This is a genomic window from Rhizobium sp. YJ-22, assembly GCF_029601685.1.
Classification (GTDB): Bacteria; Pseudomonadota; Alphaproteobacteria; order Rhizobiales; family Rhizobiaceae; genus Metarhizobium.
Map to the genome: position 1 here is coordinate 1 of NZ_JARRIR010000005.1, position 112,837 is coordinate 112,837.

Consider the following 112,837-nt stretch of genomic DNA (forward strand, 5'->3'; position numbering starts at 1 on the left):
GAAGCCCCGATCTTCCAGGTCGCCGACTACGGCCTCGTCGCAGACCTCTTCGAAGCCCTGCCGGAATTGCAAAAGGCTTTGTAAGCCAAATTCCGCAACGGTTTTTGCAGTCGCGAATAAAAACTGGAAAAAATCGCGTCATCGGATTATCAATCTTGCCGGGTCGGGGGTTCGATCCGGCATTTTCATGTGCGAGGACACGGGGGCGTGGCATCGCCAAAGGGGTAGATAGCTCATGATCAAGAATATCGGGATAATCGGCGCGGGACAGATGGGGTGCGGTATTGCACATGTCTCGGCGTCCGCCGGATACAAGGTTCATATCTACGACGTCACCCAGGATCGCATCGATGCCGGCCTCGCCACCATCAACGGCAACCTGGCCCGCCAGGTCAGCCACGGCAAGATGACCGAGGAGCAGCGCAATGCGGCGCTGGCCCTGATTTCCGGCTCGTCCGACACCAATGACCTCGCGCCCATGGATCTGGTCATCGAGGCGGCAACCGAGGACGAATCGGTCAAGCGCAAGATCTACGCGCAGATCTGCCCGGTGCTGAAGCCGGAGGCGATCCTCGCCACCAACACCTCGTCGCTGTCGATCACCCGGCTTGCCTCGGCCACCGACCGCCCCGAGCGTTTCATGGGCATCCATTTCATGAATCCGGTGCCGGTGATGAAACTGGTCGAGCTGGTGCGCGGCATCGCCACCGACGAACCGACCTTCACCGCCGCGAAGAATTTCGTCGATACGCTGGAAAAGACGATCACCGTCGCGGAAGATTTCCCGGCCTTCATCGTCAACCGCATCCTGCTGCCGATGATCAACGAGGCGATCTATACGCTGTACGAAGGCGTCGGCACCGTCGAGGCGATCGACACCGCCATGCGGCTTGGCGCCAACCATCCGATGGGCCCGTTGCAGCTTGCCGATTTCATCGGCCTCGACACCTGTTTGTCGATCATGCAGGTGCTGCATGACGGCCTCGCCGACAGCAAGTACCGCCCCTGCCCGCTGCTGGTCAAATATGTCGAGGCCGGCTGGCTCGGCCGCAAGTCGGGTCGCGGCTTCTACGACTATCGCGGCGAAAAGCCGGTCCCGACGCGGTAAAAGATATCCCGATCAGGTGAGCGGGATCATCACCGTCTTGCGATAGGCCGGGCGCTCGGTCAGGCGTTCGTACCAGGCCTTGAGGGCGGGGAGCTCCGCCCGCTCGATCTCCATGCCGAACCAGCCATAGATGATGACGCCGAGCGGAATGTCGCCGATACCGAAATTGTCGCCGGACAGCCAGGGCCGGTGCGCCAGCGCCGCGTCGGCAATCGCCAGCGCCCGGTTGCAGGCCTCCAGCCCTGCGGCAATTTTTGCCGGATCGCGCTCCGCCGGCGACGTGCGCACCAGGCCCCAGAAGACGTCGCTGAATGGCCGCACCACAGTTCCCAGCGTCCAGTCCATCCATTTTTCCGCCGAGGCCTGTGTGGCGGGATCATCGAGGCGCAGATGGCCTGCGCCATACTTCGCCGCGAGATAACGAACGATGGTGTTCGATTCCCACAACACCAGATCGCCATCCTCCAGCACCGGCACCAGTCCGTTCGCGTTGAGGGCGCGAAACGCCGGCTCGTCGACCACGCCGAAGACGCCGCCGGCATCGATACGCTCGTAAGCGAGGCCCAGTTCCTCGGCGCACCATAGCGCCTTCTTGACATTGGCCGAATTGGTCCGGCCCCAGATTTTCAAGGTCATTCTCGTCTCCTGACCGCTTGTTTTGCCGCTTTTCTGGAAATGCCTTTAAACCGGATCGTTTTTGGCTTGCACAGCCTGCACCAGCGCCTTGGCATCCTCGCTGTCCCAGGCGGCGGGGCCGTTCATGGCGCCGATCAGGCAGCCCTTGGCATCCAGCATCAGCGTCACCGGCAAGCCGAAAGCCAGCCCTTCCTTCTTCAGGTCGTTGAACACGCCCATGCTGGGATCGTGATAGAGCTTTAATGCATCGACGCCGGTTTCGGTGAGGAAGGCCTTCGGTTTCTCGTTGTCGCCGGTATCGATATTGACCGCCACCACCTCGAAACCCGGACCGGCCTTGGCCTTCTGCAGCGCATTCAGCGCCGGCATTTCCTCGCGGCAGGGCACGCACCATGTCGCCCAGAGATTGAGCAGCACGGCCTTGCCGGTGAAATCGGCGAGCTTGATATCCTTGCCGTCACCATCCTTGAAGGCGAGCTGGCCGAGCTTGCGCGGCTCGGAAACCGGCGCCATCGCCGCCACCTGCCCCTTTGCGGCGGCGGAAAGCGCGGCGATGGTTGGCTTGGCGGCTTCGCACTGGCCGCTAGCGGCCGTTTGCGCCGCGCCATTGCCAGACCCCATGCGCTTCACGTATACCGCACCCGCACCCGCGACGATGCCGGCCACGGCGGCGATCGCGATCAGTTTGGCAGAGGGAAACCGGAACGGGTTTTGGGCTGTCATTTCATTCTCCAGGATGGGCATCGCATGGCTGACGGCACTCAGGACACCAAATCCTCCAACCAGATGTGGGGCGGGCGTTTCGCTTCCGGGCCGGACGCGATCATGGAGGAGATAAATGCCTCGATCGGTTTCGACAAGAAGCTGTTTGCCCAGGATATCCGTGGCTCCATCGCCCATGCGACGATGCTGGCGCATCAAGGCATTATCGCGCAAGAAGACAAGACAAAAATAGTTGAAGGGCTGGAGGCGATCCAGACCGAGATCGAAAGCGGCAATTTCGAATTCTCCCGCCGCCTCGAAGACATCCACATGAATGTCGAGGCCCGGCTTGCCGCCCTCATCGGCCCCGCCGCCGGCCGGCTGCACACCGCCCGCTCGCGCAACGACCAGGTGGCCGTCGATTTCCGCCTCTGGGTCAAGGAAGAGCTGGAAAAGACGCAAGCGGCGCTGACCGGCCTGATCGAGGCCTTCCTCGACCGCGCCGAGGAACATGCCGACACCGTCATGCCCGGCTTCACCCATATGCAGACCGCCCAGCCGGTCACCTTCGGCCATCATTGCATGGCCTATGTCGAAATGTTCGGCCGCGATCGCCAGCGCGTGCGCCACGCCATCGAGCATCTCGACCAGAACCCGCTGGGCGCCGCGGCCCTTGCCGGCACCGGCTTCCCCATCGACCGCCACATGACCGCGCGCGCCCTCGGCTTCCGCGAGCCGACGCGCAACTCCATCGACACGGTTTCGGATCGCGATTTCGCCTTGGAATTCCTGGCCGTCGCCGCGATTGCCGCGACGCACCTGTCGCGTCTGGCCGAAGAGATCGTCATCTGGTCGACATCGCAATTCGGCTTCATCCGCCTGTCGGATGCGTTTTCGACCGGCTCCTCGATCATGCCGCAGAAGAAGAACCCGGATGCCGCCGAGCTGGTGCGCGCCAAGACCGGCCGCATCAACGGCTCGCTGGTCGCGCTGCTGACGGTGATGAAGGGCCTGCCGCTCGCCTATTCCAAGGACATGCAGGAAGACAAGGAACAGGTCTTCGACGCCGCCGAAAGCCTGGAATTGGCGATTGCCGCCATGACCGGCATGATGCGCGACATGACCATCCGCGCCGACCGCATGAAGGCCGCCGCCGGCTCCGGCTATTCCACCGCCACGGATCTGGCCGACTGGCTGGTGCGCGAGGCCGGCCTGCCCTTCCGCGACGCCCACCATGTCACCGGCCGCGCCGTGGCGCTGGCCGAAAGCAAGGGCTGCGAACTGGCCGACCTTTCGCTGGAAGAGCTGCAGTCGATCCATCCGGACGTCAAGGCAGGCATCTTCGACGTGCTGACCGTGGAAGCCTCCGTCGCCAGCCGCAAGAGTTTTGGCGGAACGGCGCCCGCGCAGGTGCGCGAGCAGATCGCCTGGTGGCGCACGGCTCTGTGATCGCCCATATTTGACACTCAACAAGCCGGCCAAACTTCGCTAAGAAGGGCCGGCTATTCCATTGTTGAAGAGGAATTCCTGCCGATGACCTTGCGATCTCTCATCCGTGTGTCGATGGCGCTCAGCGTCGTTGCTTTGGCCGCCGCCGGATGCGGACGCCGCGGCGATCTCGATCCGCCGAGCACCCCGGTGGAGATGCAGAACAAGCGCAGCAATACCGCCGCTCCCAAGGTCGAAGACAAGCACTTCATCCTCGATCCACTTCTCTAAAGACGCATTTCTAGACAGGGAAAACCGCTTTACACTTTTCCCGGAAATGCTTTGAGGTTCCTCCCGTGAATCATTTCGAATATCGCGACGGCATTCTCCATGCGGAAGGCGTGCCGATCCCCGAGATCGCAAGGGAGGTCGGCACCCCCTTCTATTGCTATTCCACCGCGACGCTGGAACGCCATTACAAGGTATTCGCCGCCGCCTTCGCCGATGTCGATTCGCTCGTCTGCTATGCGATGAAGGCGAATTCGAACCAGGCGGTCTTGAAGACGCTCGCCCGGCTCGGCGCTGGCGTCGACGTGGTTTCCGAAGGCGAATTGCGCCGGGCGCTGGCCGCCGGCGTTCCCGCCAGCCGCATCATGTTCTCCGGCGTCGGCAAGACGCCGCGCGAGATGGACGCCGCGCTCGAAGCCGGCATCTACTGCTTCAACGTCGAATCCGAGCCGGAACTGGAAGTGCTGAACCAGCGCGCCGTCAAGGCAGGCAAACGCGCGCCGGTCTCCTTCCGCATCAACCCGGATGTCGATGCCCGCACGCATGCGAAGATCTCGACCGGCAAGAAGGAAAACAAGTTCGGCATTTCCTGGGAGCGCGCCCGCGCCGTCTATGCCCATGCCGCCACTTTGCCGGGCATTGAAGTCACCGGCATCGACATGCATATCGGCAGCCAGATCACCGAGCTGCAGCCCTTCGACGACGCCTTCCGCCTGCTGAAGGATCTGGTCGCGACGTTGCGCGCCGATGGCCATGCCATCGATCACGTCGATATCGGCGGCGGTCTCGGCATTCCCTACAAGGACGACAACAGCCCGCCGCCGCTGCCGGACGCCTATGCGGAAACGGTCAAGAACCAGTTGCGCGACCTCAACTGCAAACTGATCACCGAGCCCGGCCGGCTGATCGTCGGCAATGCCGGTATTCTCGTCACCGAAGTCATCTATGTGAAGGATGGCGGCGAAAAGTCCTTCGTGATCGTCGATGCGGCGATGAACGACCTGATCCGCCCGACGCTGTATGAGGCCTATCACGAGATCCGCCCGGTGGTCCTGTCCGCCGCCAGCGCCCCGCGCATCCGCGCCGATGTCGTCGGCCCGGTCTGCGAGACCGGCGATTACCTCGCACTTGACCGGGAAATGGCCGAGCCGAAGCCAGGTGAGTTGATCGCCGTCGGTTCGGCCGGCGCTTACGGCGCGGTGCAGGCCGGCACCTATAATAGCCGCCTGCTGGTGCCCGAGGTTCTGGTCAGCGGCGATCGTTTCCATGTGGTGCGCCCGCGCGAGACCTACGAGGATCTGATCGGCCTCGATTCCATCCCGGCCTGGCTCGGCTGACCCATTGCCGTGGCGGTCGCACGAAAAAGTGACCGCCATCGGTCGCTTGCCCTCGTCTTCGCCACAAAGGCTGCTATCCTGAAAGGGAGATGCGCCCCGACGCGAACCGCGTCGCGCGACATAGCCGGACCGGGAGGCTCGCAATCAGGAGACAGGCCGCATGACCCCACCCCGCCATGACCTGACGGGCGCGTTTTCGACCGGATCGCCGCTGGCGCGCCGGGTCGCGATCAAGCGCCTGCTGGCGCGGCTGGTGCTGCTGACCGAACAGGCGCTGCCGCTGACGCTTCTGCCGCTCTCCTTCCTCGCTCTGTTTCTCTCCTGCGCCTGGTTCGGCCTGTTTCGCATGGCGCCCGACTGGTTGCGCTGGCCGGCGGTCTTCCTGCTCACTTTCGGCTTCCTGGCTTCGCTGCTGCCGTTCGCCCGGCTGCGCTGGCCGAGGAACGCGGAAGCCGACCGGCTGCTGGAAGAGCGCAACGGCCTGACCCATCAGCCCGTCTCTGTGCAGGGCGACCGGCTCGCAGTCGAATCGCCCTTCGCACGCGCCCTGTGGCGCGAACACCAGACCCGCATGGCCGAGCGCATCGCCGGCCTCGATGCCGGCCTGCCGCAGCCCGATATCGCCCGGCACGACCGGCTGGCGCTGCGCACCCTGCCGGCATTGCTGCTGGTGACCGCCTTCGCCTATTCGCTTTCCAACGATGGCGGCACGCTTCGCGATGCCGTCGCCGAGCGCGTCGTCGCCGATGTCAGGCCGGATCTCCGCATCGATGCCTGGATCACGCCGCCGGCCTATACCGGCCGCGCCCCGCTCTATCTCACCGGCCAGAACGCGGCGCTCGACGTGGTGGACGTGCCGCAATTCTCCACGGTCACCATCCGCGTCACCGGCGGCGACGGCCAGGAGAAGGTCACCTTCCGCTCCGACGAAAGCCTGCAAGAAACCGAGGTGCCACGGGAGCAGGCGGAAAATGCGGACAAGGACAAGAAGCCAGCCCCACCAGCCCCGGAGGCGGAAAAGCCCGCCGGCGTCAGCAATCGCGCCATGAAGCTTGCCGAAAGCGGCGTGCTCGCCGCCGGCGGCCGCGAATGGGCGCTGAACGTCATTCCCGACAAGGGTCCGGAAATCACCTTCAATGGGACGCCGCGCCGCGCCGCCAACGGCGCGCTGGAGATTGCCTTCACCGCCAGGGACGATTACGGCGTCCAGGAAGCCCATGCCGAAATCGTGCCGCTGGAGGGCGCCGAGGCGGATGCCGTGCCGCTCTATCCGCTGCCGGAATACAAGCTCGACCTGCCGCGCCGCAATGCCCGCGAGGTCAAGGGCACGACCAGCCGCAACCTCACCGAACATCCGCTGTCGGGCAAGCGCGTGCGCATCACCCTGGTCGCCACCGATGCCAGCGGCCAGACCGGCCGCAGCCAACCGCATGAGATGATCATGCCGGCGCGCAATTTCTTCGAGCCGCTGGCGGCAGCGGTGGCCGAGGAACGCCAGACCTTTGCGCTCGACGTGCGAAAGCTGCCCGACGCCATCGCGCTCAACGAGGCGCTGACGCTGCGCGCCGACGAAACCATTCCCAACCTCACCCACTACCTGCTGATCGAATCGGCGCTGGCGCGCATGAAGCTCGCCCGCAACGAGGATATGCTGAAGGATACCGCCGACTACCTCTGGGAAATCGCGCTCGGCATCGAGGACGGCGATCTGTCGCTGGCCGAGCGCAAGCTGCGCGATGCCCAGCAGGCGCTCTCCGACGCGTTGGAGCGCAACGCTTCGGATGCCGAGATCAAGAAGCTGATGGACGAACTGCGCCAGGCGATGCAGGACTATCTGAACGCGCTTGCCCAGCAGCAGAACCCGAACGGCCAGCAGGCGCAATCGCCGAAGAACGTGCTGCGCCAGCAGGACCTGCAGGCCATGCTCGACCAGCTCGAAAACCTCGCGCGCTCCGGCAATCGCGACGCCGCCAAGCAGTTGCTGTCGGAAATGCAGCGGATGATGAACAACCTGCAGGCCGGCCGCCGGCCGCAGGGGCAGCAGGACAACAGTCCGATGCGCCAGCAGATCGACCGTCTCGGCGAGATCCTGCGCGACCAGCAAAAGCTGATGGACGAGACGTTCAAGCTCGACCAGGCGCTGCGCGACCGCATGCAGCGCGGCGATTTCGGCGAGGACGGCGAATTCCTCGACCGTCCGCAAGACCAGCCGCAGCAACAACAGGGTCAGCAGCAACAGGGCCAGCCGAACGGCAACCAGCAGCAACAGCTCGACCGGATGACCGAGGAGCAGTTGCGCGAGGCGCTGAAGCAGCTCCGCGCCCGGCAGGACGGTCTGGGGAAGAAGCTGCAGGAATTGCAGAAGGGCCTCAAGGACCTCGGCATGCAGCCCGGCGAAGGCTTCGGCGAGGCCGGCCGCGAGATGAAGGGCGCCGGCGAGGCGCTGGGCGAGAGCGAGGGCGAGCGGGCGGTGCAAGGCCAGGGCAAGGCGCTGGAAGCGCTGCGCAAGGGCGCTCAGGACATGATGAACCAGATGATGCAGGCCCAGCAAGGCCAGGGTCAGGGCCAGGGCCAGGGCTCCGCCGGCAACGAGCCCAATGGCCGCGATCCCCTGGGACGCATGCGCCGCGCCGACGGCCCCGATTTCGGCGACCAGGTCAAGGTGCCCGACGAGATCGACGTCCAGCGCGCCCGCGAAATCCTCGACGAAATCCGCCGCCGCCTCGGCAACAATCCGGGCGCCGACTACGAGCGCCGCTATCTCGAACGCCTGCTCGACCTGCAATAAGAGAGGCGGCAGCGAGTGCCGCCTTCAACCGATCGACAGGCCGCCACCCTCTCCACGACGTCATCCTCGGGCTCGTCCCGAGGATCTGCCCGTTCCCGCCAAGGCGTTGATGTCAAAGGATTATATCCGGCGCTTCTAGAAGCTCGGCACAAGGGCTGGCATGACGGAGGAGAGGTTTTTGCCTCCGCCAGAATCGAAAGGCGGCCATGGAGGCCGCCTTGACGATTTTCGTTTCCGATTGACTTTACGCCGCCAGAGCGTGCGCCACGGCCTTGCGGATATCCGGCAGGGCAAAGGGTTTCGAGACGACGTCGACGATCTTTTCCATCAGGTCGTCGGCGCGTTCGCGCTGCTCGGCATAACCGGTCATCAGTAGGATCTTCATGCCGGGATAGGCGGATGCCGCCTTGTGGGCCAGTTCGATGCCGTCCATGACCGGCATGCGGATATCCGAGAGCAGCAGGTCGAAACCGCCTTCCTGCAGCCGCTCCAGCCCTTCGGCGCCGTCGGCCGCCTCATAGGTCTCGTGGCCATCGAGGCGCAGGGCCCGGGCCACGAAACTGCGCAGCGAATCCTCGTCTTCCGTGATCAGAATTCTCGCCATCGCCATGCTCCGTCTGTTGTCTTCCGTTCGAGAAGGAGATCAACAGAGTTTCGTATGCGATCGGTAAACAGACGGGGATCGGACGCGTGACGTGGTTAACAAGGTCTGTCGGACATGCCGCACAAAATCAAGCATCGATTCTGCACATCGCGGCCTGCGGGATCAAGAATGGCGATCAGCCTTCGGCATCACCTGTAACGACGCCGACGAAAGGAAGTTCCCGAAAAGCGTAAGCCACGTCCATGCCGTAGCCGACGACGAAATAATCGGGGCATTCGAAGCCGACATAATCGGCCTCCAGCTTTTCCTGGCGCTTGACGCTCTTGTCGAGCAGCACGGCGATGGTGACGTTGCGCGCGCCGCGCTCGTAGAGCAGTTCCTTGGCGAACAGCAGCGTGCGGCCGGATTCGAGGATGTCGTCGATCAGCAGCACGTCGCGATCCTTGACGACGCTGTCGATGTCCTTGACGATGCGTACGCCCTTCGAGACCGTCCCCGTGCCATAGCTGGAAAGCGTGATGAACTCGACCTCTGGGGCGAGCCCGACATCGTGCAGGGCGCGAATGAGATCGGCGGCGAAGATGAACGAGCCCTTCAGCACGGCGATGACCAGCAGATCCTTGGTCGGGCCGGCAGCAATGTCGCTGGCCATCTTGCGGTTGCGCTCGGCGATCTGCTCGGCGGTGAAAAGGGGCTCGATATTCTTTCCGCGGACGACGGGCATGGGCAGGAAACTCCATCTATTTCCTTTGCCGATACCACAACCTCAAGGGCGAGCGACAGCCGCCGTGGTGAAGGAAAGCTTGATTTGCGGATCTTTTCCACCCGGATGCGGCAAACGCGCCGCAAATCCGCGGCTGTGGCCGCTGAACATGGCGGTTGCCGGCGGCGCGATGATGGTGCTCGCCACCATCCGCTCGCCCGACACCAGGTCGGCGCGGATATCCGGCACCGCCACCGTGCCGCCGGAGCGATTCTCGACGATGCCGCGCACCACCAGAACCTTCATGCCGCCGGATTCCTCCGTGGTCAGCGTCACATGCGAGATGTCGAGCGGATTTTCGACGCCCGGCCCCGGGGCGCTGGCGCCGGCAATGCCGGCGAGACCGCCGGCCAGCGCAAACACCGCAACGGCCATCAGAGCCACGACGGCGGAAAAGGAGCGCTCCGACAGGCGGCGCAGGCCCTGTTCCACCCGGGCGACGAGACCGGTCAGCATCGCGACATGGTCGGCAAGCCTCGCGCCACCCTGATGCGGCATGATGCGCGGACGGTTGTCGTTGGAGCGGGACGTCGGTCGGAAGGTGCCTTCGCCGCGCACCACCACGAAATCGGCGTCGACGACGTCGCCGCCACGCAGGCGCCGCTGGGGCGCAGCCGGACGCGGCTTCGGTTCTGGAGGAAGAAGGTCGTAAGGCCTGTTGGCGTGCTGCCGGGATCGAAATGTCGCCATGGTTTCGTGCTCTCCACCCACATGGTCCAAACTGCCAATGCGACCGGGGAACCCCTCTGGCGGCATTGAATCGAATCCCCTCCAATCGTAAACCGGAATGGTTAATGCTTCGGAAACGATCCCGGTTCCCCTTGGCCGGCTGGATCGATCTTTACCGCCCGTTAACCCAGTTGCTTAAGATATGGATGGAACGAACGCGCGCGAAACGAACGGGAACGCTCCTTGATTCACTTTGAGAATGTCGGCTTGCGATACGGCATGGGACCGGAAATCCTCCGCGATCTCACCTTCGACATTCCGGCAAAATCCTTCCAGTTCCTGACCGGCCCGTCGGGCGCCGGCAAGACGACGCTGCTGCGCCTGCTGTTCACCTCGCTCAAGCCCACGCGCGGCATCATTCGCATGTTCGACCGCGATCTCGCCGGCATTCCGCGCGGCGAGCTGCCGATGATGCGCCGTCGCGTCGGCATCGTCTTCCAGGATTTCCGCCTGCTCGACCACCTGACCACCTATGAGAACGTGGCGCTGCCGCTGCGCGTGCGCGGCAAGGACGAATCGACCTACAAGACCGACGTGCTGGAACTTCTGAAATGGGTCGGCCTCGGCGAACGCATCAACGTGCTGCCGCCGGTGCTGTCGGGCGGCGAGAAGCAGCGCGCCGCCATTGCGCGCGCCCTCATCGACCGCCCGGAGATCCTGCTTGCCGACGAGCCGACCGGCAATGTCGATCCGCCGATGGCCCAGCGCCTGCTCAACCTGTTCCTCGAACTCAACCGTCTCGGCACGGCCGTGGTCATCGCCACCCACGATCTCGGCCTGATGGACCAGCTCGACGCGCGGCGCATGATCCTCACCGAAGGGCGGCTCGACATCTATGAATAGGCCGCGCCCAAAAAACCAGGCCGCAGGCCGTCAGCCGCCGGCCGGTGTCAGACAGGCGGCCCCGCAAGCGCCGGTCCGCCGGCCGCCGATGCGCGTGCGCCCGACCGCGCCGATCGTGCCGCCCTCCAACATCCAGGGCAATGCGCTGATGGTCGTCATCGCCATCATGTCCTTTCTCGCCTGCCTGACGCTCGGGGGCGTCTCGATGGTGCGGGCCACCGCCGCGAGCTGGCAAAGCCAGATCTCGCGCGAGGTCACCATCCAGATCAAGCCGGACGAAGGCCTCGACATGGAAGCGGCGCTGGCCAAAGCCCGCGACCTGGCGCTGACCTTCGTCGGCACCAAGGACGCCGTCGTCATGGACGACCAGGCAACCGCGCGTCTGCTCGAACCCTGGCTCGGCACCGGGCTCAATCTCGACGAACTGCCGGTGCCGCGCCTGATCGTCGTCACCATCGACGAGAGCAATCCGCCGGATTTCGATTCGATGCGGACGCAGTTGCAGAAGGAAGTGCCGCAGGCCTTCCTCGACGATCACCGCACCTGGGTCGACCGGCTCGTATCGATGGCGCATACGACCGTGATGATCGGGCTCGCCATCCTGGCGCTGGTCTTCGTCGCCATGGTGCTGACGGTGGTGTTTGCGACGCGCGGGGCGCTGTCGGGCAATCGCCATATCGTCGAGGTGCTGCATTTCGTCGGCGCCGAGGCGGGCTTCATCGCCCGCGAGTTCCAGAAACATTTCCTGAAGATCAGCCTCAAGGGCTCGGCAGCCGGCGGCACGCTGGCGGCCTTGTGCTTCGCGGCCGCCAATGTCTGGCAGAGCCATACGCTGGCGACGCCGCAGACCGACCAGGCCACCGCCCTGTTCGGCACCTTCACCATCGGCTGGGGCGGTTATCTCGGCATTTTCGCCACCATGCTGGTCATCGCACTTTTGACCACGATCACGGCGCGCCTGACCGTGATGCGTACCATCGACGAGATCGACCAGGTGCGCTCCGATCCGTTGCGGATGGATTATCTGCCGGATTGATCGCATGACGACCTGTTCCTTGCCGCATTCTGCCGGTATCGAAGAATCATGACCATGAGCCCGCGCAACAGCGAATTCGACACATCGGGAACCATGCCCGCCGGCCGCAAGCCGCCGCGGCGCGGCCCGCTGCGCCGTCTCGCACGGGCGCTGGGCTTCGCGGCCGTCATCGCCTGCGCCTGCTTCTTCGCCGGTTTCCTGTGGTTCGCCGACTGGGTGACGACGCTGACACCGCCCGCCGACCCCAAGGCGGATGCCATCGTGGTGCTGACCGGCGGCTCGCAACGCATCGACCAGGCGGTGGAGTTGCTGCGCGGCGGCGCGGGCTCGCGCCTGCTGATTTCGGGCGTCCATCCAGCCACCTCGCGCAACCAGATCCGCAAGCTGACCGGCAGCTCCGACGAGTTGTTCCGCTGCTGCGTCGATATCGGCTACGACGCACTCGACACCATCGGCAATGCCAACGAGACGGTGCGCTGGATCCATGAGCGTGGCTACAGGCGCGTGCTGGTGGTCACCAACAATTACCATATGCCGCGCAGTCTGTTCGAACTGCGCCGCGTCGCCCCGGAAACGGAATTCGTGCCCTATCCGGTGGTCCGCTCCGATCTCAAGGCGAAAAACTGGTTCGCCGATCCGGACGTGCTGCGCGCGCTGCTGTTCGAATACGGCAAGATCGTCGCCGCCTCCGCCCGCGACGTCCTGGGCTTTGGCAACCGCACCGGTCTGCGCGGCATCGAGGCCGGCATGGCGGGGTCTTCCGCCAAGCCGTGAGGCGCCGGACTTTGCGTCCGGCCTCATTTTCGTGTATCGGCGAAGAGAGCGTTTCCAGGAAAAGTGTGTAGCGGTTTTTTCGTTCGGGAATGCGACAAGCAAACAATGCTTTTCCGGGAAAACGGAAACAGCCAGATCCCGCCTGCACGAGACCCCGCCTCATGATCCGCCTGCGATCCATCCTGTTCAATACGCTGTTCTATGCCAACCTGATCCTCAGGATGATCTTTCTGACACCAGTCTATTTCCTGCTGCCGCGCAAGCAGGCCTATGCGATTCCCAAGGCCTGGGCGCGCTCAAGCAACTGGCTGTTCGCCAAGGTCAACGGCACGCATTTCGAGATCGAGGGACTGGAAAACATCCCGAAAAGCGGCGGCTACATTCTGGCTCCGAAACACCAGTCCTTCTGGGACACCTATGCGCTGCTGCCCTGGCTGAACGATCCGGTCTATATCCTCAAGCGGGAACTGATGTGGATCCCGCTGTTCGGCTGGTATCTGTGGAAGCAGCGGATGATCCCGGTCAATCGCGGCGCGCGCGGCAAGGTGATGCTGGAGGTGTTGAAGCGCACCCGCATCGAGATGGCCGCCGGCCGGCAACTGATCATCTATCCCGAAGGCACCCGCCGCCCGCCGGGCGCCGCCCCGGAATACAAGTATGGCATCGCCCGCATGTATCGCGATCTCGGCGTGCCTGTCGTGCCGGTCGCCATGCATCCCGGCCTGTTCTGGCCGCGCCGCCAGACGCTGCGCTATCCCGGCCATTTCAAGGTGCGCATCCTGCCGGCCATCCAGCCGGGACTGGAGCCTGACGTCTTCTTCAAGAGGCTGGTCGAGGAGACGGAAAAGGCGAGCGACGAGCTCCTGATCGAAACCGCGCGCGACAACCCGCATGTGCCGCTGCCGCCGACGGCGGCGCAGCGACTGAGGGAGCTTCAGGCCAAGGTCTAGAGCATTTCCAGCAAAAATGCGGAGCGGTTTTGCGACAACGACATGCGAAAAATCAACGGCCGAAAGCGCAGGAGCGAATCTTAAAGATCGCGACGCGCTTTAGAGCGCTTCTGCGTTTCCGTGAAAAGCTGAAGCACTCTAAGTCGGCGTGCGCATCCGCCGCACTTCCGACGCCACACTTTCCAGCCACTGGTCGCGGATGCCGATCTCGCGCAGATGATCGACGGTGTTGAATACATAGGCGTCGTTGGGACCGGAGCGGCCGACCGCCGCATGCACCACCATGGCTGCCTCCATGACGTCGAGACCGCCGGCATATTGATGATGGGCGCGGTCGCAGACATAGGTCAGCGCCTGCACCCGGCGGCGGTCGGGCAGCGTCACCGGCAGCGTCCGCTCCAGATAGACATGGGTCACCAGTTCGCGCTCGCGCAGGTAATCGACGACGCCGCCGAATTTTTCCGCCTCGACACGGAAAGCCATGCCGCGGCAGGAGCCGCCACGATCCAGCCCGAGGACAAGCCCCGGCCTTTCCTGCGTGCCGCGATGCACCCAGGAACGCACGCACAGCGCCCGGCGATAACCGTTCAGCGTCGCGACCTCCCGCGCCACATAATCGAAACCGGGATTCCACATCAGGGATCCGTAGCCAAAGACCCAAAATTCGTCCATATCGCCAGCCACATCAACACCCGGAAAAAGAGAGCAGGTGCCGCGATTCGCAAATCACGATCTGCCTTGCAATCGGAAGACACCATTGGAGAACAGGATGGCAGCGTCAAGCGCAAGCGGGAAAAGCACCGTAGCGAAAAAGGTGACGATTCTCGGCGTCTGCGTCGTCGCCGCCATCGGGCTTTACACCGGCGGCTGGTACTTCGCGGCGGAAAAGATCAAGGAAAAGACGTTGGAACTGATCGCCGGCGGGCCGGATGCGCCTGTTACCGCCACCTGCCGCGATGCCGAAATGCGCGGCTATCCCTTCCGCCTCGGCCTGTTCTGCTCCGGCGTCAACGTCGACGATCACCGCAACGGCGTCTCGGCCAGTTTCGGCGCGTTGCGCTCGGCGGCGCAGGTTTATGATCCCCAGCATATCGTCTGGGAACTGGACCAGCCGGCGACGATCCACAGCAGCGACGGCCTGTCGCTGTCGTCGGAATGGTCGAACCTGCAATCCAGCGTCCAGCTCGATGGCAGGCGGCTGCTGCGCAGCGCGCTGGTGGTCGACGATCCCAGGACCTCCATTGCCCATCCGCTGCTGCCAGAGGGCCTGAAGCTGAATGCGAAGCATGGCGAGATGCATCTGCGCCGCAACGGCATGGATCTCGATGCCGCCTTGTCCCTCGATGCGCTGGCCGCCGTGCTCGGCAACGGCCGGAACCTGCCGCCGCTCGACCTGCGCGCCGACGTGACGGTGGTCGATGGCGCCGCCTTGCTGCAGGGCGGCGGCGATCTCGCCGGACACCAGGCCGAACTGCGCAAGCTGTCCGCCGATCTCGGCGAAGGCCGCACCTTCACCGTCAGCGGCCCGCTGTCGGTCGACGAGGAAGGTTACCTCTCGGGGCGGCTGAAGGTCGAGGTGGCCGGCATCGATCAATGGCGGGCCGCGCTGAAGGCCGCGGCACCCGAAGCCGACAAGACCATCGACACCGCCATCAACATGCTCACGGCGCTGGTATCGGGTGGCGACACGGTGTCGGTGGATCTGGTTCTGCAGAAGGGCAAGGTTCTGGCCGGCGGCTTCATTCCTGTCGCCAAGCTGCCGCCGCTCTTTCCCCCGAGGCAATAAGCGGCGGCAAGAACTTACTTTTTATCCAGCGCGTGACGTCCGAAGTCCGGCGCGTCGACATCCTGCCCCGCTTCGACGATGGAGCGGCGGATCGCGCGGGTGCGGGTGAAGAGATCGAACAGCTTGTCGCCCTCGCCCCAGCGGATCGCCCGCTGCAGATAGGCCAGATCCTCGGAGAAGCGCGCCAGCATTTCCAGGATCGCATCCTTGTTGTGCAGGCATACATCCCGCCACATGGTCGGGTCGGAGGCCGCCAGGCGGGTGAAATCGCGAAAACCCGAGGCCGAATATTTGATGACTTCGGATTCCGTCACCGTTTCCAGGTCGTCGGCGGTGCCGACGATATTGTAGGCGATGATATGCGGCAGGTGCGAGACGATGGCCAGCACCTTGTCGTGATGGGGCGGATCCATCTCGTCGACGCGGGAACCGAGCGTTTCCCAGAATGTCTTCAGCTTGGCGAGCGCCGCCGGATCGGTTTCCGGAAGCGGCGTCAGGATGCACCAGCGACCATGAAACAAACCTACGAAGCCGGCGTCGGGACCGGATTTTTCCGTGCCCGCAATGGGGTGGCCGGGAATGAAATGCACATGCGGCGGCATGAACGGCAACATCTGCGCGATGACAGAGGTTTTCGTGGAGCCGACATCGGTGACGATGGCGCCCGGCTTCAGGGTGCCGGCGATCTGCTCGGCGACCGCCCCGGAAGCGCCGACCGGCACCGAGACGATCACCAGATCGGCATCCTTCACCGCTTCCGCGGCGCAAGCGACGTATTCGGTGCCGAGCCCCAGTTCCTCGGCGCGTTTCAGCGTCTCGGGGCTGCGGCTGGAGACGACGACCTGCCTCGCCAGCCCGAGCGCCGCGATATCGCGCGCGATCGAGCCGCCGATCAGGCCGATGCCGATCAACGCGACGCGTTCGAACTGGATGCTCATGCCAGGAACTCGCGCAAGGCCTCGATGACGCCGATATTGGCCTCCTCCGGCCCGACGCTCATGCGCAGGGAGTTCGGGAAGCCATAGGCGCGCACGGCGCGCAGGATAAAGCCGCGCCGGGTCAGGAACTCGTCGGCCTCGGCGGCGCGCTTGCCGTCGATGTCGGGGAAATGGATCAGCACGAAATTGGTGACCGAGGGTGTGACCTTCAGGCCAAGGCCTTCGAAGGCGGCGGTCAGCTTGTCGATCCATTCGCCGTTATAGGCGACGGCTCCGGCCATGAAGGCCTGGTCGCGGATGGCGGCGGCACCGGCGGCGATCGCCGGGGCATTCATGTTGAACGGCCCGCGAATGCGGTTCATCGCGTCGATGATCGCGGCCGGCGCATAGATCCAGCCGATGCGCAGCGCCGCCAGCCCATGCACCTTGGAAAAGGTGCGGGTCATCACCACGTTGCGGCTGTTCGACACCAGCTCGATGCCCGCCTCGTAATCGTTGCGCTTGACGTATTCGGCATAGGCTGCGTCGAGCACCAGCATGACATGGCCAGGCAGCGATGCCTGCAGGCGGCGAATATCGGTGACCGGGACATAGGTACCGGTCGGATTGCCGGGATTGGCGATGAACACCATCTTCGTCTTCGGCGTGACGGCGGCGAGGATGGCGTCGACATCGACATGCGCATCCTTCTCCTTGACGGTCACCGGCGTCGCACCGGCGGCCAGCGTCTGGATCCTGTAGACGAGGAAACCATGCTCGGTGATGATGGCCTCGTCGCCAGCGCCGAGATAGGTGTGGCAGAGCAGGCCGAGCAGTTCGTCCGAGCCGTTGCCGCACAGGATATTGGCGGCGTTCAGGCCATAGGTCGCGGCAATCGCCTCGCGCAGTTCCACGGCCTGGCCGTCCGGGTAACGCTCAAGCTGGCCGGCGGCATTGCGGAAGGCTTCGATGGCCTTGGGGCTCGGCCCCAGCGGCGTTTCGTTCGAGGAGAGCTTGTAGACGCGGGCGACGCCCGGCGCATGTTCCTTGCCCGGCACGTAGGCGGCGATATCCAGAATGCCCGGACGCGGAACTGGCTCATTCATCTGTGTGCTCATGGCTCGACCTCGCAAGGAACGGATCCCAACGTCCGTTCAGGGAAAACGTCATCGGGATTATCGTCCTCTTTCGCGTTTGTCGAGTACGGTGCGCGTCTGCGACGATCAGCGCGGCCGATCGAGGATGCTCGGCACGCCCTTCGGCGCCAGAACCGGCACGAAGACGCGCCGCGAGGCGCGCGCCGTCACCGGCAGGCCCTGATAGAGCCGCTTTTGCGCCTCGACGATGATCACGCCCGAAAAAGCCGGCCACAAGGCAGCGCCGACCCGCTCCAGCGCGGTGCGCAGCTTCAGGACGGCGCGCACCCGCGAGGGCGGGAAGAACAGCGCCTCGGCAGTACTGCCGGGTGTGAAATTGGTCTCGCGCAGCAATTCGGTGAGTTGGCGGCGCGAATAGGGCCGGCCGGAGCCGAAGGGGGTGTTGTCCATGCGCGCCCAGACACCGCGCCGGTTCGGCACGACGATGACGAGCCGCCCGCCCGGCGCCAGCACCCGCCATTGCTCCTTCAGCGTCTCGCGCGGATTTTCGGCGAATTCGAGCGAATGCACCATCAGGATGCGGTCGATGGAGGAATCCGGCAGCGGCAATTCCTCGTCGAACACCAGCGCCGTCGAGGACAGGCTGCCGACTGGCCAGTTCACCGCCCCCTGCCCGGCCGGCATGAAGGCGAAGGTGCGCTCGGTCTCCGCCTTGAAGCGTTCGAGGAATGGCACCGCATAGCCGAGCCCCACCAGCCGCTCCTGCGGCAGTTTCTGCCAGAGCCTGGCGAGGGCCGCGGAAATCGCCTGTTCGGCGCGGCGGCCGAGTTCGGAATGATAAAACTGGCGCAGGTCGACAATGTCAGCATACATTGCTGGAATGTTATCAGCGGCCGGATGGACTTCAAGGCCGGAACGCCTACATTTTGGACAACAACCTTTCAGCCCGGATTTGAACGATGAAGCCTTTGCAGATCGACGTCTTCCTGTGCCGCACCGATAATTTCGGCGTTCTCGTGCATGATCCCGAAACCGGGCTGACGGCCAGCATCGACGCCCCCGAGGAAGGCCCGATCGTCGAGGCCGCCACCCGCAACGGCTGGACGCTCACCCATATCCTCACCACCCATCACCATACCGACCATGTCGAGGCCAACCTGGCGCTGAAGGACCGTTACGGGTTGCAGATCATCGGCCCGCGCGACGAGGCGGTCGCCATTCCCGGCCTCGACAAGGCGGTCGGCGACGGCGACAGCTTCGAGTTCGGCAACCACACCGTCGATGTCATCGAGACGCCCGGCCATACCGCCGGCCATATCTGCTACCATTTCCCCGACGACAAGCTGTTGTTTGCCGCCGATACCCTGTTTGCGCTCGGCTGTGGCCGGCTGTTCGAGCGCCCCGCCGCCGACATGTGGCATTCGCTGCAGAAGCTCGCCGTGCTGCCGGACGAGACGGCGGTCTATTTCGGCCATGAATATACGCTCTCCAACGCCCGCTTTGCGCTGAGCATCGATCCCGACAACGAACGGCTGAAGGCGCGCGCCGCCGAAATCGAGGCCGCGCGGGCCGAAGGACGCTTCACCATTCCGACCATGCTGTGGCTGGAAAAGGAAACCAATCCCTTCCTGCGCGCCGCCGATCCGGCCATTCGCCGCAATCTGCTGATGGAAACGCGCAGCAACGAGGACGTCTTCGCCGAAATCCGCAAACGCAAGGACAATTTCTGATGAGAGCCGAAGAGATCGTCGCCGCGCTGTCCATGCAGCCGCATCCGGAAGGCGGGTGGTATACGCAGACATTCCACGACGTCGCCGGCGGCGAGCGCGGCCATTCGACGGCGATCTACTACCTGCTGGAGGCCGGCCAGAAATCCGCATGGCACCGGGTCACAGACGCGGTGGAGATCTGGCATTATTATGCCGGCGCGCCGCTGACGCTGGAGCGGTCTTCCGACGGGCTGATCGTCGAGACCGTCGTGCTCGGCCCCGATATCCTCTCGGGCGAACGCCCGCAGGCCATCGTTCCGGCCGGCTGGTGGCAGGCGGCGCATTCCAATGGCGCCTTCACGCTGGTCGGCTGCACCGTTTCGCCGGGCTTCGATTTCTCGGTCTTCGAGCTGGCGCCGCCCGGCTGGATGCCCGGGCTGCCGTAACGCGCCGAAAAAGCTCAGCCGCCAAAGCGCACGGCGGAAATCGTCAGCGTACCGTATTGCGTCGGGATCTTGACGTAGACGGGGGCATAGACATTGACAGCCTCGGCCTTGGCGAACCAAATCTCCATCGCCTTGGAGCCGCGCAGGTAATCGATGTCCTTGCGCCCCTTGCGATAGCCGGATCTCGGAACGTAGCGCACGCCGCAGACCAGCGTATCGCCGGCAAAGCCCTTGGTGGAAAACGGCTTTTCACCCTTGGACGAGAGAACGAGGTCCATGCGCGACTCGCCGTCATAAATCGGCAGGGTCTGCGGGCAGATGCGCGATTTCGCCGGGAAGATCAGCCCCGAGATCGGATCGAGCACAGCGCGCAGATCGCGTGCCGAAACCGGAATCCAGCTGTCGGGATCGCGCTTCGGCTGCGGACGGATGGCGGTGGAGACGACATTGCCGTTGCGGAAATCCACCTCATACAGGCGCTGGCGCTTGCCGTTGGTATAATCGAGCAGGTAGTTGTCGGCGTGCAGCCGGTCACGGCCCAAGGTGCCGCTGACCGAGGTCTTCGCCGAAATCGTCGTCACCAGATCGGCCAGGCCCGCCGACTGGATATCGCCTGATATCGTGTAGCGGCGGCTGTTCATCACCGTCGAGAACGAAGCGCGCGCGATCGGGAGGCCAGCCAGCGCAATGCTGTAATCCGTCCTGTGGCGCAGCTCCGCTGCTTCGCCTGACGCGGGAAGCGCCAGCGCCAATGCCAAACCCATGTAACCGATGGCCTTCATCGCCATATACCGATTCCTTAGCAACAAGCCGCAAGATGCGGCCTCTCGACCGCTTATAGGGCCTGTGCTAACCAAAGAAAACAGCAGCTTTTTGACAGAAAGATCACGAAAAGCCAGGTTTGGCTTGACGCGCGCGCCGCCTGTGACTATAGAACCGCGACTTTCCAATCATGGCCAATTGGATTGCCTCGCCGGCATTGCCGGAATGCGCTCTCTCCTTGGCGAAGAAAAACAATAGGTGGTACCATGTCGCGTGTATGCGAATTGACGGGCAAGGGCGTCCAGGTTGGCAACAACGTCAGCCACGCCAACAACAAGACCAAGCGCCGCTTCCTTCCGAATCTGTGCAACGTGACGCTGATCTCCGACGCTCTCGGCCAGCGTTTCCGTCTGCGCGTTTCGGCTGCTGCCCTGCGCTCGGTCGAACATCGCGGCGGCCTCGACGCTTTCCTGCTGAAGGCCCACGAGAACGAACTGAGCATGCGCGCCCGTCTGCTGCGCCGCCAGATCGCCAAGAAGTCGGCCGAAGCCGCTGCCGCCGCTGCCTGATTTCAGGCCGCGTCTCAAAATTCTTACGGGCATCAAAGGCTTGCCGGCAACCCCGGACAAGCCTTTTGCTTGTCCGGTTTGTTTCTCCAACTGGTGGCATCACCCAGGATAAAAAAATGCTGAAGACCCGCTATTTCCTGATTTATACCCTCCTGATGACGCTTGTCGTCGTCGCCTCCAACTTCCTCGTGCAGTTTCCGCTGTCGGGAAGCCTGTTCGGCATCGCGCTCGGCGATCTCTTGACCTGGGGCGCTTTCACCTATCCCGTCGCCTTCCTGATCACCGACCTGACGAACCGCCAGTTCGGCGCGCAGACGGCCCGCAAGGTGGTCTTCGCCGGCTTCGTCGTCGGCGTGGCGCTCTCCTTCGTCACCGCCCAGCCGCGCATCGCCATCGCCTCCGGCTCGGCCTATCTGCTCGGGCAATTGCTGGATATCGCCGTGTTCAACCGCCTGCGCCGTCAGGCCTGGTGGCGCGCGCCGTTGTTCGGTTCGCTGATCGGCTCGGCTCTGGATACGACGATCTTCTTCTCCTTCGCCTTTGCCGCCAGTTTTGCGATCTTCGGCCCGAACGATCCCTTCGCGCTCGAGGCAGCGCCGATCCTCGGCGTGTTCTCGACGGAAGCCCCGCGCTGGATGTCCTGGGCGATCGGCGATTTCTCGGTCAAGCTCCTGGTCGGCCTCGTCATGCTGCTGCCCTATGGCGCGCTGATGAACGTGCTGAAGCCGATGCAGCCCGCCCGGGCCAGCTGATCAGGCCGTCAGGCACTTCAGCAGCAGCAACGCCCAGGGATGGCCGCGCCGCACGGTGATCCGCGGCAGAAGCAGCGGATCGTCACTGGCCCGCGCCCGGCCCTTCACCGTCGTCGTGGCATTGCCATAGCCGCTCTCGGCCACCAGCCGGCGGATCGTCTCATCGACCGCCCCATGCGGATAACAGAAGGCCTCGACCGGCTCCCCGCAGATCGCCTCCAGCTCCGCGCGCACATCGGCGATCTCCCGCGCCGCTTCATCGGGCGAAATTTCCGTCAGGCGCGGATGAGTGAGCGTATGGGCGCCGACCTCGTGGCCGGCAGCCTGCCATTCGAGAAGCTCCGTCTTGGACATGCACTCCGCCGCCGGAATGCCTTTGGCCCGATCCCAGACATTCGAGCCGCCGATCTCACGGGAAACAAAATAATTGGTGGCGGTGAAGCCGAGTTCGGCCAGAACCGGCATGGCATTGGCATGAACATTGCGAAACCCGTCATCGAAGGTGATGCCGACCGCCCTGCCCTGCTTTTCGCCCTTCAGATAGGGCATCAGGTCGCGCATCGACACGCCGCGATAACCCAGTCGTTTCAGCCAGCGCATCTGCGCCACGAAATCCGCCGTCGGAACCGTCAGGCTGCGCCCCGGCACCCCGCGCCGCGGTGGCGGGCCGATCTGGTGATACATCAGGATCGGAAAGCGCGGCGTCATGCCGGCTCGCGGGTGAAGAAGCGGGAGCGCAATGCGATTCGCCCGCGATAGAGCGGCCGCAGGATCTCGCGCCGCAATTTCGCCAGCGCCGGCTCGCCCTTGCGATGCAGGGTGGTGCCGCCGAGATCGGCGGAGATTTCGGCGACGACGGAAGGGACGATGGAACGGGCGAAGACGCCGGTGACCCACGGCATCTGCAGGACGACGTCGATCGGCCGGTCGAAGCGTTCCGTCGCCTTCAGAAGCTTTTGGGCCGCCTCGCGGCTGACGAGCTGCGCCACCATGCCGAGCCCGATGGTGCGGGGTTTGATGAGTTTCGCGCGGCCGCTCACGGCAATCTCCTCGCCGGCTTCCACCGAGCGCGGGATCGGAAAACGGATAAAGCCCTGCTTGCCGATATGAGCGAGCGCCAGATCGAGCGCCGGCTTGAACCCCTCGGTCGGCCCGGCATCGTCTTCGAGGATCAGCGCCGCATCGAGATTACGGTCGAGAATTGTCTGCCAGGCGCGGCGATGGGAGAGGAAGCAGGCGATTTCGGCTTTGGTCATCGACAGGAAATAGGTCGGACCGTGCAGCCGCCGCACATAGGGGGCGACGAGTTCGGCCTCGCTGAGCTTCGCCGCATCGACGGCATCGACGATGGTGACCGGCAGTGGCAGTTCGGCCTTCAGGCGCTCCACATGCGGCTTTCGCGCCGCCGCCCGCGCCAGATGGATGACCAAAGCCTCAATCGTCATGAGAATTCCCCGCAGCCTTTGTCATGCTGTAGAAAGCATCGCCGGGAAATGCACGCATTATTTTCAAGTGGGCCGGGCCGGAATGGCCCTCATGCCTGGCTGTCGACCTCGCTCGTCACCGAATGGCGCATGATCAACGGCATCTGCGCCAGCGTGAACAGGATGGTGATCGGCATCGTGCCCCAGACCTTGAAATTCACCCAGACGGCATCGGAGAAATTCCGCCAGACGACTTCATTGAGGATGGCGAGGAACAGGAAGAACACGCCCCAGCGCAGCGTCAGTTTCCTCCAGCCTGTGTCATCGAGCTGGAAGGCGGCGTTGAAGACGTAACCGAGCAGCGAGCGGCCGAAGACCAGTCCGCCGAGCAGCACGACGCCGAACAGCGTGTTGACGATGGTCGGCTTCATCTTGATGAAGGTCTCGTCCTGCAGCCAGATCGACAGCGAACCGAAGATCAGCACGACGACGCCGGAAACGAAAGGCATGACCGGCAGATGCTTGAAAACGATTCGCGAGACGACAAGCGACGTCACCGTCGCCACCATGAACAGCGCCGTCGCCACGAAGAGCGGGCCGCCGAGGCCGGACAGCGCCGGAAACTTCTGCACCAGCCATTCGCCACGCAGATTGGCGAAGAAGAACACGAGCAGCGGTCCGAGCTCCAGCGCCAGCTTGAGCATCGGATGCGCCTTCTCGGCGCGGCTGGGGGCATTCTCGCTCTCGATACCGGACATGTGAGGAATCCCCTTGGTTCTTCTCGGGAGACCGGCCTTTGCCGCCGATCCATGGCCAATCTGTGACGCTACCGTCGAAATCAATTCTATTGTGTAAGCCCGGCAATCGCGTGGGCGAAATCCTGCGCCTCGAAAGGTTCGAGATCGTCGACGCCTTCGCCCACTCCGATGAAATAGACCGGTAGCTTGTGCTTGGCGGAGATGGCGACGAGGATGCCGCCGCGCGCCGTGCCGTCGAGCTTGGTCATGATCAGCCCGTTGACGCCGGCGACGTTGCGGAAGATCTCGACCTGATTGAGCGCGTTCTGGCCGGTGGTGGCGTCAAGCGTCTGCAAAACGGTGTGCGGTGCATCGGGATCGAGCTTGCCGAGCACGCGCACGATTTTTTCCAGCTCCGCCATCAGTTCGGCCTTGTTCTGCAACCGGCCTGCCGTGTCGATGATCAGCACGTCGCATTTCTTCGTCTTGGCCTGCTCGAAGGCATCGTAAGCGAGACCTGCCGCATCGGCCCCGAGCTTGGTGCCGACGAATTCCGATTTCGTCCTGTCAGCCCAGATCTTCAACTGCTCGATGGCTGCCGCGCGAAACGTATCGCCGGCCGCCAGCATCACCTTCAGCCCGGCGCCCGAAAGCTTCGCCGCCAGCTTGCCGATGGTGGTCGTCTTGCCGGTGCCGTTGACGCCGACGACGAGGATGACATGCGGCTTGTGCGTGAGGTCGAGTTGCAGCGGCTTGGCGACCGGGGTCAGAACCTTGGTGATTTCGCTGGCCATGATGCGGCCGACATCCTCGCCGGTGACATCCTTGCCGTAGCGTTCGGAAGCCAGCGTATCGGTGACGCGCAGCGCCGTCTCGACGCCGAGATCGGCCTGGATCAGCAGATCCTCCAGATCCTGCAAGGTCTGCTCATCGAGCTTGCGCTTGGTGAACAGCGCCGCGATCTGGCCGGTCAGCTGCGAGGAGGTGCGTGCGAGACCAAGCCGCAGGCGCTGGAACCAGGAAAGTTTTGGCTGCGGCGCCTCGACCACCGGCTCCGGTTCGGCCACGCCGACGGCAAAGCCCTTGGGCAGGGTGACGGGCATCTCGGCCAGCGGCGCGGCGGCTTCCGCCAAAGGCGCGCTCTCGTCCACCCCGGCCTCGGCTTCCGCCTCCAGCAGGGAGAGCGGCACGACGCCCACCTCCTGCAGATCCTCGACATCCGGCAGCAGCGCCGGTTCCTCGTCCTCGACGGTATCGGAAGCGCTGTCGGCAACGGTTTCCGCCGGCTCCTCGAAAACCTCCTCCGCCTGCGTCAGAACTTCGGCCTCGGCAACGGGAGGTTCGGCGGCCGGCTCCGGCTCGATTGCCGGCGCTGCTGCCGGCGTCAGTTCGGGCGTGTCCTTGTCCTCTTGCGGAGGCGCATCCTTGCCGAAGGTAAAGACCCGTTTGATGAAACTGAGAGCCATTTCTATCCCGTCAGGCCGCCTGCGGCCTTTGTACTTGCATGGTGAGGTGCTTGCCATTGTGACCGGTGATGGTGACCGGCACAAGCGCGCCGGGGCCAAGCCCCTCGGCGACGACAAGCGTGAAGTTTTCGGTATGCGCCAGACCGTTGTTTTCGACCAGAATCGTCTGGCGCGTGCCGGTCATGGCGTCGAGATGCGCCGCATAAAGCGTAGCCCCCGTCTCACGCAGGCGCGCAGCGCGTTCCTTGACCAATGCCCGGTCGAGCTGCGGCATGCGCGCCGCCGGCGTTCCCGGACGCGGGCTGTAGGGGAAGACATGCAGATGCGCGATCCGCGCCTCCTCCGCCAGACGCCTGGCGTTGTCGAACATGTCTTCCGTCTCGGTCGGGAAGCCGGCGATCATGTCGGCCCCGAGACTGATCTCGGGCCGCAAACGCCGCACCTGCTCGACAAAGGCAAGCGCATCGCCGCGCGAATGCCGCCGCTTCATGCGCTTGAGGATCATATCGTCGCCATGCTGCAAGGAGAGATGCAGATGCGGCATGAAACGCGGCTCGCCGGCGATCAGGTCGAAGAGATGGCTGTCCGCCTCGATGCTGTCGATGGAGGACAGCCGCAGCCGCCTGATTTCAGGCACATGCTTCAACAGGCTTTTCGCCAGAAGTCCAAGGCTCGGTTCCCCCGGCAGATCGGCGCCGTAGCTGGTGGCGTCGACGCCGGTCAGCACGATCTCGCCATAACCGCTCTCGACCAGCTTGCGCGCCTGCTCGACCACCGCGCCCATCGGGACGGACCGGGAATTGCCGCGCCCATAAGGAATGACGCAGAAGGTGCAGCGATGGTCGCAGCCGTTCTGCACCTGGATGAAGGCGCGCACATGCCCGTCGATATGCTTGACCATCTGCGGCGCGGTGGCGCGCACGCTCATGATGTCGTTGACGCGCAACTTCTGCTCGGCCGAGACGCCGAAATCCGGCAGCGAACGGTAGGAGGTCGCGCGCAGCTTCTCTTCGTTGCCGAGCACGGCATCGACCTCGGGCATACCAGCGAACATCTCCTTCTCGACCTGCGCGGCGCAGCCGGTGACGATGATGCGGGCATGGGGATTGTCGCGCCGCGCGCGGCGGATTGCCTGGCGCGCCTGGCGCACGGCCTCGCCGGTTACCGCGCAGGTATTGACCAGCACGGCATTGTTCAGCCCCGCTTTCTCGGCCTCGGCGCGCATGATCTCGGATTCGTAGGTGTTCAGGCGGCAACCGAAGGTGATGACGTCGACGCCGCTCACCGCGCCCCCGCCTCGTTTTCCGCCTGCCGCTGCCAGGCGCCGGTCGTCGGATCGAGCACGCCCGCCCATTCCCATTCGGCCGGGCCGGTCATGACCACATGGTCGTCGCGCTCGCGCCATTCGATGTGCAGCGTGCCGCGGTTCGGGCTGCTGGCGACGGTGACCGCAACCTTGCGGCCGGTGCGTCCCGTGCGCGCACCGCTGACGGCGGCCGAACAGGCGGCGGAGCCGCAGGCCAGCGTCAGCCCTGCGCCGCGCTCCCAGGTCCGCGTCGTCATCGCGCTGTCGGAGGTCACATGCGCCAGCGTGATATTGGCCTTTTCGGGAAACATCGGGTGGTTTTCGAGCAGCGGGCCGAAACGGTGCAGGTCGAAGTCCATGGGATCGCGATCCACCCAGAAGACCGCATGCGGATTGCCCATCGACATGACAGAAGGCGAATGCAGCACGGGGTTGTCGATCGGGCCGATCTGCAATTCGATACGGCTGGTATCGTGGAATTCCTCCGCCAGCGGAATACGGTCCCAGGCGAACACCGGCCTGCCCATGTCGACGGAGATCAGGCCATCCTCATGCTCCCGCGCATTGAGGATGCCGGCGACCGTCTGGAAGGTGAAGGTCTTCTTGCCGGTTTCGGAGGCCAGCGCCTGCACGACGCAGCGCGTGCCGTTGCCGCAGGCTTGCGCCCTGGTGCCGTCGCAATTGAGAATATCGATCCAGGCATCGGTGCCGTCGGCCCTGGGATCGTGGATCGCCATGATCTGGTCGAAAGCGGTCTCGGCGTCACCGGCAAGCTTAATCGCGGCGGCCGGCGTCACCATGTCCCGGCGGCGGCGCATGTCGACCACGAGGATCTTGTTGCCAAGCCCGTTCATCCGGGCGAATTCGACCGTGTTGCTCATGGAAGGATCTCTCTGTTCTTGCGGCCTATATGGCGGAAACCTCGGCAAATTACCAGTGGCGGCTTTGCCTTCGTCGGCCTCGATCCTCAGGCGGGCGGCACGTCGAACACCTCGCCCGGCGAAAGCGCCGGAAAGTTTTCCCGGGCGATGCCGTTTTCGTCGAGCGCGGCGTGCAGCGCCTCGACCGGCTGGCCCAGCCCCTCGTCGGTGAGCTGGAACGTGCCCCAGTGATGGCCCGCGACGAAGGCCGCCCGGCAGAGCCGCATTCCCGCCACCGCCTCCTGCGGATTCTGGTGCTGGCCGCGCATGAACCAGCGCGGCTCGTAGGCGCCAAAGGGCAGCAGCGCCAGGCGGAAACCGCCATATTTTTCGCCGGCGGCGCGATAATTGATGCCGTCGTGAAAGCCGGTATCGCCGATGTGATAGATGCGCCCGGCCGGCGTTTCCAAAACGAAGGCCGACCACAGCGCCATGCACCGGTCGCGCGCACCACGCGCCGACCAGTGGTGGCAGGGCTCGGCGGTAATGCCGATGCCGGAAACGGACACCGCCTCGCCCCAATCCAGCACGCGAATCCGTGCATCTGCGATCCGGCGGCGGATGATGGCATCGTTGCCGAGCGGCGTGACAATCTCGGGACGATGCGCCGCATGCAGCGCGGCGAGGGTCGCCAGATCCATATGGTCGTAATGACTATGCGTCACCAGCACCAGGTCGATCGGCGGCAGGTCGGCAAAGGCGATGCCCGGCGCGACCACGCGCTTCGGCCCGGCGAAGGAAAACGGGCTGACGCGTTCCGACCAGACGGGATCGGTGAGAATATTGACGCCGGAAACCTGCACCAGCATCGACGCATGGCCGACCATGGTGACCCGGATGGCGTCGCCATCGATGCGCCGCGCCGGCTTTGCCGGCGGAAACGGACTGACGATCCGCTTCGGCCAGGCGATCCGCCCGCCGCCGAGCTGCCAGCGCAGCACGTCGGAAAAACCGAGCGGCGCGATGCCGCCGGGATTGAAGAACCGCGTGCCATCGAAATGATCCGTCACTGGGCCCCGGTAATAGGGATTTCCGCTGCCTGGCATTGTCGTTCCGGCCATTCTTTGCTTGCATTCGCCTTAGGTCATGCAGAAATGGGGAACGGGCGGCCGGAACGCAAGTTTTCCTTGGCCTTCGGGCAAAATGCCATCTTTTCCTTGACTTTGCCCGCATCTTCAGGTTTATCGCCCGAAAATTCCGCGACGAGACCAGACTCGAGCCGCCGACCGGAACCATCATCTGAAAGGGATTCCGGAGGTCAACACCCGACAGCGCGATGCGCCCTCGGGTGCTTTTTGGCTTTGCGTCTTGTTTTCCGGCGGCAATGTACCGACGTTTCCGGCACGGTTTTGGAAACGAAGAAGGATGAGCTGATGTTTGAGAGCCTGCAGGAGCGCCTTGGGTCCATCCTCAACGGATTGACCGGTCGCGGCGCGCTATCGGAAGCGGATGTCGCCGCCGCCCTGCGCGAGGTTCGCCGCGCGCTGCTGGAAGCCGACGTGGCGCTCGAAGTCGTGCGCTCCTTCACCGATCGCGTCCGCGAGAAGGCAGTCGGCGCAGAAGTCCTGAAGTCGATCAAGCCCGGCCAGATGGTCGTCAAGATCGTCCATGACGAGCTGGTCGAGATGCTGGGCTCGGAAGGTGCGAGCATCGATCTCAATGCGCCCGCCCCCGTCGTCCTGATGATGGTCGGCCTGCAGGGCTCGGGCAAGACCACGACCACTGCCAAGATCGCCAACCGGCTGAAGACGCGCGACAAGAAAAAGGTCCTGATGGCCTCGCTCGACACGCGCCGTCCGGCAGCGCAGGAGCAGCTTCGCCAGCTGGGCGTCCAGGTCAGCGTCGACACGCTGCCGATCATCGCGGGACAGTCGCCGACCGATATCGCCGCCCGCGCCGTTCAGGCGGCCAAGCTCGGCGGCCATGACGTCGTCATCCTCGATACCGCCGGCCGTACCCATATCGACGAGCCGCTGATGGTCGAGATGGCCGACATCAAGAAGCGCTCGAACCCGCATGAAATCCTGCTGGTCGCCGACAGCCTGACCGGTCAGGACGCCGTCAACCTCGCCCGCAATTTCGACGAACGCGTCGGCATCACCGGCCTTGTGCTCACCCGCATGGACGGCGACGGACGCGGCGGTGCGGCCCTTTCGATGCGCGCCGTCACCGGCAAGCCGATCAAGCTGATCGGCGTCGGCGAGCGCATGGGCGAGTTGGAGGAATTCCACCCCCGCCGCATCGCCGACCGCATCCTCGGCATGGGCGACATCGTCTCGCTGGTCGAAAAGGCCGCAGAGAATATCGACGCCGAAAAGGCGGCCGCCATGGCCGCCAAGATGGCCAAGGGCAAGTTCGACCTCAACGATCTCGCCGACCAGATCGCCCAGATGCAGAAGATGGGCGGCATGGGCGGTATCATGGGCATGATGCCAGGCATGAGCGGCATGAAGGACAAGCTGTCCGCCGCCGGCCTCGACGACAAGCTGTTCCGCCGCCAGCTCGCCATCATCTCCTCGATGACCAAGGCCGAGCGCGCCAACCCGGACCTGTTGAAGCATTCCCGCAAGAAGCGCATCGCGTCCGGCTCCGGCACCGATGCGGCCGACATCAACAAGCTCTTGAAGATGCATCGCCAGATGGCCGACATGATGAAGATGATGGGCGGCAAGGGCAAGGGCGGCATGATGAAGCAGATGATGGGCGGCCTTGCCGGCAAGATGGGTCTCGGCGGCGGCATGGGCGGTATGCCCGACCTGTCGAAGCTCGATCCGAAGCAGCTTGAAGCCCTGCAGAAGCAGGCGGAAGCGGCCGGCCTCGGCAAGCCGGGCGGCATGCCCGGTCTGGGCGGTGGCCTGCCGGGCCTTGGCGGAAAGCTTCCCGGTCTCGGCGGCTTCCCCGGCTTTCCCGGCCTGCCCAAGAAGAAGTGAGGGGAGAGACAGTCATGATCGATCCGAAGATCAGAGAAGAATTGAGCGGCTATCGCCAGTCGATCGACAATATCGACGCCGCTCTCGTGCATATGCTGGCCGAACGTTTCCGCTGCACCAAGGCGGTCGGTGTTCTCAAGGCCCAGCATGACCTGCCGCCGGCCGACCCGGCGCGCGAGGAATACCAGATCGAGCGCCTTCGCCGCCTGGCGAAGGATGCCAATCTGGATCCGGATTTCGCCGAGAAGTTCCTGAACTTCATCATCAAGGAAGTCATCCGGCACCATGAAGCCATTGCCGCCGAACACGGTGGCGCAACCGAAAAGACCGCCTGACGGCGGCCTCAACAAGAAACCCAAGGAGTAATCCCATGTCCCTGAAGATTCGTCTCGCCCGCGGCGGTTCCAAGAAGCGTCCTTATTACCACGTCGTCGTTGCCGACGCCCGTTCGCCGCGTGACGGCCGCTTCATCGAGAAGATCGGTTCCTGGAACCCGATGCTCGGCAAGGAAGACGCCAAGCGCATCGAGCTGGATGCCGACCGCATCAAGCATTGGCTCGACAATGGCGCCCAGCCGACCGACCGCGTCCTGCGCTTCCTCAACGAAGCCGGCCTTGCCAAGCGCGACGCCCGCACCAACCCGGAAAAGGGCAAGCCGGGCAAGAAGGCCCAGGAACGCGCCGCCGAGAAGGCCCAGAAGGCCGCCGACGCCGCTGCTGCCGCCGAATAAGGCATCGCACAGGTGAATTCGAACGGGCGGCATCGGCGATGCCGCCCGTTTTCGTTTCCATTTGCGGTGAGTTCGGCATAATAAGCCCCGGATATGGCTGCGGAGAGAGTTCGGCCCGATGAGCAAGCTTGAAAATCCCGTCTTGATGGCGACGGTCGGCGCGGCGCAAGGGTTGCGCGGCGAGGTGCGCGTCAAGACGTTCACCGCCGATCCGACGGCGCTCGGCGACTATGGCAACCTGCACAGTCTCGACGGGCGCACCTTCGAGATCCTCGACATCCGCGAAGCCAAGAACATCGCGATCGTCCGCTTCCGCGGCATCAACGACCGCAATGCGGCCGAGGCGCTGAACGGCCTCGATCTCTATGTCGAGCGCGACAACCTGCCCGACGACGAGCTGGAGGACGACGAGTTCTTCTATGCCGATCTCGAAGGGCTGGAGGCGCTCGATGCCGATGGCAAGAGCTACGGCACCGTCAGCGCCGTCTTCGATTTCGGCGCCGGCGACCTGCTGGAACTGAAAGGCCCGGGTCGCCGCCCGGTGCTGATTCCCTTCTCGGAAAAGGCGGTGCTGGAAATCGATCTCGAAGGCGGCACGCTGCTGATCGATCCTGCCGCCGCCGGGCTGATCGACGAGCCGGATGACGGCAAGCCCTGATCCGATGCCCGAAACTTCCGAAAAGCGGCCGTTCACCGCGACCGTGCTGACGCTGTACCCCGACATGTTTCCCGGCCATCTCGGCCTGTCGCTGGCCGGCAAGGCGTTGGCGCGCGGCGACTGGCGGCTGGAGACGGTGCAGATCCGCGATTTCGCCACCGACAGGCACCGCACGGTGGACGACACGCCGGCCGGCGGCGGCGCCGGCATGGTGCTGAAGCCGGACGTGCTCGCTCGCGCCATCGATAGCGTCTCGGCTGAAGACAACCGCCCCCGGCTCCTCATGAGCCCGCGTGGCAAGCCGTTGACGCAGGAGAAGGTGCGCGAACTGGCCGGCGGGGACGGCGTCGTCATCGTCTGCGGCCGCTTCGAAGGCGTCGACCAGCGCGTCATCGACGCGCGCGGGCTGGAGGAGGTCTCCATCGGCGACTATATCCTCTCCGGCGGCGAACCGGCGGCCTCGATCCTGCTCGATGCCATCGTGCGCATCCTGCCGGGCGTCATGGGCAACGATCTCTCGGGCGTGCATGAAAGTTTCGAGGGCGGGCTGCTCGAACATCCGCACTACACCCGCCCGCAGGTGTTCGAGGACCGCGACATCCCCGCCGTGCTGACCTCCGGCAATCATGCCGCCATCGCCCGCTGGCGCGAGGAGGAGGCAAGGCGGCTGACCGTCGAGCGCCGCCCCGATCTTCTGGCGCGCACAGCAACAAAAACCCCGCCCAAGGGGTGACAAGCCCGACCGGCTGGTGTATAGGCCGGCACGGAATTCGGGGTATTTCCCGTCGACCCGCAATCAAGGACATGCGAACCCGCCACGCCCCGCAAGGGACAGGTCTTGAGGCTTTGACCGAAGGAACCGGCGCTCTGGCTGTTTCAGAAGAACTGAAAAGGTTGAACCCATGAACATCATTCAGCAGCTCGAGGCCGAACAGGCCGCCAAGATCGAAGCCCAGCGCAAGCTTCCGGAATTCTCCGCCGGCGATACGCTCCGCGTCAACGTCAAGGTCGTCGAAGGCACCCGTACCCGCGTTCAGGCCTATGAAGGCGTCTGCATCGCCCGTTCCGGCGGCGGCATCAACGAGAGCTTCACCGTTCGCAAGATCTCCTACGGCGAAGGTGTCGAGCGCGTATTCCCGATCTACTCGCCGCTCGTCGAAAGCGTCGAAGTCGTCCGTCGCGGCAAGGTCCGTCGCGCCAAGCTGTACTACCTGCGCGACCGTCGCGGCAAGTCGGCCCGTATCGTCGAAGACACCGGCGTTCGCGCCCGCAAGCTCAACGATGCCGAGCGCGCCGCTGCTGCCCAGGAAAAGGCTCGCCTCGAAGCCGAGAAGGTTGCCGCCGCACAGGCTCTGGCCGCTGAAAAGGCCGCTGCGGAAGCCGCTGCCGCCGCAGAAGCAGCCAAGAGCGAATAAGCTTTTTCGCGCATGCATCTTTCGAAAGGCGGTCCCTCGGGACCGCCTTTTTTGCTATGCGGCAAACAGGTTGAAAAGGAACGATTTTCTTTCCGAACGCAACGGCAGCGTTGCGGCGTTTCATATTTGCCGTAAAGGCGGTCGTCCCCGCCTTGCATCGCCCTCCAGAAGTATGTCACTTAATTCAACAAGCCACACTTCAGGAGAATTCCATGACGTCCAGACGCTCGTTTCTCGCCGCCCTGACCGCCCTCGTGCTCGCCCCCGTCGCAAGCTTTGCCGCCAGCCTGCCGGATCTCGGCGGCCGCACGGTCGTCGTCGTCACCGAAAACGCCTATCCGCCGCTGCAATTCGTCGATCCCAAGACCGGCGAAGCCAAGGGCTGGGAATACGACGCGATGAACGAGATCGCCAAGCGCCTGAATTTCAAGGTCGAATACCAGAACACCTCCTGGGATGCGATGATCCAGGCCGTCTCCGACAATCAATACAACATCGGCATGACCGGCATCACCATCAAGGACGAGCGCAAGGAGAAAGTCGATTTCTCCGATCCCTACATGCGTTCGGAGCAGTTCATGCTGGTGCGCGGCGACGAAAACCGCTTCACCGACGCAAAAACCTTCGGCGCCTTCAAGGACGGCCTGATCGGCGCCCAGCCGGGCACCTCGCCCTTCTACACCGCCGTCTATTCGATCCTCGACGGCAATGAGCAGAACCCGCGCATCAAGCTGATGGAAACCTTCGGCGCCACCGTTCAGGCCCTCAAGGCCGGCGATGTCGACGTCGTGCTCACCGACAGCGTCGCCGCCCAGGGCTACGTCGATTCTTCGAATGGCGGCCTGAAGGTCATCGGCGGCCCGCTCGGCACCGAGGATTTCGGCTTCATCTTCCCCAAGGGCTCCGATCTGGTCGCGCCAGTGAATGCCGCGATCGCCGCCCTCAAGGCCGACGGCACGATCGACGCACTCAACAAGAAGTGGTTCCTCGACTACAAGATGGGCCAATGAGCCTTTCTGAGATGCCCGGAGCATTTCCAGGAAAAGCGGATACCGGTTTCCCCTCCGGAAATGCGAGAAAGCAAGGGATGAGCGCGCTTTCGCGTTTCGAAGAAGAGCCGAAACGCTCCAGTGCGAGAGCCGCCCGGTAATGGCCTTGCAGACCCTTCCCGAGGGCGGCAGGGGCGGCTTTCCCTGGTGGCTCGCCGCGCTCGGCGCCATTGCGGTGGCGCTGGCCGCCGTCATCGCGTTGAATGATCTCTATACCCAAGTCTTCGTCACCATATCCAAGGGCATCGGCGTGACGGTTTTCGTCACGCTGGTCGCCTTTGCGCTGGCCATGATTCTCGGCCTCGCCATCGCCCTGCTCGGTCTGTCCGACGCCCGGGCGCTGCGGGAAATCGCCCGGTTCTACATCGAGGTGATCCGTGGCATTCCGATGCTGGTGCTGTTGTTCTATATCGCCTTCGTCGGCGCTCCCGGCTTCGTGGCGCTCTACAATGCGCTGATGAGCCCGGCCATCTCCGCCGGTCTGATCGAGGCGCTGCAGGTGCGCGACGTCTCCTTGATGTGGCGTGCGGTCTTCGCGCTGACCATCGGCTATTCCGCCTTCATTGCCGAAATTTTTCGCGCCGGCATCCAGTCCGTCGACAAGGGCCAGATCGAGGCCGCCAAGGCGCTCGGCCTGACGCGCGTGCAGCGTTTCCGCCTCGTGGTGTTCCCGCAAGCGCTGAGGGTCGTCTTCCCGCCGCTGTCGAACGATTTCGTGGCGATGGTCAAGGATTCGTCGCTGGTCTCTGTGCTCGGCGTCGCCGACATCACCCAGATGGGCAAGGTCTACGCGTCCGGCTCGTTCCGCTTCTTCGAGACCTATTCCATCGTCGCCTATGTCTATCTGGTGCTGACCATCGGCCTGTCGCTTGCGCTTCGCGGTGTCGAGAAGCGCATGCGCCGGAAGTTCGTCAGATAAACAGCGCGCGTTTAGCGCTGGGCTTCCAAGGCCTTCAATGCCGTCTCGCCGAAAGCCTTGGCGGCCAGTTCGGTCGGATAGCCGCTCTGCATCGGATAGGTGACGCCGCGATAGACGAGCACGAAGGCCCAGGTGCCGTTGCGCAGCAGGACGGTCTTGACGCTCGAAAGATTGGTGTTCAGCACCATGGAAATAGTCCTTTTCGTTTTGATTCAGGGCGCCGGGCGGCAGGTGACACCATCGGCGTCGTCGCCGCGATAGAGATCGTAGAGCGTCGCCTCGTCCCCCTTGGCCCACCAGATATAACGGCCGCCGGCATATTTCGCGCCGGAGCCGGAAAGCACATTGGCGGCGACGACGAAATCGTCGCCGATGGTCAGCCGGGCGATCGCCACCGGGCCGGCATTGATATATTCGACATCCACCGTCTTGTCGCCGCAGGCATAGCGCACCGTCTGCCGGTTGACGCCTTCGGCGCCGGGCACGCGGATGGTGACGTCCGCCTCCTGCGTCGGCGGCGAAAGCTTCAGCACCGGCTGGTTGTCGCGGGCGATCAGGATGGTGCGGCCGTCCGTCTTCCAGCTCAGCGCCCCGTTCAGCATGTTGAAGAACTGCGCCTCCTGTTCCATGGCGGCGGGAGCACATTTCATGCGCGTCGCGGCCGGCGGGGCGAAGCTGATCTTGTCCTTGTCGATCTGGAAGGCGCCGGAATAACGATTGCAGCCGGAATAGCCGGAAAATGTATTGTCCGGCTTGATCTCGATCATCGCCGGCGGCGTCGGCGTCTTGGTGGTGAAGCCGAGTAGCTCGACACGCCATTGCCCGACGAGATCGTAGGGCACCGGATCGGCGGCCAGCGCCACGCCGGACGAAAGCGCCATGACGGCAAGGGAAACGAATGTTTTCAGCATGGACAATCCCTATGGACCGGAGATGACGCGGCCCCCATAACGGCAAAATGTGATCCGGTGAAGACGGCTAGCGAAGCAGCCGGCATGATGCAATCCCTTATCCGCTTGTTGTCAATTGCAATTCTCTGTAGAGCCATGCAAGACGACAAAAAATTGGGAAATCCGCATGAAAGAGGCCGCGCCCACCAGACAGCGCCTGACCGTTCTCGGCTCGACCGGCTCCATCGGCGTCAACACGCTGGATGTGATCGGCCAGCTCGGCGGGCCGGAGCGCTTCGAGATGCTGGCGCTGACCGGAAACGGCAACATTCCGCTGCTGGCCGAACAGGCGAAACGCTGCCGCGCAAAACTCGCTGTCACCGCCGACGAGACGCGCCATGCGGAGCTGAAGGCGGCGCTGGCCGGCACCGGTATCGCCACGGCCGCCGGCCGCTCCGGCCTGATCGAGGCAGCGGAGATGGACGCCGGCTGGGTGATGGCCGCCATCGTCGGCACCGCCGGCCTTGCCCCCACCATCGCCGCCGCCAAACGTGGTGCCGATATCGCGCTCGCCAACAAGGAATGCCTGGTCTCGGCCGGAGATCTCTTCGTCGAGGCGGTGAAGGCCGGCGGCGGCCGGCTGATCCCGGTCGACAGCGAGCATAGCGCCATCTTCCAGTCGCTGGAGGACGACCAGCGCCATGCGCTGGAGCGCATCGTCCTGACCGCCTCGGGCGGCCCGTTCCGCACCTGGACGCGCCAGCAGATGGCCGAGGTGACCGTCGCCATGGCCCGCGCCCATCCCAACTGGTCGATGGGGTTGAAGATCTCGGTCGGCAGCGCCTCTATGTTCAACAAGGCGCTGGAGATGATCGAGGCCAAGCATCTCTTCGACGTGACGCCGGAGCAGATCGAGGTGATCGTGCATCCGCAGTCGATCGTCCATTCCATGGTCGGCTATACCGACGGCTCGGTGCTCGCCCAGCTCGGCTGCCCGGACATGCGCACCGCCATCGGCTATGCCCTGACCTACCCCAAGCGCCCGAAACTGAATGTCGAGCGGCTGGATTTCGCCAAACTCGCCCGCCTCGATTTCGAGGCCCCGGATGAAGTGCGTTTCCCGTCGCTGCGCCTTGCGCGGCTGGCCTTGACCCGCGGCGGCACGCAAGGCGCGGTGATGAACGCCGCCGAGGAAGGCGCGTTCCAGGCCTTCGTCGAGGAAAAGATCGGCTTCCTCGACATGGCCGAAATCGTGGAGGAGGTCATGGAAGCCATGACAGCCCACCCGCCTGCGGCCACGATGGAAGACGTCTTCGCCGCCGACACCGAAGCCCGCCGCCGCGCTGGCGAGATCGCCGGGCGGATTGCAGCATTCCGGAAACGCTAAAGCGCCGCCTTCTCGCTGTCCTCGTCCAGCAAGAATTCCAGCATCAGCGTCCGCTGCAGGATCGAATGATTGTCGTCTGAGACGAGGATGACATGGGTGCGACCGTCCGCGTCCCTGAAAACGTCGATGCCTTCCATGTTGTCGATCTGGAAGCGCGTATCGGCCCGCAGCAATTCTTCGCCGTCGACCACGGCGCCCGGGCGTATGTCGGCGGCGGCGAGCTGGCGGAGGCGCATGGCGACGCCGCTGGCCCAGGTGAAGCGCCGCTCCAGCAGCAAAAGGTCGCCGTCCGGCAGGAAGGCGGCGTCGGTGACGTCGAAACCGTCCTGCTTGCGCACCGTAAACGCGCCCTTGATCCGGCCCTCGACGACCGCGGCAAGCAGATTGCCGGCGCTATCGACGCTCTTTTCCGAGACGATGACGGTGGAGCCGGCCAGCGGCGTCCCCTCCGGCGCGACAGCCATCGCCTCGATGCCGCCATTGGAGCGCAACGAGCGGCGCGGGATGATCAGCGGCACCGAACGGTGCGGCACGGCCTGCGGCAGGTCGGAAAGCGGATAGGCATCGATGCGATGATTGCGCTCGAAGCTGACCAGCACCTCGTCTCCGCGCAACGCCATGCCCTCGGCATCCATCTCCCATTTCGAGGCATCGGGATTGCCTTTCGCATCGCGCATCGGATCGATGGTGACATCGGACAGGCCGGTGAGCCGCCCCCCGCCATCGCGCTCCAGGTTGCCCTGCAGCCAGTGCGCGGTGTCGAAGATACCGATGAAACGTTGCCCGCCAGACAGGACACGCAGCGACGACCACGCACCGAACAGCGGATCGGAAGAGGATAGCTCGAGACCGCCGAGGAAGCGCAGGCGGCCGAATTGCACGGCATCTGAACCGACCTCGAATTGACGCAACGGCCGGGCCTTGATGATGGCGGGTGCAGCCGCGGCCGGCGCGATGCCGGCCATCAGGCCAGCGGCGAGCGCCAGGATGCGGAGAAAACCGGCCGCCATCCGGGCGGGGCTCAGCCGGCGCGGCGCCCGCGCCCGGCGCGGGGATTGGCGGCCTGATCCTCGAACAGCGAGGCGAGCTGCTCGGTCATGGCGCCGGCCAGTTCGTCGGCATCGACGATGGTGACGGCGCGGCGATAGTAGCGGGTAACGTCGTGGCCGATGCCGATCGCCAGCAGTTCCACCGGCGAGCGCGTCTCGATCTGCTCGATGACGGCGCGCAGATGGCGCTCCAGATAATTGCCCGGATTGACCGACAGGGTCGAATCGTCAACCGGGGCGCCGTCCGAGATCATCATCAGGATCTTGCGCTGCTCGGAACGGTGGATCAGGCGGTTGTGCGCCCACATCAGCGCCTCGCCGTCGATGTTTTCCTTGAGCAGGCCTTCACGCATCATCAGGCCGAGATTGCGGCGCGCCCGCCGCCACGGCGCATCCGCCGACTTGTAGACGATGTGGCGCAGGTCGTTGAGTCGGCCGGGCGCCGCCGGCTTGCCGCTCGCCAGCCATTTTTCGCGCGACTGGCCGCCCTTCCACGCCTTGGTGGTGAAGCCGAGCAGCTCGACCTTGACGCCGCTGCGCTCCAGCGTCCGCGCCAGAATATCGGCGCAAGTGGCGGCAACCGTGATCGGCCGGCCGCGCATCGAGCCGGAATTGTCGATCAGCAGCGTCACGACGGTGTCGCGGAACTTGGTATCGCGCTCCATCTTGAAGGACAGCGGCTGCATCGGATCGATGATCATGCGCGGCAGGCGCGCGGTATCGAGATAACCCTCTTCGAGATCGAAATCCCATGAGCGGTTCTGCTTGGCCATCAGGCGGCGCTGCAGGCGGTTGGCGAGGCGGCCGACCGCGCCCTGCAGATGCGCCAGCTGCTTGTCGAGGAAGGCGCGAAGACGGTCGAGTTCGGCCTCGTCGCACAGCTCCTCGGCGGTGATCTCCTCGTCGAATTCCTCGGTGAAGACGCGGTAATCGACCTTCTCGTTGAAATCGTCGAAGGGGCTGGCCGGGCGGCGGCTCTCGCCGGGAGTTTCGGAATCCTCGTCGGAATCGTCGGTCAGCTCCTCCTCGGAGATCTCGGCGCCGTCCATTTCGCCGTCATCCATCTGCTCCTGCGAGGCTTCGCTTTCCTCGGCGGGCGCGGCGTCGGAGCCGGCTTCTTCCTCGACGTTCTCGTCGCTCTGCTCGTCGCTGCGCGGCTGATCGTCGTCGTTCTCGCTGTCCTGGGAGTCCGGCTCGGTCTCCTCGTCGCCGAAATCCTCGGCCATGTCCATCGAGCTCAGCATGCCGCGCACCAGGCGCGCGAAGGATTGCTGGTCGTTCATGGCGCCGGCGAGACGGTCGAGATCCTTGCCGGCCTTCTCCTCGATGAAATTGCGCCAGAGATCGAGCACCTTGCCGGCGCTTTCCGGCGGGCGCTCACCCGTCAGGCGTTCGCGCACCAGCATGGCCAGCGCCTCCTCGACGGGGGCGTCCTGGCGACGGTCGACGCCGGAGAAATTCGCCTTGGCGTATTTCTCGTAATGCATGGAGGACAGGTTGGCGGCAACGCCGGCCATGCGCTGCGCGCCAATCGATTCGACGCGCGCCTGCTCGACGGCGTCGAAGACAAGGCGAGCGTCGTTGCCCTGCGGCGCCATGGCGGTGTGCAGCTTCTGGTCATGGCAGGCGATGCGCAGCGCCATGGAATCGCCGAGCCCGCGAGTGACCGCCAGCTCATGTGCCGTCGGGCGCTTCGACAGTTCCGGCAGCCGCACGCGGTCACCGGCCATGCCCGGACGCTCGTTGGCGAAGGACACCTCGACATTGACCCGGCCGGCAACGGAACGGACGCAGCCGCCGATCGCCCGGCGCAGCGGCTCCATATCCACCGGCCCGCCGGATTTGCTCTTCGAATTATCGCCTCGACCTGCCATGATCCGTCTTCATTCCCGAGCGCTCTTTCGAACGCCCCTACCTTGGTTTTTACGCGCTCAGAACGATGTTCGCGGCGCTTTCCTTGAGTTCGACGCCGAAGGCGCGCTGGTAATGCTCGGCCACCAGCGCCCGCTCCAGCTCGTCGCACTTGTTGAGGAAGGTGACGCGGAAGGCCATGGCGACGTCGCCGAAGATGGCGGCGTTTTCCGCCCAGGTGATGACGGTACGCGGGCTCATCACCGTCGACAGGTCGCCATTGACGAAGGCGGCGCGGGTGAGATCGGCAACGCGGACCATCTTCGACACGGCGTCCCGGCCGCCGGTGAAATTCTTCACCTTGGCGAGGACGATGTCGACTTCCTTGTCATGCGGCAGATAGTTCAGCGTGGTGACGATCGACCAGCGGTCCATCTGCGCCTGGTTGATCTGCTGCGTGCCATGATAGAGGCCGGTTGTGTCGCCGAGGCCGACCGTGTTGGCGGTGGCGAACAGGCGGAAGGCCGGATGCGGGCGGATGACACGGCTCTGGTCGAGCAGGGTCAGGCGGCCCGACGATTCCAGCACACGCTGGATGACGAACATCACGTCCGGGCGGCCAGCATCGTATTCGTCGAAAACGAGCGCGACATTGTGCTGGTAGGCCCAGGGCAGGATGCCGTCCTTGAATTCGGTGACCTGCAGCCCGTCCTTGACGACGATGGCGTCCTTGCCGACCAGATCGATACGGCTGACATGGCTGTCGAGGTTGACGCGCACGCAGGGCCAGTTGAGGCGGGCGGCGACCTGCTCGATATGCGTCGACTTGCCGGTGCCGTGGAAGCCGGAGACCATCACGCGGCGGTTATGGGCAAAACCGGCGAGAATGGCGAGCGTCGTGTCGCGGTCGAAGAGGTAATCCGGGTCGAGGTCGGGGACGTAGGGGTCGCCCTTCGAATAGGCCGGCACGCGGATGTCGGTGTCAATGCCGAAAACCTCCCGGACGGAAACGGTGGTGTCCGGCAGGTTCGAATAATCGAGTTCAGTCTTGCTCATTCTGTCTCCAAGGCGGGCGCTGCCGCCCGGCCGCATCGGTCGCTTGCATGTCTTAAACGGCGTCACGCGGCGGGATAAGGTCGGTGACGCAATGAACCTTTGTGTCCCTTAGCAGAAACCGGCCTGCTTTAACAATTGATATGCTTGTATAACAGCACGAAAACGTTCTTCCGAGCCGCGATCGCCGCCATTGGCGTCGGGATGGTGCTTCTTGACCAGCGCCTTGTAGGCGCGCTTGATGTCGTCGGCGGTGGCCGTGGCGCCGAGACCGAGCGTGTCATAGGCCTTGGCCTCCAGCGTCTTGAGTTTTCGCTCGCGCGAGGGCCGCGCCGTCGGCCCGCCCTCGCCGCTGACGAAGCCGAAGGGGTCCTTCATGCGCGCATGCATGCCGGCCGTGCCCGAACGCATCTCGGAATGAACAGGCCCGGCCTTCGACGCGCGGTTGACGCCGATCGTCCAGGTCGGGCGATGACCGGTCACCGCTTCCTTCTGGTAGCGGGCGATCTCGGTATCCGAAAGGCCGGAAAAATAATTGTAGCCCTTGTTGTATTCCTTCACATGCTCAAAGCAGAACAGAAAGAACTGGCCCTCGGCATTGCGGCCCACGGGGGCGCGATGCGCGCCCTTCCGCTCGCACCCGTCCCACTGACAGGTCGGGCCGACGGGTTCGGCTTGCTGCTCCCGCTTCCGGCGGGTGCGGATACGGTCGTATATTTTTGAATCAAATCGCATGGACGAATTATGGTACGGCATCATCGGCACAACAAGAATTGACAATCGGGAATGTTGCTGGCTTTTTGGGACCATTTTCCCGAGATTACGGACTGCGCCGCCGGGCGGCCGCGAAAACTCCCGCGGCGTTGGAACGGCGCCATGAAAAGGTATGTCGCACATGTCCCTGAAGGACCGCATCGAGGCGAAACTGATCGCGGCATTTGCGCCGGAGCGGCTCGCCGTCATCAATGAAAGCCATTTGCATGCGGGACATCAGCCCGATATCACCGGCGAGGGTGAAACCCATATGCGCGTGCGTCTCGTCTCGGCGCAGTTTGCCGGCATGGGCCGGCTGCAACGCCACCGCGCCGTCACCGAGCTTCTGAAGCCGGAACTCGATGCCGGGCTGCATGCGCTGGCCATCGAACCGGCTGCCCCCGGAGAGCCGACACGCTGGTGAATATGGGAAGCGAATTCGTCGTTTCCAAGGATCGGCACATTGAAATTGCAAAGAAAAACCGTCCGCAACTTGGTTGCGGACGGCCTTGCATTCTCAAGGGATAAGCCGGCTTACTTCTTCTGCCAGCTCTTGACCAGCTCGTCGTAATTGACGGTGACCGGCTTTTCCTTCTCGTTCTCGACCTTCAGCTGCGGCGCCAGGTTGCCCTTGGAGACCGCATCCTTGTTCCAGTATTCGAGGTCGTGCTCCTCGGCCAGCTTCGGGCCGATATCGCCCTGGACGCCGGAGCGTTCGAGGCGCTGGAGAACCTTTTCCTGCTCGGCGCACAGCGAATCCATCGCTTCCTGTGCCGTCTTGGCGCCCGAGGCCGCGTCGCCCACGGCCTGCCACCACAGCTGCGCCAGCTTCGGATAATCCGGAACGTTGGTGCCGGTCGGCGACCATTGGACGCGGGCCGGCGAGCGGTAGAACTCGATCAGGCCGCCAAGCTTCGGGGCGCGGTCGGTAAAGCTCTGGTGCTGGATCGAGCTTTCGCGGGTCAGCGTCAGGCCGACATGGCTCTTCTTGACGTCGACGGTCTTGGAGGTGACGAACTGGGCATAGAGCCAGGCCGCCTTGGCGCGATCCTCGGGCGTCGACTTCAGAAGCGTCCACGAACCGACGTCCTGATAACCGAGCTTCATGCCGTCCTTCCAGTAGACGCCATGCGGCGACGGGGCGAAACGCCACTTCGGCGTACCGTCCTCGTTGACGACCGGCAGGCCCTTCTTGACCATGTCGGCGGTGAACGCGGTGTACATGAAGATCTGCTGCGCCACTTCGCCCTGCGCCGGCACGGGGCCGGATTCGGAGAAGTTCATGCCCTGGGCTGCCGGGGGAGCATAGGCCTTCAGCCAATCCAGGTATTTCTGGATGGAATAGACGGCGGCCGGGCCATTGGTATCGCCGCCGCGTGCGACGCAGGAACCGACCGGGCGCGATTTCTCGTCGACCTTGATGCCCCATTCGTCGACCGGCAGACCGTTGGGGATGCCCTTGTCGCCGTTGCCGGCCATCGAGAGCCAGGCGTCGGTGAAGCGCCAGCCGAGCGACGGATCCTTCTTGCCGTAGTCCATATGGCCGAAGACCTTCTTGCCGTCCACTTCGCGGCCGGTGAAGAATTCGGCGATATCCTCGTAAGCCGACCAGTTGACGGGAACGCCGAGGTCGTAGCCGTATTTCGCCTTGAAATCGGCCTTGTTCTTCTCGTCGTTGAACCAATCGTAACGGAACCAGTAGAGGTTGGCGAACTGCTGGTCGGGCAGCTGGTAGACGTCGCCATCCGGCGCGGTGGTGAATTTCAGGCCGATGAAGTCGTCGAGATCAAGGCCGGGATTGGTGACGTCCTTGCCTTCGTTTGCCATCCACTTGGTCAGCGAGCGTGCCTGCTGGTAGCGCCAATGGGTGCCGATCAGGTCCGAGTCGTTGACATAGGCGTCGTAGATGTTCTCGCCCGACTGCATCTGCGTCTGCAGCTTCTCGATCACGTCGCCTTCGCCGATCAGATCATGGGTGATCTTGATGCCGGTGATGTCGGCGAACGCCTTGGCGAGCGTCTTGGATTCGTATTCATGGGTGGTCAGCGTTTCGGAAACGACCTTGATCTCCATGCCGGCGAAGGGTTTCGCCGCATCGATGAACCACTGCATTTCCTTTTCCTGATCGGCGCGCGACAGGCTCGACATGTCGCCGATTTCCGCATCCAGGAATTTCTTCGCCTCGTCCATGCCGGCAAATGCCGTGCCGCTCAAAGCCAGCAACATCGCTGCCGTCGTCGTCAAAAGATGCCGTCGCATACTCATCCTCCCTAAGGTTGTTGCGATTGCAGTTCCCACCGGAGCGGCCGTCGACATTGGCCTCCCCCGCATTTCCGCTTGGCCTCAGACCGTCTTGAACACCGCGATGGCGTAAACGAGGCTGAGGGCAAGAGCCCACCACAGGTTGGGCCCGACCAGGCCCAGCCATGCGAGATGAATAAAAGCGCTGCCGAGCAGCGAAATGAACAGGCGGTCGCCGCGCGTCGTCGTAAAGCGCAGGATGCCGACCCGCGGATTGCCACCGGGCGAGATGAATTCCCACACCCCCATCGCCGCGATGAGGAGCGCGATGCCGATGAAGAACAGCGCCGTCGGCAGCGTCCAGGCCATCCAGGAAAAGTTCATGGGTCGTCCTCCCCGTCACACGCGGCCCAGGGCAAAGCCCTTGGCGATGTAGTTGCGCACGAAATAGATAACCAGCGCCCCCGGAACGATGGTCAGCACGCCGGCCGCCGCCAGCACGCCCCAGTCCATGCCCGATGCCGAGACCGTGCGCGTCATCGTCGCGGCGATCGGCTTGGCGGCGGTGGTGGTCAGCGTGCGCGCCAGCAGCAGTTCCACCCAGGAGAACATGAAGCAGAAGAAGGCGGCGACGCCGATGCCCGACGCGATCAGCGGCATGAAAATCTTCACGAAGAATTTCGGGAAGGAATAGCCGTCGATATAGGCGGTCTCGTCGATTTCCTTCGGCACGCCTGACATGAAGCCTTCGAGAATCCACACCGCCAGCGGCACGTTGAACAGGCAGTGGGCGATCGCGACAGCGATATGCGTATCGATCAGGCCGAAGGCCGAATAGAGCTGGAAGAAGGGCAGCGCGAAGACGGCCGGCGGCGCCATGCGGTTGGTCAGCAGCCAGAAGAACAGGTGCTTGTCGCCGAGGAAGCGGTAGCGCGAGAAGGCATAGGCCGCCGGCAGCGCCGCCGCCACCGAGATCACCGTGTTCATCACCACATAGATGATCGAATTGATATAGCCGTTGTACCAGGAGGGATCGGTGAAGATGATCGTGTAGTTGCGCAGCGTCGGGTTGGTCGGCCAGAGCGAGAAGGCGCCGGTGATCTCGGCGTTTTCCTTGAAGCTCATATTGACCAGCCAGTAGATCGGCAGCAGCAGGAAGAGGATGTAGAGGGTCGGCACCAGGAAGGAAAGCCGCTCGCCCATGGATCGATTGTTCATGGGATTCTCCTTAAGCCTGCGCGTCGCCGGAGGTCATGACGGTGTAGAACACCCATGACAGCAGCAGGATGATGAGGAAGTAGACGATCGACATCGCCGCCGCCGGACCAAGGTCGAACTGTCCCACCGCCATCTTGACGAGATCGATGGACAGGAAGGTGGTCGAGTTGCCGGGGCCGCCGCCGGTGACGACGAAAGGCTCGGTATAGATCATGAAGCTGTCCATGAAGCGCAGGAGCACGGCGATCAGCAGCACCCGGTTCATCTTGGGCAACTGGATGTAGCGGAACACGGACCAGCGCGAGGCGCCGTCGATCTTGGCCGCCTGGTAATAGGCGTCGGGGATCGAGACGAGGCCGGCATAGCAGAGCAGCACGACGAGGCTGGTCCAGTGCCAGACATCCATGACGATGACGGTGATCCAGGCCGCCGTCGGGCTCTGCACGTAGTTGTAGTCGATGCCGAGCGCTTCCAGCGTATGGCCGAGCAGGCCGATATCGACGCGGCCGAAGACCTGCCAGATGGTGCCGACCACGTTCCACGGGATCAAGAGTGGCAGCGCCATCAGCACCAGGCAGACCGGCACGCCCAACCCCTTCTTGGGCATGTTGAGCGCGATCAGAATGCCGAGCGGGATTTCAATCGCAAGGATGACCAGCGAGAAGATCAGGTTGCGCAGCAGCGCATCCCAGAAGCGCGGCGAATGCAGGATCTCGGTGAACCAGTCGGTGCCGGCCCAGAAGAACTGGTTGTTGCCGAAGGTATCCTGCACCGAATAGTTCACCACCGTCATCAGCGGGATGGCAGCCGAGAAGGCGACGAGCACCAGCACCGGCAGGACGAGAAACCAGGCCTTGTTGTTCCAGGTCTTTTCCATGGGTCAGGCCTCCTTGCCCACGCGCCAGCTATCGGCATAGATGCTGATGGCGGCGGGATCGAAACGGACGCGCGCATCCGTGGGGATTTCGCCGTCCTCGGGCACGACGATGGCCAGCGGCTGGCCGGCGAAACGGGCGCGCACGATCTTCTGGCGGCCTATATCCTCGACCTTGGCGATCTCCACCGGCATGCCCTCGCGTCCCAGCCGGACGAATTCCGGGCGAATGCCGAGTTCGACCTTGGCGGCCGACCCGATATCAGGCGCATGGTCGAGGCCCAGCACCTGGTCACCGATCGTCACCTGCGACCCATCGACCCTGGCCGGCAGCACGTTCATGCCGGGCGAACCGATGAAATAGCCGACGAAGGTATGGCTCGGCCTTTCGAACAGCTCCGCCGGCGTGCCGATCTGCACGATCTCGCCGTCATACATGACCACCACCTTGTCGGCGAAGGTCAGGGCCTCGGTCTGATCATGTGTGACGTAGACCATGGTGAAGCCGAACTGGCGGTGCAGCTTCTTGAGCTGCGAGCGCAGCACCCATTTCATGTGCGGATCGATGACCGTCAGCGGCTCGTCGAACAGGATGGCGCTGACATCGTTGCGCACCAGGCCGCGGCCGAGCGAGATCTTCTGCTTCTGGTCGGCGGTCAGCCCCCGCGCCTTGCGGTCGGCCCAATGCGACAGGTCGATCATTTCGAGGATGTCGCGCACCCGCCGGTCGATCTCGGCGGCCGGCACATGGCGGTTGCGCAAGGGAAAGGCGAGATTGTCGTAGACGGTCATGGTGTCGTAGATGACCGGGAACTGGAAGACCTGGGCGATGTTGCGCTTTTCGGTCGGCAGGTGGGTGACGTCGACGCCGTCGAACAGGATGCGGCCCTCGGAGGGCTGCACCAGGCCCGAGATGATGTTGAGCAGCGTCGTCTTGCCGCAGCCGGAGGGGCCGAGCAGCGCATAGGCGCCGCCGTCGTTCCATTCGTGATGGACTTCCTTCAGCGCGTAGTCCTTGGCCGAGGTCGGGCGCGGCCCGTAGGCGTGGCGGATATGGTCGAGATCGATGCGTGCCATGTCCCTCTCTCCTCAGGCTGCCGCGGCCGGTGCTGCGGCAATCGCCGCCCCGTCCGGGCCGAACGCCATCAGGTGGCGCGTGTCGAGATAGATGTCGATTGCCCGGTCGGGCTCGATATCGTGGATGCCGTGCTCCAGCATCACCCAGCGGGCGCCGGCGAAATCGACATGGATGAAGCTTTCCGAACCGGTGATTTCCGAAATCAGCGTGCGCACCGGCACGCGCTGGGCGCCGGGGGCGGCCGGCGCCAGCGCCAGATGATGCGGATGGAAGGCGATGGTCACGGGACCGTCGGCCATATGCGCCAGATGCGCCGGCACGGCGAAGGCCTCGACGTCCTGGCGCAGGAACTGGCCGCCGCGCTTGACCAGCTCGATGATGTTGAGCGGCGGATCGGCGAAGGTGCGCGCCGTGTTGAGATCGACCGGGCGGCGATAGACCTCGATGGTCGGGCCGAACTGGGTGATGCGCCCCTGCGACAGCGTCGCGGTATTGCCGCCGAGCAGCAGCGCCTCGGACGGTTCGGTCGTCGCATAGACGAAGATGGCGCCGGAGGCGGCAAACAGCCGCGGCAGTTCCTCGCGCAATTCCTCGCGCAGCTTGTAGTCGAGATTGGCGAGCGGCTCGTCGAGGAGAACGAGGCTGGCATTCTTGACGATGGCGCGCGCTAAGGCCGTGCGCTGCTGCTGGCCGCCCGAGAGGTTGAGCGGCGTACGCTCCAGATAGGGCGTCAGCTTGAGCAGGTCGGCGGCCTTGCGTACCTCGCGGTCGATGGTCGCGGCATCCTTGCCGGCGATACGCATCGGCGAGGCGATGTTTTCGTAGACTGACAGCGCCGGGTAATTGATGAACTGCTGGTAGACCATCGCGACGTTGCGTTCCTGCACGCGCAGGCCGGTCACGTCCTTGCCGTCGAAATGGATGGAGCCGCCGCTCGGCTTGTCGAGGCCGGCCATCAGCCGCATCAGCGAGGTCTTGCCGGACAGTGTCGGCCCGAGAAGCACGTTGAGCGTGCCTCTTTGAAGCACGAGGTCGCAGGGGTGGATATGCACCTCGGCGCCGACCGTCTTCGACACGTTTTTCAATTCAAGCATGAATTCCCCCAGGCCTCCTCAAACCTTCGGCATGCGCAGTCGTGGCCGCCCTCAGGCGGCGGACGAGGCGGCGATACCCGCCATGTAGTCATCGAGTGCCGCCGCTTCCTCGCGCGACAGGTAGAGGCCGCGCTTGGTGCGCCGCCACAACACGTCCTCGGCGCTCCGCGCCCATTCGCGCGCCATCAGCCAGCGGACTTCGCATTCGTAGAGATCGCCGCCGAAATGCCGTCCGAGATTATCAAGCGAACGGGCATTTCCAAGCATGTCGGCGGCAAGCGTACCGTAAAGCCGCACCAGCCGGCGGGCATGGGCATCGCCCAGGAAGCCGAATTTCGCCTTCAGGCTCGTCACCTGCGCCTCATAGGCGGTGGGCACGAAGCCGCCGCCCGGCAGATGCGACCCCGCCGTCCAGGGCTTGCCCTTTTCGCCGATGGCTTCGCCGATCTTTTCCAGCGCATGTTCGGCCAGCCGCCGATAGGTGGTCAGCTTGCCGCCGAAGACGTTGAGCAGCGGCGCGTTGCCATCCTCGCCCTCGACCTTCAGCACATAGTCGCGCGTCGCCTCCTGCGCCTTGGAGGCGCCGTCGTCGAACAGCGGCCGCACGCCGGAATAGGTCCAGACGATATCTTCCTCTCGGACCGGCTCGGCGAAATATTCGCTGGCCGCGCGGCAAAGATAACTGATTTCCTCGGAGGAGATCGCCGCCTTGCGCGGATCGGCGGTGTAGTCGCGATCGGTGGTGCCGATCAGCGTGAAATCGTTCTCGTAGGGAATGGCGAAGATGATGCGATTGTCCGGATTCTGGAAGAAATAGGCGCGCGGATCGTCGAACTTCCTGCGCACGACGATATGGCTGCCCTGCACCAGACGGACGTTGTGGACATCGTTGCGGCCGAGCGCCTCGGCCAGCACATGGTCGACCCAGGGGCCGGCGGCATTGACCAGCATGCGAGCGCGCACTTCGCTCGCCGTGCCGTCGTCCTTGCGCAAGCCGATGACCCAGACACCGTTTTCGCGCCTTGCGGAGACGACGGCCGTGCGGGCAAAAATATCGGCGCCCTTGTCGGCGGCGTCGCGGGCATTGAGGACGACGAGGCGGGCATCATCCACCCAACCGTCGGAATATTCGAAGGCCTTGGTGAACAGCGGCTTCAACGGCTTGGCCGCAGGATCGCGCCGCATGTCGAGCGAGCGCGTCGCCGGCAGGAGCTTGCGCCCGCCAAGATGATCGTAGAGAAACAGCCCGAGGCGGATCAGCCAGGCCGGACGGATGCCGCCCTTGTGATAGGGCAGCACGAAACGCATGGGCCGGATGATGTGCGGCGCCATCGCCCACAGCACTTCGCGCTCCATCAGCGCCTCGCGCACCAGCCGGAACTCGTAATGTTCGAGATAGCGCAAGCCGCCATGGATCAGCTTGGTGGCCGCCGAAGACGTTCCCGAGGCGAAATCCTTCGCCTCCGCCAGCGCCACGCCATATCCCCGCCCTGCGGCATCCCGGGCGATTCCGCACCCGTTGATCCCGCCGCCGATGACGAACAGATCGTACACCGCATGCCCGGCCAATTCGAAAACTCCCCCACATTTTCGCATCGCACAATTTTGCGCATTTGCGAAAGCAGGATTAGTTAAAACGAAAATTTTCCGAATGTCAAACGAATGTATAGCGAAAATATGCTATTCCGAGGCGATTTCCCCATCGGTTTCGATCAACTGCACGTCGTGCTCGATGCAGATGTCGCGCAACGACGGCAGCGGACAGCGGTCGGTGATGAACGTGTGAACCTGCGACAGATGTCCGATGCGCACCGGCGCGTTGCGGTCGAACTTCGACGAATCGGAGACGAGGATGACGTTGCGGGCATTGGCGATGATCGCCTGCGCCACTTTCACTTCTCGGAAATCGAAATCCAGCAGCGCCCCGTCATGATCGATGGCGGAGGCGCCGATGACGGCGTAATCCACCTTGAACTGGCGGATGAAATCCACCGCGGCCTCGCCGACGATGCCGCCGTCCGAGCCGCGCACCACGCCGCCTGCGATCACCACCTCGATCGAGGGAAACAACCGCAAGCGGTTGGCGACGTTGATGTTGTTGGTGATCACCATCAGTTCGCGATGATCGAGCAGCGCCTCGCCCACCGCTTCCGTGGTCGTGCCGATATTGATGAACAGCGAGGAATTGTCGGGGATCAGCGCTGCCGCCGCCCGGCCGATGGCCTGCTTTTCGGTCGCGGCGATCGAACGGCGCGCCTCGTATTTGACGTTTTCCGTGCCGCTCGGGAAAATCGCCCCGCCATGCACGCGCGTCAGCGCCCGGCCCTCGCACAGATCGTTGAGATCCTTGCGAATCGTTTGCGGCGTCACCGAGAACCGGCCTGCCAGTTCCTCCACCTGGACGCGACCCTCCGCCTTGGCGATTTCGAGAATCTCCGCCTGTCTCCCCGTCAGGAACATGCCCCCTCCCCACCTTTCGTTTTTCTTCATGATAGGCAAAAGCGAAAATAGCGCAATCGGTCAGATGCACAGTTGCCCCGCGCCTCGATGCCATGCACAGTGGGGAGAAGGCGAGGAGAAAACGATATGTTTCATCCAAAACTGTTCGACGGGAAGAACATCGTGGTCACCGGCGCCGGCCGTGGCATCGGGCTGGAAGTGGCGCGGCTGTTTCTCGACTGCGGCGCCCATGTCGTCGTCCATGTCGGGCGGCGCATCGCCGACGACATGCCGGATTTCCTGCTCGAGGCGCAATCGGAACGCCGCGCCTTCCTGATCGCCGCCGATTTCCTGCAGCGCGGCGGCGTCGAAGGGTTCGTCTCGGCCGTGCGGGAGCGCTTCGATGTCCTGCACGGCCTCGTCAACAATGCCGGCACCATGGTCGGCCGCTTTCCCGCCGACGAGCTGACCGACGCCGAATATGAAACCGTGGTGCGCCTCAACCAGACCTCGGTGGTCGAGGTGACGCGCGGGCTTCTGCCGCTCCTGAAAACCGCCGGCGATGCCGCGATCGTCAGCACGGTGTCGATTTCGGCGCTGACCGGCGGCAGCGCCGGCTCGGCGATCTATTCGGCTACGAAAGCCTTCGTCTCGACCTATTCCAAGGCGCTTGCCCGCGAACTGGCCCCGGCCGGCATCCGCGTCAACTGCGTCTCCCCCGGCACCATCGCCACCGATTTCCACGAGCGTTATTCCTCGCCCGAAAAGCTGGAGGCGACCCGCAAGGCGATCCCGCTGCAACGGCTCGGCACGCCGGAGGATTGCGCCCCCGCCTATCTCTTCCTCGCCGCCGCGTCGCTGTCCGGCGACATCACCGGGCAGGTGATCGAGATCAATGGCGGCCAGTTGATCTGCTGATCAGCGATTGGCGGATGCGATGATAGACAAGCTCGAATATTTCATGGCGCTGGCGCGCGAACGCCATTTCGCCAGGGCGGCCGAAGAGCTCGGCATCTCGCAGCCGACGCTGTCGGCGGCGATCCGCCAGCTTGAGGACCAGCTCGGGGTGGTGCTGGTCAATCGCGGTTCCCGCTTCCAGGGGCTGACGCCGGAGGGCCAGCGCGTGCTGGAATGGGCGCGCCGCATCGTCGGCGACACCCGCACCATGCGCGAGGAGATGCGCGCCGCCCGTAGCGGCCTCTCCGGCCATATCCGCCTTGCCGCCATTCCCACGACGCTGGCGCTGGTGCAGCGCCTCACCGGTCCTTTCCAGAAAAAGCACCCGGACGTCACCTTCTCCATCGTCTCGGCCAATTCGCTGCAGATCCTCAGCCAGCTTGAGAATTTCGAGATCGACGCCGGCCTGACCTATCTCGAAAATGAGCCGCTCGGCCGCGTCACCAGCGTGCCGCTCTACGAGGAGCGCTATTGCCTGGTCACCGCTCGCAACGGCCCGTTTGCGGATCGCGAAAGCGTGACCTGGAGCGAAGCAGGCAACGTTAGCCTTTGCCTATTGACCGCCGACATGCAGAATCGCCGCATCATCAACCGCCACTTCGCCGAGGCCGGCGTCGACGTGCAGCCGCGCCTCGAATCCAACTCGATGATCGTCCTGTTCTCGCATGTGCTGACCGGCCGCTGGTGCAGTATCATGCCGCGAAACACGGCCAAATCCTTCGGATTTCATGAGGAAATCAGTATAGTTTCACTGACCGAGCCGGAGCCTTTTCACCGCATCGGCCTGGTTGCGACCTATCGTGAACCATTCACGCCGCTGGTCTCGGCGTTATTGCATGAGGCGCGAACACTGGCGGAAGCTGGCTTCAATTGATAGAAAATTCCTATCAGGCAACGCATCTGTCTTATTGATCGCACCTGCCTTCCCTGTCACAATCTGAGAGAGCTTTGGAGAAGCTCGACGCCCCCGGTTTCGGCCGGGATCATCAAGCGCAACAGGCGCGGGCCGCAGGCCGGCGGATTGGCGCATCGGGAGGCTGAGCATGAACATTCATGTCGCCGATGGCGACATCGGCAATCGCACGCTGGCAATCGTCGGCGAGTTGAAATCGCTCGAAGGCCCGCTTCTGCCGATCCTTCATGCGATCCAGGCCGAATTCGGCTATGTGCCGCAGGAGAGCTTGGCCGTAATCGCCCGCGAGCTGAACCTGTCGCGCGCCGAGGTGCATGGCGTCGTCACCTTCTACCACGATTACCGCGACCACCCGACTGGCCGCCATGTCCTGAAACTCTGTCGCGCCGAGGCCTGTCAGTCGATGGGCGGCGACGAGATCGCCGAGCGCATCAAGACGCTGCTCGGCATCGATTTCCACCAGACGACGCTGGACGGCGCAGTGACGCTGGAGCCGATCTTCTGTCTCGGGCTCTGCGCCTGCGCGCCCGCCGCCATGCTCGACGGCGAGCTGCACGGTCGCCTCGATACCGCATCCGTCGCCGAACTCGTCGCGGAGGCCCGCCGATGACCGTCACCGTCTTCATTCCCCGCGATGCCGCAGCGCTTGCCGTCGGCGCCGACAAGGTGGCGAACGCCATCGCAGCCGAGATCGAACGCCGCGGCCTCGATGCCCGCATCGTCCGCAACGGTTCGCGCGGCATGTTCTGGCTGGAGCCGCTCGTCGAAATACGCACCGATCATGGCCGCATCGCCTATGGCCCGGTTCGGCCAAGCGACGTCACCGGCCTGTTCGATGCCGATTTTCTCGCCGGCGGCGCGCATCCCCTCTGTCTCGGGCCGACGCAGGACATTCCGTTCCTGCGTCAGCAGACCCGCCTGACCTTCGCCCGCTGCGGCGTCACCGATCCGCTGTCGCTGGAGGATTACCGTCATTATGCCGGTCTGCAGGGGCTGGAAAAAGCCATCGCCATGGCGCCCGCCGAGATCGTCGCAGAGGTCACCGAGAGCGGCCTGCGCGGACGCGGCGGCGCGGGCTTTCCCACCGGCATCAAGTGGAAGACGGTCGCCGATGCCAAGGCCGATCAGAAATACATCGTCTGCAATGCCGACGAGGGCGATTCCGGCACCTTCGCCGACCGGATGATCATGGAAGGCGATCCCTTCGTGCTGATCGAGGGCATGGCGATCGCCGGCATCGCCACCGGCGCGACCCGCGGCTATGTCTACACCCGCTCTGAGTATCCCCATGCCATCGCGGCGATGGAAGCGGCGATCGCCATCGCCCGCAAGGCCGGCATCCTCGGCCCGTCCGTGCTCGGCTCCGCCTATGCCTTCGACATGGAGGTCCGCTCCGGGGCCGGGGCCTATGTCTGCGGCGAGGAGACCTCGCTGCTGAATTCGCTGGAAGGCAAGCGCGGCGTGGTCCGCGCCAAGCCGCCGCTGCCCGCCTTGCAAGGCTTCCTCGGCCAGCCGACCGTCGTCAACAACGTCATGTCGCTCGCCTCCGTGCCGATCATCCTCGATCGCGGCGCCGCCTTCTACCGTGATTTCGGCATGGGTCGCTCGCGCGGCACCATCCCGATCCAGATCGCCGGCAACGTCAAGCATGGCGGGCTCTATGAAACCGCCTTCGGCCTGTCGCTCGGCGAGATCGTCGATCACATCGGCGGCGGCACGGCCAGCGGCCGCCCGGTCAAGGCGGTGCAGGTCGGCGGCCCGCTCGGCGCCTATTTTCCGCGTGCGCTGTTCGATACGCCCTTCGACTATGAGGCCTTTGCCGCGAAGGATGGCTTGATCGGCCATGCCGGCATCGTCGTCTTCGACGACACCGTCGACATGCTGAAACAGGCCCGTTTCGCCATGGAATTCTGCGCCGTCGAAAGCTGTGGCAAATGCACCCCCTGCCGCATCGGCTCGACGCGCGGCGTCGAGACCGCGGATAAGATCGCGAGAGGGCTCGAGCCGGAAAAGAACCGCGCGCTTCTCGCCGATCTCTGCAACACCATGAAGTTCGGCTCGCTCTGTGCGCTCGGCGGCTTCACGCCCTATCCGGTCCTCAGCGCCATGACGCATTTCCCGGACGATTTCAAACCGGCGCCGATCGCGCAAGCAGCGGAGTAACTGCCATGTCCCTGATTCACGAAATCGACTACGGCACGCCGGCCTCCACCGCCGAGACCATGGTGACGCTCACCATCGACGGCCGCGACATTTCCGTGCCCTCGGGCACTTCGATCATGCGCGCCTCGATGGAGGCCGGCATCCAGGTGCCGAAGCTTTGCGCCACGGATATGGTCGACGCCTTCGGCTCCTGCCGCCTCTGTCTGGTGGAAATCGAGGGACGCAACGGCACGCCGGCCTCCTGCACCACGCCGGTCGCGCCGGGCATGGTCGTGCATACCCAGACCGGCCGCCTCAAGGACATCCGTCGCGGCGTGATGGAACTCTACATCTCCGACCATCCGCTCGACTGCCTGACATGCGCCGCCAATGGCGATTGCGAGCTGCAGGACATGGCCGGCGCCGTGGGCCTGCGCGACGTGCGCTACGGTTATGAGGGCGACAACCACGTCCGCGCCCGCAACAATGGCGACATCAACGCCAAGTGGATGCCGAAGGACGAATCCAACCCCTATTTCACCTATGATCCGGCGAAATGCATCGTCTGCTCGCGTTGCGTGCGCGCCTGCGAGGAAGTCCAGGGGACGTTTGCGCTGACCATCGAGGGCCGCGGCTTCGGCAGCCGCGTCTCGCCCGGCATGCATGAGCATTTCATCTCCTCCGAATGCGTCTCCTGCGGCGCCTGCGTGCAGGCCTGCCCGACGGCGACGCTGACCGAAAAATCGGTGATCGAGATCGGCCAGCCGGAACACTCGCTGGTCACGACCTGCGCCTATTGCGGCGTCGGCTGCTCGTTCAAGGCGGAAATGCGCGGCGAGGAACTGGTGCGCATGGTGCCGTGGAAGGACGGCAAGGCCAATCGCGGCCATTCCTGCGTCAAGGGCCGCTTCGCCTATGGCTATTCGATGCACGAGGACCGCATCCTCAACCCGATGATCCGCGAAAAGATCTCCGATCCTTGGCGCGAGGTCACCTGGGAAGAGGCCTATGCGCATGTGGCCTCGGAATTCCGCCGCCTGCAATATCAATATGGCCGCGATGCCGTCGGCGGCATCACCTCCTCGCGCTGCACCAACGAGGAAACCTATCTGGTGCAGAAGCTGGTGCGCGCCGGCTTCGGCAACAACAATGTCGACACCTGCGCGCGCGTGTGCCATTCGCCGACCGGCTACGGCCTCGGCCAGGCCTTCGGCACCTCGGCCGGCACCCAGGATTTCGATTCGGTCGAGCATAGCGATATCGTCGTCGTCATCGGCGCCAACCCGACAGACGGCCACCCGGTCTTCGGCTCGCGCTTGAAGAAGCGCCTGCGCCAGGGCGCAAAGCTGATCGTCATCGACCCGCGCCGCACCGACCTCGTCAAGTCGCCGCATGTCGAAGCCGCCTATCACCTCGCCCTCAAGCCCGGCACCAATGTTGCGATGATGACGGCGCTGGCGCATGTTATCGTCACCGAGGGGCTGGCCGACGAGCAGTTCATCCGCGAGCGTTGTGACTGGTCCGAATTCGAGGATTGGGCCGGTTTCGTCGCCGAGGAGCGCCACAGCCCCGAAGCCGTCGAAACCCTGACCGGCGTGCCCGCCCATCTGGTGCGCGGCGCGGCGCGGCTGTTTGCCACCGGCGGCAACGGCGCCATCTATTACGGCCTCGGCGTCACCGAGCACAGCCAGGGCTCGACCACGGTCATGGCCATCGCCAACCTTGCCATGGTCACCGGCAATATCGGCCGCCCCGGCGTCGGCGTGAACCCGCTGCGCGGCCAGAACAACGTCCAGGGTTCCTGCGACATGGGCTCCTTCCCGCATGAACTGCCGGGCTACCGCCACGTCGCCGACGACGCCACCCGCGAGATCTTCGAGAAGATGTGGGGCGTGACGCTGTCGAGCGAGCCGGGCCTGCGCATCAACAACATGCTGGACGCCGCCGTCGACGGCTCCTTCAAGGGCCTCTACATCCAGGGCGAGGACATTCTCCAGTCCGACCCGGATACCAGGCATGTCGCCGCCGGCCTCGCCGCCATGGAATGCGTCGTCGTGCAGGATCTGTTCCTCAACGAGACGGCCAATTACGCCCATGTCTTCCTGCCGGGCTCGACCTTCCTCGAAAAGGACGGCACCTTCACCAATGCCGAGCGCCGCATCAACCGCGTGCGCAAGGTCATGACCCCGAAGAACGGCTATGCCGACTGGGAAGTGACGCAGAACCTGGCGCAGGCCATGGGTTTGGCCTGGAACTATGCCCACCCATCCGAGATCATGGACGAGATCGCCGCGACGACCCCGAGCTTCGCGCTGGTTTCCTACGACTATCTCGACAAGATGGGTTCGGTGCAGTGGCCCTGCAACGAGAAGACGCCGCAGGGCTCGCCGATCATGCATATCGACGGCTTCGTACGCGGCAAGGGCAAGTTCATCCGCACCGAATATGTGGCGACCGACGAACGCACCGGCGCGCGCTTCCCGCTGTTGCTCACCACCGGCCGCATCCTCAGCCAGTACAATGTCGGCGCCCAGACCCGGCGCACCGACAACGTCGTCTGGCATGAGGAGGACCGGCTGGAAGTGCATCCGCACGACGCCGAGCTGCGCGGCATCCGCGACGGCGACTGGGTGCGGCTCGCCAGCCGCTCCGGCGACACGACGCTACGCGCCCTGATCACCGACCGCGTGGCGCCCGGCGTCGTCTACACCACCTTCCATCACCCGACGACGCAGGCCAACGTCATCACCACCGACTTCTCCGACTGGGCGACCAACTGCCCGGAATACAAGGTGACGGCGGTGCAGATCTCGCCCTCAAATGGCCCGTCCGAATGGCAGGTGGAATATGACGAGCAGGCAAGGCGCTCGCGCCGCATTGCCGGCAAGCTCGAGGCGGCGGAGTAATCCGCCGCGATGAGGCCGGCCCGATGAAGACCACGGCAACCGCGCCACGCATCGCCCGCCGCGACGGCATCGTCCGAAACGGCACGCGCATCGTGCCCGAGGAGGTTCCGATCGCCTTTTCCTATGGCGGCTCGACTCATGCGGTGATGATGGGAACGCCGGCCGATCTCACCGACTTCGCCCTCGGCTTCAGCCTGACCGAGGGCATCGTCTCCTGCGCCGCCGACATCGCCGCCATCGATATCCTCGAGGCCGGCGACGGCCTCGACGTGCAGATCGCGCTGGTCGATGATGCTGCCGATGCACTACGCCTCCGCCGCCGGCATATGGCCGGCCCGGTGGGATGCGGCCTCTGCGGCATCGAATCCATAGAGCAGGCGACCCGCGCCGTGCCGAATGTATCCGCCGCCACTCTGACGCTCGACCATCGCCAGATCGCCGCAGCCATCGCGGCACTGAACGATGGCCAACCGCTGCATAGGCTGACCCATGCCGTGCATGGCGCCGGCTTCTTCATTCCCGGCGAGGGACTGGTCGCCGTGCGCGAGGATGTCGGGCGCCACAATGCGCTCGACAAGCTCTGCGGCGCCGTGCTCGCCGCCGGGCGGCAGGGCCATGAAGGCGCTGTCGTGGTTACCAGCCGCCTGTCGGTGGAGATGGTGCAGAAGGCGGCGATCCTCGGCAGCGGCATCCTGATCGCAATTTCCGCGCCGACGGCGCTGGCGCTGCGCACCGCGCAAACCGCCGGCCTGACACTGATCGCGCTGGCCCGCGGCGAGGATTTCGAGATCTTTACCCACCCCCATCGCATTGCTGCAGGAGTATCCGCCCATGTCGCATGATTCGACCTCGACCGAGGACAAGCTGATTCGCATGGCCAACCAGATCGCCACCTTTTTCGAGTCCCAGCCGGAACAGGAACGTATTGACGGCGTCGCCGGCCATATCAACAAATTCTGGGAACCGCGCATGCGGCGGCAATTCTTCGAGCTGGTGGACAATGGCGCCAAGGGGTTTCACCCCCTCGTCCTGAATGCCGCGCAACGGATCCGTCGCCCCGCCCCCGCGCAGGCCGGTCACGGCTGACAAACGGAAAACCCGGCGACATCAAGGACTGACGCAAACAAAAACCCCCGGTCGTGAATAGGACCGGGGGTTTTCGAACTGGAGCTTGCGCGTCGATCAGGCGACAGCGCGGGCAAGCGCGCAGCGCGACCAGAGCTGATGCAACGAGCCGACGAGATGATCGAGGTCGGCATCAGAATGCATCGGCGTCGGGGTGATGCGCAGGCGTTCGGTCTTGCGCGGCACGGTCGGGTAATTGATCGGCTGCACGTAGATGTCGAAGCTGTCGAGCATGATGTCCGAGATCCACTTGCACTTGGCCGCGTCGCCGACCATGACCGGGACGATATGGCTCGGATTGGGCATGTGCGGAATCCCGCTCTTGTCGAGCAGGACGCGCAGCCGGCGCACCCGGTCCTGGTGGCGAGCACGCTCGAACTGGCTGACCTTGAGGTGGCGGATCGAGGCGAGCGCACCGGCGGCGAGCGCCGGCGGCAGGGCGGTCGTGAAGATGAAGCCCGACGCGAAGGAGCGGATGAAGTCGCACAGCGCAGCGGACGCCGCGATATAACCGCCCATCACGCCAAAAGCCTTGCCGAGCGTGCCTTCGATGATCGTCAGGCGATCCATCAGCCCCTCGCGCTCGGCGATGCCGCCGCCGCGCGGGCCGTACATGCCGACCGCATGGACCTCGTCGAGATAGGTCATGGCGCCGTACTTGTCGGCGAGATCGCAGATTTCCTTGATCGGCGAGATATCGCCGTCCATCGAATAGACCGATTCGAAGGCGATCAGCTTCGGTGCCCTGGGATCGGCGGCCGCCAGCTTGGCTTCGAGGTCTTCAAGGTCGTTGTGCTTCCAGATCACCCGGTCGCACTTGGCATAGCGGATGCCCTCGATCATCGAGGCGTGGTTCAGCGCGTCGGAAAAGATGATCAGGTTCGGAATACGCTGGCCGAGCGTGCCGAGCGTCGCCCAGTTGGAAATATAGCCCGAGGTGAAGATCAGGGCCGATTCCTTGCCGTGCAGATCGGCCAGTTCCTGTTCGAGCAGGACGTGATAGTGGTTGGTGCCAGAAATATTCCGGGTGCCTCCCGCACCCGCGCCACAGTGATCGACGGCGGTTTTCATCGCCTCGATGACATCGGGGTGCTGGCCCATGCCGAGATAGTCGTTGGAACACCAGACGGTGACATCCTTCGGCGCGCCGTTGACGTAACGCGTCGCGCGCGGAAAATTGCCGCGATGCCGTTCCAGATCGGCGAACACGCGGTAGCGCCCTTCTTCATGAAGGCTGTCCAGTTCGCTCTTGAAAAATGCTTCGAAATCCATTCCGCATGCTCCGCAACTTTAGAACCGTTTTGATTTCTGCCGGCTCGCCCGTCAACCCCTTGCCGCCCGAATCCTGTCCGGATGCGGCAAAAGGCCCATTGCCATCCGGTCTACAGCAGGAACGGCGCTTCGAAATTGATGGAAATCAACCAAAACGGCGAGGAAGGGCGGCGTTTTGCCGCCCTTCCGATTCTTTTGGCCTCAGCCGGCGGCGGCAATCGCGCGTTTGGCCATCACCTTCACCAGATTGGCGCGGTATTCGGCGTCTCCATGCAGATCCGAAATCAGCCCGCTGGGATCGACCGTCACGCCGGAAAGCGCATCCGCCGACCAGTTGGCCGAAAGCGCCGCCTCCATGTCGCCCTGGCGGAAAACCCCATCGGAACCGGCGCCGGTGACGGCCACGCGCACGTTCCCGCTCGCTTTCGCGACGAAGACGCCAGTCATCGCGTAACGCGAGGCCGGATTGCGGAATTTGGCGTAACCGGCCTTGTCCGGTGCGTCGAAAGCAAGCGCGACGACGATCTCGCCCTCCTCCAGCGCCGTTTCGAACAGGCCGGTGAAGAAATCATCCGCCGCGATCTCGCGCTGGCTGGTGACGATGGTGGCGGCGAGCGCCAGCATCGCCGCCGGATAATCGGCGGCGGGGTCGTTGTTGGCGACGGAGCCGCCGATGGTGCCCATATGGCGCACATGCGGATCGCCGATCATGCCGGCAAGCCTGCAGATGGCCGGGCAGACCGTTGCCAGCTGGCTGGACGCAGCAACCTCGGCATGGGTGACCGCAGCCCCGATGCGCACCCGCCGTCCATCGATGGCGATGCCCTTCATGTCGGGGATATGGCGCAGGTCGACGAGATCGCCGGGGGCGGCCAGCCGCTGCTTCATGGTCGGGATCAGCGTCATGCCGCCGGAGACGTATTGCGCCTCCGCTCCGCCGGCGAACAGGCTGGCCGCCTCGCTGACGGAGGCCGCGCGATGATAATTTGTCGCATACATGGTCGTCCTCCTCAGTGTAGGGCGTTCAACGCCTTCCACACCTTCTGCGGCGTGGCGGGCATGGTGAGATCGTTGTGGCCGATGGCGTCGGTGATGGCGTTCATCAGCGCCGGCGGCGAGCCGATGGCGCCGGCCTCGCCGCAGCCCTTGATGCCGAGCGGATTGCTGGGGCAAGGCGTGTTCTGGTGCGACAGCTTGAAGGACGGCAGGTCGTCGGCGCGCGGCATGGCGTAGTCCATGAAGCTCGCCGTCAGCAGCTGGCCGGTGTCCTTGTCGTAATGCACGCCCTCCAGCAGCGCCTGCCCCACCCCTTGCGCGATACCGCCATGCACCTGGCCCTCGACGATCATCGGGTTGATGATGTTGCCGAAATCGTCGGCGGCGACGAACTGGACGATCTTGGTCGTTCCGGTCTCCGGATCGATCTCGACCTCACAGATGTAGCAGCCGGCCGGGAAGGTGAAATTGGCCGGATCGTAAAAGGCGCCTTCCTTCAGCCCCGGCTCCATGCCGGCCGGCAGGTTGTGGGCGGTATAGGCGGCGAGCGCCACCTGGAACCAGGGCAGACTCTTGTCGGTGCCCGCGACCTTCAGCTCGCCGCCCTCGATGACGATGTCGCTCTCGTCGGCCTCCATCAGATGCGCCGCGATCTTCTTGGCCTTGGCCTCGACCTTGTCGAGCGCCTTGACGATCGCCGACATGCCGACGGCGCCGGAGCGCGACCCATAGGTGCCCATGCCCATCTGCACCTTGTCGGTGTCGCCATGGACGATGTTGACGCTGTCGATGGATACACCGAGCCGGTCGGCGACGAGCTGCGCGAACGTGGTCTCGTGGCCCTGGCCATGACTATGCGAACCGGTCATCACCTCGATGGTGCCGACCGCATTGACGCGCACCTCGGCCGATTCCCACAGGCCGACGCCGGCGCCGAGCGAGCCAACCGCCGCAGACGGCGCGATGCCGCAGGCCTCGATATAACAGCTCATGCCGATGCCGCGTTTCTTGCCGCGCCCCTCCGCCTCCGTGCGGCGGGCGGCGAAGCCGGTCCAATCCGCGGCCTCCATCGCGGCGTTCAACGACGCCTCGTAGTCGCCGGCGTCGTAGTTCATGATCACCGGCGTCTGGTAGGGGAAGGAGCGGATGAAGTTGATGCGGCGCAGTTCCGCCGGCGAAAGACCGAGCTCCCGCGCCGCCGTCTCCATCGTCCGTTCCAGCAGGTATGTGGCCTCCGGCCGGCCCGCGCCGCGATAGGCATCGACCGGCACGGTGTTGGTATAGACCGTGCGCACATTGGCGTTGATCGCCGGAATGGCGTATTGGCCCGACAGCAGCGTCGCATAGAGATAGGTCGGGACGGCAGAAGAGAACAGCGACATGTAGGCGCCGAGATTGGCGATGGTATCGACCTTCAGCGCCGTGATCCGGTGGTCGGCGTCGAAGGCCATCTTGACCTTGGAAATATGATCGCGGCCATGGGCGTCGGTCATGAAGGCCTCGGTGCGGTCGGCGGTCCATTTCACCGGCACCCCCGTTTTCTTCGACGCCCAGAGACAGACGATCTCTTCCGGATAGATATAGATCTTCGAGCCGAAGCCGCCGCCGACATCGGGGGCGATAACCCGCAGCTTGTTTTCCGGCGCCACATTATAGAAGGCGCTCATGACAAGGCGGGCGACATGCGGGTTCTGGCTGGTGGTGTAGCAGGTGTAGTGGTCCTCGGCTGAATCGTAGATGCCGAGGGCTGCGCGCGGCTCCATCGGGTTCGGGGATAGGCGATTGTTGTGGATCTCGATCTCTGTGACATGGGCGGCGGCAGAAATCGCCACATCCACCTCGGCTTCCGGATTGCCGAGCGCCCAGTCGAAAATCAGGTTGCCGGGAGCATTGTCATGCACCTGCGGCGCGCCCGGTTTCAGCGCATCCACGGCTTCGGTAACGGCGTCGAGCGTCTCGTATTCGATGGCGACGGCCTCGGCCGCGTCACGTGCTTCGCCGAGCGTATCGGCGATCACGACGGCGACGGCATCGCCGACATAACGCACGGTATCGACCGCCAGCGGCCGCCACGGCCCCATGTTCATCGGCGAGCCGTCCTTGGAATGGATCATCCAGCCGCAGATCAGGTTGCCGATGCCGTCCGCCTGCAATTGCTTGCCGTCGAGCACGGCGATGACGCCGGGCATCTCGAGCGCGGCATTGGCGTCGATCGAGATCAGCTTCGCATGCGCATGCGGGCTGCGAATGAAAAAGGCATATTTCATGCCGGGGACGACCATGTCGTCCGTATACCGGCCCTTGCCGGTCAGGAAACGCTTGTCTTCCTTGCGCGCAACCCGCGCGCCAATTCCCTCGATACCCATCGATATCCTCCCAAGGATGGTCGGGACCGGGTCATCACGCCGCTGGCAGGCAGAATACGAAAAAAGCGGCGGTCAGGTCGGCCGGTTCGCGTGTCGTTATTCGGCGGCCTGGCGGCTGGCGGACATCTCCGCGTTCGCGGCGAGGATCGCCTTGACGATATTGTGGTAACCGGTGCAGCGACAGATATTGCCGTCGAGCTCGGAGCGCACCGTCTCTTCGTCGAGCGCGCCGCCATGGCGGTTGATCATGTCGACGGCGGCCATCACCATGCCCGGCGTGCAGAAGCCGCATTGCAGGCCGTGATGTGTCTTGAAGGCGGCCTGGACGGGATGCATGTCACCCTGGCCGGCCAGTCCCTCGATCGTCGTGAGGGTGGAGCCGGATGCCTGGACGGCCAGGATCGAACAGCTTTTGACGGACTTGCCGTCGAGATGGACGACGCAGGCCCCGCATTGCGACGTATCGCAGCCGACATGGGTTCCGGTCAGCCCCAGCTTTTCGCGGATGAAGTGAACGAGCAGGGTGCGATCCTCGCAATCGCCGCTCATCTTTCGTCCATTGACCGTCAGTGTCACTTTCGCCATGAAACTCCTCCTTGGTGTCCCTCCCGGACACTGAATTTCCTTGGTCTCGCTTGCCCTGCCGGGAAAACCGTCCTCACGCTTTTCCCTGACAAACTCGTCGCCATCATTTGCCGTTTTCGGATCGCGATCAACCGCAAGTTCCCGGCATCGGCGAAATATTTTCGAGTAGATCGCGACCGTGGCCATATCGACCGGCGGCTTAACCATGATGGCCGCATGCGGCGCAAATTTTCGCGCCGGGCGATGGACTTCGCCGATTTCGGCTCTATCATCTTCTCCCAGCGCGGTCCTGAGATCGACGCGTCAGCATGGCATCCGGCGCGATCGAACGCGGACGGACACAAGCTGTCTGGCTTCAACTGTGGAGAGAGTTCATGAAGAAGGCCATCGTGCTTCTACTGGTCGGCTTGTCGGTCGCAAGCTGCACGCAGACTGAAAAGGGCGCCGGCATCGGCGCCGTATCCGGCGCCATCATCGGCGGCGCGGTCACCGGCAATGTGCGCGGCGCGGCCGTGGGTGCCGCCATCGGCGGCGTATCCGGCGCGGTCATCGGCTCGGTCGCCGAGCAGCCCGGCCAGTGCTACTATCGTGACCGCTACGGTCGCCGCTACATCGATTCCTGCCCGCGCGGCGGCTACTGATCACGGCCCTCACCGCCGTTGCAACTCTGGCAAGCCTCGGATTTCCTCGGATCCGGGGCTTTGTCGTTTGCGCATTGTTTTCTCGCATATGGTCATGGCAAAACCGCTGCACGCCTTTGGGCGGCATGCTTGCGGCCTTGCCTGTGGCCGCCGCGCACTTCCGGTTGCGATGTTTTAGGGTTAATGTCCGCGTTAACGGCAGTGCAACGCCTTCGCTGTCATACTGGTCTTGTCAACGAAAAACCGCGTATGCCGATTATCTTGCGTAACCCGAAACTGAGTCTTGCGTATCGGAAAACGACAACTGCCCTGACGATTGCGGCGGGAGCGTTGTTGTGCCCTGTCTTGGTCAGCGACGCCTATGCGTTCAAGCTGTTCGGCATCACCCTGTGGGGTGAGGAAGAGCAGGCGGTCAACGTCATCGATCCCGTGACCTATTCCGTGACGCTGGAGGCGCCGGGGGCGGACGAGGATCTGAAGAAGGCGCTGGAACAGGCCTCGCATCTGGTTCAGGACAAGGACGAGCCCGTCTCGGGCGATCTTGGCGTCGTCATCAAGGCGCGCGACGACCGCGACCGGCTGATCGCCCTGCTCTACGAAAAATCCCGCTATGGCGGTGTCGTCACCGTCACCGTCAACGGCGTCGATCTCGACAAGCTGCCGCCGGCCCCGGACTTTCCGGGCGGCGGTCCTGTGCCGGTCGATGTGCGCATCGAGCCTGGCCCGGTCTTCACCCTCGGCCGCGTGACCCTGGCCGGCGACGCTGCCGGGCGCGATCCCGCCGCCTACGGCCTGACGCCGGGCGGCGATGCCGGTTCGCTGCTCATCCTCAAGGCGGGCGACAAGATCGTCGCCGATCTGCGAAACGAAGGTCGGCCGCTTGCAAAACTCGAACAGCGCAGCGTGGTCGCCGATCACGACAGCCGCACCGTCGATGTCGTGCTCGATGCCATCGGCGGGCCGGTGGCCCCGGTCGGCGAGGTCACCGTCGTCGGCCAGAAAAGCGTCGATCCCGATTTCATCCGCCGTTACGCCCGCCTGAACGAGGGCAAGCCGTTTTCGCCCGAGCAGATGAAGAAGGCCAGCGAACGTTTGCGCAAGCTCGGCGTCTTCTCCTCGGTGACGATCAAGGAAGCCTCGGCGCTTGCCGGCGACGGCAGCATTCCGGTCGGCATCACCGTCTCGGAAGGCAAGCACCGCTATTTCGGCGTCGGCGCCCAATATTCGACCACCGACGGTTTCGGGTTGCAGGGCTATTGGGGCCATCGCAACCTGTTCGGCCAGGCGGAATCGCTGCGCATCGAGGGCGCTGTGTCTCGGCTCGGCGAAGCGTCTTCCGCCGACCAGCTCGATTATTCGGCCGGCATCGTCTTCGCCAAGCCGGGCTTCATCCTGCCGGCCGCGACGCTGAACGCCAGCCTGCGGGCCAAGACCGAGCATCCCGATACCTATCGCGCCAACACCGTGACCGCCGCCACCGGCATCTCCTACGAGATCAGCGATATCGACACGATTTCCGGCGGCGTCGAGCTGGCCTATGCCGATACGGAAGACGCCTTCGGCGACAACGAATACCTGACCTTCTCGGTACCGATCGATTTTACCCGCGACACCCGCGACGACAAGCTTGACCCGACCAAGGGCTATCGCGCCACGCTGGGAGCCAAGCCCAGCTATGATTTCCTCAGCGGTGCAACCTTTGCCAGCTTCGAGGGTTCGCTCAGCGCCTACCAGGCGCTCGGCGAAAACGACCGGGTGGTGCTGGCCGGCAAGGTGGCGGCGGGAACGCTGGTCGGCGCCAGCGAACTCCAGGATATTCCGACGACCCGGCGCTTCTTCGCCGGCGGCGGCGGCTCGGTGCGCGGCTATGCCTATCAGGAGATCAGCCCCTATAATGACGAGGGCAAGGCCACCGGCGGCCGCTCCTATGTCGTCGCCTCCGCCGAGGCGCGCGTGAAAATCACCGATACGATCGGCGTCGTGCCTTTCGTCGATGTCGGCGCCGTCTCGGACTCGATGGCGCCCGATTTTTCCGATACGCGCATTGGTGCGGGTATCGGTCTGCGTTATGCAACCCCGTTCGGGCCGATCCGGCTCGATGTCGCCGTGCCGCTCAAGAAGTATGACGGCGGCAGCAGCTACGGGATCTATGCCGGCATCGGACAGGCTTTCTGACGCCGGCCGGCGACAAGCGCCGAGACAGACGAGGACATGAGCCGACCATGACGACCGCCCTTGCCATCTTGAAGACCTTCGCGCGCTATCTCGGATATGCGGTGCTGGCGCTCGTCTGCCTTCTCGTACTCGCTCTTCTGTTCGTCGGCTTCACGCCGGTTGGGGCGCGGCTTGCGGCCGATCAGGTGGCGAAGCTCGCCTCGACGCCGGACCGGCAGGTGGTGCTCGGCACGCCTTCCGGCCTGCTGAGCGGCCATCTGCGCCTCGATTCCGTCGTGGTTTCCGACACCAAGGGCCCCTATGCCGAGTTGCGCGACATCGCCGTCGACTGGTCGCCATTGTCTCTCCTGACCGCCACCTTCCATGCGGAGCAGGTTTCGGCCGGTCTGGTCAGCGTCGAGCGCCCGCCGGTCGTCACCGAAACGCCCTCATCCTCGTCCGACAGTTCCAGCGGCGGCCTGCCGGTGGCGATCCGGATCGAACGGATGCAATTCCCCGATATCCGCCTCGGCGCGGCACTGGCGGGCGACGCCTATCGCCTGCAGGCGCGCGGCACGCTGACGGCAGAGCGCGACCGCATCGAATCCGCCCTCGACGTCAACCGCGCCGATCTGGCGCAGGCGGGCGCGCATGTCGTTTTCGCCTTCGCGCCCGCCGAAAACCGGCTGGATCTGGACGCAAAGGTCGCGGAACCGGCCGGCGGGCTGGTCGCCGGGCTGCTGCGCCTGCCGGGCCGACCGGCGCTGTCCTTCGATATTTCCGGCGCGGGGCCGCTCTCTGACTGGTCGGGCAAGCTTTCGGCGGCTCTGGATGGCAAGCCGGTGCTCGCCGTCGACGGCCGTCACCAGGGAACCACGGATGGCGGTCATCACCTCATCGTCAAGGGCGGCGGCAGCTTCGATTCCGTCCTGCCGCCGGTGTTCCGGCCGCTGTTTGCCGGCACCACCGATATCGACCTATCCGCAGCACTCACAACCGATGGCCGCCTGACCGTGGACAATGGCCGGCTGACGACCGGCAGTCTCGATCTGACCGCCACCGGCACCTTCGATCCCAAGGGGGACAACGATCTCAGCGCCCGCTTGACCGGCAAAGCGGGTCCCGTCGATTTTCGCTGGCCGCTGGCCGAGGGCGAGGCGCGGGTGCTGATCGACAGCGCGACGCTCGCCGTCACCGGCCCGGCCAATGCGGCCAAGCTCGATCTGGCGGCGGCGCTGACCTCGCTCGATCTGCCGCAGGGCCATCTCGGCGGCCTGCACCTGCAGGCGCGCAGCGATGCCTTCGACCTTTCCGCCCGCTCCGGCCGCATCGCTTCGCGCCTCTCCATCGAGGAAACGAAATTCGCCAGCGCCGATCTCGACCGCGTCGTGCGCGGGCCGCTTCAGATCACCGCGCCGCTCACCGTTTCGGGCGATGTCATCGCCTTCCAGCCGCTGGCGCTGGAAAGCGGCAGCCTCGGCGGCACCGCCACCGGCCAATACGATCTCGCCGCCGGCAGTCTTGACGCCGATCTGCGCCTGTTTGCCGTACCGAGCCTGTTGCCGCCCGGCCTCGCGGAGAAATTCGCCGGCACCATCGCCCTCGCCGGCAAAATCTCGACCGCCAGGGGCGGCGCGGTCAGCGTCACCGATCTCACCTTGAAATCCGATGCCGTCGAGGCCAGCGGCAAGCTTTCGCTCGATGCGCAGAAAACGCTGGATGCCGCGCTGACCGGCAATGTGCCCGAAATCGGCAAATGGCTGACCAATGGACGCGGCGCCGCGACCTTCAGGCTGTCCGCGACCGGCCCCCTGTCCGCACCCGCCGTCAAGGCGACGGTCGCGGCCGAAGAGGCCGAGCTTGCCGGTCGCAAGGTCGTCAACCTGTCGATTGCCGCCAACGGCACCGCCAGCGCCGAAGCCCCCTCGGGCACGATTGCCGGCAATGGCAGCATCGCCGGCCAGCCAATCCAGATCGACGCCGCGCTTGACGGCAAGGACGGCGCGATCACCATACCGACCTTGAAGCTGTCGGTCGGACCGAACCGTGTCGACGGCCAGCTCGCCTTCTCGCCGGAGTTCCTGCCCGAGGGCAAGCTGAACCTCGACCTTCCCGATCTCGGCCTCGTCTTCGCGCTTGCCGGCCAGCAGGCGGAGGGCGACCTCAGGGGGTCCGCGACCATAGGCCATGAGAACGGGCGCATCCAGGCGGCGATTTCCGCCAGCGGCAGCGGGCTGCGCACCGATGCCGCCCAGTTGCTCAAGCCGGATATCGACCTGACGATCAGCGACCTCCAGGCGCTGGTCGCCAAGGGCCGCATCCGCGCCGAGGCGATCGAGGCCGGCGGCAACCGCGTCGACGGCCTCACCGTCGACATCGCCCAGCAGGCCGACAGCACCGATTTCGCCCTCGACGCCCGCTATGACGACCAGCCGCTGCGGCTGAACGGCAATGCCCGCACCACCGACGGCGCCATCGCCATCGGCCTCGACAGTTTCAGCGCCGCCCCGCTGGGGATCGGGCTGTCGCTCGCCGATCCGACGACGATCACCGTCGAAAAGGGCGTCGTCACCGTGCCGGCGCTGACCGTCCGCCTCGGCGACGGGCGCATCACTATCGACGGCACCGCCGGGTCCGATCTGGCGCTCAACATCCGCGTCGTCGACCTGCCCGCCGCGCTGCTGCACCGCTTTACGCCAGGTGTGACCGTCGATGGCCTCATTTCCGCCAAGGCAGCCATTACCGGTCCGGCCTCTGCCCCGCAGGCGAGCTTCGATCTCTCGGCGCCGCTGACGGCGGTAGAGCTGCCCCAAGGCCGGTTCGAGGATGTCTCGGTGACCGCCAAGGCCGAGAACATGACGCTATCAGGCCCGACCGGCGTCATCGATGCGCGCGTGCAGGTTCGCTCGGCGGCACTCAAGAATGCCGATCTCGCGCGGGCATTGACCGGCCCGATCACCATCGAAGGACCGGTGGCGCTGCTCGACGGCAAGCTGGCCTTCAATGGCCCGCGCCTGACGACGGCGAACCTCGATGGCACGGTCAAGGGCGTCTACGACATCGCCGCCCGCACCGCGACCGCCAATGTCGATCTCTCGGTCAGGCCGGCGGCATTGCCGCCCGCCATCGCCGCGAAATTCGACGAGCCCGTTAACGTCACCGCCGCCATCACCGCCATCATCGGCGGGGTCATCCAGGTGGACAGCCTGGCGATCCAGTCGAAGACGCTGACCGCCGAAGGCAAGGCGGCGCTGAGCGCCGGGCAGCAGCTTTCGGCGAGCCTGACAGGCAGTTTGCCCGATCTTGGAAAGCTGCTGACCGATGCCAAGGGCACGGCCCGCTTCGACCTGACCGCCTCCGGCCCCCTGAACGCCCCGACCGTCAAGGCTTCGCTTGCCGCAGACCGCGCCGAACTCGCCGGCCGGGCGCTGACCGGCCTGACGCTGACCGCCGATGCACTGGCCGACGCCGATGCGCCGCAGGCGACCGTCAAGGCTTCCGGTTCGCTGGGCGGCCAGGCGATCGATGTCGACGCCCATCTGGCCACGACCGACGGCAAAGTCGCGCTCGACCGGCTGAACGCGGTCATCGGCCGCAACCGCATCGAAGGCGCGCTCGCCTTCACCCCTGCCTTCCTGCCGCAGGGCAAGCTGAATTTCGACCTGCCGGATCTCGGTCTGTTGGCGGCGCTCGCCGGCCAGAAGGCCTCGGGCGATCTCAAGGGGGCGGTCGACCTGGCAGTCGAGGGCGACAGGATCAAGGCGACTGTCAACGCCACCGGCAGCGGCATCCGCCAGGACGATCTCCGCGTCGTCAATCCGGTCATCGATATCAGGGTTAACGATCTCTCGACGCTGAATGCCGAGGGCACGGTCAAGGCGCAGGAAATCGTCTCCGGCGAAAACCGCGTCAACGGCCTCGTGTTGACCGCCAAACAGGATCAGGGCCGCACGGATTTCGATCTCAAGGCCAATTACGACGGCGCGCCGGCCGTGGTCACCGGGAATGTCAGCAACCAGCAGGGCATCTGGACCATCGGCCTCAACCAGTTTTCCGCCGCGCCGCGCCGAATTCCGCTAAAACTCGACGCGCCGACCACAATCCGCTTTGGCAAGGACGGCGTGCAACTCTCCAACCTCGGCATCCGCGCCGGCAGCGGCGTGATTTCCGTGACTGGCACCAGCGGGACCGGGCTGGCGCTCGATGCGCGCATTTCCAACCTGCCGGCCAATCTTGCCAATGCCGTCGTGCCGTCGCTCGGCGCAGAGGGAACGATTTCCGGCACTGTCGCGTTGCGCGGGAGCACGGCCGCGCCGCAGGTGGACTACCAACTGACCTGGAACAAGGCGGCGCTGACGCAGACGAAATCCGCCGGTGTCGCCGCCTTCGATATCCGCGCCAACGGGCGTCTCGCCGACAACACGTTGCGCATCGACACCACGCTGAGCGGTGCTGGTGGCCTGGCGCTCAGCGGCGGCGGCACGGTCGGCATCACCGGCAGCCAGCCGCTGGCGCTCGCCTTCAAGGGCACGGTACCCTTCTCGCTGCTGGCGGCTCAGCTTTCGGCGCAGGGCCTCAGCCTCGAAGGCAACGCCCGCCTCGACCTGTCCATCGGCGGCACGGCCTCGGCCCCGGCGATCAACGGCACCGTCACGGCGGACGGCGCCAGGCTGATCGACGTGCGCCGCAACATCGCTCTCAACAATATCGGCCTGACGGTCGCCATCGATCGCGAGGCGGCGACCATCAGCCGGCTGACGGGCAAGCTGGCGCAGGGCGGCACCGTCGCGGTCACCGGCCGCGTCGGCATAGCGCCGGGCAGTAATTTTCCGGCCGACCTTGCCGTCAAGCTTGACAAGGCGGCCTATGTCGACGGCCAGCTCGTGGCGACGGTGGTCAGCGGCAACCTGACGCTGACCGGACCGATCCTGACGGCGCCAGTGCTCGGCGGCACGCTGCAACTTGGCAAGACATCCATCACCGTGCCGGAGAAACTGCCGGCCTCACTGGCCGAAATCAACGTCAAGCATCGCAACGCACCCGCCGATGTCCGGGCCCAGGCGGAAAAAATCAAGCGTGACGAGGGCGGCGGAAGCGGTACGCAATCCTCCATCGGCCTCAACCTGACCATCTCGGCCCCGTCGCAGATTTTCGTGCGCGGCCGCGGCATCGATGCGGAACTCGGCGGCGATCTGACGGTGCGCGGCACCGCCTCGGAACCGATCGTGTCGGGCGGTTTCGAGATGCGGCGCGGCCGGCTGATCATCCTCAACAAGCGGCTGGATTTCACCAACGGCAAGATCGGTTTCGGCGGCTCGCTGACGCCGACGCTCGACATGGCGGCGACCAATGTCTCCGGCTCGACGACGATCACCGTCTCGGTCACCGGCGCGGCCAACGATCCGGCGATCAGTTTCTCCTCCTCGCCGGCGCTGCCGCAGGACGAAATCCTGGCGCAATTGATCTTCGGCCAGTCGATGTCGAAACTTTCGGCATTGCAGATCGCCCAACTCGCCGACGCCGCCAGCCAGCTTGCCGGCGGCCGCTCGACCTCGTTGTTCCAGTCGCTGCGCTCGAAGCTCGGCGTCGACGACCTCGACATCTCCACCGACGAAAAGGGCGAGGCCCGCGTCTCCGCGGGCAAGTATCTCAACAGCCGCACCTATATCGAACTGCAGGGCGGCGGCGCCTCCGGCGGCAAGGCGATCATCAATCTCGATGTCGGCCGCGGCGTCAAGCTGCGCGGCGAAGCCGGCGGCAATGGCGAGGGAGCGGCCGGTATCTTCTATGAGAAGGAATATTGAGGAACGCTCGCCGGATCGGCATGTATCCTGCCGCAGCGACTTTCGCCCACCCCGCAGGCCGACCGAGATGCCATCCGCGAGCGGCTTTCCCGCGCTCGAAAAAGCTTATCCCGCCGGCTTTGATCCGCCCAGCGCCTTGTCGATTGCCGGCATGAGGCCGGTTTCGATGCTTTGCGCATCGAAGGGACCGACGCGTTTATAAAGGATGGTGCCGTCGGGGGCGACGAGGTAGGTTTCGGGAATGCCGTAAACGCCCCAGTCGATCGCCGCTTTGCCGTTGGGATCGACGCCGATGGCGGCATAGGGATTGCCGAGTTCGCCGAGGAAGCGCAGGGCGTTTTCGTTGCGGTCCTTGTAGTTGATGCCGACCAGCGTGATGCGCGGATCCTTGGCCAGTTCCTTCAGCAGCGGATGCTCCTGCCGGCAAGGCACGCACCAGGAGGCGAAGACATTGACCAGCGACAGCTTGCCGTGGATCGCCGCATCGGTCAGCGCCGGCACCCTGGCGCCATCGAGGGCGGGCAAGGCGAGCGTCGGCGCTTTCGTGCCGAGCAGCGCCGAGGGTATCTCGGAAATATCCTTCCCCGATTCGAGCTGGCGAAAGAAGACGATGGCGACCGCCACGAAGACGACGAGCGGCAACAGCGCCAGCAGGTAACGCAGGCGACCGCCGCCGCGGGCCTTTTCGGTTTCGGGCGCGATGCTCATGCGGAGGCGCCGTCCTTCGGCTGCGCCGAGCGGCGGCGGATGCCGGCGGCGTCGAGCTGCTGCAATTCCCGGGCGCGGGCGCGTCCGTCGAGCCAGACCCAGCCGATCAGCGCCAGCACGATCAGGCCGGTGACGGCGTAGGAGCCATAGATGTAGAAAGCGTGGCTCATCGTCCCTCCCTGCCGCTGGCCATGCGGGCGGCCATGCGCCGTTGCGCGGCGATGCGCCGGCGCAGGATCTCGTTTCGCATCGCCGCCAGATGCAGGGCGAAGAACAGCAGCGTGAAGGCGACGGCCATGACCAGCAGCGGCCACAGGAATTCCGCGTCGATGGTCGGCCCGCCCATGCGCACGACGCTGGCCGGCTGGTGCAGCGTATTCCACCAATCGACCGAAAACTTGATGATCGGAATATTGACGAAACCGACGAGGATGAGCACCGCCGAGACGCGCGCCGCCTTTGCCGGATCGTCCATGGCGCGGTTCAGCGCGATCAGGCCGAGATACATCAGGAACAACACGAAGACCGAGGTCAGCCGCGCATCCCAGACCCACCAGGTACCCCACATCGGCTTGCCCCAGAGCGAGCCGGTGATCAGCGCGATCAGCGTGAAGCCGGCGCCGAGCGGCGCGGCGGCCTTGGCCGAAACATCGGCCAGCGGATGGCGCCAGACCAGCGTGCCGATCGCCGAGATCGCCATCACCGTATAACACATCATTGACAGCCAGGCGGCCGGGACGTGGATATACATGATGCGCACGGTATCGCCCTGCTGGTAATCGCCCTCGGCGGTGAAGCCGAGACAGAGCCCGGCGACAAGCGCGAGCGCCGTCAGGCCGGAAAGCCATGGCAGGATACGCGCCACCAGCGCCAGGAACCGCGTCGGGTTGGCGAGATCGCTGAATTTGGTGATCGCAAGACTGTTGTCGCTCATGCGCCCTGTTTAACCCGAGAAGCAGGACCCTGCAATTGATCTTGCTCAATCCGCGGCATTGCGTAGCGCCAACGCCGCCGCCGCCGGGCCGATCGCCGCGAAGAACAGGGTCAGCGCCATCAGAATGAGAAAAGGCGGCAGAAACGGGGCGGGATCCTCTACCGCCGCATAGGACGCGCTGACCCCGAAGATCAGCACGGGCACCGCGAGCGGCAAGACGAGGATCGAGACCAGCAGGCCGCCGCGCGGCAGCGCCACCGCCACCGCCGCCCCGACCGCGCCGATAAAGGTGATGGCCGGCGACCCGACCACCAGCGTCAGCATCACCGCCCCGATCGCCACCTCGTTCATGTTCATGAACAGGCCGAGCAACGGCGAGGCGATCACCAGCGGCAGGCCGGTCGCCAGCCAATGCGCCAGGCATTTGACGAAGACGGTCAGCACCAGCGGCGTGTCATGCATCAGCAACACATCGAGCGAGCCGTCCTCGCGCTCGGCCTGGAACAGCCGGTCGAGGCCGAGCAGGCTGGAAAGCAGCGCCCCGATCCAGACGATGGCCGGACCGATACGTGACAGCAGATTGAGATCCGGCCCGACGCCGAAGGGAATGACGGCGACGATGGTGAGGAAGAACAGCACCCCGACCAGCGCCCCGCCGCCGGCACGGATGGAGAGTTTGAGGTCGCGGACCAGGAGGGCGATCATGCGAGGCTCTCCCGGTGAGCGCCCGTCTTCCCACGCGCAAGAAGGGGGCATCCGGCCCACGGGACGACGATGCCTGAGGAAAACAGTGCGGTATATCCCCTTTTACCCGTCAAGGCGGGGTGAAGGTGGACGGCAGGCTGGTTGAGGGGCAGCGCTTCGATCAAGGATATGTCTCTCATTCCCAGACATCCGCATTCACGCCGGAAAAACCCGTCATCCGCAATTCCTGCACCTTCTCCAATCCCAGCGGCTGATGCGTGGCGGCGAGCGCGATGCCGCCTTCGGCCAGATGACGCTTTACCAGCCCGGCAAACATGCGGTCGGAATCGGCGTCGAGCGCGGCGGTCGGTTCGTCGAGCAGCCAGACGGGGCGATGGGCGACGAGCAGGCGGGCGATGGCGAAGCGGCGTTGCTGTCCGGCGGACAGATAGCCATAAGGCAGATGGAGGATGCCGCCGAGACCGACGGTTTCGGCGGCCTCGTCTATATCAAGGGCGCCGCCGGGGCCGCCCTGGAAGGACTTCCAGAAGGCGAGGTTCTCGAAAACCGTCAGCTCGCGCTTCATCGCATTGCGATGGCCGAGATAGTGGCAGAATTCGCGTGGCCTCGCGCCGGCCTCGACACCCGCGCCGGAAAACGTCACGCGGCCCGCCTCAGGCGCCAGAAGACCGGCGATGACGCGCAGCAGCGTCGATTTGCCCGAGCCGTTTCGCCCGGTGACGACCAGCGCCTCTCCCATGCCTAAGTCAAAGGAAAGATTGGAGAATATCAGCTCCTCGCCGCGCCTGGCGGCAAGCCCTTCGGCGCTGAGCAGCATGGGCTGACGCATCCTTTAAAGTTTTGGTCATTGCGATGCAAAAAATGTCTCGAAGCGGCATCCCACGCTCTGGAACCTTTCTTAGAAATTATCTATAAGACTTGCAACCACGCCAGCGGTCGGCGTGAACTTCATCTCTCCGCCGAACTTCGGGGATTGCGAACAACAATCCTTGCGTGCGGACAGCGGAAATGGCCGCACCCGCATCCTGATGTGCATGAAGTGCATGGGCGTTCGCACGACTGTGTTGGCTATCAGAAACGGGGTCTCTCGTGTCTAAATCTCTCGATAGTTTCAATTGTCGCTCCACGCTCACAGTGGACGGCAAGGACTATGTCTATTTCAGCCTGCCGAAGGCCGAAGCCAACGGTTTGCCGGGTGTTTCCAGGCTGCCCTTCTCGATGAAGGTGCTGCTGGAAAACCTGCTGCGCAACGAGGACGGCCGCTCGGTCACCAAAAACGACATTCTCGCCGTCGCCAAGTGGCTTGAGAACAAGGGCCTGGAAGAGGCCGAGATCGCCTATCGCCCAGCGCGTGTCCTGATGCAGGACTTCACCGGCGTGCCGGCGGTCGTCGATCTCGCCGCCATGCGCGACGCGATGGTCTCGCTCGGCGGCGATCCGGAAAAGATCAACCCGCTGGTGCCGGTCGATCTCGTCATCGACCATTCGGTCATCGTCGACGAGTTCGGCACCGCTTCCGCCTTCGCCCGCAACGTCGAGCTGGAATACCAGCGCAACGGCGAGCGCTACCGCTTCCTGAAGTGGGGCCAGCAGGCGTTCAAGAATTTCCGCGTGGTTCCCCCGGGCACGGGCATCTGTCACCAGGTCAACCTCGAATATCTCGGCCAGACCGTCTGGACCAAGGACGAGGACGGCGAGACCATCGCCTATCCCGACACCTGCGTCGGCACCGATTCGCATACCACGATGATCAACGGCCTCGGCGTTCTCGGCTGGGGTGTCGGCGGTATCGAGGCGGAAGCCGCCATGCTCGGCCAGCCGGTTTCCATGCTGCTGCCCGAGGTCATCGGCTTCAAGCTGACCGGCAAGCTCAAGGAAGGCGTCACCGCCACCGACCTCGTGCTGACCGTCGTGCAGATGCTGCGCAAGAAGGGCGTCGTCTCCAAGTTCGTCGAATTCTTCGGCCCGGGCATGGACAACATGCCGCTCGCCGACCGCGCCACCATCGGCAACATGGGCCCGGAATACGGCGCCACCTGCGGCTTCTTCCCGGTCGATGGCGAAACGATCAACTATCTCACCATGTCCGGCCGCAAGACCGACCGCATCGCGCTGGTCGAAGCTTATTCGAAGGCTCAAGGGATGTGGCGTGACGGCGACGGTTCCGACCTCGTCTTCACCGACACGCTGGAACTCGATCTCGGCGACGTCGTGCCCTCCATGGCCGGCCCGAAGCGCCCCGAGGGACGCCTGCCGCTGGAAACCATCGCGCCGAATTTTGCGGCTGCGCTGGAAGGCGACTACAAGAAGCCCGGCCAGCTCACCAACCGCTATGCCGTCGAAGGCGAAGACTTCGATCTCGGCCATGGCGACGTGGCGATCGCCGCCATCACATCCTGCACCAACACCTCGAACCCGAGCGTGCTGATCGCCGCCGGCCTTCTCGCCCGCAATGCGGTTGCCAAGGGCCTGAAGTCCAAGCCGTGGGTGAAAACCTCGCTGGCCCCGGGATCGCAGGTCGTCGGCGAATATCTTTCCAAGTCCGGCCTGCAGGCCGATCTCGACGCACTCGGCTTCAACCTCGTCGGCTTCGGCTGCACGACCTGCATCGGCAATTCCGGCCCGCTGCCGGCTCCGATCTCGAAGACGATCAACGACAAGGGCTTGATCACCGCCGGCGTCCTCTCCGGCAACCGCAACTTCGAAGGCCGCATCTCGCCGGACGTCCAGGCGAACTACCTCGCCTCCCCGCCGCTGGTCGTCGCTTACGCGCTGGCCGGCACGGTCCAGAAGGATCTGACCAAGGAGCCGATCGGCGAAGACCGGGACGGCAACCCGGTCTACCTCAAGGACATCTGGCCGACCTCGCACGAGATCCAGGAATTCATCCAGAAATACGTCACGCGCGCGCTCTATGAGAGCAAGTATGCCGACGTGTTCAAGGGCGATGTCAACTGGCAGGCGGTTCAGGTTCCGGCCGGCCAGACCTATGCCTGGGACGACCAGTCGACCTATGTGCAGAACCCGCCCTACTTCGTTGGCATGGGCAAGACCGGCTCGGGCATTTCCGACATCAAGGGTGCGCGCATCCTTGGCCTGTTCGGCGACAAGATCACCACCGACCATATTTCCCCGGCCGGTTCGATCAAGGCCGCTTCGCCGGCCGGCGCCTATCTCATCGACCATGGCGTCGGCGTCGCCGACTTCAACCAGTACGGCACGCGCCGCGGCAATCATGAAGTGATGATGCGCGGCACCTTCGCCAATATCCGCATCCGCAACCACATGCTCGGCCCGAACGGTAAGGAAGGTGGCTACACCATCCACTATCCGTCCAAGGAAGAGATGTCGATCTACGACGCGGCCATGATGTACAAGGCCGAGGGCGTTCCGCTTGTCATCTTCGCCGGCGTCGAATACGGCAACGGCTCCTCGCGCGACTGGGCGGCCAAGGGCACCAACCTGCTCGGCGTCAAGGCGGTCATCGCCCAGTCCTTCGAGCGTATCCACCGCTCGAACCTGGTCGGCATGGGCGTCGTGCCCTTCGTCTTCGAAGAGGGCACGACCTGGGCCAGCCTCGGCCTCAAGGGCGACGAAGTCGTCTCGATCGAGGGCCTCGCCAACGTACGTCCACGTGAATGGAAGGTCGCCAAGATCGCTTATGCGGACGGCACGGTGAAGGAGATCAACATCCTCTGCCGCATCGATACGCTGGACGAGGTGACCTACATGAACAATGGCGGCATTCTCCAGACCGTTCTGCGCGATCTGGCCGCCTGAGCCGGTCTGAGACCTGCTCTTCGAAGCCGCCGGGAGCCTCTCCCGGCGGCTTTTTCTTGAGCGTTTCCAGGAAAAGCGGAAACCGGTTTTCCGTCCGGAAATGCGCTCGTGAGCGCGGATCCGGCTTCACCCCATCGTGACTTTTCGTTGAAGATGGGAGGGTGTAGAGACGGGACTTCAAGGATAGTATGGGGTGTTCGGCTGCCGGTCGGCAGGCGTTTTTTCGTGACGGACGGGGCCGGCGCAAGGTCCTGTGGAAAGGTGCAGACGATGCCGGTGTGGCGTTTCACGACGGTTCTGGCGATCGGGGTCGCGGCAGCCTCGCCGCTATCGGCCGAACAGGCGGCAAAGCCGAAGGGCGTCGTCGAGCTGTTCACCTCGCAAGGCTGCGCCTCCTGCCCGCCGGCCGATGCAAAGCTGGAAACGCTGATCCGCCAGGGCGACGTCATCGCCCTCTCCTACCACGTCGACTACTGGGATTATCTCGGCTGGAAGGATACGCTGAGTTCCAAGGAGAACACCGAGCGGCAATACGGCTATGCCCGCACCATGGGCCGCACCAATGTCTATACGCCGCAGGCGGTGCTGAACGGCCAGGACCACATCAGCGGCGCCGATCTCCACGGCATCAATGCCAAGCTGGAGGCGCTGCGCGCCGACGGCAAGGGGCTGAACGTCGACGTCGATGCCGCCATGCGCGGCGACGAGCTGGAAATCAACGTCGGGCCGGGCAACGGCAAGGCCAATGTCGTCATCGCCTATTTCAACAGGGAGCAGGTGATCCAGATGGACAAGGGCGAGAATGCCGGCCGCAAGATCACCTATTGGAACACCGTCAGCGACGTGCAGACGGTCGGCATGTGGGACGGCAAGCCGCTGAAGCTGGTGCTGCCGGCCAGCGTCGTCGGCACGCAGCGCAAGCAGGGCTGCGCCGTGCTGCTGCAGGCAACCTCGCCCAAGGGCGATCCCGCCGCCATCCGCGGCGCCGCGGTGCTGACCGCCGCCCCGAACGGCGGTTGACCCCGCATTTGCTGTTTTCGTTTGGCTTTTCGGTAAAGCCGCCTCACATCTGTCCCCGACATGCCACGGCAGCGACACACCGTCGCTTGCATTTTTATCCCGCTGGGGCACACTGTCACAACTCTGTTGTCATCAACAGGATTCGAGGAGTGCCTATGAACGATCAGCCGGATGTGTCGCACCGAAACGCCGATGTCGTTGTCGATCTGCGAGAATACCGGCAAAGTCGCGATCCCGCCCCCGTCACCTTCCACCGCCGCGAGTTGGATGCCATCCTGCGCATCTATGGCCGCATGGTCGGCGAAGGCGAATGGCGCGACTATGCCATCGATCACCTCAAGGACAAGGCGGTGTTCTCGATCTTCAAGCGCTCCGGCGAAATGCCGCTGTTCCGCATCGAGAAGAACCCCAAGCTCGCCAACAAGCAGGGCGCCTTCAGCGTCGTCAATGTCAACGGCATGGTGCTGAAACGCGGCCATGAACTGCAGCAGGTATTGAAGGTCTTCGACAAGGTGTTGAAGCTGATCGACACCTGAGCCGTCAGGTCAGCGTGCCCGGATAACGCCCGGGATCCGGCAAGGTCTCGATGCCCTCGCCGAGGCTCTTCTGCATCAGCACCGTATCCAGCCACCTCCCCTGCTTGAAGCCGGCGCCGGCAATGCGCCCGGCATCGGAAAAACCGCAGGCCGCATGCAGCGCCACCGAGGCCGGATGGCCGCCGCCGATCACCGCCAGCATCTGCCGGAAGCCGAGTTCCGTGCATCGCGCCAGCAGCGCGACGAGCAGAGCCTTGCCGATGCCGCGCCCCTGCGCGTGGCGGCCGAGATAGATCGAATCCTCCACCAGCCAGCGATAGGCCGGTCGGGTGCGGAACGGGCCGGCATAGGCATAGCCGAGAACCGCGCCCTCTTCCTCGGCGACCAGATAGGGATAGCCGCGCCCGGTGATCGCCTCGAACCGCGCGGCCATCTCGTCGCGCGACGGCGGTTCGATCTCGTAGCTGGCGACGCCGTTCACGACGGCATGGGCGTAGATCGCCGTGATGGCGTCGAGATCGGCAGGCGTTGCCGGGCGCAGGCGAAAACGCATGAAGACTCTTCCGAAGAGGCGAACACAAAAAAGGCGACCCGAAGGTCGCCTTTCCATTCCGTCTGCCCATTCCTTAGTTGTTGCGGTTGCCGAACAACTGGATAAGGAACATGAACAGGTTGATGAAGTCGAGATAGAGCTGCAGCGCGCCCATGATCGCCTTGCGGCCCATGACGGCGACGTCGTCGTTCTCGAAATACATTTCCTTGATCTTCTGCGTGTCGTAGGCGGTGAGGCCGGCGAAGACCAGCACGCCGATCGCCGAGATGGCGAACTGGAGCGCGGAAGACTGCAGGAACAGGTTGACGAGCGCGGCGATGATCAGGCCGAACAGACCCATGATCAGGAACGAGCCGAAGGCCGACAGGTCACGCTTGGTCGTGTAGCCGAACAGCGACAGTCCGCCGAAGGCGGCGGCGGTCACGAAGAAGGTCTGCACGATGCTCTGGCCGGTGAAGACGATGAAGATCGACGACAGCGACAGGCCCATCAGCGCGGCGTAGATCCAGAAGGTCGTCTGCGCGGCCGAGACCGACATCTGATGAATGCGATAGCTCAGGAAGAACACCAGGCCGACCGGAGCCAGCATGATCACCCAGCGCAGCGGCGAGGCGAACAGAAGCTGCGCGAAGGCCGGATTGCTGACCGCCAGCGCATAGGTGCCGTAAGCCGCCAGACCGGTGATCGCCAGTCCCAGCGCCATCAGGTTGTAAACCTTCAGCATGTAGGTGCGCAGGCCCTGGTCAATCAACTGACCGGATTGCGCGCCCGCATAACCCGTCCGGTTCTGGTAGTTTCGAAGATCAGCCATTCTTTCCTCTTTCAAGCTCCGATGAAGTCACGGGGTCGCGGACATCGGGTCCGGGCGCCGCTGCGGAGCTTCCAGCATGCGTAGCGTAAATATGATGCGAGAACACGGCGCTTACAAGGCCCGTATGCCGCGAATCGAACGGTGAGGCCGGCGCACGCGGCCAAAAGCCGCGTGATTAACCGCAAACCGTCCTACAACTCGCGCAGGACCGGCGCCGCCTTCTGCCCCAACACCCGCCATGTGCCGATGAGGCCGATACCGACCGTCATCACCAGCGCCACGACGACCGTTCCGATCGCGACATCGCCGAGGAAGGCGGAAGGTAATTTCATCACCCGCGTCACCACGAACCAGGCGGAAACGCCACCGGCGGCGAGCGCGAAGACGGCGGTCGCCAGCCCCAGCAACAGGTATTCGTAGGAGAAGGCGCGAATCAGCAACCCGCGCGTCGCCCCCAGCGTCTTCAGCACCACGGCGTCATGGGTGCGGGCGCGGTTTCCGGCGGCAAGCGCACCGGCCAGCACCAGCACCGAGGCGACCAGCGCCACCGAGGCCGCCGCCCGGATCGCCACCGCCAGCTGCCCGACAAGGCCGCTGACGATATCCAGCGCATCCTTGACGCGCACGCTGGTGATCGTCGGATAGGTGTTGGTGACCTTGCGCAAAAGCGTCGCCTCTTCGGCTGCCGTGGCGCCGGCATCGGTGAGTGTCGCCAGCCAGGCATGCGGCGCGCCGGCAAACGTGTTGGGCGAAAACACCATGACGAAATTGATCGACAGTGATTCCCACTGCACCTGCCTGAGATTGGCGATTTTCGCGGTGATGCTGCGGCCGAGCACATTGACCGTGACGGTATCGCCGAGCTTGAGGCCAAGGTCGCCGGCCTCCTGCGCCGAAAAGGAGACGAGCGGCTCGCCGCTATAGTTTGCCGGCCACCATTCCCCCTGCGTCACCAGCGAGCCTTCCGGCAGGGTCTCGGCATAGGTGATGCCGCGATCGCCGCGCAGCACCCAGCGGGCATTCGGCGGCACCTCCATCTTGCTCACGTCCTGGCCGTTAAAGGCGAGGATGCGTCCGCGCAGCATCGGCACCTCGGTGAGTTTGCTGTTCGGCAATTCGGTCGAGACGAGTTTTCGGAAGCCGTCGACCTCGCTGCCCTGGATATCGACGAAGAAGAAATTCGGGGCGCGTTCCGGCAGGTTGCGGGTGAGCGCCTGCCGCAGGTTGCCGTCGATCAACGCCAGCGTCACCAAGAGCGCAAGGCCGAGGCCGAGCGACAGCACCACCGAGGGCGTCAGCGCGCCGGGGCGATGGATATTGCCGATGGCCAGTCGCAGCGCCGGCGAATGCACCTGCGGGCTGCGTTTCGCCAGCGCCGCAATCCCGGCCGCCACTAGCCGCAACAGGATGAAAGCCCCAGCGACAGAGACCAGAAAGATCGCGGCGATGAAACGGTCGAAGGCGGTGGCGACCACCAACACGCAGAGAAGCGCAAGGATGGTGCCCGCCGCCGCCAGATAGGGCCAGGAGGGCAACCCCGCCCGCTCGAAACCTTGCTCACGGAACAGGGCGGTGGCGGGCACTTCCCGGGCATGGCCGAGCGGCAGGATGGCGAAGGCGAGCGTCGTCAGCAGGCCGAAGACGGCGGCCAGCGCCAGCGCGGCCGGATAGAGCGCCGGCTCCGCCGGAACCGGCAGCACGGCGGCAAGGAAGGGTGCCGCAACCATCGGCGCCACCGCCCCGAGGACGAGGCCGATCAAAATGCCGATGCCGGCGATCAGCAGGATCTGGAAAAGATAGATGGCGGCGACCACCGAGGCCGGTGCGCCCAGGCATTTGAAGGTGGCGATGGTGGTCCGCTTGGCATCGAGGAAGGCGCGCACCGCATTGGCCACGCCGACGCCGCCGACGATCAGCGCCGTCAGCCCGACCAGCGTCAGAAATTGCGAAAAGCGGGTGACGTTGTCGCTGAGCGCCGGTGCTGCGCGGTCGCTGGTGCGGATCGACCAGCCGGCGTCGGGAAATTTTTTCGTCGCCTCCGCTTGGAGCGCGGTCGGCGTTGCGGAACCCGGCTTCAGCCTGATCTTGTAGGCATTCTCGACAAGGCTACCGGTCTGGGTCAGCCCGGTCGCCGCCAGCGCCTCGCGGCTGATCAGCAGGCGCGGCGCAAACCCAAAACCTTCGGAAATCGCATCCGGCTCGGTTTTCACCGTGCCGGCAATCACCAGCCGCGCCTTGCCGAGCAGCAGGGTATCGCCGAGCTTGAGGCCGAGACGGTCGAGGATCAAGGGTGCGACCACCGTGCCGAACGCGTCCCCGCGCTTGCCGATGAGATCGGGAAGCGCCCCGCCTTCACTTGCCTCGAAAGCGCCATAGAGCGGATAGGCCGGATCGACCGCCTTCACCTCGGTCAGCGACTGGTCGGACCCATCCGGCAGGCGCGCCATGGAGCGCAATCCGGTCGATACGGAAATATCCCCGAGGCTTTGCAGATAGGCGAATTCGTCCGGCGAGGCCTCGCGATTGTTCAGCTCGAAGCGCAGGTCGCCGGCAAGCAGGCTCTGCCCTTGCGCGGCAATCGCATCCGATATCGACGAGGCGACGGAATTGACTGCCGCGATCGCCCCGGTGCCGAGTGCGATGCAGGCGAGGAAAATGTAGAAGCCGGAGAGACCGCCGCGCAATTCGCGCAACGCCAGCCGGAGGGCGAGTTTCAGCCGCGATGACAGGCCCTTCATGCATAAACCGCTGCATGGGCGGAAGCGGGTGCCGCACTGTCGCCGGCGATCTCGCCGGAGCGCATGCGAATCTGGCGGGAGCAGCGCGCGGCTAGCGCAGGGTCATGGGTGACCAGCACCAGCGTCATGCCGCGCTCGGCCTGCTTGGAAAACAAGAGGTCGGCGATCTGGCGGCCGGTCTCGGTGTCGAGATTGCCGGTCGGCTCGTCGGCGATCAGCACCGCCGGCGACGGCGCCAAGGCGCGTGCAATCGCCACGCGCTGCTGCTCGCCGCCCGAAAGCTGGCCGGGATAATGATGCAGCCGCTCGCCAAGCCCGACGGCGGTCAGTTCGCGCCGGGCGATGTCGAAGGCGTCGCGCACATTGGCAAGCTCCAGCGGCACCGCAACGTTTTCCAGCGCGGTCATGTTGGCGATCAGATGGAAGGACTGGAAGACGATGCCAATGTTGCGGCCGCGAAAATCCGCCAGCGCATCCTCGCCCAGCCCATGCAGGGCCGCGCCGTTGATATGGATTTCGCCGGAATCGAGCCGTTCCAGCCCGGCCAGCACCATCAGCAGCGTCGATTTTCCCGAGCCCGACGGCCCGACGATGCCGACGGCTTCACCCGCATCGATACTGAGGTCGATCCCCTTGAGCACATGGACCGAGGCGGCGTCGCGCCCCAGCGTCAAATCGGCCCGCTTCAGCGCGATGATGGTGTTCGTCAAGACAAACCTTCCTATATTGGGGGCGGATGCTGGGGACGGTCCCGGCCAAGATAGGAAACGACCGATGCGATTTAAAGCGGCGTTCATTCACTTCATCGTCATTGTCGCCGCGCTCACCGGCAGCACAACCGGCGCGTTCGCGCGCACGCTGCAACTCGTCGGCTTCGGCGACAGCCTGATGGCCGGTTACCAGTTAGCGCCCGGCGACGCCTACCCCGCTAAACTGGAGGCCGCCTTGAAGGCGAAGGGGATCGACGTCGCGATCACCAATGCCGGTGTTTCCGGCGACACGACCTCGGCCGGCCTTGCCCGCATCGACTGGTCGGTGCCGGACGGAACCGACGGCGTCATCCTCGAACTCGGGGCCAATGATGCGTTGCGCGGCGTACCGCCACAGGAAACGGAACGCAACCTTGACGCGATTTTGACGCGCCTTAAGCAGCGCGGTATCCCGGTCATTCTCATGGGCATGATGGCGCCGCCGAACATGGGCAGCGAATTCGGAGAGAAATTCAACGCCATCTATCCGAAACTGGCGGAAAAACATGGGGTTGCGCTTTATGCCTTCTTCCTTGACGGAGTGGCGGCGCAAGCGGGGCTGCAGCTCGAGGACGGCATGCATCCGAACCCCGGGGGCGTGGACGTCATGGTTGAAAAATCCTTAACCGCGGTGCAAGCTTTCCTGGCTACGATTTCTGGCGGAACAAAATAGGGATTGCGCGGATTTCCTTTGCGTGATTCGCTGGTGCCATCAGCACAAGATTCGGGGAGCTTGTCATGCCGAGACTGTTTACCGCCCTCGAAATTCCCCGCAACGTGGCATTGAGCCTTTCCCTGTTGCGCGGCGGCCTGCCCGGAGCCCGCTGGATCGACGTCGAGAATTACCACATCACCCTGCGCTTCATCGGCGATGTCGACGGACGCACGGCCGACGAGATCGTCGACCGGCTCGACCGCATCGACCGGCCGGAATTCCAGCTTTCGATGACCGGCATCGGCTCGTTCGGCGGCAAGAAGCCGCATTCGGTCTGGGCCGGCGTGACGCCGGCGCCGGAGATGTTCGCGCTGCAGGCGGAAATCGAGCGGCTGTGCCAGCGTCTCGGCCTGCCGCCGGATCCGCGCAAATTCACCCCGCATGTCACGCTTGCGCGCCTGAAAGGCGCCCGCGTCGACGATGTCGTGCATTACCTTTCCGGCCGCGGCAATTTCCAGACCGCCCCCTTCACCGCCCCCCGTTTCGTGCTCCTGTCATCGCGCGATTCGGTCGGCGGCGGCCCCTACCTGACGGAAGAGATTTTCCCGCTGCGCGAGGAAATCAACAGCCGCTCCCGCGAGTGGGCCGGCGCCGTTCCGGAAAAAAGCCTCTTGTAGAAAGGAGGCCCTGCCATGGCCTATGAGAAGCTGGCGGCGGCGGCGGTTGCCGAGCGGCTGAAGGATCTTTCCGGCTGGACGCTGACCCGCGACGGCGCCGCCATTGCCCGTGATTTCAAATTCCGCAATTTTGTGGACGCCTTCGGTTTCATGACCGAAGCGGCGCTGGCGGCCGAAAAGCTCAACCACCATCCCGAATGGATGAACGTCTATGGCCGGGTCGAGGTGGTGCTGACCACGCATGCCGCCAAAGGCCTGACGGAGCTGGATTTCAAGCTGGCCGGCCGGATGGACAAGGCCGCCGCCCGCCGCAAGGATTGAACTCGGCCGCGCCCTTCCCCATATCTGCGGCGATGACCCGGAGGACAAGGTGACAGCGGACGAGGTGAAATTCGGAGAGATTCTCCTGCCCGGCGACGAGGAAACGCAGAATCGGCGCGAAAAATCGGTCAAGGCCAAGTTTTGGCCGACCTTCCGCAAGGCGGTGCGCCACCTGCCTTTCGGGCGCGACGTCGTCGCCGCTTTTTACTGCGCCACCGATCCGCAGACGCCGACGCGGGTGCGCGGCATCCTGCTTGCGGCGCTCGCCTATTTCGTCATGCCGATCGACATGATCCCGGACATTTTCGCGGTGGTCGGCTTTTCCGATGACGTCGCGGTGTTGAGCGCTGCGCTGGCGATGATCCGCGGCCATATGAACGAACGCCACTACGAGGCCGCCGACAAGGCGCTCGCCGACCGAGACGCCTGATTCCCGACCGGGACAGGCCCGTTTTGCGACAAATTCTTGCCCGATTCTTTGTGTCAAACCCGATAATGGGAACAGCGCCTCCGGGTCGAGTGAATTTGCCGACAGTCTTGAGTTTCGGGGCGAAAAAGCCGGTTGCGGCTCGGTCTGGCGCATTTCCCGGTGGCATTCTCGTTCGCGTTCATGGTTTGGTAACCTGAATAAAGTCACAATGAACGGGATCCGAAGGATAATTTAGCCTGGCCCCGGCCTCGGGGTTCGGATGGCGCACGAACCGGCAGGAAATCATGTTCACAAGACGTTTCGCTCTCGCTCTTACCCTTGTAGTCGCCAGCGCTGGCATCGCATCCGCCCAGACTCCCACCCGCATCCAGCAGTTCAAAGCCTGGGGCGCCTATACCTACAAATCCGGCAACAGCAATGTCTGCTACGTGCTCTCGGTCCCGACGACCAAGGAGCCGGCCAATGTCGATCATGGCGACATTTTCTTCATCGTCTCGCAGCGCCCCGGCCAGAACATCTCCTACGAGCCGCAGGCGATGATGGGCTATGTGATGAAGGAGAATTCCAAGGTCAACGTCACCATCGACAACAAGACCTTCGTGATGTTCACCAAGGAGAAGGCCGCCTGGGTCGAGAACGCCGCCGAGGAACCGGCGCTGGTCAACGCGATGAAGACCGGCCACAACATGACCGTCAAGGCCATGTCGCGCAAGGGCACCGTCACCAGCTATGCCTATTCCCTGCAGGGCATTTCCGCCGCCCTGAAGCAGATCGAGCGCTGCAAGTAAGTTTTTACGCTCGGGAATTCGACTGTCGACCAAGCCGGCCCGCAAGGCCGGCTTTGCCGTTTTTGACGTCGGCGTGAATTCATGATACACGCGCGCCAACAGAGCATTTCCAGGAAAAGTGGAGACCGGTTTTCCGTTCGGAAATGCGACAAACGTAAATGGACGGACCAGACCCTCGCCGCCAAGCCGGCGCCCGTCCCTTTTTCTTTCATTGCACATGCCTTGTCCGCCACGGGAAGCGCCGGGCGTTCCGGCCGTGCTGAAACCGGGATAGAATGACGATGGATGTCACGGAAACCCTTGCTGCGCCGGTGAAGATCCCGGCGATCGCCAGCCGGCTCGATGCCGGCACCAAGCCGACCCTGATCGGCCTGACGCGCGAGGAGATGGCGGAGGCGCTCAAGGGCGTCGGCGTCGCCGAGCGGCAGTTGCGCATGCGCGTCAGCCAGATCTGGCACTGGCTCTATGTGCGCGGCGTCTCCGATTTCGACCACATGACCAACGTCGCCAAGGACATGCGCGAAACGCTGAAGACGCATTTCACCATCGCCCGGCCGGAAATCGTCGAGGAGCAGGTCTCCAATGACGGCACCCGCAAATGGCTCTTGCGTTTCCCCCCGCGCGGCGCCGGCCGTCCGGTCGAGGTCGAGACGGTCTATATTCCCGAGGAAGGCCGCGGCACCCTGTGCATCTCCAGCCAGGTCGGCTGTTCGCTCACCTGTTCCTTCTGTCACACCGGCACGCAACGTCTGGTGCGCAACCTGACGGCGGAAGAGATCCTGTCGCAGCTGCTGCTTGCCCGCGACCGGCTCGGCGATTTTCCCGACCGCGACACCCCGGTCGGCGCCATGATGCCCGCCGAGGGCCGCAAGGTCTCCAACATCGTCATGATGGGCATGGGCGAGCCGCTCTACAATTTCGAATCGGTGAAGACCGCGCTGCTGATCGCCTCCGACGGCGACGGATTGTCGCTGTCGAAGCGGCGCATCACGCTGTCGACCTCCGGCGTCGTGCCGGAAATCTTCCGCACCGGCGATGAGATCGGCGTCATGCTGGCGATCTCGCTGCATGCCGTGCGCGACGATTTGCGCGACATGCTGGTGCCGATCAACAAGAAATATCCACTCAAGGAATTGATGGACGCCTGCCGCAAATATCCGGGCCTGTCGAATGCGCGCCGCATCACCTTCGAATATGTGATGCTCAAGGACGTCAATGACAGCCTGGAGGACGCCAAGGGCCTGATCCAGTTGCTCAAGGGCATTCCCGCCAAGATCAACCTCATCCCGTTCAACCCCTGGCCGGGCACCAATTACCAGTGCTCTGACTGGGCGACGATCGAGAAATTCGCCGATTTCATCAATGCGGCCGGTTACGCCTCGCCGATCCGCACCCCGCGCGGTCGCGATATCCTCGCCGCCTGCGGCCAGCTGAAGTCGGAATCCGAACGCATGCGCAAGACCGAGCGCCTCGCTTTTGAGGCGATGATGATCGCCAATCACGGCGAGGATTGATCACGAAGTTTGATGGGAAAGCCGCCGGGCCTCTGTTGATTTTATAGGCAAGCTGCCTGTAAAAGCGGCGCATTATTGCCCCTCGGGAGACCTTCATGCGTTCACTTCTCATCGCTTTCGCCGCCACGCTGGCGCTGTCCACCGCCGTCAAGGCGCAGGACGTCACGGTTGCCGTCACCGCCATCGTCGAGCATCCGGCCCTCGATGCCGCCCGTGACGGCGTCAAGGAAGCGCTGGCGGCTGCCGGCTACAAGGAAGGCGAAAACCTGAAGTTCGTCTACCAGTCGGCGCAGGGCAACCCGGCCACCGCCGCCCAGATCGCCCGCCAGTTCGCCGGCGACGGCCCCGACGTCATCGTGCCGATCTCGACGCCATCCGCCCAGGCCGCAGTTTCCGCCACGCGCGACATTCCGATCGTCTTCACCGCCGTGTCCGATCCGCTCGGCGCCCAGCTCGTCAAGGACATGGACAAGCCCGGCGGCAACGTCACCGGCCTCTCCGATATGTCGCCGGTTGCCGAACATGTGGCGCTGATCAAGGAAATCCTGCCAAACGCCAAGACGATCGGCTATCTCTACAATTCCGGCGAAGCCAATTCGGTGTCGCTGCTCGCCGTTCTCAAGACGGAAGCCGAAAAGGCCGGCCTGACGGTGGTCGAATCGGCCGCCACCAAGTCGGCCGAAGTGCAGGGCGCGGCCCGCGCGCTGATCGGCAAGGCCGACGCCATCTACGTGCCCACCGACAACACGATCATTTCGGCGCTGGAAGGCGCGGTCGGCGTGGCCGAGGAAGCCAAGCTGCCGCTGTTCACCGCCGATACCGATTCGGTGTCGCGCGGCTCGCTCGCAGCGCTCGGCTTCAACTATCACGATGTCGGCAAGCAGACCGGCGAAATCGTCGTGCGCATCCTCAAGGGTGAAAACCCCGGTGATATCGCCGTGAAGGTTGCCGCCGGCAGCGATCTGGTCATCAACAAGGCCGCCGCCGCCAAGATGGGCGTCACCCTGCCGGAAAGCGTCGTCAAGCGCGCCACCCGCGTCGTCGAATAATTTCGCCGAAAGACATTACCGATCCATCGCAGCCGCCCTCATCAACCGTGAGGGCGGTTTGCTTGTTAAAATGACGCCTCCACGATTTCCCGGCGGAGGCTTTTGAAAAAGGGCAGTCGCTTGAGTGTGATCGCTTTCTGGGGAGCCGTGGAACTGGGGCTGATCTATGCCTTCGTTGCGCTCGGCATATTCCTTGCCTTCCGCGTGCTCGATTTTCCTGACCTCACGGTCGACGGATCCTTTCCGCTGGGCGCGGCGGTGACCGCCGTGCTGATCACCGCCGGGCTGAACGCCTGGGCGGCAGCGGGCATCGCCATGATCGCAGGCGCGCTCGCGGGCATCGTCACCGCCATTCTCAATGTCCGTTTCAAGATCCTCAACCTGCTGGCCTCGATCCTGACGATGATCGCGCTGTTCTCGGTCAATCTGCGCGTCATGGGCAAGCCGAACGTGGCGCTGATCAATGCCGATACGATGCTCAGCCCGTTCTTCGGCCACGGCCTGCGCGAATTCTATGTGCGGCCGCTGTTCATCGGCGTGCTGGTGATCGTCGCCCTGATCGCCGTCTGGCGCTTCCTCGAAAGCGATGCAGGTCTCGCGATGCGCGCCACCGGCGCCAATGCCCGCATGGCCCGGGCGCAAGGGGTCGATACCAGCTTCCAGATCTATTTGGGCATGGCGCTGTCGAATGCGCTGGTGGCGCTGGGCGGCGCGCTGTTTGCCCAGACGAGCGGCTTTGCCGATGTCACCTCCGGCGTCGGCACCATCGTCGTCGGCCTTGCCGCCGTCATCATCGGCGAGACGCTGCTGGGCGCGCGCGGCATCCTGATCGCGCTGATCGGCTGCGTGCTCGGCTCGATCCTCTATCGCATCGCCATCCAGCTCGCGCTGTCGACGGACATGCTCGGCCTGCAGGCCTCCGACCTCAACCTGGTCACCGCCGTGCTCGTCACCGTCGCGCTCATCCTTCCCCGTCTTCGCCGTGGAGGCGCCGCATGATCGCCGTCGAGGATATCAAGGTCGTCTTCGGCCGGGGCACGCCGCTCGAAAAGCAGGCGCTGAAGCGCGTCAGCCTGACCATCGAAGAGGGCAGCTTCGTCACCGTCATTGGGTCGAACGGCGCCGGCAAGTCGACGCTGCTCGGCGTGCTCGCCGGCGACGTGCTGCCGACCGAGGGCAGGGTAACGATCGGCACCCGCGACGTCACGCGGCTGGCCACCGCCGGCCGCGCCGGCATGGTCGCCCGCGTCTTCCAAGACCCGCTGACTGGAAGCTGCGGCGCGCTCTCCATCGAGGAAAACCTGGCGCTCGCCGCCCGTCGCGGCGAAAAGCGCGGTCTCGCCTCGGCGCTCGGCCCCTCGCGCCGCTCCGTCTTCCGCGAGCGCATCGCCGAACTCAACCTCGGCCTGGAAAACCGCATGAAGGACCGCATGGACCTGCTTTCCGGCGGCCAGCGGCAGGCGGTGTCACTGGTCATGGCGACGCTCTCCGGCTCCGACGTTCTGCTGCTCGACGAACACACCGCAGCCCTCGATCCGGGCATGGCCGAGTTCATCATGAAGCTCACCCAGAAGATCGTTTCCGAACGCAAGCTGACGACGCTGATGGTCACCCATTCCATGCGCCAGGCGCTGGATTACGGCCACCGAACCGTCATGCTGCATGGCGGTGAGATCGTGCTCGACGTCACCGGCGACAGCCGCAAGACGCTGTCGGTCGAAGACCTCATCGACATGTTCCGCAAGATGCGCGGCGAGACGCTGGATGACGATGCCCTGCTGATCGGCTGAGGCATTTTCCGAAAAACGACAAGGGCGGCGAAAATTTTTCGCCGCCCTTGTCGATTGGCTTGCATCCCGTTCGTCATCAGGCACCAATCGCAATCGGGCGATTGGCTGATCTTCGAAAGGATGAAGCGATGAAATACATGGCCCTGATCTATATCGATCCCTCGCGCATGACCCCACCGGATTCGCCCGAGTTTGGCAAGATGATGTCCGGCTACCGCGAGGCCAACGAGACCTATCAGCGCGACGGCGTCTACGTCTCCGGCGATGCCTTGCAGGCGGCCTCGACCGCGACCACCATCCGCGTGCGCGACGGCCGCACCGAATCCATGGACGGCCCCTTCACCGAGACCAAGGAGCAGCTCGCCGGCTTCTACATACTCGATTGCGCCAGCCTCGACGACGCCATCCGTTATGCCGCGCTCATTCCTGGCGCCGCCCATGGCGCGGTCGAAATCCGGCCGATCATGGTCTTCGACCGCTGATGGTCCTGCCCGGCATCGCTGCCGCCGTCGATGCGCTGATGCGCGCCGATGGCGGCCGGCTGCTCGCCCATCTCGTCGGCGCCGTCAGGGATTTCCAGCTTGCCGAGGACAGTTTGCAGGATGCGCTGGAATCGGCCCTGCATCACTGGTCGCGCAACGGCCTGCCGCGCTCGCCGCCGGCCTGGGTGATGCAGACCGCCCGCCGCAAGGCCATCGACCGGCTGCGGCGCTCCGCCAGTTTCCGCGCCAAATCCGCCGAGATCGCCCATCTGATCGATCTCGATGCCCATGCCGCCGACTGGACCGAGCCGGAGCCGATCGCCGACGAGCGGCTGAAGCTGATCTTCACCTGCTGCCACCCCGCCATCGACCGCAAGACGGCGGTGGCGCTGACGCTGCGCTCCGTCTGCGGGCTGAAGACGGAAGAAGTGGCCGACGCCTTCCTCGATGCCGAGCCGGCCATGGCGCAACGGCTGGTGCGCGCCCGCCACAAGATCGCCAAGGCCGGCATCACCTATGAAGTGCCGGGGCCGGAGCACTGGCCGGCGCGGCTCGAAAGCGTGCTCGCCGTCCTCTATTTGATCTTCAACGAGGGCTATGCCTCGTCTGACGCGCGCTATATCCGCGCCGATCTCTGCGACGAGGCGATCCGGCTCGCCCGGCTGCTGATCGACCTCTGCCCCGGGGAGGCGGAGCCGGAGGGACTGCTGGCGCTGATGCTGCTGCACCACGCCCGCCGCGCCGGCCGTCTTGGACCCGACGGCGGCTTCCTGCCGCTCGACAGCCAGGACCGCAGCCTGTGGGACCGGGCGGAGATCGCCGACGGCGTACGCCTGCTCGAACATGCGCTGCGACGCGGGCGGCCGGGGGCGTACCAGCTTCAGGCGGCCATCGTCGCCATCCATGCCGAAGCGCCAAGCTTTATAGAAACCGACTGGCGCGAGATCGTGCTGATCTACGACGTGCTGATCGAGCGCGATAACAATCCCGTCTACCGGCTGAACCGGGCCGTCGCCTTGTCCTTTGCCGAGACGGCCGCCGCCGCCCTGCCCCTGCTCGACCCGCTGGAGGAGAGCCTCGGCGGCTACCAGCCCTTCCATGCGGCGAAAGCCGACCTGCTCGCCCGCGCCGGCCGGCAGGAAGAAGCAAGGCAGGCCTATACCCAAGCGATCACACTCGCCGCCGCCCCGGCCGAGCGGGATTTTTTACGCGTCAAACGCGACCTGATCTGACTCGGTTTACCGCGCCTGGGTCAGGAAGATTTTTGCCGCAAAAATCGAGAACACGCCGGCAAAGGTATAATCGATGCCGCGCAGCACATGCTTGTTGGCTTGCAGCCAGCCCGCCAGCCGGTCCGCGGCAAAAATCACCGCCAGATTGAACGGCGAGCAGATGAAGATGAAGAAGAAACCGAGAAACAGCAGCTTATGCGTCACGGCCGGATCGTTGGCGGTGACGAATTGCGGCAGGAAGGTCATGAAGAAGATGATGACCTTCGGGTTGAGCAGGTTGACGGCAAAACCGCTCATGATATTGGCGAGCGGCGTGCCCCGCGTCTCCTCCACCTTCATGACAGTGAGATTGGAGCCGTAGCGCACCGCCTGGATCGCCAGCCACAGGAGATAGGCGGCGCCGCCGGTCTTCAGAATCAGGAAGGCGGTCGGCGAGGCGGTGATCAGCGCCGAGACGCCAAAGGCGACCAGCATCGTATGGATGACGATGCCGAGGCTGGTGCCGACGACGACGAACAGCGCTGCATTCCGCCCCTGCGCCAGCGCCCGGCTGATCGAAAGCGTCATGTCGGGACCGGGCGTTGCAGCCAGCAATACGCTGGCGGCGCTGAAAGCGAGAAGGGTCGGCAGGCTGGGCAGGAAATCCATGGAGCGCAGGTCCGTCAAAAAACCGGATAAGGTGGCTCTTCCTTATCCGGCTTTCGATCTTTTGCCAATCGCAGCATGTCTCCCGAAAGCGGGAACCGGTTTCGGGAGCAAGACTTGCGCTTTACGCCGTTTGGCCGCCCAAGTGCCGCCTGAAGGCCTCGGCATGGTCCGGGTGCCAGCGCGACAGCGGCGGGCGGTTCTCGACGATATCCAGCGCCGCCCAGAGAATGCGCTTCTCATCGGTCGGGCGGTCGACGTCGTTGTCGGGGCACAGGATGTAGAAATCGCCGCGCTCGATGCTCTCCATCATGAAATCGACCGTCTGCGCCGGCGTCCAGGCGCCGGCCGGCTTTTCCGTGCGGCCATTGGCGGTGAGCCCGGTGAAGACGAAGCCGGGGATCAGCAGATGCGCGGTGGTGCGCCCATCGGCCGTGTTGCGCAGCTCGTGCTGCAGCGCCTCGGTGAACACTTTGACGCCGGCCTTGGCGACATTGTAGGCGGGATCGCCGGGCGGCGTGGTGATGCCCTGCTTCGAGCCGGTATTGATGATGACGGCGGGATCGCCGTGCGCAATCATGCCGGGGCCGAAAGTGCGCGTGCCGTTGACGACACCCATCAGGTTGACGGCCAGTACATTGTCCCAGGCGACCTGCGGCCCGAAGATCGACGAACCAGGCTGGATGCCGGCATTGTTCATCAGCACATGCACGCGCCCGAAACGCTGGATGACGGCCCGTTCGAGCGCTTCCAGCGAGGCACGGTCGGCAACGTCCGTCTCGATCGCCGCCACCTGTTCGACGCCGCCTTCGGCGAGCGCCACGGTTTCCTCCAGCGCCTTCGCCAGCCTGTCGCCGCCGAGATCGGCCAGCACGACGCTCATGCCGCGCCGCGCGAATTCCTGCGCTGCCGCGAGGCCAATGCCGGAGGCGGCGCCGGTGACGACGGCGACGTTGTCTTTCGCGAATGCGGAATGCGTTGCCATGGGTGTCTCCCTTCATGGTTCATGTTGCTTGATCGCATGCGGTTATCGCAAAGCTGTTTCACAGTTTTGCGATGGCACGGCGCCGATGGCAGGCCATCGATATGGTGTGCATTGCAGCGAAGTCAAATCATGGGCCTGCAAACCCTTGCGCGGCGCGCCAATCTCGCTAAAAGTGCCGGCCATCCCTATCATCGACGGCGGTCCTGAGCCGCGCATATTCGAACGGATCTTCATCATGGCATCTCATCCGCAAGTCAAGAAAGTGGTTCTCGCCTATTCCGGCGGCCTCGACACGTCGATCATCCTGAAATGGCTGCAGACGGAACTGGGCGCCGAGGTCGTGACCTTCACCGCCGATCTCGGCCAGGGCGAGGAGCTTGAGCCGGCGCGCAAGAAGGCCGAGATGCTCGGCATCAAGGAGATCTACGTCGAGGACGTGCGCGAGGAATTCGTGCGCGATTTCGTCTTCCCGATGTTCCGCGCCAATGCCGTCTACGAGGGCGTCTACCTGCTCGGCACCTCGATTGCCCGGCCGCTGATCTCCAAGCATCTGATCGACATCGCCCGCAAGACGGGCGCCGACGCCATTGCCCACGGCGCTACCGGCAAGGGCAACGACCAGGTCCGTTTCGAGCTTTCGGCCTATGCGCTGAACCCCGACATCAAGATCATCGCGCCCTGGCGCGACTGGTCGTTCAAGAGCCGCACCGACCTGCTCGAATTCGCCGAGAAGCACCAGATCCCGGTCGCCAAGGACAAGAAGGGCGAAGCCCCCTTCTCCGTCGACGCCAACCTCCTGCACTCCTCCTCCGAGGGCAAGGTTCTCGAAGACCCGGCCCAGGAGGCCCCCGAATACGTGCATATGCGCACCATCTCGCCGGAAGCCGCCCCCGACCAGGCGACGATCATCAAGATCGGCTTCGAAAAGGGCGATGCCGTCTCGATCAACGGCGTGCGCCTGTCGCCGGCCACCCTGCTGGCCAAGCTCAACGATTACGGCCGCGACAACGGCATCGGCCGCCTCGACCTCGTGGAAAACCGCTTCGTCGGCATGAAGAGCCGCGGCGTCTACGAAACCCCCGGCGGCACCATCCTGCTGGCCGCCCACCGCGCCATCGAAAGCATCACCCTGGATCGCGGCGCGGCCCATCTCAAGGACGACCTGATGCCGCGTTATGCGGAGCTGATCTATTACGGCTTCTGGTTCTCGCCGGAGCGCCAGATGCTGCAGGCCGCCATCGACCTCAGCCAGAAGGATGTCGAGGGCGAAGTGACGCTGAAGCTCTACAAGGGCAATGTCATGGTCATCGGCCGCGAGTCGAACAAGTCGCTCTATTCCGACAAGCTGGTCACCTTCGAAGACGACCAGGGCGCCTACGACCAGAAGGACGCCGCCGGCTTCATCAAGCTCAATGCGCTGCGCCTGCGCACGCTCGCCAAGCGCAACCTCGGCGGCTGACCGGCGCCGGCCATGAATGACGAAAAGGGCCGGAGCGGGACGCCGCTCCGGCCCTTTTCGTTTCCACCGGCCGAAAACAAAAAATCCCCGAGCGATGATCGGGGATGTTCTGCACGGCCCCACGGGCGGCGGCATAAAGTCCATGGCTTCGAAGCAGCCGCGTCGCTGCATCGGGATTACGGCAGGATGCCGCAAACCAGGGCGACCACGAAAAGGAAAGCGGCTGCAAACAGCGCGCCGTTCAGCGCCCTGTGGAACAAAGCCCGTCGCGCCCGGGCCGGCTTGGTATCGATGCTCGTATGGTAATGCGCCATGGGTGTCTCCAAATTCTTGGGGCGGATGCGGGCGGCAGGCCCCATCCCATCGACCTCGGCGGAGGGACCATCGGCCCCTCTGTCTACTTAATTGATAGACTATCCCGACAAAGAACACAGGGACAGTTTTCCGTCTTTCGACGCCGGGGAGAAAAATTTACCTCCCCGCAAAGCCCTGCGCGTCAGCAGAAAAGATGCCAGGGCCAGACGATGGGCCGCAGCCGGTCGTCATCCCTGGGGCGGTCGTCACGATCGCTAAACATCGAAGCGACAGGCGGTTGGTCTGCGGTCTTGGTCTGGCACAGGCTGAGCGCCGGGGCCGTCTCAGGCACGGCCGGGTAAGGGGTCAGGTATCCAAGTGACAGTCCACCAAGATAGAACATCGGCACCTCATCGCAAGATTGGTCCTCAAGGGCATCCGCCCTTTGACACAAAGATGCCACATTGCAGCCACGAGTCAACTATCTCTAGTCATTTGGTCGATAATTAATCCGCCATTCACCCTGTTTCTCCGCGCGCAACGGGAGGCTCGGCATTTTCCCGCGTGCGCGGCGGCGGAAAGCCATTCTTAATGTGATGGGGGCAGACTGGCGGCCAGTGAAGCGTTCGTGCCGGCCGCCAGAGGGCCGACACATGCCTGTTTTTAGAGAGCTTGGGAGGCCCATGACATCGGCCCGGACCCTGGAGGAATTGCGCGCCGTCATCCGGCGGCTCAGATTTGCCCTCGAATCCTCGCATATCGGCGTGTGGGAGCACAATCTGGCGACGAACGAAATTCGCTGGGATCCGCAGATGCACGCCCTTTATCAGACCGGCGAGACCGCGGAGGTGGTGCGCCCGCGGCTGTGGGTTCACGCGATCCATCCTGACGATCAGGCGACGGCGATTGCCGATTTCGATGCGGCGGTGGCGGCGCGTGGGCCCTATGCCTCGGATTTCCGCATCATCCTGCCCTCCGGCGAAATCCGCCATATCCGCTCTCGCGCCCATTATTTCGAGGAGGACGGCCCGCCGGCCATGCTCGGCGCCGAATGGGACATCACCGCCGACGTGCGCCTGACCCAGCAACTGGCCGAGCAGAAAGCAATTGCCGAGGACCGCGCCGTGGCGCTGGAGGAAAGCCGTCGCCAGATCGCTCACGCCGCCGAGCATGACTACCTCACCGGCCTGCCGAACCGGCGCAGCCTCGACCGCGAATTTCTGCGGCTCGGCGCCTTGGCCGACCTGAAACGGCTGGCGATCCTGCATGTCGGCATCGACAATTTCAAACAGGTCAACGATGGTTTCGGTCATGCCGGCGGCGATGCCGTGCTGACGGCAACGGCGGCCAGCATCGTGGCGGAAGTGCCGCGATCCAGTTTCTCCGCCCGCATCGGCGGCGACGAATTCGTGGTGTTGATCCCGGATTTCGAGTCCGAAGAGGCAGTGCGGGCCGTGGCCGAGGCGATCGTGCGGCGGCAGAAACAGGCTGCCCGCTTTGGCGACAAACCGATCCGCACCAGCGTCTCGGTCGGGGTCGCCTGGACGATGAACGGCGCCATCACGTCGCTGCTCGCCGATTCCGACATCGCCCTTTCCGCCGCCAAGCGCGCCGGGCGCGGCCGGGCGGAGGTGTTTTCCACCGCCATGCGCGCCGGGATCCGCCGCGAGCGCCGGCTGACCGAAGAATTCAAGCTCGGGCTCGAACGCCGCGAGATCGTGCCTTTCTATCAGGTGCAGGTGGATGCGCAAACGCGGCGCATCGTCGCCATGGAGGCGCTGGCCCGCTGGCAACATCCCGACCTCGGCCTGCTGGCGCCGGCCGCCTTCCTGCCGATGGTCGAACATGCCGGCCTGGCCGGCCAGCTCGATGCCGCCATGCTCGACGCCGTGCTCGAACACCGGCGCTGCTGGCAGGCGCTTGGCCTGTCGGTTCCGCGTCTGTCGGTGAACATTTCGGCGGCGCGGCTGAACGACGCCGATCTCATCGCCCAGATCGAGGCGCGGGCGCCGGAGCCGGGAACGCTGAGCTTCGAGCTGCTGGAGACCATTTTCCTCGACGACATCGAAAGCGAAACCGTCGCCACGCTGGACCGTCTCAGGCAAATGCATATCGATCTGGAGGTCGACGATTTCGGCTCCGGCCATGCTTCGATCGTCGGGCTGGTACGACTGAAGCCGAACCGGTTGAAGATCGATCGCCGGCTGGTGATGCCGGTCACCCGCTCCTCGGAGCAACTGAGCCTTGTCGAATCGATCATCGGCATCGCCCGGGCGCTGAACATCGAGGTGATCGCCGAGGGTGTCGAAACCGGGGCCCATGCCGATCTCCTGGCGAAGATCGGCTGCCATATCCTGCAAGGCTACGCGATCTCTCGCCCCGCAGCCGCGGAAGACATCATCGCGCTGCTGACCGCCGGCCACGCCTGAGCGTCAGGGAACGGCCTCGCCGACGGTATCGGCGACATAGGCGCCACGCTCGCCGATCGGCCTTGGCGCGCCGGTTGTCGTGTCGCGCGCCGTCTGGTGCTCCAGTTCAGCGTTGATCTCGGCGCCGACGATCAGGATGATCACCGAAATCCACGTCCAGACCATGAAGCCGATCAGCGTGCCGAGCGCACCATAGGTGACGTTGTAATGGGCGAAATTGTTGAGATAGAAGCTGAAGCCGATGGAGGCGACCAGCCAGAGCGCCGTGCTGAACAGCGCGCCCCAGCTCAGCCAAGACAGGCGCGCCCTCTCACGGCTCGGCCCGAAGCGATAGATCAGCAGGATACCGCCGGCGACCAGCAGAAGGATGAGCGGCCAGCGCGCCACGAAGGCCAGGGTTTCCAGCCAGCGGTCGAGCCAGACATAGGCAAGGATCACCGGCATGATGCCGATGCAGAAGATCATCGTCACCGCCGCCACCAGTGCCCCGAAGGTGAAGAGCAGCGACATCAGGTTGAGGCGAATGAAGCTGCGCTTCTCCTCTTCGCCGTAAGCGATGTTCATCGCCTCGAACAGTGCCTTCACGCCGTTGTTGGCGCTCCATAGCGCCACCATCAGGCCGCCGAAGAAACCGAAGCCGAGCGTTGCGGTCTTCTGCATCGTCAGCGCTGAAAGCTGGTCTGTGATGATGTCGAAGGAACCCGGCGGCAGGATCGTGACGAGAAAACCGATATGACCCGAGATCGTCGTGGGATCGGCGACAAGGCCGTACAAGGACACCAGCGCCGTCAAGGCCGGGAACAGCGCCAGCAGCAGGTAATAGGTGACGCCGGCGGCGATCAAGGTCACGCGATCCTCGGATACTTCCGAGACGACCCGCCAGAACACGTCGCGCAGGCCGCGCTTGGGGATTTCGTGCGGCGCCTCGGCATCGCGCCCATGGCCGTCATCGGAAATGACGTCGGGATCCTTCGCCTCTGCCTGCCGACTCATCGCCTCCCCTTTCTCCGGCCTCGCCAACCATGGCTCTTTAATGGCCGAAAGCAGGGCTTTGTTCCGTTTTCGCAGCAACGGGAGGACGTAAAAAGGCCGGCGGATCGCTCCGCCGGCCCGGTGAGGCATGCAAGGGGGTCAGGCCGCTTCCGGCTCGGCCGCGTGGGCCTTGCGGACTTCCTCGTCGGTAAGGATGCCGCTGGCGCGCAGCAGGGCGGCGAAACGGCCGTTGCTCTGGCTGAGCTCCTGGAAGCCGCCCATTTCCACGACCCGGCCCTCGTCGAGGAAGATGACCAGATCGGCCTCGCGCACCGTCGACAGCCGGTGGGCGATGATGAAGGTGGTGCGGTCGCGGCGCAGATTGTCGATGGCACCTTTGACCCGCTCCTCGGTTTCGACGTCGAGCGCGCTGGTCGCCTCGTCGAGCACCAGGATCGGCGCATCCTTGAGGATGGCGCGGGCGATGGCGATGCGCTGGCGCTCGCCGCCCGAAAGGCGGTTGCCGCGTTCGCCGACCGGCGTGTCGTAGCCGCTGTTGCGGCTTTCGATGAAGTCGGCGGCGGCGGCAGCTGCGGCGGCCTTGACCACGTCCTCGTCGCTGGCGTCTTCGCGCCCCAGGCGGATATTGTCGCTGATCGTGCGGTTCATCAGGCCGGCATCCTGGAACACCGTGGCGATGGAGCGGCGCAGCGACTTGCGGGTCACCGACGCGATATCGGTGCCGTCGATCAGGATCTGGCCCTTGTGCGGCTCGTAGACGCGCTGCAGCAGGTTGATCAGCGTCGTCTTGCCCGAGCCGGTCGGGCCGACGATGGCGATCGTCTGGCCGGCCTTGACGGTGAACGACACGTCGCGCACACCCTGATTGGTGTTGGCGAATTCGAACGAGACGTCGCGGAACTCGACCGTACCCTTGACCTGGCCGAGGTCGCCGGCATTGGCGGGCTCCTCGCGTTCGCGCACCGAATCCTCCAGCTTGAAGAAGTCTTCCAGCTTGGCGCGGGCTTCGAAGATCTGGGTCACGAAGGCGCGCATCTGGTCGAGGCGGCCGATCAGCAGCGTGGCGAAGCCGATGAAGGCGACGACATCGCCGACGCGCAGCTCACCGCGCTGGACCAGCACCGTGCCGATGACGAGGATGATCATCATCGAGATGGTCGAGGCCATGCGGTTCAGCGCGCTGGCCAGCGCCCACCAGTCGAGCACCGGATACTGGGCCGAAAGCAGCTTTTCCGTGAAGGATTTCAGCGCCTTGGTCTCGGCGTCGATGCGGTTGTAGCTATGGACCACCGAAACGTTCGAGATCGCGTCGCTGACATGCGAGAAGACGGTGTGGTAATGGTTCTCGACGGCGGCCTGACCTTCCTTGGTGCGGCTCATCACCAGACGGCCGATGAACCAATAGGCGATGCCGAGCACGATAAGGACGATCGACAGGCGGTAGTCCATCGAGATCGCGGTCGGGATCAGCAGCGCCAGCGCCACGGCGGTCGCCAGATGCGTGCGCATGAACTCCAGCCACAGGCCGAACAGGGTTTCACTGGCGCGCAGCAGCGTATGCAGCGCGTTCGACGTGCCGCGCTGGTTGTGCCACGACAGCGGCATGGAGATGATGCGGCCGAAGGCTTCCGTCAGCAGCGTCGCGCGGCGGCCATGCGCCAGTCGGTCGGCCTGGCGCGCCACGGCCACGAAGGCGATGGTGTTGAACACGCCGAAGGCGGCCCACATCAGCAGCATGGGCGTCACTTCGGTCTTGGACGAGATGGCGTCGATGATGCGGCCGAACAGGATCGGCTCGGCGATCGTGATGACGGCCAGCACGATGTTGGCGACAACCACCATGGAGACGCGCAGTCGGTATGTAGCAAGATACTGCAACGCCCTTGCATAGACCTGAAATAGGGACACGTCGTTTCCTCTTGTGCACCGAATTAGGATGATTGATGCCAAGACTAGCGAAGGCTACCTGAACTCAGGATTAACAATCGGACCGGCGATTGTGCAGCGCAAAAAATAACGCCGCCTGCCGCAAAGTGCGGGCTTGGTGCCACACCCAGGGCGTGAGCGACAAAAATTACCCGTGCAACTCCATTTAGCAATTGCACAGATACGCAATTTGAATAAAGCACAGCCTTGAATTGAACGCATGACGAGCATGGGCCTGGCCCTTCATCCCACACCGAGAAAAACCACAGTGCAGACGCAACCGATCATCAGAATGCTGGGCGCCGCGGAAGAAACGGCGACATCGGAGGATCTGATCCGGGACTTCGAAGCGGCGCTCGGCCTTTACGGTTTCGGGGCCTACCTGCTGCTGCGCCATGGCGGCGAAGGCACGGCGGCGCTGGCGGGAAAATGTTTCGCCGCACCCGAAGCGCTGAACGCCAGTCTTCCCGATCCCGTGCTGCAGCAGTTGCGAACCGCCCGTGGCGGCTTTCGCATCCGCGACGCGCTGTCCGCCGCAAAACGCACTCGAAAGCCGCGTGGCGAGCCGGCGGGAACATCGGCGATGCGCTGGTGCGAGGGTTATGTCTTTCCCATCCATACCGGCCGCGGCTTCGCCGGCAGCCTGGCGCTTGGCGGCAACACCATGCTGACGACGCTGGATCTGGCGCTGTTCGATGCCGCCGCGCGGCTGCTGTTTCGCAGCTTCTCCGATGCCGTAAGCGACGGCCTGCCGGCCGCCTTCACGCTAACGCGGCGCGAAAGCGAGGTGCTGGATTGCCTCGCCGCCGGCCTGACCTCCAACGAGATCGGCAAGGTGATGAAGATCTCCACCCACACCGTCGACTGGTATGTGAACGGCCTGCAGGACAAGTTCGAGGCCCGCAACCGGCATCATCTCGTCGCGCTGGCTTTTCGGCTGGGCATGATCGGCTGATCCAGCCGCGTGAACTGCGCATCGCGTCTTGCGATCGCGACAGGCGCAAAAAAATGTGCTGCCGCAATTATGACACCACATGACCCCCCGGGAAATTGACATCCCGACGCAAGCGGCTACAGATTTACTTCGCGGGTGCAGCATTGCCCGTTCGCGCTGTTGGGGAGACTGCCGTTGTCGATCAAGAAGATCCTTGTTGCCAATCGTTCCGAAATTGCCATTCGCGTGTTTCGCGCCGCCAATGAGCTGGGCATAAAAACGGTGGCGATATGGGCGGAGGAAGACAAACTCGCGCTGCACCGGTTCAAGGCCGATGAGAGCTACCAGATCGGCCGCGGTCCGCATCTGGATCGCGATCTCGGGCCGATCGAGAGCTATCTTTCCATCGACGAGGTGATCCGCGTCGCGAAGCTTTCTGGCGCCGACGCCATCCATCCCGGCTACGGCCTGCTGTCGGAAAGCCCGGAATTCGTCGATGCCTGCGATGCGGCCGGCATCACCTTCATCGGCCCGAGAGCTGCGACCATGCGCCAGCTCGGCAACAAGGTCGCCGCCCGCAACCTTGCCATTTCCGTCGGCGTTCCCGTCGTGCCGGCCACCGGGCCGCTGCCCGACGACATGGCCGAGATTGCCCGCATGGCCGCCGAGATCGGTTATCCGGTGATGCTGAAAGCCTCCTGGGGCGGCGGCGGGCGCGGCATGCGCGCCATCCGCGCCGAGGCCGATCTCGCCCGCGAGGTGACCGAGGCCAAGCGTGAAGCCAAGGCCGCCTTCGGCAAGGACGAGGTCTATCTCGAAAAGCTGGTCGAGCGCGCCCGCCACGTCGAAAGCCAGGTGCTGGGCGACACCCACGGCAATGTCGTGCATCTGTTCGAGCGCGATTGTTCCATCCAGCGCCGCAACCAGAAGGTCGTCGAGCGCGCGCCGGCGCCCTATCTGTCGGAGGCGCAGCGCCAGGAACTGGCCGATTATTCGCTGCGCATCGCCAGGGCGACCGATTATGTCGGCGCCGGCACCGTCGAATATCTGATGGATGCGGATACCGGAAAATTCTACTTCATCGAGGTCAATCCGCGCATCCAGGTCGAGCATACCGTCACCGAGGTCGTGACCGGCATCGACATCGTCAAGGCCCAGATCCACATCCTCGAGGGCTTCGCCATCGGTTCGCCGGACTCGGGCGTACCGAAACAGGAAGACATCCGCCTCAACGGCCATGCGCTGCAATGCCGCATCACCACCGAAGACCCGGAGCAGAACTTCATTCCGGATTATGGCCGCATCACCGGTTATCGCTCTGCCTCCGGCTTCGGCATCCGCCTGGACGGTGGCACCGCCTATCCGGGCGCGGTCATCACCCGTTTCTACGATCCGCTGCTGGTCAAGGTCACCGCCTGGGCGCCGAGCCCGCTGGAAGCCATCGCCCGCATGGACCGCGCTTTGCGCGAATTCCGCATTCGCGGCGTCGCCACCAACCTGACCTTCCTCGAGGCGATCATCGGCCACGCCAAGTTCAAGGACAACAGCTACACCACGCGTTTCATCGATTCGACGCCGGAACTGTTCCAGCAGGTCAAGCGTCAGGATCGCGCCACCAAGCTGCTCACCTATCTGGCCGACGTCACCGTCAACGGTCACCCGGAAGCCAAGGGTCGGCCGAAGCCGAACCCGGATGCGGCCAGACCGGTCATTCCCTGGATCCACGCAGCCCTGACCGACGGCACCAAGCAGAAGCTTGACGAACTCGGCCCGAAGAAATTCGCCGAATGGGTACGCGCTGAAAAGCCGGTGCTTCTGACCGACACCACCATGCGCGATGGCCACCAGTCGCTGCTGGCGACCCGCATGCGCACCTATGACATCGCCCGCGTCGCCGGCACCTATGCCCGCGCCCTGCCGAACCTGTTCTCGCTGGAATGCTGGGGCGGCGCAACCTTCGACGTCTCCATGCGCTTCCTGACCGAAGACCCCTGGGAACGCCTGTCGCTGATCCGCGAGGCCGCGCCCAACATCCTGCTGCAGATGCTGCTGCGCGGCGCCAACGGCGTCGGCTACAAGAACTATCCCGACAATGTCGTCAAATACTTCGTCCGCCAGGCGGCCAAGGGCGGCATCGACGTCTTCCGCGTCTTCGACTGCCTCAACTGGGTGGAGAACATGCGCGTCTCCATGGACGCCGTCGCCGAGGAAAACCGCATCTGCGAGGCGGCGATCTGCTACACCGGCGACCTCCTCAATTCCGCCCGCCCGAAATACGACCTGAAATACTATACCGCGCTCGCTGCCGAACTGGAACGGGCCGGCGCCCACATGATCGCGGTCAAGGACATGGCCGGCCTGCTGAAGCCGGCGGCCGCAAAGCAGCTGTTCAAGGCGCTGCGCGAGGCGACCGACCTGCCGATCCATTTCCACACCCACGACACCTCCGGCATTGCCGCCGCCACCGTGCTGGCCGCCGTCGATGCCGGCGTCGATGTGGTCGATGCGGCGATGGACGCCTTCTCCGGCACGACGTCTCAGCCCTGCCTTGGCTCGATCGTCGAGGCGCTGAAGGGTTCGGAACGCGATCCCGGCCTCGATCCCGAATGGATCCGCCGCATCTCCTTCTACTGGGAAGCGGTGCGCAACCAGTATGCCGCCTTCGAAAGCGACCTCAAGGGCCCGGCCTCGGAAGTCTACCTGCATGAAATGCCGGGCGGCCAGTTCACCAACCTCAAGGAGCAGGCCCGCTCGCTCGGTCTCGAAACCCGCTGGCACCAGGTGGCGCAGGCCTATGCCGACGCCAACCGTATGTTCGGCGATATCGTCAAGGTGACGCCCTCCTCCAAGGTGGTCGGCGACATGGCGTTGATGATGGTCTCGCAGGATCTGACCGTCGCCGATGTCGAGAACCCGGCCAAGGATATCGCCTTCCCGGATTCGGTGGTCTCGATGCTGAAGGGCGATCTCGGCCAGCCCCCGGGCGGCTGGCCGCAGGCGCTGCAGAAGAAGGCGCTGAAGGGCGAGGAACCCTATACCGCCGTGCCCGGCTCGCTTCTGCCGCCGGCCGATCTGGATGCGGAACGCAAGGCCATCGAGGCCAAGCTGGAGCGCGAGGTGTCAGACTTCGAGTTTGCCTCCTATCTCATGTATCCCAAGGTCTTCACCGACTACGCGCTGGCCGCCGATACCTATGGCCCGGTCAGCGTTCTGCCGACGCCGGCCTATTTCTACGGCCTGCCGACCGGCGGCGAGGTGCTGCCGGAAATCGAGAAGGGCAAGACGCTGGTCGTGCTGCTGCAGGCCAAGAGCGACCCGGACGAACAGGGCATGGTCAAGGTGTTCTTCGAGCTGAACGGCCAGCCACGCCTGATCAAGGTGCCGGATCGCAACCGCGCCGCCGCGTCGATTGCCCGCCGCAAGGCCGAAACCGGCAATGCCGGCCATCTCGGCGCGCCGATGCCGGGCGTCATCTCGACGGTCGCCGTCTCCGCCGGCCAGACGGTCAAGGCCGGCGACGTGCTGCTCTCCATCGAAGCCATGAAGATGGAAACCGCCCTGCACGCCGAGAAGGACGGCACGATCTCGGAAGTGCTGGTCAAGGCCGGCGACCAGATCGACACCAAGGATCTGCTGATCGTCTACGGCGCCTGACCGGCGCCCATACCCGAAATGCAGGAGGCCGGCCGCAACGCCGGCCTTTTTCATGCCGTCACCGGACGCCTGCGTTCGCTGACGATGATGATCAGCCCGGCCGAGACGATCAGCACCGCTCCGACAATGACGCCGACCTTCGGCACATCGCCCCAGACGAGATAACCGAGCGCGAAAGCCCACACCAGCGAGGTATATTCGAACGGCGCCAGAACCGAGACAGGCGCGCGGCGCATGCCCTCGAAGAAGGCGAATTGCGCGATGCCGCCGATTGCCCCGGTCGCCATCAGCAGCACCGCCTCGCCCGGCGTCGGCGTCTTCCAGACGAAGAGCACGACGATGCCGGTCATCACCAGGAAGAACAGGTTCGACATCGACATCTGTACGATGCTCTTTTCCGCCATCGCCGTCTTGCGCAGGAGGATGGTGCCGGTTGCCCAGAGACAGGCCGCCTGCAAGGCGAGATAGACCGGCAGCGACAGGGAAAGCCCCGCCGGATTGCTGGCGATGACCACGCCGGCGAAGCCGACCGCGACCGCCAGCCAGCGCGGCCACGACACCTCTTCCTTGAGGACCAGCGCCGCCAGCACGGTGGCGACCACGGGCGCGGCGAAATAGAGCGTCGTCAGCTCGGCCAGCGGCAGCGTTCGCGCGGCGGTATAATAGGACAGCCACGCGGTCAGCAGGAACAGGCTGCGCACCGCCATCGGCTTCTGGATCGGCGAATGCACCAGCCGCCGCACCAGATCGCCGCGCCCGACCGCGAAGCAGGCGACCAGGATCGTCAGCGATCGCATGAACAGGATCTGCCAGACCGGCAATGTCTCGACCAGCAGCTTGATGGTGACATCGTGCCCGGTGAACAGGAAATAGGCGAGACTTGTCAGCAGAATGCCGATCCCGATCGAGCTTTTCACCGATGCACCAAAAAGAAAAGGCGCCCCGAGGGGAACGCCGGCGTTTGCGGAAAAATGCGCCTGAAATCGACGCTGGCGTCACAGTGATCCAGCCCGCACATCCCGTCAATGGCCAGAATTCGCATCCTTGCCGGGTTTGACAGCCGAAGGCGCCGACCTTACCAGAGATCGCGCCTGCCCACCTCGGCACCGTTCACGTGCTGAAATAAAATGTGACGCAAGGCCCGCGCGTGTCAGCTTGAAAATTCAATCGATTTAAATATGGTCGGCCGCAATTCGAAGGAGTGATATATCATGGATGGACCGATTCGCGGCTCTGTCGCTTCCCCCTTGGCCGGCCTGTTTCCCAAGCCGCGCATCGGCGTGTCGCTGCTGTTTTTGATGAACGGCTTCATGATCGGCTCCTGGGCGCCGAAAATTCCCGAATTCGCCACACGCCTGGCACTGACCGAGGGCCAGCTCGGCCTCATGATCCTGACGTTCGGCATCGGCTCGCTGGTGATGATGCCGCTCGGCGGCGCGCAGATCGCCCGTCACGGCTCGATGTTGGTCGCCAAGGTGCTGGCCATCTGCCTGGTGCCGACGCTGCTCTTCGTATCGCTGGCTGGCAATGCCTGGCTCGGCGCCGCCTCGATGTTCCTGTTCGGCGGTTTCGCCGGCGCCATGGACGTCGCCATGAACGCCAACGCCGTCGAGGTGGAAAAATCCATGCGCCGGTCGATCATGTCCTCCTGCCATGCCTTCTGGAGCCTCGGCGGGCTGATCGGCGCCGGCATCGGCGGCTTCGTCATCGCCCATGCGGGCGTCATGACCCATGCCTTCCTGCTGACGGCGCTTGCCGCCGCCATGCTGGCGATCGCCTGGCCGATGGTGCTGAAGGACCAGCCGCATCCCGACGAAGACAAGCCGAAGGCGAAGCTGCCGATGACGCCGCTGCCTTGGCTGATCGGCATCGTCGCGCTGTTCTGCATGGTGCCGGAAGGCTCGATCCTCGATTGGGGCGCGCTCTACCTGCGCAAGGAACTCGGCGCTTCCGTCACCCTCTCCGGCTTCGCATACGCCGCCTTCTCGCTGACTATGGCGATCATGCGTTTTGCCGGCGATCTGCTGCGCGATCGCCTGGGCGCCGTGCGCACCATGCGCATCAGCGCCGTGCTCGCCATCATCGGCATGACCATGGCCGGCCTCGCCCCGAATGCCGCCACCGTCATTATCGGCTTCGCCATCGCCGGCATCGGCATTTCCAACATGGTGCCGATTGCCTTCTCGGCCGCGGGCAACATGCCGGGGCTGGCGCCGGGCGTCGGCATTTCCGTCGCCACCTTCCTCGGCTATTCCGGCATGCTGTTTGCGCCGTCGCTGATCGGCTTCGTCGCCGAACATACCGGGTTTGCGGTGGTGTTTCTGGCGCTGCCGGTGCTGTTCATCGTCGTGCTCATCCTGTCGAACCTTGCGCGTCATGCCGACAGCATCAAATGAGCGACGTCATCCGGCAATTGTGATGCGCCACGCGGTTGACAAGCCACAATGCTTCGGCCACCTGAAAGGCAGCGAAATCTGCGGATGAGACCCGATGTCCTCTGATTATGATCCGAAAACGCGCCGCGCCTCTGTCGCCGTCGATGTCGGCGGCGTCATCGTCGGCGGCGGCGCGCCGGTTGTCGTGCAGTCGATGACCAACACCGATACCGCCGATATCGACGCCACCGTCGCCCAGGTCGCAGCCCTGTTCAAGGCCGGCTCCGAGATCGTGCGCATCACCGTCGACCGCGACGAAAGTGCCGCCGCCGTGCCGAAAATCCGCGAGCGGCTGCTGCGGCTTGGGCTGGACGTGCCGCTGGTCGGCGATTTCCATTATATCGGCCACAAGCTGCTTGCCGATCACCCGGCTTGCGCCGAGGCGCTGGCGAAGTACCGCATCAATCCCGGCAATGTCGGCTTCAAGGACAAGAAGGACAAGCAGTTCGGCGATATCGTCGAAATGGCGATCCGTTACGACAAACCGGTGCGCATCGGCGTCAACTGGGGCTCGCTCGACCAGGAACTGCTGACCGCGCTGATGGATCGCAACAAGGCGGAGGGCTTTCCGCTTTCGGCCCGGCAGGTGACGCGCGAGGCGATCGTGCAATCGGCGCTGATCTCGGCCAATCTCGCGGAAGAAATCGGCCTGGCGCGCAATCGCATCATCCTCTCGGCCAAGGTCAGCCAGGTGCAGGACCTGATCGCCGTCTATTCGATGCTGGCGGAGCGCTCCGACCACGCCCTGCATCTCGGCCTCACCGAGGCCGGCATGGGCTCCAAGGGCATCGTCGCGTCGTCGGCCGCCATGGGCTACGTGCTGCAGCACGGCATCGGCGATACGATCCGCGTGTCCCTGACGCCGGAGCCGAACGGCGACCGCACCCGTGAGGTGCAGGTGGCGCAGGAACTGCTGCAGGTCATGGGTTTCCGCCAGTTCGTGCCGGTCGTCGCCGCCTGTCCGGGCTGCGGGCGCACCACGTCCACTGTCTTCCAGGAACTCGCCCAGAACATCCAGAACGACCTGCGCAAGAACATGCCGGTCTGGCGCGAGAAATATCCGGGCGTCGAGGCGCTGAACGTCGCGGTCATGGGCTGCATCGTCAACGGTCCCGGCGAAAGCAAGCATGCCGATATCGGCATCTCGCTGCCCGGCACCGGCGAATCGCCCGCCGCCCCCGTCTTCATCGACGGCCAGAAGGCGATGACGCTGCGCGGCCCCAACATCGCCGCCGATTTCGAGGCGCTGGTGATCGATTACATCGAGAAGCGTTTCGGGCAGAAGACGGCGGCCGAATAGGCCGCCGCCGGCGCTTTTCCAGGAAAAGCGGAAAAGCCTTAGTTCAAATCCATCAGCTCGATATACTCCGCGGTGCCGTTCATCAGGTTCAGCTCATATTGCTGGCCATAAAATTTCCAGCCCTTCTTGCGGTCGTTGACGCCGACGACGGTCATCAGCAGGCCGGCTTCGCGTTCCGGCGCGACGGTCTTGCCGCGCACCTTGTTGCGATAGTCGTTGCGGCCGACGGTCTTGCTGAAGCCGCCGACATTCGCCTGCATCTTGGCGGTGTCGATATGGCCGTCATCGGTCTGGAAATTGACATGCGCGACACGCGCCGAGCCGTTCTTGAACGTCGACAGCGCAAAGGAACAACCGCTCATCGGCGCGGTGAACATGAAGGGCACGTCGTTGGACAACGTCGCTGTGCGGCACTGGTTGGCCTCATAAGGCAGCCAGATGCCCGGTACCGTGCCGTTGCCGCTGCCGCCCTTCCAGCTGACCTTCAGCACCTCGATGCCATGCGCATCCTTCCAGAAATATTTGGATTTGCGCTTGACGTTGTCGTAGCGCAGGTCGGGCTCGATGGTAAAGTTGCCGAGCACCGGCGTCTGCGAACCGCAGACGCCGTCCGCCGACGTGTTCATGACCAGAAGGTTGTGCTTGAGAAAGCTGCGCGGATTGAGGAAAAACTCGGACAGATCGACAGGCATAGGAGGACCCCTTTATCGCGCGCGATCTTCGATAGCGGCGGCGCGCTTGTCAACCGTCTCCAACGCGGCTCAATGGCGGCGATGCGCAATAAAGCGCGCGGCCTGCAACAAGGCTTCGGCGCGCGGCCCATAAGGTTCGAGCAGCGCTTCCGCCTCGCTGACCAGCGCGGCCAGCCGCGCCTCCGTCCAGGCGATGCCATGCAGCGAGGGCAGCGTGCCCTTGCCGCGCGCGACATCCTTGCCCGTCGCCTTG

107 protein-coding genes (1 of these 107 cut by a window edge) are annotated in these 112,837 nt (G+C 64.3%); 54 read left to right on the top strand and 53 right to left on the bottom strand.

Features of this window, described 5'->3' with window-relative positions:
* Nucleotides 1–235 precede the first annotated feature (235 nt).
* Nucleotides 236–1,108: a 3-hydroxybutyryl-CoA dehydrogenase gene (locus tag P7F60_RS13125; protein ID WP_277918186.1), complete on the top strand. Its 873-nt coding sequence runs from the start codon at nt 236–238 to the stop codon at nt 1,106–1,108.
* Nucleotides 1,109–1,120: 12 nt separating this feature from the next.
* Here P7F60_RS13125 and P7F60_RS13130 read toward each other — a convergent pair whose 3' ends face one another.
* Together P7F60_RS13130 and P7F60_RS13135 are read right to left on the bottom strand one after the other, a co-directional pair.
* Nucleotides 1,121–1,744, bottom strand: coding sequence for a glutathione S-transferase (locus tag P7F60_RS13130; protein ID WP_277918187.1), 624 nt, complete (start codon nt 1,742–1,744; stop codon nt 1,121–1,123).
* Between the two features lie 45 nt (nt 1,745–1,789).
* Nucleotides 1,790–2,467, bottom strand: coding sequence for a TlpA disulfide reductase family protein (locus P7F60_RS13135; RefSeq protein WP_277918188.1), 678 nt, complete (start codon nt 2,465–2,467; stop codon nt 1,790–1,792).
* Nucleotides 2,468–2,491: 24 nt separating this feature from the next.
* Between P7F60_RS13135 and argH the strand changes: the two genes are divergently transcribed.
* From argH to P7F60_RS13155, 4 genes are all read left to right on the top strand, one after another.
* Nucleotides 2,492–3,895 (top strand): argininosuccinate lyase, encoded by a 1,404-nt coding sequence (gene argH / locus P7F60_RS13140; RefSeq protein WP_277918189.1) that lies wholly within the window; start codon nt 2,492–2,494, stop codon nt 3,893–3,895.
* 84 nt (nt 3,896–3,979) lie between these two features.
* Nucleotides 3,980–4,165 (top strand): lipoprotein, encoded by a 186-nt coding sequence (locus P7F60_RS13145; RefSeq protein WP_277918190.1) that lies wholly within the window; start codon nt 3,980–3,982, stop codon nt 4,163–4,165.
* A gap of 65 nt (nt 4,166–4,230) precedes the next feature.
* Complete coding sequence (lysA, locus tag P7F60_RS13150; RefSeq protein ID WP_277918191.1) at nt 4,231–5,499, top strand: diaminopimelate decarboxylase; 1,269 nt, start codon at nt 4,231–4,233, stop codon at nt 5,497–5,499.
* A 160-nt stretch (nt 5,500–5,659) separates the two neighbouring features.
* On the top strand, nt 5,660–8,287 hold the full coding sequence (locus P7F60_RS13155; RefSeq protein WP_277918192.1) for a TIGR02302 family protein: 2,628 nt from the start codon (nt 5,660–5,662) through the stop codon (nt 8,285–8,287).
* Between the two features lie 244 nt (nt 8,288–8,531).
* Here P7F60_RS13155 and P7F60_RS13160 read toward each other — a convergent pair whose 3' ends face one another.
* From P7F60_RS13160 to P7F60_RS13170, 3 genes are all read right to left on the bottom strand, one after another.
* On the bottom strand, nt 8,532–8,891 hold the full coding sequence (locus tag P7F60_RS13160; protein WP_277918193.1) for a response regulator: 360 nt from the start codon (nt 8,889–8,891) through the stop codon (nt 8,532–8,534).
* A gap of 175 nt (nt 8,892–9,066) precedes the next feature.
* Nucleotides 9,067–9,615 (bottom strand): hypoxanthine phosphoribosyltransferase, encoded by a 549-nt coding sequence (gene hpt / locus P7F60_RS13165; RefSeq protein ID WP_277918194.1) that lies wholly within the window; start codon nt 9,613–9,615, stop codon nt 9,067–9,069.
* A gap of 42 nt (nt 9,616–9,657) precedes the next feature.
* Entirely contained in the window at nt 9,658–10,344 is a 687-nt protein-coding gene (locus tag P7F60_RS13170) for a hypothetical protein (RefSeq protein WP_277918195.1), read from the bottom strand.
* A gap of 222 nt (nt 10,345–10,566) precedes the next feature.
* Between P7F60_RS13170 and ftsE the strand changes: the two genes are divergently transcribed.
* From ftsE to P7F60_RS13190, 4 genes are all read left to right on the top strand, one after another.
* Complete coding sequence (ftsE, locus tag P7F60_RS13175) at nt 10,567–11,226, top strand: cell division ATP-binding protein FtsE (protein WP_277918196.1); 660 nt, start codon at nt 10,567–10,569, stop codon at nt 11,224–11,226.
* Between the two features lie 88 nt (nt 11,227–11,314).
* Complete coding sequence (locus P7F60_RS13180; RefSeq protein ID WP_277918197.1) at nt 11,315–12,262, top strand: ABC transporter permease; 948 nt, start codon at nt 11,315–11,317, stop codon at nt 12,260–12,262.
* Between the two features lie 54 nt (nt 12,263–12,316).
* Entirely contained in the window at nt 12,317–13,036 is a 720-nt protein-coding gene (locus P7F60_RS13185) for a YdcF family protein (RefSeq protein ID WP_277918198.1), read from the top strand.
* Nucleotides 13,037–13,197: 161 nt separating this feature from the next.
* Complete coding sequence (locus tag P7F60_RS13190) at nt 13,198–13,986, top strand: 1-acyl-sn-glycerol-3-phosphate acyltransferase (protein WP_277918199.1); 789 nt, start codon at nt 13,198–13,200, stop codon at nt 13,984–13,986.
* Nucleotides 13,987–14,124: 138 nt separating this feature from the next.
* On the opposite strand, the gene P7F60_RS13195 is transcribed toward P7F60_RS13190, so the two are convergent.
* On the bottom strand, nt 14,125–14,658 hold the full coding sequence (locus P7F60_RS13195; protein WP_277918200.1) for a gamma-glutamylcyclotransferase: 534 nt from the start codon (nt 14,656–14,658) through the stop codon (nt 14,125–14,127).
* Between the two features lie 97 nt (nt 14,659–14,755).
* On the opposite strand from P7F60_RS13195, the gene P7F60_RS13200 reads away from it, so the two are divergent.
* Complete coding sequence (locus tag P7F60_RS13200) at nt 14,756–15,772, top strand: DUF2125 domain-containing protein (RefSeq protein ID WP_277918201.1); 1,017 nt, start codon at nt 14,756–14,758, stop codon at nt 15,770–15,772.
* 14 nt (nt 15,773–15,786) lie between these two features.
* On the opposite strand, the gene P7F60_RS13205 is transcribed toward P7F60_RS13200, so the two are convergent.
* The 3 genes from P7F60_RS13205 to P7F60_RS13215 form a co-directional block, all read right to left on the bottom strand.
* Nucleotides 15,787–16,710 carry a prephenate/arogenate dehydrogenase family protein gene (locus tag P7F60_RS13205; RefSeq protein ID WP_277918202.1) on the bottom strand — a complete coding sequence of 308 codons (924 nt, stop codon included), beginning with the start codon at nt 16,708–16,710 and terminating at the stop codon, nt 15,787–15,789.
* The gene (gene hisC / locus P7F60_RS13210; RefSeq protein ID WP_277918203.1) at nt 16,707–17,807 is read right to left on the bottom strand and encodes a histidinol-phosphate transaminase; all 1,101 of its coding nucleotides are present in this window, start codon (nt 17,805–17,807) and stop codon (nt 16,707–16,709) included. Before hisC ends, P7F60_RS13205 begins: the two co-directional genes overlap by 4 nt.
* 105 nt (nt 17,808–17,912) lie before the next feature.
* Nucleotides 17,913–18,659: a class I SAM-dependent methyltransferase gene (locus P7F60_RS13215; RefSeq protein WP_277918204.1), complete on the bottom strand. Its 747-nt coding sequence runs from the start codon at nt 18,657–18,659 to the stop codon at nt 17,913–17,915.
* 86 nt (nt 18,660–18,745) lie between these two features.
* Here P7F60_RS13215 and gloB point away from each other — a divergent pair, with 86 nt between their 5' ends.
* A complete protein-coding gene (gene gloB / locus P7F60_RS13220) occupies nt 18,746–19,516 on the top strand; it encodes a hydroxyacylglutathione hydrolase (RefSeq protein WP_277918205.1) in 771 nt (256 codons plus the stop codon).
* Entirely contained in the window at nt 19,516–19,941 is a 426-nt protein-coding gene (locus P7F60_RS13225) for a cupin domain-containing protein (protein WP_277918206.1), read from the top strand. Before gloB ends, P7F60_RS13225 begins: the two co-directional genes overlap by 1 nt.
* A gap of 14 nt (nt 19,942–19,955) precedes the next feature.
* Here P7F60_RS13225 and P7F60_RS13230 read toward each other — a convergent pair whose 3' ends face one another.
* Nucleotides 19,956–20,729, bottom strand: coding sequence for a DUF3108 domain-containing protein (locus P7F60_RS13230; RefSeq protein WP_277918207.1), 774 nt, complete (start codon nt 20,727–20,729; stop codon nt 19,956–19,958).
* 240 nt (nt 20,730–20,969) lie between these two features.
* Between P7F60_RS13230 and rpmB the strand changes: the two genes are divergently transcribed.
* Both rpmB and P7F60_RS13240 read left to right on the top strand, forming a co-directional pair.
* Complete coding sequence (rpmB, locus tag P7F60_RS13235; RefSeq protein WP_277918208.1) at nt 20,970–21,272, top strand: 50S ribosomal protein L28; 303 nt, start codon at nt 20,970–20,972, stop codon at nt 21,270–21,272.
* A 116-nt stretch (nt 21,273–21,388) separates the two neighbouring features.
* On the top strand, nt 21,389–22,024 hold the full coding sequence (locus P7F60_RS13240; RefSeq protein ID WP_277918209.1) for a queuosine precursor transporter: 636 nt from the start codon (nt 21,389–21,391) through the stop codon (nt 22,022–22,024).
* On the opposite strand, the gene P7F60_RS13245 is transcribed toward P7F60_RS13240, so the two are convergent.
* The 7 genes from P7F60_RS13245 to P7F60_RS13275 all read right to left on the bottom strand — a co-directional run bounded on the left by P7F60_RS13245 (nt 22,025) and on the right by P7F60_RS13275 (nt 28,923).
* The gene (locus P7F60_RS13245; protein WP_277918210.1) at nt 22,025–22,732 is read right to left on the bottom strand and encodes a polysaccharide deacetylase family protein; all 708 of its coding nucleotides are present in this window, start codon (nt 22,730–22,732) and stop codon (nt 22,025–22,027) included.
* Nucleotides 22,729–23,469, bottom strand: coding sequence for a glycosyltransferase family 25 protein (locus P7F60_RS13250; protein WP_277918211.1), 741 nt, complete (start codon nt 23,467–23,469; stop codon nt 22,729–22,731). The genes P7F60_RS13245 and P7F60_RS13250 overlap by 4 nt, the downstream gene beginning before the upstream one ends.
* 89 nt (nt 23,470–23,558) lie before the next feature.
* The gene (locus P7F60_RS13255) at nt 23,559–24,206 is read right to left on the bottom strand and encodes a septation protein A (RefSeq protein WP_277918212.1); all 648 of its coding nucleotides are present in this window, start codon (nt 24,204–24,206) and stop codon (nt 23,559–23,561) included.
* An 86-nt stretch (nt 24,207–24,292) separates the two neighbouring features.
* Entirely contained in the window at nt 24,293–25,651 is a 1,359-nt protein-coding gene (gene ftsY, locus P7F60_RS13260; RefSeq protein ID WP_277918213.1) for a signal recognition particle-docking protein FtsY, read from the bottom strand.
* 10 nt (nt 25,652–25,661) lie between these two features.
* Nucleotides 25,662–26,936, bottom strand: a complete 1,275-nt coding sequence (gene mtaB / locus P7F60_RS13265) for a tRNA (N(6)-L-threonylcarbamoyladenosine(37)-C(2))-methylthiotransferase MtaB (RefSeq protein ID WP_277918214.1) — start codon at nt 26,934–26,936, stop codon at nt 25,662–25,664.
* A complete protein-coding gene (gene dapF, locus P7F60_RS13270; protein WP_277918215.1) occupies nt 26,933–27,838 on the bottom strand; it encodes a diaminopimelate epimerase in 906 nt (301 codons plus the stop codon). Before dapF ends, mtaB begins: the two co-directional genes overlap by 4 nt.
* A gap of 86 nt (nt 27,839–27,924) precedes the next feature.
* Nucleotides 27,925–28,923, bottom strand: a complete 999-nt coding sequence (locus tag P7F60_RS13275) for an MBL fold metallo-hydrolase (protein WP_277918216.1) — start codon at nt 28,921–28,923, stop codon at nt 27,925–27,927.
* A 327-nt stretch (nt 28,924–29,250) separates the two neighbouring features.
* Between P7F60_RS13275 and ffh the strand changes: the two genes are divergently transcribed.
* The 8 genes from ffh (at nt 29,251) to P7F60_RS13315 (ending at nt 35,578) form a co-directional block, all read left to right on the top strand.
* A complete protein-coding gene (ffh, locus tag P7F60_RS13280) occupies nt 29,251–30,807 on the top strand; it encodes a signal recognition particle protein (RefSeq protein ID WP_277918217.1) in 1,557 nt (518 codons plus the stop codon).
* A 14-nt stretch (nt 30,808–30,821) separates the two neighbouring features.
* On the top strand, nt 30,822–31,142 hold the full coding sequence (locus tag P7F60_RS13285) for a chorismate mutase (RefSeq protein ID WP_277918218.1): 321 nt from the start codon (nt 30,822–30,824) through the stop codon (nt 31,140–31,142).
* A 35-nt stretch (nt 31,143–31,177) separates the two neighbouring features.
* On the top strand, nt 31,178–31,537 hold the full coding sequence (gene rpsP / locus P7F60_RS13290) for a 30S ribosomal protein S16 (protein ID WP_277918219.1): 360 nt from the start codon (nt 31,178–31,180) through the stop codon (nt 31,535–31,537).
* Between the two features lie 118 nt (nt 31,538–31,655).
* The gene (gene rimM, locus P7F60_RS13295; protein ID WP_277918220.1) at nt 31,656–32,195 is read left to right on the top strand and encodes a ribosome maturation factor RimM; all 540 of its coding nucleotides are present in this window, start codon (nt 31,656–31,658) and stop codon (nt 32,193–32,195) included.
* Between the two features lie 4 nt (nt 32,196–32,199).
* Entirely contained in the window at nt 32,200–32,928 is a 729-nt protein-coding gene (gene trmD / locus P7F60_RS13300) for a tRNA (guanosine(37)-N1)-methyltransferase TrmD (RefSeq protein WP_277918221.1), read from the top strand.
* Between the two features lie 169 nt (nt 32,929–33,097).
* Nucleotides 33,098–33,610, top strand: coding sequence for a 50S ribosomal protein L19 (rplS, locus tag P7F60_RS13305; RefSeq protein WP_277918222.1), 513 nt, complete (start codon nt 33,098–33,100; stop codon nt 33,608–33,610).
* Between the two features lie 212 nt (nt 33,611–33,822).
* Nucleotides 33,823–34,620 (top strand): transporter substrate-binding domain-containing protein, encoded by a 798-nt coding sequence (locus tag P7F60_RS13310; protein ID WP_277918223.1) that lies wholly within the window; start codon nt 33,823–33,825, stop codon nt 34,618–34,620.
* Between the two features lie 139 nt (nt 34,621–34,759).
* The gene (locus P7F60_RS13315) at nt 34,760–35,578 is read left to right on the top strand and encodes an amino acid ABC transporter permease (protein ID WP_277918224.1); all 819 of its coding nucleotides are present in this window, start codon (nt 34,760–34,762) and stop codon (nt 35,576–35,578) included.
* Nucleotides 35,579–35,589: 11 nt separating this feature from the next.
* Here the strand turns inward: P7F60_RS13315 and P7F60_RS13320 are convergent, their stop codons facing one another.
* The gene (locus P7F60_RS13320; protein WP_277918225.1) at nt 35,590–35,766 is read right to left on the bottom strand and encodes a hypothetical protein; all 177 of its coding nucleotides are present in this window, start codon (nt 35,764–35,766) and stop codon (nt 35,590–35,592) included.
* A gap of 24 nt (nt 35,767–35,790) precedes the next feature.
* A complete protein-coding gene (locus P7F60_RS13325) occupies nt 35,791–36,489 on the bottom strand; it encodes an META domain-containing protein (RefSeq protein ID WP_277918226.1) in 699 nt (232 codons plus the stop codon).
* 166 nt (nt 36,490–36,655) lie between these two features.
* Between P7F60_RS13325 and dxr the strand changes: the two genes are divergently transcribed.
* On the top strand, nt 36,656–37,855 hold the full coding sequence (gene dxr, locus P7F60_RS13330; protein ID WP_277918227.1) for a 1-deoxy-D-xylulose-5-phosphate reductoisomerase: 1,200 nt from the start codon (nt 36,656–36,658) through the stop codon (nt 37,853–37,855).
* Here dxr and P7F60_RS13335 read toward each other — a convergent pair.
* The 4 genes from P7F60_RS13335 to P7F60_RS13350 all read right to left on the bottom strand — a co-directional run bounded on the left by P7F60_RS13335 (nt 37,852) and on the right by P7F60_RS13350 (nt 42,543).
* Nucleotides 37,852–38,865 (bottom strand): esterase-like activity of phytase family protein, encoded by a 1,014-nt coding sequence (locus P7F60_RS13335; RefSeq protein WP_277918228.1) that lies wholly within the window; start codon nt 38,863–38,865, stop codon nt 37,852–37,854. The two genes, dxr and P7F60_RS13335, sit on opposite strands and share 4 nt — an antisense overlap.
* A gap of 11 nt (nt 38,866–38,876) precedes the next feature.
* Nucleotides 38,877–40,778 (bottom strand): cobaltochelatase subunit CobT, encoded by a 1,902-nt coding sequence (gene cobT, locus P7F60_RS13340; protein ID WP_277918229.1) that lies wholly within the window; start codon nt 40,776–40,778, stop codon nt 38,877–38,879.
* Between the two features lie 49 nt (nt 40,779–40,827).
* A complete protein-coding gene (gene cobS / locus P7F60_RS13345) occupies nt 40,828–41,811 on the bottom strand; it encodes a cobaltochelatase subunit CobS (protein ID WP_277918230.1) in 984 nt (327 codons plus the stop codon).
* 108 nt (nt 41,812–41,919) lie between these two features.
* The gene (locus P7F60_RS13350; RefSeq protein WP_277918231.1) at nt 41,920–42,543 is read right to left on the bottom strand and encodes a DnaJ domain-containing protein; all 624 of its coding nucleotides are present in this window, start codon (nt 42,541–42,543) and stop codon (nt 41,920–41,922) included.
* Between the two features lie 160 nt (nt 42,544–42,703).
* Here P7F60_RS13350 and P7F60_RS13355 point away from each other — a divergent pair, with 160 nt between their 5' ends.
* Entirely contained in the window at nt 42,704–42,985 is a 282-nt protein-coding gene (locus P7F60_RS13355) for a BolA family protein (RefSeq protein WP_277918521.1), read from the top strand.
* Between the two features lie 110 nt (nt 42,986–43,095).
* Here the strand turns inward: P7F60_RS13355 and P7F60_RS13360 are convergent, their stop codons facing one another.
* The 8 genes from P7F60_RS13360 to P7F60_RS13395 all read right to left on the bottom strand — a co-directional run bounded on the left by P7F60_RS13360 (nt 43,096) and on the right by P7F60_RS13395 (nt 51,526).
* Entirely contained in the window at nt 43,096–44,820 is a 1,725-nt protein-coding gene (locus tag P7F60_RS13360) for an ABC transporter substrate-binding protein (protein ID WP_277918232.1), read from the bottom strand.
* Between the two features lie 84 nt (nt 44,821–44,904).
* Nucleotides 44,905–45,186 (bottom strand): DUF2160 domain-containing protein, encoded by a 282-nt coding sequence (locus P7F60_RS13365; protein ID WP_277918233.1) that lies wholly within the window; start codon nt 45,184–45,186, stop codon nt 44,905–44,907.
* 15 nt (nt 45,187–45,201) lie between these two features.
* Entirely contained in the window at nt 45,202–46,020 is an 819-nt protein-coding gene (locus tag P7F60_RS13370) for a carbohydrate ABC transporter permease (RefSeq protein ID WP_277918234.1), read from the bottom strand.
* 10 nt (nt 46,021–46,030) lie between these two features.
* Nucleotides 46,031–46,897 (bottom strand): sugar ABC transporter permease, encoded by an 867-nt coding sequence (locus P7F60_RS13375; protein ID WP_277918235.1) that lies wholly within the window; start codon nt 46,895–46,897, stop codon nt 46,031–46,033.
* Nucleotides 46,898–46,900: 3 nt separating this feature from the next.
* Complete coding sequence (locus P7F60_RS13380; RefSeq protein ID WP_277918236.1) at nt 46,901–47,971, bottom strand: ABC transporter ATP-binding protein; 1,071 nt, start codon at nt 47,969–47,971, stop codon at nt 46,901–46,903.
* Between the two features lie 12 nt (nt 47,972–47,983).
* On the bottom strand, nt 47,984–49,066 hold the full coding sequence (locus P7F60_RS13385; RefSeq protein WP_277918237.1) for an ABC transporter ATP-binding protein: 1,083 nt from the start codon (nt 49,064–49,066) through the stop codon (nt 47,984–47,986).
* A 51-nt stretch (nt 49,067–49,117) separates the two neighbouring features.
* Entirely contained in the window at nt 49,118–50,635 is a 1,518-nt protein-coding gene (glpD, locus tag P7F60_RS13390; protein WP_277918238.1) for a glycerol-3-phosphate dehydrogenase, read from the bottom strand.
* A gap of 111 nt (nt 50,636–50,746) precedes the next feature.
* A complete protein-coding gene (locus P7F60_RS13395; protein WP_277918239.1) occupies nt 50,747–51,526 on the bottom strand; it encodes a DeoR/GlpR family DNA-binding transcription regulator in 780 nt (259 codons plus the stop codon).
* 126 nt (nt 51,527–51,652) lie between these two features.
* Here P7F60_RS13395 and P7F60_RS13400 point away from each other — a divergent pair, with 126 nt between their 5' ends.
* The 7 genes from P7F60_RS13400 (at nt 51,653) to P7F60_RS13430 (ending at nt 59,509) form a co-directional block, all read left to right on the top strand.
* Nucleotides 51,653–52,423, top strand: a complete 771-nt coding sequence (locus P7F60_RS13400) for an SDR family oxidoreductase (protein ID WP_277918240.1) — start codon at nt 51,653–51,655, stop codon at nt 52,421–52,423.
* 19 nt (nt 52,424–52,442) lie between these two features.
* Nucleotides 52,443–53,336 (top strand): LysR family transcriptional regulator, encoded by an 894-nt coding sequence (locus P7F60_RS13405; protein WP_277918241.1) that lies wholly within the window; start codon nt 52,443–52,445, stop codon nt 53,334–53,336.
* 169 nt (nt 53,337–53,505) lie between these two features.
* Nucleotides 53,506–53,985: a formate dehydrogenase subunit gamma gene (locus P7F60_RS13410; RefSeq protein WP_277918242.1), complete on the top strand. Its 480-nt coding sequence runs from the start codon at nt 53,506–53,508 to the stop codon at nt 53,983–53,985.
* Entirely contained in the window at nt 53,982–55,538 is a 1,557-nt protein-coding gene (locus P7F60_RS13415; protein ID WP_277918243.1) for an NADH-quinone oxidoreductase subunit NuoF, read from the top strand. The genes P7F60_RS13410 and P7F60_RS13415 overlap by 4 nt, the downstream gene beginning before the upstream one ends.
* A 5-nt stretch (nt 55,539–55,543) precedes the next feature.
* The gene (fdhF, locus tag P7F60_RS13420; RefSeq protein ID WP_277918244.1) at nt 55,544–58,423 is read left to right on the top strand and encodes a formate dehydrogenase subunit alpha; all 2,880 of its coding nucleotides are present in this window, start codon (nt 55,544–55,546) and stop codon (nt 58,421–58,423) included.
* Between the two features lie 23 nt (nt 58,424–58,446).
* On the top strand, nt 58,447–59,265 hold the full coding sequence (gene fdhD / locus P7F60_RS13425; RefSeq protein WP_277918245.1) for a formate dehydrogenase accessory sulfurtransferase FdhD: 819 nt from the start codon (nt 58,447–58,449) through the stop codon (nt 59,263–59,265).
* Nucleotides 59,255–59,509 carry a formate dehydrogenase subunit delta gene (locus P7F60_RS13430; protein WP_277918246.1) on the top strand — a complete coding sequence of 85 codons (255 nt, stop codon included), beginning with the start codon at nt 59,255–59,257 and terminating at the stop codon, nt 59,507–59,509. Before fdhD ends, P7F60_RS13430 begins: the two co-directional genes overlap by 11 nt.
* Nucleotides 59,510–59,605: 96 nt before the next feature.
* On the opposite strand, the gene hemA is transcribed toward P7F60_RS13430, so the two are convergent.
* The 4 genes from hemA to P7F60_RS13450 all read right to left on the bottom strand — a co-directional run bounded on the left by hemA (nt 59,606) and on the right by P7F60_RS13450 (nt 64,767).
* Complete coding sequence (gene hemA / locus P7F60_RS13435) at nt 59,606–60,820, bottom strand: 5-aminolevulinate synthase (RefSeq protein ID WP_277918247.1); 1,215 nt, start codon at nt 60,818–60,820, stop codon at nt 59,606–59,608.
* A 201-nt stretch (nt 60,821–61,021) separates the two neighbouring features.
* Nucleotides 61,022–61,819, bottom strand: coding sequence for a xanthine dehydrogenase family protein subunit M (locus P7F60_RS13440; RefSeq protein ID WP_277918248.1), 798 nt, complete (start codon nt 61,817–61,819; stop codon nt 61,022–61,024).
* An 11-nt stretch (nt 61,820–61,830) separates the two neighbouring features.
* Nucleotides 61,831–64,182, bottom strand: a complete 2,352-nt coding sequence (locus P7F60_RS13445; protein ID WP_277918249.1) for a xanthine dehydrogenase family protein molybdopterin-binding subunit — start codon at nt 64,180–64,182, stop codon at nt 61,831–61,833.
* 96 nt (nt 64,183–64,278) lie between these two features.
* Entirely contained in the window at nt 64,279–64,767 is a 489-nt protein-coding gene (locus tag P7F60_RS13450) for a (2Fe-2S)-binding protein (protein WP_277918250.1), read from the bottom strand.
* A gap of 374 nt (nt 64,768–65,141) precedes the next feature.
* On the opposite strand from P7F60_RS13450, the gene P7F60_RS13455 reads away from it, so the two are divergent.
* From P7F60_RS13455 to P7F60_RS13465, 3 genes are all read left to right on the top strand, one after another.
* Complete coding sequence (locus P7F60_RS13455; RefSeq protein ID WP_277918251.1) at nt 65,142–65,408, top strand: YMGG-like glycine zipper-containing protein; 267 nt, start codon at nt 65,142–65,144, stop codon at nt 65,406–65,408.
* Between the two features lie 249 nt (nt 65,409–65,657).
* Nucleotides 65,658–67,583, top strand: coding sequence for an autotransporter assembly complex family protein (locus P7F60_RS13460; protein WP_277918252.1), 1,926 nt, complete (start codon nt 65,658–65,660; stop codon nt 67,581–67,583).
* Between the two features lie 47 nt (nt 67,584–67,630).
* Nucleotides 67,631–73,366 (top strand): translocation/assembly module TamB domain-containing protein, encoded by a 5,736-nt coding sequence (locus P7F60_RS13465; protein WP_277918253.1) that lies wholly within the window; start codon nt 67,631–67,633, stop codon nt 73,364–73,366.
* Between the two features lie 105 nt (nt 73,367–73,471).
* Here the strand turns inward: P7F60_RS13465 and P7F60_RS13470 are convergent, their stop codons facing one another.
* From P7F60_RS13470 to ccmA, 5 genes are all read right to left on the bottom strand, one after another.
* Nucleotides 73,472–74,074: a DsbE family thiol:disulfide interchange protein gene (locus P7F60_RS13470; RefSeq protein WP_277918254.1), complete on the bottom strand. Its 603-nt coding sequence runs from the start codon at nt 74,072–74,074 to the stop codon at nt 73,472–73,474.
* Nucleotides 74,071–74,244, bottom strand: coding sequence for a heme exporter protein CcmD (ccmD, locus tag P7F60_RS13475; protein WP_277918255.1), 174 nt, complete (start codon nt 74,242–74,244; stop codon nt 74,071–74,073). The genes P7F60_RS13470 and ccmD overlap by 4 nt, the downstream gene beginning before the upstream one ends.
* Nucleotides 74,241–75,008 carry a heme ABC transporter permease gene (locus P7F60_RS13480; protein ID WP_277918256.1) on the bottom strand — a complete coding sequence of 256 codons (768 nt, stop codon included), beginning with the start codon at nt 75,006–75,008 and terminating at the stop codon, nt 74,241–74,243. Before P7F60_RS13480 ends, ccmD begins: the two co-directional genes overlap by 4 nt.
* A 45-nt stretch (nt 75,009–75,053) precedes the next feature.
* Nucleotides 75,054–75,713 carry a heme exporter protein CcmB gene (ccmB, locus tag P7F60_RS13485; protein ID WP_277918257.1) on the bottom strand — a complete coding sequence of 220 codons (660 nt, stop codon included), beginning with the start codon at nt 75,711–75,713 and terminating at the stop codon, nt 75,054–75,056.
* A gap of 175 nt (nt 75,714–75,888) precedes the next feature.
* Nucleotides 75,889–76,530, bottom strand: a complete 642-nt coding sequence (gene ccmA / locus P7F60_RS13490; protein ID WP_277918258.1) for a heme ABC exporter ATP-binding protein CcmA — start codon at nt 76,528–76,530, stop codon at nt 75,889–75,891.
* A 272-nt stretch (nt 76,531–76,802) separates the two neighbouring features.
* Between ccmA and acnA the strand changes: the two genes are divergently transcribed.
* The 3 genes from acnA (at nt 76,803) to P7F60_RS13505 (ending at nt 81,049) form a co-directional block, all read left to right on the top strand.
* Nucleotides 76,803–79,493, top strand: coding sequence for an aconitate hydratase AcnA (acnA, locus tag P7F60_RS13495; RefSeq protein ID WP_277918259.1), 2,691 nt, complete (start codon nt 76,803–76,805; stop codon nt 79,491–79,493).
* Between the two features lie 270 nt (nt 79,494–79,763).
* Nucleotides 79,764–80,513: a thioredoxin family protein gene (locus P7F60_RS13500; protein WP_277918260.1), complete on the top strand. Its 750-nt coding sequence runs from the start codon at nt 79,764–79,766 to the stop codon at nt 80,511–80,513.
* A gap of 155 nt (nt 80,514–80,668) precedes the next feature.
* A complete protein-coding gene (locus tag P7F60_RS13505; RefSeq protein ID WP_277918261.1) occupies nt 80,669–81,049 on the top strand; it encodes a DUF2794 domain-containing protein in 381 nt (126 codons plus the stop codon).
* A 4-nt stretch (nt 81,050–81,053) separates the two neighbouring features.
* On the opposite strand, the gene P7F60_RS13510 is transcribed toward P7F60_RS13505, so the two are convergent.
* The 4 genes from P7F60_RS13510 to P7F60_RS13525 all read right to left on the bottom strand — a co-directional run bounded on the left by P7F60_RS13510 (nt 81,054) and on the right by P7F60_RS13525 (nt 85,861).
* Entirely contained in the window at nt 81,054–81,602 is a 549-nt protein-coding gene (locus P7F60_RS13510; RefSeq protein ID WP_277918262.1) for a GNAT family N-acetyltransferase, read from the bottom strand.
* A 73-nt stretch (nt 81,603–81,675) separates the two neighbouring features.
* On the bottom strand, nt 81,676–82,413 hold the full coding sequence (locus P7F60_RS13515; RefSeq protein ID WP_277918263.1) for a Bax inhibitor-1/YccA family protein: 738 nt from the start codon (nt 82,411–82,413) through the stop codon (nt 81,676–81,678).
* 191 nt (nt 82,414–82,604) lie between these two features.
* Nucleotides 82,605–85,151, bottom strand: a complete 2,547-nt coding sequence (locus P7F60_RS13520) for an ABC transporter permease (protein WP_277918264.1) — start codon at nt 85,149–85,151, stop codon at nt 82,605–82,607.
* Nucleotides 85,148–85,861, bottom strand: coding sequence for an ABC transporter ATP-binding protein (locus P7F60_RS13525; protein WP_277918265.1), 714 nt, complete (start codon nt 85,859–85,861; stop codon nt 85,148–85,150). The genes P7F60_RS13520 and P7F60_RS13525 overlap by 4 nt, the downstream gene beginning before the upstream one ends.
* A 64-nt stretch (nt 85,862–85,925) precedes the next feature.
* Between P7F60_RS13525 and P7F60_RS13530 the strand changes: the two genes are divergently transcribed.
* From P7F60_RS13530 to P7F60_RS13580, 11 genes are all read left to right on the top strand, one after another.
* Nucleotides 85,926–86,573, top strand: a complete 648-nt coding sequence (locus P7F60_RS13530; protein ID WP_277918266.1) for an arylesterase — start codon at nt 85,926–85,928, stop codon at nt 86,571–86,573.
* Nucleotides 86,574–86,638: 65 nt separating this feature from the next.
* A complete protein-coding gene (thpR, locus tag P7F60_RS13535) occupies nt 86,639–87,232 on the top strand; it encodes an RNA 2',3'-cyclic phosphodiesterase (RefSeq protein WP_277918267.1) in 594 nt (197 codons plus the stop codon).
* Nucleotides 87,233–87,247: 15 nt separating this feature from the next.
* Complete coding sequence (locus P7F60_RS13540) at nt 87,248–87,553, top strand: 4a-hydroxytetrahydrobiopterin dehydratase (protein WP_277918268.1); 306 nt, start codon at nt 87,248–87,250, stop codon at nt 87,551–87,553.
* Nucleotides 87,554–87,602: 49 nt separating this feature from the next.
* Entirely contained in the window at nt 87,603–87,983 is a 381-nt protein-coding gene (locus P7F60_RS13545) for a YkvA family protein (RefSeq protein WP_277918269.1), read from the top strand.
* Nucleotides 87,984–88,267: 284 nt separating this feature from the next.
* Complete coding sequence (locus P7F60_RS13550; protein WP_277918270.1) at nt 88,268–88,771, top strand: invasion associated locus B family protein; 504 nt, start codon at nt 88,268–88,270, stop codon at nt 88,769–88,771.
* A gap of 281 nt (nt 88,772–89,052) precedes the next feature.
* Complete coding sequence (gene rlmN / locus P7F60_RS13555; RefSeq protein WP_277918271.1) at nt 89,053–90,285, top strand: 23S rRNA (adenine(2503)-C(2))-methyltransferase RlmN; 1,233 nt, start codon at nt 89,053–89,055, stop codon at nt 90,283–90,285.
* Between the two features lie 95 nt (nt 90,286–90,380).
* Complete coding sequence (locus P7F60_RS13560) at nt 90,381–91,334, top strand: ABC transporter substrate-binding protein (protein ID WP_277918272.1); 954 nt, start codon at nt 90,381–90,383, stop codon at nt 91,332–91,334.
* A gap of 120 nt (nt 91,335–91,454) precedes the next feature.
* Nucleotides 91,455–92,333 carry an ABC transporter permease gene (locus P7F60_RS13565; RefSeq protein WP_277918273.1) on the top strand — a complete coding sequence of 293 codons (879 nt, stop codon included), beginning with the start codon at nt 91,455–91,457 and terminating at the stop codon, nt 92,331–92,333.
* Nucleotides 92,330–93,124, top strand: a complete 795-nt coding sequence (locus P7F60_RS13570; RefSeq protein WP_277918274.1) for an ABC transporter ATP-binding protein — start codon at nt 92,330–92,332, stop codon at nt 93,122–93,124. Before P7F60_RS13565 ends, P7F60_RS13570 begins: the two co-directional genes overlap by 4 nt.
* 128 nt (nt 93,125–93,252) lie before the next feature.
* Entirely contained in the window at nt 93,253–93,606 is a 354-nt protein-coding gene (locus P7F60_RS13575) for a YciI family protein (protein ID WP_277918275.1), read from the top strand.
* Complete coding sequence (locus P7F60_RS13580) at nt 93,606–94,838, top strand: DUF6596 domain-containing protein (protein ID WP_277918276.1); 1,233 nt, start codon at nt 93,606–93,608, stop codon at nt 94,836–94,838. The genes P7F60_RS13575 and P7F60_RS13580 overlap by 1 nt, the downstream gene beginning before the upstream one ends.
* Nucleotides 94,839–94,844: 6 nt before the next feature.
* On the opposite strand, the gene P7F60_RS13585 is transcribed toward P7F60_RS13580, so the two are convergent.
* From P7F60_RS13585 to P7F60_RS13595, 3 genes are all read right to left on the bottom strand, one after another.
* Nucleotides 94,845–95,486, bottom strand: coding sequence for a LysE family translocator (locus tag P7F60_RS13585; RefSeq protein WP_277918277.1), 642 nt, complete (start codon nt 95,484–95,486; stop codon nt 94,845–94,847).
* A 121-nt stretch (nt 95,487–95,607) separates the two neighbouring features.
* Nucleotides 95,608–96,468 carry an SDR family NAD(P)-dependent oxidoreductase gene (locus P7F60_RS13590; protein ID WP_277918278.1) on the bottom strand — a complete coding sequence of 287 codons (861 nt, stop codon included), beginning with the start codon at nt 96,466–96,468 and terminating at the stop codon, nt 95,608–95,610.
* A 42-nt stretch (nt 96,469–96,510) separates the two neighbouring features.
* Nucleotides 96,511–96,705 carry a hypothetical protein gene (locus P7F60_RS13595; RefSeq protein WP_277918279.1) on the bottom strand — a complete coding sequence of 65 codons (195 nt, stop codon included), beginning with the start codon at nt 96,703–96,705 and terminating at the stop codon, nt 96,511–96,513.
* On the opposite strand from P7F60_RS13595, the gene P7F60_RS13600 reads away from it, so the two are divergent.
* Nucleotides 96,704–97,927, top strand: a complete 1,224-nt coding sequence (locus tag P7F60_RS13600; RefSeq protein ID WP_277918280.1) for an argininosuccinate synthase — start codon at nt 96,704–96,706, stop codon at nt 97,925–97,927. The genes P7F60_RS13595 and P7F60_RS13600 overlap by 2 nt on opposite strands.
* 176 nt (nt 97,928–98,103) lie before the next feature.
* Here the strand turns inward: P7F60_RS13600 and P7F60_RS13605 are convergent, their stop codons facing one another.
* On the bottom strand, nt 98,104–98,241 hold the full coding sequence (locus P7F60_RS13605) for a hypothetical protein (protein WP_277918281.1): 138 nt from the start codon (nt 98,239–98,241) through the stop codon (nt 98,104–98,106).
* A 663-nt stretch (nt 98,242–98,904) separates the two neighbouring features.
* Between P7F60_RS13605 and P7F60_RS13610 the strand changes: the two genes are divergently transcribed.
* A complete protein-coding gene (locus P7F60_RS13610; RefSeq protein ID WP_277918282.1) occupies nt 98,905–100,650 on the top strand; it encodes a GGDEF domain-containing phosphodiesterase in 1,746 nt (581 codons plus the stop codon).
* 3 nt (nt 100,651–100,653) lie between these two features.
* Here P7F60_RS13610 and P7F60_RS13615 read toward each other — a convergent pair whose 3' ends face one another.
* Both P7F60_RS13615 and P7F60_RS13620 read right to left on the bottom strand, forming a co-directional pair.
* Nucleotides 100,654–101,643 carry a YihY/virulence factor BrkB family protein gene (locus P7F60_RS13615; RefSeq protein WP_277918283.1) on the bottom strand — a complete coding sequence of 330 codons (990 nt, stop codon included), beginning with the start codon at nt 101,641–101,643 and terminating at the stop codon, nt 100,654–100,656.
* Nucleotides 101,644–101,781: 138 nt separating this feature from the next.
* Nucleotides 101,782–103,551 carry a glucan ABC transporter ATP-binding protein/ permease gene (locus tag P7F60_RS13620; protein ID WP_277918284.1) on the bottom strand — a complete coding sequence of 590 codons (1,770 nt, stop codon included), beginning with the start codon at nt 103,549–103,551 and terminating at the stop codon, nt 101,782–101,784.
* Nucleotides 103,552–103,837: 286 nt separating this feature from the next.
* On the opposite strand from P7F60_RS13620, the gene P7F60_RS13625 reads away from it, so the two are divergent.
* Together P7F60_RS13625 and pyc are read left to right on the top strand one after the other, a co-directional pair.
* Nucleotides 103,838–104,524 (top strand): LuxR C-terminal-related transcriptional regulator, encoded by a 687-nt coding sequence (locus tag P7F60_RS13625; RefSeq protein ID WP_277918285.1) that lies wholly within the window; start codon nt 103,838–103,840, stop codon nt 104,522–104,524.
* 174 nt (nt 104,525–104,698) lie between these two features.
* Entirely contained in the window at nt 104,699–108,157 is a 3,459-nt protein-coding gene (gene pyc, locus P7F60_RS13630) for a pyruvate carboxylase (RefSeq protein WP_277918286.1), read from the top strand.
* Between the two features lie 50 nt (nt 108,158–108,207).
* Here pyc and P7F60_RS13635 read toward each other — a convergent pair whose 3' ends face one another.
* Nucleotides 108,208–109,074 carry a DMT family transporter gene (locus tag P7F60_RS13635; protein WP_277918287.1) on the bottom strand — a complete coding sequence of 289 codons (867 nt, stop codon included), beginning with the start codon at nt 109,072–109,074 and terminating at the stop codon, nt 108,208–108,210.
* Nucleotides 109,075–109,368: 294 nt separating this feature from the next.
* Between P7F60_RS13635 and P7F60_RS13640 the strand changes: the two genes are divergently transcribed.
* Together P7F60_RS13640 and ispG are read left to right on the top strand one after the other, a co-directional pair.
* Complete coding sequence (locus tag P7F60_RS13640) at nt 109,369–110,553, top strand: MFS transporter (RefSeq protein ID WP_277918288.1); 1,185 nt, start codon at nt 109,369–109,371, stop codon at nt 110,551–110,553.
* Nucleotides 110,554–110,647: 94 nt separating this feature from the next.
* Nucleotides 110,648–111,892, top strand: coding sequence for a flavodoxin-dependent (E)-4-hydroxy-3-methylbut-2-enyl-diphosphate synthase (ispG, locus tag P7F60_RS13645; RefSeq protein WP_277918289.1), 1,245 nt, complete (start codon nt 110,648–110,650; stop codon nt 111,890–111,892).
* A gap of 38 nt (nt 111,893–111,930) precedes the next feature.
* Here the strand turns inward: ispG and P7F60_RS13650 are convergent, their stop codons facing one another.
* Complete coding sequence (locus P7F60_RS13650; protein WP_277918290.1) at nt 111,931–112,584, bottom strand: hypothetical protein; 654 nt, start codon at nt 112,582–112,584, stop codon at nt 111,931–111,933.
* A 69-nt stretch (nt 112,585–112,653) separates the two neighbouring features.
* Nucleotides 112,654–112,837: the 3' portion of a polyprenyl synthetase family protein gene (locus P7F60_RS13655; protein WP_277918291.1), read on the bottom strand. Its footprint extends 731 nt past the window's final position; only the last 184 of its 915 coding nucleotides appear in the window; its start codon lies off the right edge, out of view; its stop codon occupies nt 112,654–112,656.

Excerpts from the sequence above, each read along its gene's own strand:
- P7F60_RS13125 (WP_277918186.1), top strand. The coding sequence starts at position 236 with ATGATCAAGAATATCGGGATAATCGGCGCGGGACAGATGGGGTGCGGT.
- P7F60_RS13130 (WP_277918187.1), bottom strand. The coding sequence starts at position 1,744 with ATGACCTTGAAAATCTGGGGCCGGACCAATTCGGCCAATGTCAAGAAG.
- P7F60_RS13135 (WP_277918188.1), bottom strand. The coding sequence starts at position 2,467 with ATGACAGCCCAAAACCCGTTCCGGTTTCCCTCTGCCAAACTGATCGCG.
- argH (WP_277918189.1), top strand. The coding sequence starts at position 2,492 with ATGGCTGACGGCACTCAGGACACCAAATCCTCCAACCAGATGTGGGGC.
- P7F60_RS13145 (WP_277918190.1), top strand. The coding sequence starts at position 3,980 with ATGACCTTGCGATCTCTCATCCGTGTGTCGATGGCGCTCAGCGTCGTT.
- P7F60_RS13155 (WP_277918192.1), top strand. The coding sequence starts at position 5,660 with ATGACCCCACCCCGCCATGACCTGACGGGCGCGTTTTCGACCGGATCG.
- P7F60_RS13160 (WP_277918193.1), bottom strand. The coding sequence starts at position 8,891 with ATGGCGAGAATTCTGATCACGGAAGACGAGGATTCGCTGCGCAGTTTC.
- hpt (WP_277918194.1), bottom strand. The coding sequence starts at position 9,615 with ATGCCCGTCGTCCGCGGAAAGAATATCGAGCCCCTTTTCACCGCCGAG.
- P7F60_RS13170 (WP_277918195.1), bottom strand. The coding sequence starts at position 10,344 with ATGGCGACATTTCGATCCCGGCAGCACGCCAACAGGCCTTACGACCTT.
- P7F60_RS13180 (WP_277918197.1), top strand. The coding sequence starts at position 11,315 with ATGCGCGTGCGCCCGACCGCGCCGATCGTGCCGCCCTCCAACATCCAG.
- P7F60_RS13185 (WP_277918198.1), top strand. The coding sequence starts at position 12,317 with ATGAGCCCGCGCAACAGCGAATTCGACACATCGGGAACCATGCCCGCC.
- P7F60_RS13190 (WP_277918199.1), top strand. The coding sequence starts at position 13,198 with ATGATCCGCCTGCGATCCATCCTGTTCAATACGCTGTTCTATGCCAAC.
- P7F60_RS13195 (WP_277918200.1), bottom strand. The coding sequence starts at position 14,658 with ATGGACGAATTTTGGGTCTTTGGCTACGGATCCCTGATGTGGAATCCC.
- P7F60_RS13200 (WP_277918201.1), top strand. The coding sequence starts at position 14,756 with ATGGCAGCGTCAAGCGCAAGCGGGAAAAGCACCGTAGCGAAAAAGGTG.
- P7F60_RS13205 (WP_277918202.1), bottom strand. The coding sequence starts at position 16,710 with ATGAGCATCCAGTTCGAACGCGTCGCGTTGATCGGCATCGGCCTGATC.
- hisC (WP_277918203.1), bottom strand. The coding sequence starts at position 17,807 with ATGAGCACACAGATGAATGAGCCAGTTCCGCGTCCGGGCATTCTGGAT.
- P7F60_RS13215 (WP_277918204.1), bottom strand. The coding sequence starts at position 18,659 with ATGTATGCTGACATTGTCGACCTGCGCCAGTTTTATCATTCCGAACTC.
- gloB (WP_277918205.1), top strand. The coding sequence starts at position 18,746 with ATGAAGCCTTTGCAGATCGACGTCTTCCTGTGCCGCACCGATAATTTC.
- P7F60_RS13225 (WP_277918206.1), top strand. The coding sequence starts at position 19,516 with ATGAGAGCCGAAGAGATCGTCGCCGCGCTGTCCATGCAGCCGCATCCG.
- P7F60_RS13230 (WP_277918207.1), bottom strand. The coding sequence starts at position 20,729 with ATGGCGATGAAGGCCATCGGTTACATGGGTTTGGCATTGGCGCTGGCG.
- rpmB (WP_277918208.1), top strand. The coding sequence starts at position 20,970 with ATGTCGCGTGTATGCGAATTGACGGGCAAGGGCGTCCAGGTTGGCAAC.
- P7F60_RS13240 (WP_277918209.1), top strand. The coding sequence starts at position 21,389 with ATGCTGAAGACCCGCTATTTCCTGATTTATACCCTCCTGATGACGCTT.
- P7F60_RS13245 (WP_277918210.1), bottom strand. The coding sequence starts at position 22,732 with ATGACGCCGCGCTTTCCGATCCTGATGTATCACCAGATCGGCCCGCCA.
- P7F60_RS13250 (WP_277918211.1), bottom strand. The coding sequence starts at position 23,469 with ATGACGATTGAGGCTTTGGTCATCCATCTGGCGCGGGCGGCGGCGCGA.
- P7F60_RS13255 (WP_277918212.1), bottom strand. The coding sequence starts at position 24,206 with ATGTCCGGTATCGAGAGCGAGAATGCCCCCAGCCGCGCCGAGAAGGCG.
- ftsY (WP_277918213.1), bottom strand. The coding sequence starts at position 25,651 with ATGGCTCTCAGTTTCATCAAACGGGTCTTTACCTTCGGCAAGGATGCG.
- dapF (WP_277918215.1), bottom strand. The coding sequence starts at position 27,838 with ATGAGCAACACGGTCGAATTCGCCCGGATGAACGGGCTTGGCAACAAG.
- P7F60_RS13275 (WP_277918216.1), bottom strand. The coding sequence starts at position 28,923 with ATGCCAGGCAGCGGAAATCCCTATTACCGGGGCCCAGTGACGGATCAT.
- ffh (WP_277918217.1), top strand. The coding sequence starts at position 29,251 with ATGTTTGAGAGCCTGCAGGAGCGCCTTGGGTCCATCCTCAACGGATTG.
- P7F60_RS13285 (WP_277918218.1), top strand. The coding sequence starts at position 30,822 with ATGATCGATCCGAAGATCAGAGAAGAATTGAGCGGCTATCGCCAGTCG.
- rpsP (WP_277918219.1), top strand. The coding sequence starts at position 31,178 with ATGTCCCTGAAGATTCGTCTCGCCCGCGGCGGTTCCAAGAAGCGTCCT.
- rimM (WP_277918220.1), top strand. The coding sequence starts at position 31,656 with ATGAGCAAGCTTGAAAATCCCGTCTTGATGGCGACGGTCGGCGCGGCG.
- trmD (WP_277918221.1), top strand. The coding sequence starts at position 32,200 with ATGCCCGAAACTTCCGAAAAGCGGCCGTTCACCGCGACCGTGCTGACG.
- rplS (WP_277918222.1), top strand. The coding sequence starts at position 33,098 with ATGAACATCATTCAGCAGCTCGAGGCCGAACAGGCCGCCAAGATCGAA.
- P7F60_RS13310 (WP_277918223.1), top strand. The coding sequence starts at position 33,823 with ATGACGTCCAGACGCTCGTTTCTCGCCGCCCTGACCGCCCTCGTGCTC.
- P7F60_RS13315 (WP_277918224.1), top strand. The coding sequence starts at position 34,760 with ATGGCCTTGCAGACCCTTCCCGAGGGCGGCAGGGGCGGCTTTCCCTGG.
- P7F60_RS13320 (WP_277918225.1), bottom strand. The coding sequence starts at position 35,766 with ATGGTGCTGAACACCAATCTTTCGAGCGTCAAGACCGTCCTGCTGCGC.
- P7F60_RS13325 (WP_277918226.1), bottom strand. The coding sequence starts at position 36,489 with ATGCTGAAAACATTCGTTTCCCTTGCCGTCATGGCGCTTTCGTCCGGC.
- dxr (WP_277918227.1), top strand. The coding sequence starts at position 36,656 with ATGAAAGAGGCCGCGCCCACCAGACAGCGCCTGACCGTTCTCGGCTCG.
- P7F60_RS13335 (WP_277918228.1), bottom strand. The coding sequence starts at position 38,865 with ATGGCGGCCGGTTTTCTCCGCATCCTGGCGCTCGCCGCTGGCCTGATG.
- cobT (WP_277918229.1), bottom strand. The coding sequence starts at position 40,778 with ATGGCAGGTCGAGGCGATAATTCGAAGAGCAAATCCGGCGGGCCGGTG.
- cobS (WP_277918230.1), bottom strand. The coding sequence starts at position 41,811 with ATGAGCAAGACTGAACTCGATTATTCGAACCTGCCGGACACCACCGTT.
- P7F60_RS13350 (WP_277918231.1), bottom strand. The coding sequence starts at position 42,543 with ATGCGATTTGATTCAAAAATATACGACCGTATCCGCACCCGCCGGAAG.
- P7F60_RS13355 (WP_277918521.1), top strand. The coding sequence starts at position 42,704 with ATGTCCCTGAAGGACCGCATCGAGGCGAAACTGATCGCGGCATTTGCG.
- P7F60_RS13360 (WP_277918232.1), bottom strand. The coding sequence starts at position 44,820 with ATGCGACGGCATCTTTTGACGACGACGGCAGCGATGTTGCTGGCTTTG.
- P7F60_RS13365 (WP_277918233.1), bottom strand. The coding sequence starts at position 45,186 with ATGAACTTTTCCTGGATGGCCTGGACGCTGCCGACGGCGCTGTTCTTC.
- P7F60_RS13370 (WP_277918234.1), bottom strand. The coding sequence starts at position 46,020 with ATGAACAATCGATCCATGGGCGAGCGGCTTTCCTTCCTGGTGCCGACC.
- P7F60_RS13375 (WP_277918235.1), bottom strand. The coding sequence starts at position 46,897 with ATGGAAAAGACCTGGAACAACAAGGCCTGGTTTCTCGTCCTGCCGGTG.
- P7F60_RS13380 (WP_277918236.1), bottom strand. The coding sequence starts at position 47,971 with ATGGCACGCATCGATCTCGACCATATCCGCCACGCCTACGGGCCGCGC.
- P7F60_RS13385 (WP_277918237.1), bottom strand. The coding sequence starts at position 49,066 with ATGCTTGAATTGAAAAACGTGTCGAAGACGGTCGGCGCCGAGGTGCAT.
- P7F60_RS13395 (WP_277918239.1), bottom strand. The coding sequence starts at position 51,526 with ATGTTCCTGACGGGGAGACAGGCGGAGATTCTCGAAATCGCCAAGGCG.
- P7F60_RS13400 (WP_277918240.1), top strand. The coding sequence starts at position 51,653 with ATGTTTCATCCAAAACTGTTCGACGGGAAGAACATCGTGGTCACCGGC.
- P7F60_RS13405 (WP_277918241.1), top strand. The coding sequence starts at position 52,443 with ATGATAGACAAGCTCGAATATTTCATGGCGCTGGCGCGCGAACGCCAT.
- P7F60_RS13410 (WP_277918242.1), top strand. The coding sequence starts at position 53,506 with ATGAACATTCATGTCGCCGATGGCGACATCGGCAATCGCACGCTGGCA.
- P7F60_RS13415 (WP_277918243.1), top strand. The coding sequence starts at position 53,982 with ATGACCGTCACCGTCTTCATTCCCCGCGATGCCGCAGCGCTTGCCGTC.
- fdhF (WP_277918244.1), top strand. The coding sequence starts at position 55,544 with ATGTCCCTGATTCACGAAATCGACTACGGCACGCCGGCCTCCACCGCC.
- fdhD (WP_277918245.1), top strand. The coding sequence starts at position 58,447 with ATGAAGACCACGGCAACCGCGCCACGCATCGCCCGCCGCGACGGCATC.
- P7F60_RS13430 (WP_277918246.1), top strand. The coding sequence starts at position 59,255 with ATGTCGCATGATTCGACCTCGACCGAGGACAAGCTGATTCGCATGGCC.
- hemA (WP_277918247.1), bottom strand. The coding sequence starts at position 60,820 with ATGGATTTCGAAGCATTTTTCAAGAGCGAACTGGACAGCCTTCATGAA.
- P7F60_RS13440 (WP_277918248.1), bottom strand. The coding sequence starts at position 61,819 with ATGTATGCGACAAATTATCATCGCGCGGCCTCCGTCAGCGAGGCGGCC.
- P7F60_RS13445 (WP_277918249.1), bottom strand. The coding sequence starts at position 64,182 with ATGGGTATCGAGGGAATTGGCGCGCGGGTTGCGCGCAAGGAAGACAAG.
- P7F60_RS13450 (WP_277918250.1), bottom strand. The coding sequence starts at position 64,767 with ATGGCGAAAGTGACACTGACGGTCAATGGACGAAAGATGAGCGGCGAT.
- P7F60_RS13455 (WP_277918251.1), top strand. The coding sequence starts at position 65,142 with ATGAAGAAGGCCATCGTGCTTCTACTGGTCGGCTTGTCGGTCGCAAGC.
- P7F60_RS13460 (WP_277918252.1), top strand. The coding sequence starts at position 65,658 with ATGCCGATTATCTTGCGTAACCCGAAACTGAGTCTTGCGTATCGGAAA.
- P7F60_RS13465 (WP_277918253.1), top strand. The coding sequence starts at position 67,631 with ATGACGACCGCCCTTGCCATCTTGAAGACCTTCGCGCGCTATCTCGGA.
- P7F60_RS13470 (WP_277918254.1), bottom strand. The coding sequence starts at position 74,074 with ATGAGCATCGCGCCCGAAACCGAAAAGGCCCGCGGCGGCGGTCGCCTG.
- ccmD (WP_277918255.1), bottom strand. The coding sequence starts at position 74,244 with ATGAGCCACGCTTTCTACATCTATGGCTCCTACGCCGTCACCGGCCTG.
- P7F60_RS13480 (WP_277918256.1), bottom strand. The coding sequence starts at position 75,008 with ATGAGCGACAACAGTCTTGCGATCACCAAATTCAGCGATCTCGCCAAC.
- ccmB (WP_277918257.1), bottom strand. The coding sequence starts at position 75,713 with ATGATCGCCCTCCTGGTCCGCGACCTCAAACTCTCCATCCGTGCCGGC.
- ccmA (WP_277918258.1), bottom strand. The coding sequence starts at position 76,530 with ATGCTGCTCAGCGCCGAAGGGCTTGCCGCCAGGCGCGGCGAGGAGCTG.
- P7F60_RS13500 (WP_277918260.1), top strand. The coding sequence starts at position 79,764 with ATGCCGGTGTGGCGTTTCACGACGGTTCTGGCGATCGGGGTCGCGGCA.
- P7F60_RS13505 (WP_277918261.1), top strand. The coding sequence starts at position 80,669 with ATGAACGATCAGCCGGATGTGTCGCACCGAAACGCCGATGTCGTTGTC.
- P7F60_RS13510 (WP_277918262.1), bottom strand. The coding sequence starts at position 81,602 with ATGCGTTTTCGCCTGCGCCCGGCAACGCCTGCCGATCTCGACGCCATC.
- P7F60_RS13515 (WP_277918263.1), bottom strand. The coding sequence starts at position 82,413 with ATGGCTGATCTTCGAAACTACCAGAACCGGACGGGTTATGCGGGCGCG.
- P7F60_RS13520 (WP_277918264.1), bottom strand. The coding sequence starts at position 85,151 with ATGAAGGGCCTGTCATCGCGGCTGAAACTCGCCCTCCGGCTGGCGTTG.
- P7F60_RS13530 (WP_277918266.1), top strand. The coding sequence starts at position 85,926 with ATGCGATTTAAAGCGGCGTTCATTCACTTCATCGTCATTGTCGCCGCG.
- thpR (WP_277918267.1), top strand. The coding sequence starts at position 86,639 with ATGCCGAGACTGTTTACCGCCCTCGAAATTCCCCGCAACGTGGCATTG.
- P7F60_RS13540 (WP_277918268.1), top strand. The coding sequence starts at position 87,248 with ATGGCCTATGAGAAGCTGGCGGCGGCGGCGGTTGCCGAGCGGCTGAAG.
- P7F60_RS13550 (WP_277918270.1), top strand. The coding sequence starts at position 88,268 with ATGTTCACAAGACGTTTCGCTCTCGCTCTTACCCTTGTAGTCGCCAGC.
- rlmN (WP_277918271.1), top strand. The coding sequence starts at position 89,053 with ATGGATGTCACGGAAACCCTTGCTGCGCCGGTGAAGATCCCGGCGATC.
- P7F60_RS13560 (WP_277918272.1), top strand. The coding sequence starts at position 90,381 with ATGCGTTCACTTCTCATCGCTTTCGCCGCCACGCTGGCGCTGTCCACC.
- P7F60_RS13570 (WP_277918274.1), top strand. The coding sequence starts at position 92,330 with ATGATCGCCGTCGAGGATATCAAGGTCGTCTTCGGCCGGGGCACGCCG.
- P7F60_RS13575 (WP_277918275.1), top strand. The coding sequence starts at position 93,253 with ATGAAATACATGGCCCTGATCTATATCGATCCCTCGCGCATGACCCCA.
- P7F60_RS13580 (WP_277918276.1), top strand. The coding sequence starts at position 93,606 with ATGGTCCTGCCCGGCATCGCTGCCGCCGTCGATGCGCTGATGCGCGCC.
- P7F60_RS13585 (WP_277918277.1), bottom strand. The coding sequence starts at position 95,486 with ATGGATTTCCTGCCCAGCCTGCCGACCCTTCTCGCTTTCAGCGCCGCC.
- P7F60_RS13590 (WP_277918278.1), bottom strand. The coding sequence starts at position 96,468 with ATGGCAACGCATTCCGCATTCGCGAAAGACAACGTCGCCGTCGTCACC.
- P7F60_RS13600 (WP_277918280.1), top strand. The coding sequence starts at position 96,704 with ATGGCATCTCATCCGCAAGTCAAGAAAGTGGTTCTCGCCTATTCCGGC.
- P7F60_RS13595 (WP_277918279.1), bottom strand. The coding sequence starts at position 96,705 with ATGATGAAGATCCGTTCGAATATGCGCGGCTCAGGACCGCCGTCGATG.
- P7F60_RS13605 (WP_277918281.1), bottom strand. The coding sequence starts at position 98,241 with ATGGCGCATTACCATACGAGCATCGATACCAAGCCGGCCCGGGCGCGA.
- P7F60_RS13610 (WP_277918282.1), top strand. The coding sequence starts at position 98,905 with ATGACATCGGCCCGGACCCTGGAGGAATTGCGCGCCGTCATCCGGCGG.
- P7F60_RS13615 (WP_277918283.1), bottom strand. The coding sequence starts at position 101,643 with ATGAGTCGGCAGGCAGAGGCGAAGGATCCCGACGTCATTTCCGATGAC.
- P7F60_RS13640 (WP_277918288.1), top strand. The coding sequence starts at position 109,369 with ATGGATGGACCGATTCGCGGCTCTGTCGCTTCCCCCTTGGCCGGCCTG.
- ispG (WP_277918289.1), top strand. The coding sequence starts at position 110,648 with ATGTCCTCTGATTATGATCCGAAAACGCGCCGCGCCTCTGTCGCCGTC.
- P7F60_RS13650 (WP_277918290.1), bottom strand. The coding sequence starts at position 112,584 with ATGCCTGTCGATCTGTCCGAGTTTTTCCTCAATCCGCGCAGCTTTCTC.